The following is a 115,343-nucleotide window of genomic DNA, read 5'->3' on the forward strand; positions in this document are numbered from 1 at the left end:
CGGAAAGCCCCATCTGGATCTACAACCCAGAAAATCGCGAATAGCCCGGGAGAAGCCAGCAGCAATGCAAATGCCAGATTTTGAAAGCTTGCAAAACTCACCAGTTTTCCCAGCAGGAAGAAGCTTAGAATGACGAGTGAAGCTTGAAAAGCCCCGACAATAATTATCGGGCTTACGTTGAGGACATCACTTATCCCGATAAAGAGCGTGCCCAACGGACCTCGTCTTACATCTGCATTCAAGGTATTTACCAGCCAGTCGCCTTGCTTCCATTTGTGTCCCCCATTGGCTAGAACATCTGTTGCCAGTTCTGATAACAGAAAGCCAGCACCAAATATCAGGAACGATGCCATCACAAATTGAAAGATGGTGTAGGGGTTGCGGAGCAAACGGTCCATAGCTAAATGCTCATACGTTTGAAGGCAAATTCAGGGATACTACGAATCACCATCATGATAATGCTCCAGATAGTTTTAACGTAAACCACATCCTTATTTTGCCTCACTGCCTGAAACACTTTCGTGGCCACTTCTTCTGGCTTCGCGGTAAGCTTTTTCGGTAAGTCTAATCCTTCTGTCATTTGAGTTTCGACAAACCCGGGCAGCACAGTAATGACCTGTACCCCTTTTTTTGACAAACGGTTTCTTAGCCCGGATAGGAATGCGGTAAATCCGGCTTTGGCGGAACCATAGACATAGTTGGTTGCACGACCTCTTTCTCCGGCAACAGAACTGATGCCGATAAGTGCGCCTTTGCCTTGCTGCTCAAAGCGGTTGGCAAAAACACTCAAAATACTAGCTGGGCCTTCGAAATTGCTTCTCATGACCATGGCAGCATCTTCGGTGCTGCGCTCACTTTGCGATTGTTCACCCATATACCCCACGGCAGAAATGACAATGCCTGGGGCTGGAGAAAGCGATGTCGCCCAATCCTCATGACTAGCTGTGTCCAGCGCATCGAACTCTACTAAGTCCACATTAACCTCATGACGTAATGAGATATCGCACTTTTCTCTATCTAATGAAGAGGCATTTCTTGCTGCCAGATAAATTGGGTGCCCAGAAGAGGCAAATCGATGGGCAATGGCGAGGCCAATATCTGAGCGGCCACCTAAGATAAGAACCGGTTGCTTACTCATAAACTTAGCCTCTCAGATTGTTCGGAACAGAAAACAGTGTCAGCACTGAGTGTTTTGCGCTGCGCAACAAAATCGGTGACGCGGGTATCACTCTCTTTGAGGGTAGAACTTGGAAGACGGGCATCTTTGGCGAGATAGAAACGTCCGCCGTGCTCCACCGTGATGTCATCGAGTTCGCTAATCAAGTCGAGGTTGCGTTCGTCTGCTGGAAAGTCGAGAGCGAGGGTATAGCCTTCCATAGGAAAGGAAAACAGACTTTCTTGTTTGCCAAACCGTTTGAGCACTGCTAAAAATGAACCGCAACCGGAATCAGATATACGGGTTAGAAGTGCAGTCATGCCCGCTTTCGCTTTATCCAAAGGGATGACGCATTGGAACTGGGCAAATCCACGCTTTCCATAAATGCGATTCCACTCGAGAATGGCATCTAATGGGTAGAAATAGCTTTCCCAATCAACCAGTACTTCAGCAGTCTTTCGCTTCCCGGCCTCGAAATACAGGGAGTTGAAGGCGCCAACAGAGGCTTTATTGAGTGTCCATCCCGGGAGATCAAAAGGTACCCGAATCTGCCGTTTGCTAGTAAAAGCAAATGGGTTGTCGCCATGCTTCTCCTGAAGTTCGCTGATCCTGGCATGCTCTCCGAGCATAACGACTGAGCGACCAAGAGCCTCTCCTTTGGCGAGGCAATCAATCCAGGCAACAGAGTATTTCACATCGAGATTGGTCTCGAAGGCGTCGATGGCCTTTTCCAAATTTTCAGCTACCAAGGTTTTCTGCTTTATCCAACCCGTTTCAACTGGGGCCAGCCTGATTGCCGCGCGGAGTATGACGCCCGTCAAACCCATGCCTCCAATTGTTGCGCGGAACAGTTGTTTGTTTCGTGTTGGAGAGCAACGTTTTGTTTCGCCAGTAGCCAGCATAATCTCTATCCAATCAACGTAATTGGCCATGCTGCCGTCTTTATGGTGGTTTTTTCCGTGCACATCGGCAGCAAGCATACCGCCCAAAGTGACAAACTTGGTGCCGGGCGTGACGGCTGGGAACCAACCACGCGGAAGAAAGGTTTCGATAATGTCATTTAACAGAACACCGGATTCGGCGATTAACTGACCTTTTTTGTCATCGAACTTGAGCATTCTGTTGAAATGCCGCATTTGGATGGTATTGCTTTTAGAAATAGCGCTATCGCCATAAGCGCGGCCATTACCTCTGGCAATGGCATCGCCTTTTTGGATGGCGTCGGCAATTTGCTGTTCCGTGCGTGGAGCCGTTGATGATGCTTCAATGACGGGGAAGCGTCCCCACCCACTTAACTTCATGTCGTCAGTTCTCCTTTCGATGAAGGTTGAACGGCGTTAAATACCAACTCTTTGTCGAGGCGGTATTTCATGACATATCCTACTGAGAGCCCAATAATTGCGCCGATTTCGCGCATGTTATCGGTTTGCCAGTAAAGCCAGAATGCGGCCTCACTACCCCAAAATACGCAGGTTGTAATAACGCCCGTTAGGGTATAGCGAGAAAACTGACTACTGTTCGCTATAATTCCCTTGGCTTGGTCAAAGAAAATCCATTTTTTATCAAGAATATATTTGCAGATTAGTCCTGTTATTGTCCCTGCGCCAATCGCGAGAATGAGCGCAATACCTGACTGTTCGAAAAACAGGATCAGTCGCTGGGTGGCGAGATTCACCAAGGTCGCGACCATTGCAAAAACGGCGTAGCGACTGGCCAACATCACTTTGCTCATATTGCTGCTCCAAGAAAGGCAAATGCAGCAATAAGCAGAAAACAGAGCCTGCTCATCTGATCCTTCACAGCATATACGATGGGATCGTCATGCATTTTCCCCCGAGATGTCACCCATACCATTCGTGAAACCCAATAAAGCAACACGAGGCAGATGCCCCAGAGAGCTGCCGGAAAATTGTAAAGATCTGCCACCGATGGTGAATTGACGTAGAGTGCCATCACTAGCACTGACACATAGCCAGATGAAATGGCAATTTGGGAAACTAGTGACAAGTCAGATACTCGATATCCTCGTCCTTTTGCTTCAAGTAACCCTCGCTCCGCGCTATCGACCAACTCCGCCTGACGTTTTACCGTAGCGAGGGAGAGGAAGAAGAAAGTTGAGAACGCGAGAAGCCAGACCGAGAGCTCAATACCTGTTGCTGCACTGCCAGCGACAAGTCGGATTGAATAAAGACCAGCCAGCAAACAAATGTCCACAATGGGCTTTTGTTTTAGGAGGAACGAGTAGAGTGATGTCGTTAAGAAGTATCCAATCAAAACTGCGAGAAAAAGAGGCGACAGTGTAAGAGACATCAAAAAACTGGCAATCAGTAACCCTGACACCATCCATGTTCCGTGGGCAATTGGGATTTCTCCAGAGGCAAAAGGGCGCTTACATTTGCGGGGGTGTGCCCTGTCGGAAGCTAAGTCCACCAGATCATTGAGTACATAAACCCCGGACGCTAAAAGGCTAAATGTGATAAACGCTAGAAGAGATGCTGTCAGCGTGACTGCGTCAAACTGGTGGGCGAGCAGCATAGGAAGAAAGATTAGGACATTCTTTAGCCATTGGTGCGGTCTAAGCGCTCTTAAATAGGACGATATTTTGGAGGATGAGGGAGAGAGATGCTCAGCATTTTGGTCGATGGATTGGGCTTTTCTTTTAAGAGACTCAGAAGCATTGACTGTGATTGTGTGAGAAGCACTTTGCCAAACAGGGATGTCCGCTTCTGCATCACCAACATAAACATAACCAGAATCTTTGTAATTCTCAGTGAGGAATCTGGCTTTTTCTTCACCCTTAAGATTGGTGACACCATTGGAGCCATAGGTTTCGTCAAAGATATCGAGGTGTTCTGCTATTTTTCGAGCGACCGTTTCATCACTGGCTGTTACTAAGGCAGTGCGACCGCCTTTGGTTCGCCACTCTTTGACGTAGCCAATGACATCTTCGTTGTAGGGGAGGGTCTTGGAATCGATATCGGAGTGTGAGACCAAACAGCGTTTGAGGGCGGCTTTTCCTTGCATGAGTGCTTGAACCGCGAGAAAAGCATTCCGCCAATTCTTTCCGACAGCATTCCAGAATGTTTCGTAGAGAATGTCTGAGCGTAAGAGTGTGCCATCTAAATCGACGACGAGTGTAGGCTTCGGAATTAAGCTCTTTTTCTGAAACTGCATAGAGCTGCCCCCAATTTGATAGTCAAACACAAGACTTCGGCAAAGAAAGTCCATGACGCTTAACAATCAATTTAGCTCATGACTTGGGGTTTATCTATGTTTAAATTGTTGAATATAAAGGGTATTTTTTCTTTTTGAGTCTCAGTCTGACTCGCAAAATAAAAAAGCCCGATAAGTACCGAGCTTTATTGAATTTTACCGTTGGGAGGCATCGCACTCCGATTGCAATTCACTGTGTTTACAGTACGCCGCCCCAGTACATCGCGTTCGCTAGAGTGAAAGCGATAGTCGCGCCCATCAGGACGAAAAGTGGAATGTAGTTAGTAATTTTAACGGCGATCTTTTTTGACACAATGTTTACCTCTTTGTGAATCATTGCACAAATTATGCACTTTAATGTGACTTGCATCAATATTAAATGAATGGTGTTTTATTTTTTATTTTAGTCGGTGATTAGTGACTTTCTCTATCTATTCGGAAAGATGGATGGGTTATGCAGGGTTATATTTAGGAAAAGAAAAAAGCCAGCGAATTATTCGCCGGCTTTTCAATATATTATGAGATTTAGTCAATAATGATTTTTGACTGGATGATCATGGCATCAATAACCGCAGAACTGATCTGGTCATTGTTCAATCCTGTTGAATCGACGCCGTATGCAGTGGCTAAATCTGAAACCGAGACATTGTCTAACGCGATTGTTTGATCGACACCGGCACCTGATGAAGCAACATTGATGACCGCGTCACCACTCGCATTATCAAATACTGACAGATAGTCTCCGATATTTTCTTCACTTTCTCCCTGAAGTAGATCAGCCAGACTTAAAGTGTCCAGAGTGGTATCAAAATCGGCTATCTGATCCTGAGCGGGAGTTGCGCCAGTTCCCTGATCGCCAGCATTAAAGGCGAAAATGTCACTGTCGTCTCCACCGAATAAGATATCGTCTCCTTGGCCACCAGTAAGAATGTCATCACCCATTCCGCCATCAAGTATGTCATTCCCTGCACCACCGCTGAGCACATCGTCTCCAGCGAGACCAAGCATGATGTCTTCGTCGCCCAAGCCCGACAGCAAATCGCTTTCACTACCTCCAAGTGCCGTCGTTTGGCTCAGATCAACCAAATCACTCAAACCCGTTGTCACGTCAGTGGCGTAATATGACGCAATACTGCTTCCAGACTCGCCAATCACAATCTGGATGTCAGAGGTAATGCCATCATTGGCAGTGAAGGTGATGGTGTCTTGAAGCGTCTGTCCGTCTGGGATGTTCGCGAGAAGCGTTGGATCCAAAGTATATGTCCAGGTACCGTTCGCTAGCTGAGCGGAGCCATACTGACCTTGTTCGGTAGTGTCTGGGAAAATACCTGTTTTTGTCCCAGATGAATCTACCAGAACTAGTGTGCCGGAAACTGTTGGCGGTGTTCTTTGTTCTGCGGTGTCGTTGATGGCGTCTCCCAGCGTTACTGTGGCAACGTCGCTTTCATTACCCAAAGAGTTAATCGCTTTATAGGTAAACGAAGCATCAGTAGTATCGACTGATACTGCTGAGACACTAGCGACGGTAAGGTTGGTGTTTCGGTTGGCAGTGATATACATACGTAGCTCGTCAAAACTGCCCGCATCACTCACATTTATGGTTGTTGTGCCGGTATTGTTTGAGGCTTCATAAATGTTTTCAAAAGAAAACTCGTTAACGACTTGGCCATCTTTAAGTGCGATAAAGTTCACTACCCCATTTGCGGGTCGGGTATTGGAGAAATTCGCATAGGCACTGTTCACGAGAATATCTACGCTAGTGACACTTGAATTACCTGTGAAATCAAAAATTAGTACTTCGTTGCCAGAGGAACTTAATTCGCGATCACTGCCTACCCCAATGCCATCTTCACCGGTAGCAAATTCCCAGATGACTGGTGCGTCAGTAATCGTACTGCCTAAGTCTGGTTTAGTGCCTGAAAAGGTTCCCCCGGTTACAGTCATACCATCAGTAACAATCGTAGATTGCGTAGAGCTCGTTATGTCCGCTGAAGAGAATGTTTTCGATACTTTATCGGGCTCAAAAACAAAATCAGTGTTATCTGGCAGTGTATCTCCAACAGCTACAGCGACTTGGTTTCCACCCGTGTCGAGGTAGTAAAGTGTGCCGTTATCCGGCAGTGAAGTGATGTTGATTGATGTTATCAGTGAGTCTCCACTATTGGCATCATCAACCAAATCAGACGTATAGTCGGCCAAAGAAAACGAAACGCTGCCATTGGAGGTATCTTCCTCAAAGCCAGGGGAAGCGGCGTCAGGTGTAAGGTTGACGATGACACTACCTGTATTTTTGCCATGGAGATAAGGCTCAACATCTATTACCGAAGTTTCAACAATGCCAGGTACTGAAGGCTGTTCTTCAAAACCACCGCCGGAGGTGCTGTCGACAGAGACGGTAAACACATCAGAATCTGACGTTTCAATATTTTGGTCATCCAGGGTATCGACGGTGAAGTTAACGGAAGTGGTGTGCGCCGCGATCACCACATCACGGGTAACAGGTGTCACATCGCCATCTTCTGATGTCTTATGACCCACAACAACCGTGACAGTAAAGTCCGCTGTCGGTGCTTCCGACAGGGTGAGGGTGTAGCTGGCCGCTTCGCCTTCATTCACTGAGGCATCACCGGTCAATGTCAGGGTTGGTGCATCCGTGGTGGTGCCGTCGTTGATGGTGGTTTCGACGGCAGCCGGTGCGGTGGGTTGCGCCTCAAAGTCACCGCCGGAGGTGCTGTCGACCGAGACAGTAAACACATCGTCATCGGCGGATTCATTCAGGCTGTCATCCAGGGTATCAACGGTGAAGTTAACGGAAGTGGTGTTCGCCGCGATCACCACATCACGGGTCACTGGGGTGACATCGCCATCTTCCGAGGTCTTGTGTCCCACAACAACCGTGACAGTGAAATCAGTGGTCGGTTCTTCACTGAGCGTCAACGTGTAGTTGGCTGACTCGCCCTCATTCACCGACGTATCGCCAGTCAAGGTGAGAGTTGGCGCGTCTGTCGTGGTGCCATCATTGATCGTCGTTTCCACGGCAGCCGGGGCCGCTGGTTGCGCCTCAAAGTTACCGCCAGTTGTGCTGTCAACAGAAACAGTAAACACATCGTCATCGGCGGATTCATTCAGGCTGTCGTCTAAGGTATCAACGGTAAAGTCGACCGAAGTGGTACCAGCAGTAATGACTACATCGCGGGTCACCGGTGTGACATCGCCGTCTTCCGAGGTTTTATGTCCAATGACCACAGTGACCGTAAAGTCCGCGGTTGGAGCTTCGCTGATCGTCAATGTGTAGCTGGCCGATTCACCTTCATTCACTGAGGCATCACCAGTCAGCGTCAGGGTCGGCGCATTCGTGGTGGTGCCGTCATTGATCGTCGTTTCTACGGCAGCCGGCGCCGCTGGTAGCGCCTCAAAGTCACCGCCGGAGGTGCTGTCAACAGAAACAGTAAACACATCATCATCTGCCGACTCATTCAGGCTATCGTTCAGGGTATCAACGGTGAAGTTAACGGAAGTGGTGTTCGCCGCGATCACCACATCACGGGTGACAGGTGTCACATCGCCATCTTCTGACGTTTTATGACCCACAACCACTGTGACGGTAAAGTCTGCTGTGGGAGCTTCCGACAGGGTAAGCGTGTAGCTGGCTGATTCACCCTCATTCACTGACGTATCGCCAGTTAAGTTGAGAGTTGGCGCGTCTGTCGTAGTGCCGTCATTGATGGTGGTTTCAACGGCAGTCGGCGCCGCTGGTTGCGCCTCAAAGTTACCGCCGGAGGTGCTGTTGACCGAGACAGTAAACACATCGTCATCGGCGGATTCATTCAGGCTGTCGTCCAGGGTATCAACGGTGAAGTTGACGGAAGTAGCGTTGGCGGCGATCACCACATCACGGGTGACAGGGGTGACATCGCCATCTTCTGACGTCTTGTGACCCACAACCACGGTGACAGTAAAGTCTGCCGTCGGTGCTTCAGATAGGGTAAGCGTATAGCTGGCAGCTTCGCCTTCGTTGACTGACGTATCGCCAGTTAAGGTGAGAGTTGGCGCATCCGTGGTGGTGCCGTCATTGATGGTGGTTTCCACGGCAGCCGGGGCCGCTGGCTGAGCCTCAAAGTCACCGCCGGAGGTGCTGTTGACCGAGACAGTAAACACATCATCATCTGCCGACTCATTCAGGCTGTCATCCAGGGTATCAACGGTGAAGTTGACCGAGGTAGTGTTCGCCGCGATCACCACATCACGGGTGATAGGGGTGACATCGCCATCTTCTGACGTCTTATGACTCACAACCACGGTGACGGTAAAGTCTGCCGTCGGTGCTTCAGATAGGGTAAGCGTATAGCTGGCAGCTTCGCCTTCGTTGACTGACGTATCGCCAGTTAAGGTGAGGGTTGGCGCGTCTGTCGTGGTGCCGTCATTGATGGTGGTTTCCACGGCAGCCGGAGCCACTGGTTGCGCTTCAAAGTCACCGCCGGAGGTGCTGTTGACCGAGACGGTAAACACATCATCATCTGCCGACTCATTCAGGCCATCGTTCAGGGTATCAACGGTAAAGTCGATCGAAGTAGTGTTGGTGGCGATCACCACATCACGGGTGACAGGTGTCACATCGCCATCTTCTGATGTCTTATGACCCACAACCACGGTGACGGTAAAGTCTGCTGTGGGTGCTTCGCTGAGTGTCAATGTGTAGCTGGCTGAGTTGCCTTCAACGACCGAGGCATCGCCTGTCAATGTCAGTGTCGGTGCGTCTGTGTTTGTACCATCATTGATGGTGGTTTCCACGGCAGCCGGAGCTGCTGGCTGCGCCTCAAAGTCACCGCCGGAGGTGCTGTTGACCGAGACGGTAAACACATCGTCATCGGCGGATTCATTCAGGCTGTCGTTCAGGGTATCAACGGTAAAGTCGACCGAAGTAGTGTTGGCGGCGATCACCACATCACGGGTGACAGGTGTCACATCGCCATCTTCTGATGTCTTATGACCCACAACCACGGTGACGGTAAAGTCTGCTGTGGGTGCTTCTGATAGGGTAAGTGTGTAACTGGCAGCTTCGCCTTCGTTCACTGACGCATCGCCCGTTAATGTCAGGGTAGGTGCATCCGTGGTGGTACCGTCGTTGATGGTGGTTTCCACGGCAGCCGGCGCTGCTGGCTGCGCCTCAAAGTTACCACCAGTTGTGCTGTCAACAGAAACAGTAAACACATCGTCATCGGCGGATTCATTCAGGCTGTCGTTCAGGGTATCAACGGTAAAGTCGACCGAAGTAGTGTTGGCGGCGATCACCACATCACGGGTCACTGGGGTGACATCGCCGTCTTCCGAGGTTTTATGTCCAATGACCACAGTGACCGTAAAGTCCGCGGTTGGAGCTTCGCTGATCGTCAATGTGTAGCTGGCCGATTCACCTTCATTCACTGAGGCATCACCAGTCAGCGTCAGGGTCGGCGCATTCGTGGTGGTGCCGTCATTGATCGTCGTTTCTACGGCAGCCGGCGCCGCTGGTTGCGCCTCAAAGTCACCGCCAGACGTGCTGTCAACCGACACGGTAAACACATCATCATCTGCCGACTCATTCAGGCTATCGTTCAGGGTATCAACGGTGAAGTTAACGGAAGTGGTGTTCGCCGCGATCACCACATCACGGGTGACAGGGGTGACATCGCCATCTTCTGACGTTTTATGACCCACAACCACTGTGACGGTAAAGTCTGCTGTGGGAGCTTCCGACAGGGTAAGCGTGTAGCTGGCTGATTCACCCTCATTCACTGACGTATCGCCAGTTAAGTTGAGAGTTGGCGCATCCGTGATGGTGCCGTCATTGATAGTCGTTTCTACGGCAGCTGGTGCGGCTGGCTGCGCCTCAAAGTCACCGCCGGAGGTGCTGTTGACCGAGACGGTAAACACATCATCATCTGCCGACTCATTCAGGCTGTCGTCCAGGGTATCAACGGTGAAGTTGACGGAAGTAGCGTTGGCGGCGATCACCACATCACGGGTGACAGGGGTGACATCGCCATCTTCCGAGGTCTTGTGACCCACAACCACGGTGACCGTAAAGTCTGCTGTCGGTGCTTCGCTGAGTGTCAATGTGTAGCTGGCTGATTCACCCTCATTCACCGACGTATCGCCAATCAGTGTTAGGGTTGGCGCATCCGTGGTGGTGCCGTCATTGATAGTCGTTTCCACGGCAGCCGGCGCCGCTGGCTGCGCCTCAAAGTCACCGCCGGAGGTGCTGTTGACCGAGACAGTAAACACATCATCATCCGCCGATTCATTCAGGCTGTCATCAAGGGTATCAACGGTGAAGTCGACGGAAGTGGTGTTCGCCGCGATCACCACATCACGGGTGACAGGGGTGACATCGCCATCTTCTGACGTCTTGTGAGCCACAACAACCGTGACAGTAAAGTCTGCCGTCGGTGCTTCCAACAGGGTAAGCGTGTAGCTGGCTGATTCCCCCTCATTCACTGACGTATCGCCAGTTAAGGTGAGAGTTGGCGCGTCTGTGTTTGTACCATCATTGATCGTCGTTTCCACCGCCGCTGGAGCCGATGGCTGGGCCTCAAAGTCACCGCCGGAGGTGCTGTTGACCGAGACGGTAAACACATCATCATCTGCCGACTCATTCAGGCTATCGTTCAGGGTATCAACGGTGAAGTTGACCGAGGTGGTGTTCGCCGCGATCACCACATCACGGGTGACAGGTGTGACATCGCCATCTTCTGACGTCTTGTGACCCACAACCACGGTGACAGTAAAGTCTGCCGTCGGTGCTTCAGATAGGGTAAGCGTATAGCTGGCAGCTTCGCCTTCGTTGACTGACGTATCGCCAGTTAAGGTGAGAGTTGGCGCGTCTGTCGTGGTGCCGTCATTGATGGTGGTTTCCACGGCAGTCGGAGCCACTGGTTGCGCTTCAAAGTTACCACCAGTTGTGCTGTCAACAGAAACAGTAAACACATCGTCATCGGCGGATTCATTCAGGCTGTCGTTCAGGGTATCAACGGTAAAGTCGACCGAAGTAGTGTTGGCGGCGATCACCACATCACGGGTCACTGGGGTGACATCGCCGTCTTCCGAGGTTTTATGTCCAATGACCACAGTGACCGTAAAGTCCGCGGTTGGAGCTTCGCTGATCGTCAATGTGTAGCTGGCCGATTCACCTTCATTCACTGAGGCATCACCAGTCAGCGTCAGGGTCGGCGCATCCGTGGTGGTGCCATCATTGATGGTGGTTTCCACGGCAGCCGGCGCCACTGGTTGCGCTTCAAAGTCACCGCCGGAGGTGCTGTTGACCGAGACAGTAAACACATCGTCATCGGCGGATTCATTCAGGTTGTCGTTCAGGGTATCAACGGTGAAGTTGACCGAGGTAGTGTTCGCCGCGATCACCACATCACGGGTGACAGGGGTGACATCGCCATCTTCCGAGGTCTTGTGTCCCACAACCACGGTGACCGTAAAGTCTGCTGTTGGTGCTTCGCTGAGTGTCAATGTGTAGCTGGCTGACTCGCCCTCATTCACCGACGTATCGCCAATCAGTGTTAGGGTTGGCGCATCCGTGATGGTGCCGTCATTGATAGTCGTTTCTACGGCAGCTGGTGCGGCTGGCTGCGCCTCAAAGTCACCGCCGGAGGTGCTGTTGACCGAGACGGTAAACACATCATCATCTGCCGACTCATTCAGGCTGTCGTCCAGGGTATCAACGGTGAAGTTGACGGAAGTAGCGTTGGCGGCGATCACCACATCACGGGTGACAGGGGTGACATCGCCATCTTCCGAGGTCTTGTGACCCACAACCACGGTGACCGTAAAGTCTGCTGTCGGTGCTTCGCTGAGTGTCAATGTGTAGCTGGCTGATTCACCCTCATTCACCGACGTATCGCCAATCAGTGTTAGGGTTGGCGCATCCGTGGTGGTGCCGTCATTGATAGTCGTTTCCACGGCAGCCGGCGCCGCTGGCTGCGCCTCAAAGTCACCGCCGGAGGTGCTGTTGACCGAGACAGTAAACACATCATCATCGGCGGATTCATTCAGGCTGTCATCAAGGGTATCAACGGTGAAGTTGACGGAAGTGGTGTTCGCTGCGATCACCACATCACGGGTGACAGGGGTGACATCGCCATCTTCTGACGTCTTGTGACCCACAACTACGGTGACGGTAAAGTCTGCTGTTGGAGCTTCCGACAGGGTGAGCGTGTAGCTGGCAGCTTCGCCTTCGTTGACTGACGTATCGCCAGTTAAGGTGAGAGTTGGCGCATCTGTGTTTGTACCATCATTGATGGTGGTTTCCACGGCAGCCGGCGCCACTGGTTGCGCTTCAAAGTCACCGCCGGAGGTGCTGTTGACCGAGACAGTAAACACATCGTCATCGGCGGATTCATTCAGGCTGTCGTTCAGGGTATCAACGGTAAAGTCGATCGAAGTAGTGTTGGCGGCGATCACCACATCACGGGCCACTGGGGTGACATCGCCATCTTCGGTGGTTTTGTGACCCACAACAACCGTGACAGTAAAGTCCGCTGTTGGAGCTTCCGACAGGGTAAGCGTGTAGCTGGCTGATTCCCCCTCATTCACTGACGTATCGCCAGTTAAGGTGAGAGTTGGCACGTCTGTCGTGGTGCCGTCATTGATGGTGGTTTCCACGGCGGCCGGAGTTGTTGGTTGCGCCTCAAAGTCACCGCCGGAGGTGCTATTGACAGAGACGGTGAAGACATCATCATCGGCGGATTCATTCAGGCTGTCATCCAGGGTATCAACGGTGAAGTTGATGGAAGTGGTATTGGCCGCTATCAAGACATTACGTGTGACTGGCTGAATATCGCTATCTTCGGTGGTCCTATGACCAACCGTCACTGTAACAGTGAAGTCGGAGTTAGGTGCTTCAGACAAGGTGAGTGTATAACTGGCCGATTCACCCTCCCTAACTGAAGTATCACCCATTAAAGTCAGTGTTGGTGCATCTTTTGTTGCGCTGTCTTCGATTGTGGTCTCTATGGCTTCAGGTGCATCCGGCTGACCTTCGAATTCGCCTCCTGTTGAGCCAGTTACCGCAACTTGGAAAACGTCAGTATCTTTGCTCTCTTCATATACATCGTTAAGTGTTTCAACGCTGAAGCTGACACTGTTGCTGCCTTCAGGAATAGTGACTGTTTGCAATGAAGTCGTGATATCCCTAGATTCGCTAGAGACATGGGTGATAGTTATCGTAATCTCCATGTCGGAATGAGGAGTTTCTGAAAGTTCGAGCAGATAGGTTGCTGATTCGCCCTCTTCAACACTGTTGTCACCAGATAGAGTCAACATTGGAATATCTTCGCCGACTTTCAGGTCCTCAGTATCTTCATCCAAAATTGTGGTGGTTAAAGTTGCTGATGAATCTACTATTTGTTCGCTATCTGTCGCGACGGATTCGATGATGGAAACCTCAAAGCTGTCGTCATCGTTCTCCTCATCAAACGAATCGTCGAGAATGTCGACAGTAAATGTTGCTTGGGTTTGACCTCTGGGTATTACCAATTGTTGTTGGACAGGTATGATATCGTCTGACTCAGAAGTTTTGTGCTGCACACTTATAGTGATGGTGACATCAGTCTCTGCTGCTTCGGAGAGAGAGATTCTATATATTGCGCTGTCACCTTCCGAGACGGTATCGCTTCCAAGCAATGTAGCCTGCAAGCGGGTAGGAATGGTTGGCGTGTCTGTTTCTTGGCTCTGGATACCGAATAGGGAACTTGCAAGCGTTTGCTGAATCAGCGTTGTTGTTGGTGGTAGAGCTATATCTGTGTCGAATCCTGCTGTTGCCAATACAGAAAGGGAATTCGCCAGAATAACTGCTTGGGGTGCCAAGGAGGAACCAGCTGTTGCTTCACCAGCTTGCGGGTCTACATCCGCAACCAAGAGCGGATCTCGCCCTTCTTCGATCGCAGTGACGATTTCTTCAAAACCCTCTGGTAACACCATCCCTGAAGGCAAAGAATCATCAACAAGCAATACAGAATGAGATGAATTATCAGTCTCTTGATTTTTAGGAATAAAAATAATATCTCCCTGACTTATTTTTACTCCACTTTGTGCATATCCAATCTTACCTTCTTTGGAAATAAATACAGTTTGATTAGCCATCTGACTTAGAGTCTCTTCGGACATCCATGAACCCTCAATTAATGCCAGTTTTTTTAAGAATAATTACATGATTAGAGTAGGGCTTTATTAAAATATTGTGATTAAAAGAATGGTGGTTTTTAAATTATTATTTAAATGTGTTTAATAATTGAGAATACAATGTGGATGAAAATTATGATGTGCGTTTGATCTTTAAGCAACTGGTTGATTAAAAAGTGATTGAAATGCGATGTGTTGAATTTGAGATTTTTAAGGTTTAGAGAGGAGCGTGGCGGGTTTGAATGAAAGAAAAGTTGTCCTTTATAGGGTGATGTTAGGAAGAGAATTAAAGGGTTTAGTAATATATTACTAAACAGAATTGGCTGCATTAAGAGGCTACTTAGTTAAATTGATCACAATGCTCTTATATTCAGATGGCATTTTGGTATGTGCTAGATTAAGGATGACCATAAATATTGAAGCCATAGAAAATAAAAAGGGGCGGAACTCCGCCCTTTTTCTATTCAATTAAGCAAAAGCATCTTGAAGTGGTGGTACAACCTGCTTCTTGCGGCTTAAAACGCCATCCAGCCATACACGGCCATTTTCGGTCTCTTTGCCATATGCTCGCTCAACAACAGAAACGTCGTCTGAAACAACTAGTAGTTCAGAGCCTTCTTTCATGATGTCAGTCAGCAATAACATAACCGTGTGACGCTCGCCTTCTGCTTTCAGAGCAGCAATGTCCGCTTCCAATTCTGCTTTGATCTCATCAAAAACTGACAGATCAACAACTTCCAGCTGGCCGATACCAACAAGGTTACCGTTCATGTTGAAGTCTTTATAATCACGCATAACGAGATCACGAATCGGAGTACCTGCTACGGCAGATTTCACGTTGAACATTTCCAAGCCCATTGCTTGGTAATCTTCAATACCCGCAATCTTCGCCAGATCTTCAACGCAACGAATGTCTGCTGTGGTGCAAGTTGGTGATTTGAAGATAACGGTGTCGCTTAGAATCGCGCACATCATGATGCCTGCGATCTCTTTTGGAATTTCTACGCCGTGGAAGTCGTACATCATTTTGATGACGGTGTTTGAACAACCAACAGGACGGATCCAGCACTCCAGTGGGGTAGATGTAGTCAGATCACCCAGTTTGTGGTGGTCAACAATACCAACAATAGTCGCTTCTGCGATGTCGTCAGGTGCTTGAGTCAGTTCAGAGTGGTCAACGATGTAGACTTCTTCGCCTGCGTAGCTCAGTTTCAGCTCAGGAGCTTCGAAACCAAAGCGCTCCAGAATGAACGCAGTCTCAGGAGAAGGCTCCCCAAGACGTGCCGCTACTGCTGGCTCACCGATTTGGTTTTTCAGGTACGCAAGTGCAATTGCACCGCAGATTGAATCAGAATCAGGGATCTTATGACCCACAACATACATTGGCATATTTGGCTCTCGTCATGCTCACATTTGAATTTTGGCGCATTTTACCAGAGTGACCCTAAATGTACATTCATCCATAGCATGAGGATGTAACAAACGCCCAACATGCGTTGAGCATTAAATTTAAAGCGAAAGGTGATGAAATTTGCAGTGTTCAAAGAGGTAAGATGACACCAACATTGAGCTGAGGAGATAAGCCGCTTGGTAGGAGGGTCTCTTGATGTCTGAAGTACCCCATCTCTAATCCGTATCTCACTTTGATAGGCAGGTTGTAATCAAACACCAGCGCGGCGCCCAGGCTTGGCCCATAAGCTTTGAGATCTTCCCGGTCGCGGCTGTAATAGTTTCTGGTACCGTGATATTCAGCAATACCAGCTTCGAGTTGAACCGAATAAGCTTGGTGTTTTTTTTCTAAGTACTGAACGCCAACGCGGTAGTGTTTGACTGACTCTTTATCAGAGAACCAGTAGGAATCGGCAATCCCGAAGCTGCCATAAACGGCTTCAAAGCCCATCACATCGTTAACGCCAAGTTGGGCACCCAAGCCCCACTGCATTCCGATTTTCAGGTCTGGAGAAAAGTGAATATCCGCGATGGCGAATGAGCTAGTTAAAAGTGTGGCGGCGCAAAGGAGTCGTTTCATGATTGCTCTCTTAAAAAAGGGAGCATCCTTGCTAATTACGTGAGCCTGTCCTTAAGTGGCAAGGCCATGATAGAAAATCATCGTCATAAATCGTAATTAGCAATGGTTATATCGCTGATAAGCAAAGATTATTGGATGGCTTGCTCAAGCTCGTTTTTCAAGAGTTCGTTTAGCCATTGAGTGAGCGGATCATTGCTGTTTCGTTGATGGTAGTGACATTTTAACGAGTACTTCAATTCAATGTCCTTTGAATCAATATCTATTCTACGGAGGGAGGGATAGTCATTGAAAGGAAAAAGATTGCTGGCGGCAAAGAACATATCTGTTTTCTTTAGAACATCGACAATCGCCATGGGGAAAGCCGAGCGGAAGCCCACTTTATAGGGTAGCGACAAAGCTTGTAGCTTTTTGGCTGCCAACGGCAGGTCTTCACTCCAACCCGGTATGAAAAGAGATGCCAGTTCGTATTTGGAAAACTCTTCCGGCGTCGCCATAGAGGATTGAATGGGGTGCTCCCGCCTTACTGCGCAGCATCCTGTGAGCGTAACCAACTCATGTTCACGAATGTGCTTTGGCTTGTTGCTATAACTGTAGGAAATCCCCATTAACAACTGACCGCTTTCGATCTCAGCAAATGTAGAAGGGGACCAGTTAACAACTTCTACCTCCAAAAGCGGTGCCTTTTCCTTCAAGTCCAAAATAAAAGTGCCGGACAAGCTGATCATCACTTGGGGTGCAAAGGCAATGCGGATTTTTTTATTTTGAGTGAGAGGGTCGAAATCTTCTAACTCATTTAAAGAAGACTGAAGGTCGTTTAGCGATGGCGTTATCTTCGCAGCAATTTGCTCGGCTTTTGGGGTTGGTTTTAATCCTTCAGGCACTTTGATAAACAGTTCATCGTTGAAGAAGTGACGGAGTTTTTTGAGATTTTGGCTGACAGCAGGTTGCGTCACGAACAAACGTTCGGCGGCTTTTCTCGTATTTTTTTCCTGAAACAGTACCAGAAAGATGCGGAGCAGATTGAGGTCGATTGTATTGAAAATATCTTTAGACATCGGGAGTTAAGCCATCTCGAAACCAGTAGACATTATGTAGGAACAATGGTGACTTTAAAAAGAAAAAACGCTGCCGGAGCAGCGTTAAAAGGCATTGTTGCGCTATGAGTTTGTTATAAGTCTCTCATTAGTATTTCAAGCTCTTCCGTGGCTTCTTCAATGAGATTTTCCAGTTCCTTGGCATCATCATTTGCAAGAGGTAATTGCCAATGTACTGGTTTGCCATTTGACGTATGTTTACCTACCAGCTTCGTTACTCTGCCGCTGCGTTCGAAACGCAAATGTTCGAACTCTGCAGCATGGCATTGTCTTTTCTCTACAATCTCAACTTCGATCAGGCCAGTAGGATTCACCTGAACGTGAGCGTGTAGTTGCTTGGTATCTTTGAGCAAATAATTTCTGTGTCGAGCCAACATAGACCACCCCTTAGCTGCGTCCCCATTCCGCACTTCAAGTGTAGACAACTGGATGTATATAGATCGCGGAAAAGTGCGTAAAAATGCACAAACATTGATCAAGATATTGATGCGTAAACGGATATTTTTTTCGCGTATTTAATACGGTAATTTTGAAGGAGTTCGAGGAGATTTATGTGTTAAAAAGAAAAACCCGAGCGGGGCTCGGGTTCTACGGAAATCATAATGCTTGGGCAATCTTTTCCAGTGCATTATGGAGTGAAGACATTTCTTCGCCTGAGAGTAGTGAAGACAGAAGCAACTTATTATTTGATTCTGCTTGAGACATCATGTCTGCCATCATTTGTCCTTTTTCTGATAAAGTCAGAATCTTAGAACGGCGATCATGAATGTCGTCACGACGGTCAATGTAACCCTCTAAAACCAGGCCTTGCACAACACGGCTGACTTTTGATTTCTCACTAGCCAGATAAGGTAAACCCATTAGGTCACCTTGACGCAATTCGCCTTTATCTGCCACAGCTGCGATAGCAATTGCCTGTTCAGAACTTAATGTTACTCCTTGTTGTTTCAACCAATCGTGATGGCGCTTGGCTGATTTGAGAGCAACGAGTCGGCATAAAAAACTCAGTTCCGATTGAATATACACGATTATCACTAGTTTATTGGTGTTATAAGTGGCGCGCATATTACATCTGGAATTGAAATAAAGTCTATTCTCTTAGGCGGTTGCGGCATGAGAATATATTGAAGTGAATTTATTTTTTTTGTAAAAATAACATAATGAAAAATAAGAAGTTATAACCAGCCTATAAATCGACTTGTAGCAAATGTGATACTTGTCACTCACACGGCTGGTTTTATTTTGAGCGATCAGGTTAATTGGTAAACAAAAAGTGGGCTTTAGAAGCTTATATTTGATGCTCTACGATTTTGTAAAACTTTATGAATTGATATAAAGCTCCATCTTTTGAATACTTTTAACGCGAGTAGCAGTGGTAAGTATCTGGATAGCTCATATCCCTTTCAAAGAGATAGATATCCGTTTTTGCTGAGTAAGAAGATAGCTCCTCCCTTTTGATGACCAAGCCTTCATCAAAAGTGAGATATACTACAAAAGCGGGCTGAACATATAAAAGAACTGCTCAATAGGGCGATTAAATACAGAGCGTCGAGACCACTTCGTTTTATCAACCAATGAAGAGTCTGCCATGTAGGCGTTTTGAAGAGAAACCAAGTCAGCGCAAAACTCAGGGTCGTCGACACAGAGTGTCAATTCAAAGTTGAGCCAAAGGCTTCGCATGTCCAAATTGACGGTACCAATCAGGCAGAATTTATCATCCACCATTACTGACTTTGTATGCAGTAATCCACCATTGAAACGATAGATATTAATACCCGCTCTCAGTAGTTCATTGAAGAAAGAACGGCTGGCCCATTCCACCATCAGACTGTCGTTTTTGGCCGGAATAATAATATTTACTGTCACGCCACGCTGAGCGGTGGTTTGCAGAGCACTAAGCAAACTTTCGCTTGGCACTAGGTAAGGGGTAGTGATTGTCAGACTCTTTTTCGCTTGATGAATCGCTAGCATCAGTACCTGTTGAATGATGCCATCCGGCATACCGGGACCTGAAGGCGCGACCTGAACCGAGTGGTTTGCATGTCGATGTTCCTCAATTAAGCTGCATTGAGGTAAATCGGGTAGGTAGCGAAGGCCGGTTTCCACTTCCCAATCCCAGGCAAAGATACTGTTGAGAATGGGCACAGATGGGCCTTCGGCTTTGACCATAATGTCGACCCATTGGCCTACGCCTGCATTTTGTTTGAAGAAACGAGGGTCGACCAAGTTCATCGAGCCCGTGTAGCCAATCTTGTTGTCGATAATGACGATTTTACGGTGCTGACGGATATCTAGTCTGCGAAGGAACATTCGCGCTGGACTAACGGCAAGTGCTTCAATTACTTCAACCCCGGCTTTACGCATCGCATCAGGCCAATGGCTTCTGAAAAAGGTTTTGCTCCCGGCTGAATCAAGCAAAATGCGGACGGTTACACCCCGTTTAGCGGCATCACAGACTGCTTTGGCAACGTCATCAGCATGACCTCCAGGGTGCCAGATATAAAACACCATATTGATGGATTGTTCTGCTTCTTTAATGTCTTGGGCAATGTTACGGAGAATGTCTGCCGTTTCGTTGAATAACGTGAGTTGATTACCCGCCAATGCCGGAATCCCTGCCCGTCGTAAACACAAGTCATGGACAGGACGAGCCAGGAAGCTCAAGTGTTGAGGACGATGCGCTTCACATTCGTTAATGGTTTCGAGCCATTTACCATAAGGTGCAAACATCGCTCTCGCGCGATCGGCGCGTTTTCGGCCAAGGTTAAGCTCGCCAAAGAGGAGATAAAGAATCACGCCGACAATCGGAATGATGTAGATGATCATCAGCCAGGCAATGGAAACACCAAGGGCTCGACGTTTTAGCACAACACGAATGGTCACACCGGCGATCAGCAGCCAATAAAAGAAGACGCTTGCCCATACCAAAAACTGATAAATCTTTTCCATTTCAATCCACTTAGCTCAAATCAATCCTCAATATAGAGTGATCAAGAACAGTATGCACTGTATTTAGCGTTGCATATTCCCAATCGCGAGGCACAAGAGAAGTATTTCGCTGGCTGATTAGACGAATGTTAAAAAGTGTTTGTCACTAAGTGTTTATAAAGTAATCAAATCGGTGAGATAAATGGGGAAATATGTTGTCTGATCGAAAAATATAGCGCGATCGCTTCAAATTTTATTCTCAAACTGGTTTACTTGCCATGCCTGTTCTTCAAACAGCACATTTGTGTTCTGTAAGCTTTTATTTACAGCCTGGCGAGAGCTGCCACGGGAAGGTATCAGCAAGCTGGGAAAGGAGTTACCCATTCAACTCTCGCTAAAAGCAGCGCCTTGGGGCGATTTGGGTATAACAACATTAAAAATAACTTTTTAGAGAGTAATTATGGCAAGCGGTAGTAGAGCCCAATTTTCTTCCCGTCTCGGATTTATTCTCGCTGCAGCTGGTTCTGCAGTGGGGCTAGGTAATATCTGGGGTTTCCCAACACAGGCAGCCAGCAACGGTGGCGCTGTCTTTTTACTGATTTACCTCGCGATGGTATTTATTCTGGCTTACCCACTGCTGGTGGCTGAATTGACCATCGGCCGTTACGGTGCATCCAACCCTATTCGTTCCCTGATTTCCGTTGCACCAAAACAAAAAGCACTTGGTTCTGTAGTGGGTATCACCGGTATGTTGGGCGTGAGTGGCATTCTTAGCTTCTATGCCATCGTCGCTGGCTGGTTCTTTGGATTTTTGGTGGGCCCGTTGCTGAGCGCAGTGGGAATGGATGCGGCAGCGGCCTGGCTGGAAGGCTTCAGTATTGAACGTAATCTCGTTCTGATGGCACTGTTCATGTTGCTGACGATTCTGGTTGTGCGCAACGGTGTGGCTGATGGTATTGAGAAATGGTCAAGCCGTTTGATGCCAGTGTTGTTTGTGCTGTTTATCTTGATGGTGATTTACACCCTTTTCCAACCAGGTGCTGTTGATGGCTTGAAGATGTATCTGGTTCCGGATACCTCGCACTTCTCTCCTGATCTGATGGTCAGTGCAATGGGTCAGGCGTTCTTCTCTCTGTCTATCGGCGTGTGCGCCATGATGGTCTACGGCTCTTACCTTCGCAAAGATGCAGATCTGCCTAAAACTGCAGCGCAGGTTGCTTTGCTAGATACCGGTGTTGCTTTTGTTGCGGGCCTTCTGATTCTCCCGGCAATGTTTGCGGCTCAACACAACGGCGTGCAGATCTACAACGAAGCGGGTGGCCTCTTGGATGGTGATACATTGGTATTCAGTGTGTTGCCAGCGATGTTTGACACCATGGGCAGCGCGGGTCTGATTGTTGGTGTGGCCTTCTTTGCACTGATGGTCATCGCAGCACTGACATCATCGATTTCTATGCTTGAAGTGCCAGTGTCTTGTGCCTCTGAAGAACTGAACAAAGACCGTAAGACAGTCGTGTGGTGGATTGGTGGTGCAATTGCTCTGTTCTCTACCGTTATTATCTTCAACTTTGGTTCACTGTTTGGTCTGGTGATCAGCATTACCACAGAGTACATGCAGCCAATTCTGGGGCTTATCATGGCGCTGATTGCGGGTTGGATTTGGAAGCGTAATCAGGTATTGGAAGAGTTGCGTCAAGGTAACCCAGAAATTTCGGAGAGTCTCTTCTGGAAAGTATGGCCAACCTACGTTCGTGCTGTGTGCCCAATCCTTATGGCGTTGGTTTTCCTATGGCCCTTGATTAAGTAATCCTCATCAAGAAAAAACTCAACCTCGTATCCCCGGTAAATACCGGGGATTTTCTTTTCTGATTAGAGAAATTTGGGGCGATTGGGTTTACACTCTGCGCTTATTTTTCTGCAGCGACAGGTTTACCCATGTTCAGTCTGGTTTTTCAGAATGATGACTTTCTGGTCATCGATAAACATCCTGGCATTAGCGTTCACAAAGACGATAATGATCAGCCTCTTTTGAGTGAAGTGGCGAAGCAAACGGGCGACGAAAAGCTCTACCTGATCCATCGACTGGACAAAATGACTTCTGGCTTGCTGCTATTAGGACGTCATCAAAAAGCGGCATCTGAGCTTTCTTCAATGTTTGCTGATAAAACGGTGCAGAAGTTTTATCTGGCTGTGTCTGCAAAGAAGCCGAATAAAAAGCAGGGAACCATTATTGGTGATATGACCAAAAGTCGACGCTCAATGTGGAAGCTTCTGCCAACCAAAACCAATCCTGCTATTACCCAGTTCTTTTCCACGTCTGGTGGTGAAGGTAAACGCTTATTTCTCTGCAAGCCTTACACGGGTAAAACACATCAAATCCGCGTAGCGCTGAAAAGTGTTGGATCATCAATTCTGGGTGATGAAACCTATAGCGGGGCGGGGGCAGACAGGGGGTATCTTCATGCTTTCGCGCTTAGGTTCAATCACGGTGGCGAGGCATTTTCATTCCAACAAATGCCAAGCATTGGCAACGAATGGCCTGAACTGCCAGAAGAATGGCAAACACCGGAAACGTTAAACTGGCCCAAGCTGCCGCACCAAAAATAGCAATTTAGTACTCCAAGGATGGAAGTAGTATGGAGTCGAGCATGGCACTGAAACAAAAGAAAACGAGTACGTTGAGAAAATCAGGTTCTTCCAGTCGTTACTGGAATCTGGCTAATTTTCGCCGTCAATTGAGAAAGAAACAGTCGCGCGGATGCAACCGCCGTAATTGTGAGTTCTATAACCTGCAACTGAGCAGCCAGATAGTAGAGCAAAATGTATTCGCTGATGCTGCAAAGGAAACAAATCAATGATGACAGCCGCTGCACTGCCTACGTTTTTTGAAGTACTTAGCGCTCGCCTTGCTGAGTGTAACCAAGAGGTACGCCGTGTTTTTCATGGACGCGGGCGTTGCTACGAAGGTTTAGAGCAGCTAACCGCAGACTGGCTTGGGAATGGCGTGCTGCAGATTGCGATATTCAAAGAATCAGAAAGTGAATTCTATGTAGCGTTGAAAGAAGGCATAAGCGCTTTGGTAGCAAGCGATGTTTGGACGAAATGCCAAGGCACGACGGTCATTCTTCAGCATCGTGACCGTGAAGGCTCAGAAACCGAAACGCTTGTCGGAGAAATGCCAAATCAGATTGAAGTGGTTGAGAATGGGCTTAACTACAAGCTGGACTTGGGTAAGCGCCAGAATAACGGTCTGTTTCTGGATATGCGCCTTGGCCGTCAATGGGTTCAAGAAAATGCAGCTGGCAAACGCGTATTGAACTTGTTTGCGTACACTTGTGGCTTCTCTGTGGCTGCTATTGAAGGCGGGGCAGAAAAAGTGGTGAACCTGGATATGGCGAAATCTTCGCTCTCACGAGGTAGAGAAAATCATCACCTGAATCAGCACGATTTGAGCAAGGTAAGTTTCCTTGGTCACGAGCTTTTCAAATCATGGGGCAAGGTGAAGAAGTTTGGTCCTTACGATCTGGTGATAATTGACCCGCCTTCATTCCAGAAAGGCAGCTTTGTGCTGACCAAAGACTACGCAAAAATTCTGCGCCGTTTGCCCGAATTAGTTTCGGAAGGTGGTGATGTGTTGGCTTGTGTTAACGCGCCAGACGTGAAACCTGATTTCCTGACAGAGCAAATGAAAGATCAGGCACCAGCGTTCAGCTACATCTCTCGACTCGAAAACCCACCGGAATTTGAAGATATTGATACTGACAGTGCGCTTAAAGTGATGCATTTTAAACATAAGGCTTAATTTAGGTTCGAAGCTTTATGGACGCATTTCAACGGATAGAAACACTAGACTCAGGTCATCATGACGTTCGCTACAAAGGTGTGCGTTGGGGACTTTCAGTGAAGCGCTACAGCAACGGACATGCGGTAAAAGTTTACGCAGAGTCTCTGGCGGGATCTGATTTTATCAGCGGGAATTTGTATCTTGTTGATGATATCTGGTCGTTGAAACCCTGCGAAATGCCGAGAGAGAAAGTGATGTTATTTATCCTCGGTTTTGAGATACAAAAATAACAAAGCCCGCGTTTGCGGGCTTTGTTTTATAGGTGTTTTTCGCAATCTTCACTGCGAATGGTTCGATCCAGAACTGGGCGTCCGCGTGCATCGCGGAAAAGCAGTTTGTAGTGCACACCTTTTTCCATCAGCGAATAGATTTCGTTATCCGTACAATAGGTTTTCTCCAAACCTTCAGCCAGCGCAGCGGGTGCAACATCACCGCTACCTGAATACAGCAACGTCAGTTCAATTTCAGTGCTGTTAGATTTTGCGCGTATCAAATTGTATCCGTTCATTTGAATCGGTACGAGTTTGCTCAGCATGTCTGCACGCTGTGAAGCGAAGGATTCCGCTATCTCGAGATCTGAAGTGCTTGAACAGGCCGAAAGCACCAGTGCTGCGGCACTCATCAGCGCGATACGTCCTGTTTTGAGAGTCTTTCGCATTGAATATTCCTATGCGTTTAATCTGCCGCTGAAATTACGCGGGCAAAACTTTTTTAAATGGCTTCACGATAACGTCTTTGTAGACGCCCGCCTCGATATAAGGATCTGAATCTGCCCATACTTTGGCATCTTCCAAACTATCAAACTTAGCAATCACGGTTGAGCCAGTGAAACCCGCTTCGCCTGGGTCTTCACTGTCGATAGCTGGATTCGGGCCTGCTACTAAAAGGCGATCTTGTGTTTCCAAATCGCGTAAACGGGCGAGGTGTTGTTCCCTCACTTGCATTCTTAACGGTAAACTGTTTTCAACATCTTGTGAAAAAATGACGTACCACATCCGTGCTTTCTCCGAGTTTTTCTCGTCTAGTGTCTTCGGCCTATTGTATGCAAGGCTACACGATTGCGCAGGCAAGTTTTTCTGATTTATGACTTATTTATCGGTCTTGGGCGCCCGTCACCATTAATAGCAACATAATTGAACGTTGCTTCACAGACTTTGCGGCGGGTACCAATGCCGTCTGTTGCCACGGGCTTCACCCAGACTTCCAGGCTGACACTCATTGAAGTGCGGCCAATGCGGGTGCATTCACCGTAACAACAAACGACATCGCCGACTGAGACAGGGGTTTTGAACACTATTTCCTGAACAGAGACGGTAACCACGCGACCGTGGGAGATCTCCTTCGCCAAAATGGCGCCAGCTAAATCAAGCTGGGACATAATCCAACCGCCAAAAATATCACCATTAGCATTGGTGTCAGCGGGCATAGCAAGTGTTCGCAGTAAGAGTTGACCGCGAGGGCAATTATTCGTTTCCGACATGATACGACTTCCGGGAAATGAAATTGAAAAAGGGTGAGCCTAGGGGCTGTTGACCTTTGGTGGTTAAATTTTGTTCTGACTATAAGCGTTTTAGGCGCGGCGAGGTATGTGCCGCCTAGTCATTCTAAGCAAACACACCTCAACAAAGTATAAAACGCTTAGAGTACGGGACGCGCAGTCGAACCCTTCAGGCAGCGTTTGTAAGGAATTTCTGCTGCGTTATCAGCTTCTCATGTAGGCTAGCTACACATCGAAGCCTCTGCCTTGCATAAAATCCCCAAAAGCAGCTGCAAAAAATCATCACCAAAGGTCAGCAGCTCCTAACACCCTAAGATTGTTTTAAGTACAATTTATTGTTCTTCTGAATCGGTTTCTTTTGGCATGTGCTTGTAGATGTAAACACCGCTCACCATGGTAAATGCCAACGTCAGTGCTAACAAACCGAACACTTTGAAGTTTACCCAAACATCCAGTGGCATCTGATAGGCGACATAAACGTTGAGCACCGCCAACGCAGCGAAAAAACCAACCCATGCCGAGTTGATGTTTCGCCACACATAGTCTGGCAGGGTAATTTCTTTGCCAAGCATGCCTTTGATAAGCGGCTTACCCAGAACCTGAGATATCGTCAATCCAATGGCAAACAGGGCGTAAACGATCGTTACTTTCCATTTGATGAAATTGTCATCTTGGAAAAACAGCGTCATACCGCCGAAAACGGCCACCAATACTGCTGTGACTATCTGCATCTTCTCGACTTTTTGGTAGAGCACCCACGTAGCGGCGACTTGGATAATTGTCGCGACAATCAGCGCTCCCGTTGCTGTGTAGATGTCGTACATCTTGTAAAGCGCGAAGAAGATAATGAGCGGGATAAAGTCGAGAAGCTGTTTCATTCAGAGAGTGATCCTTGTGGCAGAGCTTTAGGCATGCTCAATAAGACCCAAAGTTTACCGAAAACTTCTGGCAGTTAAAACGTAAAGGCGATAGAGAAAAGAAAAGGCCATCGGATGATGGCCTTAAACATCGGAGATTTGGAACGACTTCTGCTTACTTGGTTGTTGCCGCTTTCATGTTTGCAACGAACTCGCCAAGCTCCTTCAGCATGTTTGCTTCATCAGCCACATTGCGCTCGATGATCTTAACAACCGCTGAACCTGAAATCGCACCTGCTGCGCCTGCTGTAATCGCTTCTTTCACCTGTGCTGGCTCAGAGATACCAAAGCCCAGCAGAGGGCGAGGTGCATCGAACGCCGACAGTTGAGCGAGCAGGTGCTCAATTGGCTTACCAGCCTTGGTTTCTGCACCAGTAACACCAGCACGGGAAAGCAGGTAAGTGTAGCCACCGCCAAGTTCAGAAATGGTTTTCAGGGTTTCTTCGTTCGCGTTTGGTGGCGCGATAAAGATAGCATGGACACCATGTTTGGTAGCAGACTCGCGGAACTCGGCAGATTCGCCGGCAGGCACATCAGCTATCAGTACCGAATCCACACCGGCTTCTGCACACTTAGCATAGAAGTTATCGACACCATTGGCGAAAACCAGGTTTGCGTACATCAGAAGGCCAACAGGGATATTAGGATGACGCTCACGCACTTCCTTCAGGATGCTGAAGCAGTTATCTGGGGTAGTGCCAGACTCCAATGCACGGATTGTGGCACCCTGAATGGTTGGGCCATCGGCCAGTGGATCTGAGAACGGAATGCCCAGCTCCAGCGCGTCAGCACCATTTTCAATCAGCGTTTCAATGATACGCAGTGATTGTTCTGGATTTGGATCGCCAATGGTGACAAAAGGAACAAATGCGCCTTCACCTTTAGCATCCAGCTTTTCGAACATCGCTTCATAGCGGTGAGACAAGGTAGCAGCCATTACATCACTCCTTTTTCTTTCAAAATGTCGTGGACAGTAAAGATGTCCTTGTCACCGCGGCCTGACAGGTTCACTACAAGCAGCTGCTCTTTATCTGGGTTTTCTTTTGCCATCTTCAGCGCATACGCCAAAGCATGAGCAGATTCCAGTGCTGGAATGATGCCTTCGTGACGAGCCAGTTCCTGGAAGGATTCCAGCGCTTCGTCATCGGTAATTGCCACGTATTCGGCGCGGCCGATAGAATTCAGGTGCGCGTGCTGAGGGCCAACCGATGGGAAGTCGAGGCCGGCAGACACAGAGTAAGACTCTTCTACCTGACCATTTGGATCCTGCATCAGTGGCGCTTTCATACCAAAGAAGATGCCGAGTTTTCCGTGTTTAAGCGGCGCACCATGTTGGTCTGTGTCCAGACCCAGACCTGCAGGCTCAACGCCAATCAGACCTACATCGGTTTCTTCGATGAAATCAGCGAACATACCAATAGCGTTGGAACCACCGCCCACACAGGCGATAACGCTGTCTGGCAGGCGGCCTTCGATTTCCAGAATTTGCTGCTTGGTCTCTTCACCAATCATCTTCTGGAACTCGCGAACAATCGTCGGGAATGGGTGAGGACCCGCCGCGGTACCAAGCAAATAGTGAGCTTCTTCGTAACTTGCAGACCAGTCACGCAGCGCTTCGTTACAGGCATCTTTCAGTGTGGAGGAACCAGAGTGAACCGGGATGACCTCTGCGCCCATCAGCTTCATGCGGAATACGTTCGGGCTTTGACGTTCAACGTCTTTTGCACCCATGTACACGCGGCATTTCAAATCCAGCAGGGCACAAGCCAGTGCCGTTGCTACACCGTGTTGGCCAGCGCCGGTTTCGGCAATGATTTCTTTTTTGCCCATACGCTTGGCCAGTAGCGCCTGACCCAATACCTGATTGGTTTTGTGTGCACCGCCGTGGAGCAGATCTTCACGTTTCAGGTAAAGTTTGGTTTTCGTCCCTTTGGTCAGGTTGCGGCAAAGGGTGAGGGCAGTAGGACGACCCGCATACTCTTTCAGAAGAGAAATGAACTCTTCCTGAAAAGCTGGATCGTTCTGTGCGTCAATAAACGCTTGCTCCAGTTGGTCTAACGCTGGAACCAGAATTTGAGGAACATACTGTCCGCCAAACTCTCCAAAATAGGCGTTTAACTTAGTCATAACAGTCCTTAGTAATCTCTCAGCGCCGTAAATGCAGCGTCCAATTTGTCTTTATCTTTGATACCCGGTTCGCTTTCCACGCCCGAGTTAAAATCGAGTCCCGCACAGCCGATTTGCGCAGCTTCTTTTGCGTTCTCTGATGACAGTCCACCGGCCAGCATCAGGCTTTCTTTTTGTTCATCCGGCACCAAAGACCAGTCGAACTGTGTTCCTGTACCGCCGCTTTGATTGCCGACGCGGCTGTCCAGAAGATTGCGATCAGCGTTAGGCTCAATGTGAGGAACCGTGTCGCTTACGCCATGCGCTTTCCAAATTTGGGTACCTTTAGGCAACTCGGCACGGAGCTGTTTCACGTATTCGCTGTCTTCAGCGCCGTGAAGTTGAACCGCAGCCAGACTTAACGCTTTTGCAGTGTCAGCGACATGGTTCAGGTCGTGGTTCTGGAAAACGCCAACGTATTGCAGCGGCGCGCCTTCCATCACTTTTCGCGCTGCTTCTAAATCGACATAACGAGGCGATTTTTCAACGAAAATCAGGCCGCCGTAGTTGGCATAAGAATCGTAAGCCGCTTTGGCATCTTCCGAGCGGGTTAGGCCACATACCTTGTTGTCACCGTAAAGCACACGGCGAACCGCCTGTTCGACATCGGTTTCTGCCATCAGCGAGCTACCAATCAGGAAGCCATTCGCAAACGGTGCCAATTCGCGGATTTGCTGGTGGGTATAAATACCCGACTCTGAAATCACAATGCGATCATCAGGCAGGCGAGGTGCCAGTTCCTTGGTACGGTTCAGATCAATGCTTAGGTCACGCAAGTTGCGGTTATTGATGCCAACAACTTTGGCCTCTAGAGCAATCGCACGCTCCAGTTCTTCTTCGTTACTGACTTCCGTCAATACACCGAGGTTCAGCTCATGCGCGACCGCTGCTAGTGTTTGGTACTCTTCATCGTTAAGTACAGATAGCATCAGCAGAATGGCATCGGCTTGATGATGGCGCGCAAGGTACACCTGGTAGGTGTCGACCATGAAATCTTTGCAAAGCACAGGGCAAGGGACTTGTGAACGAACAATTGGCAGAAAATCGAAATTGCCCTGGAAGTACTTTTCATCCGTCAACACTGAGACCGCAGCAGCATGGTTGCCGTAAACACCCGCGATGTAGTTGAGATCAAAGTCATCACGAATCAGGCCTTTGGAAGGTGACGCCTTTTTACACTCAAGGATGAACTTCGCTGGGTTACCAGAAAGCGCGTCGTAGAAGCTACGATCGCTGGGTACCAAGTCGTTAATAAAACTCTCTAGTGGTTGCGACTCTCTACGCGCCGCTACCCACTGTTTTTTGTCTTCAACAATTTTTGCCAGTACCGTTTCCATTAGTTGCTCCGAAATGCCAGTTGCTGAACCAGTTCGAATGGCTTACCACTATTCATCACATCCAGCGCTTTTTGCGTGTTAGCTTTGAGATCTTCTTGTCCAAACAGGCGCAGCAGTAAAGCCACGTTAACAGCGACAGCAGATTGCTGTGCGTCGGTGCCTTTGCCCTGAAGGATTTGCGAAATGATTTCGCGGTTTTCTTCTGGCGTCCCGCCTTTTATGGATTCAAGTGGGTAGGTCTGAACGCCAAAATCTTCCGGTGTCAGTGTGTATTCAGTGATGACGCCATCTTTGATTTCCGCGACCGTTGTTTCACCGTGAATCGCCACTTCATCCAAACCACTGCCGTGAACAACGGCTGCGCGTTTCATGTTGAGGTTCAGCATGGTTTCGGCAATTGGGCGAACCAGTGCCTTGTCGTAAACACCCATCAATTCCAGCGTTGGCTTCGCAGGGTTAATCAGTGGACCCAGCAAGTTGAAGATGGTGCGGGTTTTCATGGTTTGGCGAACCGGCATCGCGTGGCGAACACCGCTGTGATACTGAGGTGCAAACAGGAAGCACACGCCCAAGTCATCCAGTGCGCCGCGCGCGGTTTCAGGACTCATCGCCAGGTCGATACCAAATGCAGCTAACAGGTCAGAAGAACCCGATTTGCTCGAAACACCGCGGTTACCGTGCTTGGCGACTTTCACGCCACATGCTGCGGCAACGAATGCTGCGGTGGTTGAAATGTTGATGGTGTTTGCGCCATCGCCGCCAGTGCCTACGATGTCAGCGAAATCATAATCTGGTGTTGGGAATGGGTTGGCGTTTTCTGTGAGTGCAGACGCTGCACCCGCGATCTCTTCTGGCGTTTCGCCTTTGATTTTCAATGCGGTCAGCGCTGCTGACAGCAGAATTGGGTCAAGCTCGCCTTTGATAATGGTGTCAAACAGCTGATGGCTCTCTTCCTGCGACAAAGATGTCTGGTCATAAAGTTTGTTAATAATCGCTTCCATAATGCTCTCCTTGTCTTTGTCGATCAGCGCGCTTGTGTAGCCCAGTTAATGGTATTGGTTAAAAGGTCTGCGCCTTTTGTTGTAAGAATGGATTCCGGGTGGAATTGGAAACCCACCACTTTGTCTGCGTCGTTAACGACAGCCATCACCAATCCATCCACATCCGCAATCACATCCAGTGAATCTGGCACATTGGTCGCGACCAAAGAGTGGTATCGGGCAATCGTCAGCGGACTTTCGATGCTTCCAAATACATCGTGGCCGTTGTGTGTCATTAGTGACGCTTTGCCGTGAACGATTTCACCTGCGCCGGCAACAGTGCCGCCGTAAGCTTCCGTAATCGCTTGTTGGCCCAAACAAATACCAATCATGGGCACTTTGCCTTTCAGCTTTAGAATCAGCTCTGGCATACAGCCTGCTTCTGAAGGTGCGCCAGGGCCGGGCGACAACACAACCACTGGGTTGTTGAGTTCAGACAGCGCCTTTTCGATTTGGTCTGCACTCAGGCTGTTTCGGTAAATCGTGACCGGGTAACCGAGTGAGCGGAACTGGTCGACCAGGTTGTAAGTGAATGAATCGAAGTTATCGACGAGCACAATATGTGCATTGATTTTATTGCTCATCTTTATGCTCCTATGTGTGCTGCGCGAATGGCGGTAAGGACGGCAGCGGCTTTGCCACGGGTTTCGTCTGCTTCTGCCTGAGGCACAGAATCAAACACCACACCGGCGCCGGCTTGTACTTGCGCTACACCATCTTCTACATAAGCGGAGCGGATAACGATACAGGTATCCATATCGCCATGACCGGTAATGTAACCGACTGCGCCACCATAGCTGCCGCGACGGCTTTGCTCGAACTCGCGAATCAATTGCATGGCACGGATTTTCGGGGCACCCGTCAAGGTACCCATGTTCATACAAGCTTGGTAAGCATGCAGAGCATCCAAATCATGACGAAGCTGTCCGACAACACGCGACACCAAATGCATCACATGACTGTAACGGTCTACCTGAAGAAGATCAGCGACATAGCGGGTGCCAGGTTCACTGATGCGAGCCACATCATTTCGCGCCAAGTCAACCAGCATCATGTGCTCGGCTTTTTCTTTAATGTCGTTGCGAAGCTCTAGCTCTATACGACCATCCAGATCAAGGTTGATGGAACCATCACTGTTTTTGCCGCGATGGCGTGTACCAGCGATCGGGTAGATTTCCACTTGATTGGTGTCTTTGCTGTATTTCAGCGCACTTTCCGGAGATGCGCCAAACAGGGTGAACTCCTCATCCTGCATGTAGAACATGTAAGGGCTCGGGTTGCCTTGTTTGAGTTTTAGGTACGCGTTTAGCGGGGAAGGGCATGGCAAAGTGAAGCGACGGCTTGGAACAACTTGGAAAACATCGCCTTTTACCACATAGCCTTTGAGCTCGTCGACCGCATTGCAGAAATCTTCATCGCTAACGGACACGGCTACATCAACACTGTCCAGTTGCATCGCAGAAGGCATTTCGGTTGGATTCAGGCAGCTTTCCCGAATCGTCTGCAAGCGACGGCTCAAATCAAAATAGGTTTCGGTGTTTTCGTTGCCACCAAACTGGGTTGCCTGGAGCTTGGCTTTGCGACGCTGGTGGTCGATAACCAAAAGGGTTTCCGCAACATAAAACAGGTAGTCAGGACAACGGTTACCGGATTCAACCTCTGGCAGCGGTTCAAATTGCGCGACTAAGTCGTACGCGAACAAACCACCGACAAACAATGCTTCGTCTGGCAGACCATCCAGTTTGAAAGCATGCTGAACCAAACGCAGCGCATCAAAAGGGGATGGCTGGCGCAGACGGGCGTCTTCATCCAGTGTGCGGTTTTCTTCAGCGAAGTTTAAGGTTAGCAGCTCTGGCTGACGTTCACTTTCAATAGCAAGTTGTTGGCTGGCAAGCTCGGCTTCAACGGCATCAAGCACGTTGTGGCCATTTTGGCTCTTAGCTTCGAGTTCAACTGTGCGGCCACGACAAACGATACGCACTGCTGCGTCGACCAACATCAGGCTTTTCAGGTCCTGCTTGGAATCAATCTCGGCAGATTCAAGTAACAGGCTATGTGGTCGATCCTGACAGATCGCCGCATACAATTCAGTGGGTGCGGCGACGTATGGCACATCCAGGCTCAATACGTCGAGTTCGCCTTTATTTAAAGCGTGGTTTTTCACAGCGTTCTCCCTGCTGCTTCTACAAATGGTTTCAACTCTTGCATTAACTGCGAGAACATTTCCCCTGTCAGTGCTTGATGCCCATCTGACAGCGCTTCTGCTGGATTGAGGTGGCTTTCAACGATGATACCGTCGGCGCCTACCGCTGCTGCCGCACGAGACAATGGAATGACAAGCTCACGTACGCCAGTGCCATGACTTGGGTCTACGACCACTGGCAAGTGGCTGCGCTGCTTGATGTAAGCGACTGCATTTAAATCCAAAGTATTACGCGTTGCTGTTTCAAATGTACGAATGCCGCGCTCACAGAGAATAATATTCGGGTTGCCAGCATCATAGATATATTCTGCCGCCAGCAACAGTTCCTCGATAGTGGCGGAAAGTCCGCGTTTTAACAAGATCGGTTTACCAGTTTCGCCCACGGCTTTTAACAATCCGTAGTTCTGCATATTGCGCGCACCAATTTGCAAGCAGTCGATGTATTCACACAATGAATCAACCTGACCGACTTCCATGACTTCAGAAACGGTTGGCATGCCAGTGGCTTCACTTGCTTGTTTAAGTAGTTTCAGGCCTTCAACGCCCATGCCTTGGAAGTCATAAGGGCTGGTGCGTGGTTTGTAAGCGCCGCCGCGAAGGGCAACGGCGCCATGACCTTTTACGACATCAGCAACAGACATCAATTGTTGTTCTGATTCTACCGAGCAAGGACCTGCGATAACCGCGAATTTGTCGCCGCCAACTGGCACATTACCGATGCGGACCACGCTGTTGTGTGCCTGTACCTCGCGGGACACCATTTTGTATTTGGTCAGGATAGGTTTGACTTCTTCAACCAGTGGGTCGCTATCCAGATGAAGCTTCTGCAATACGCGTTCATCACCCAGTGCGCCCAAAACAATACGTTCTACACCCGGCATATAAAGTGGCTTTAAGCCAGCGTTCTCAATCTTGCTCAGGATGTGTTTTGCCTCTTGTTCTGTTGCTTGAGGCTTTAGCACGATGATCATAATTTGAGTCCTTAGCTTGTCATTCCCAATCCAGTTCCCGGGAAAAAATAGGTACAAAAAAACCCGCGTTATGCGGGCTTGGTGTCGTCTTTCCTTGAGATATCACTCATCACACCGCCCGCTATTGGGAGTGCCACCACCAGTTAATCAGTGCTGTTTGTTGGATGAGGTTATGCTGTACCATGAAGACGAAATCCATTTGAATAAGTAATCGTGTACTAGTTAACTAGTATATGTTGGCGAAGTCAAGCAACAAATAGAAGAAAATGAATGCTATTTGATCTACATAGCCACACAACAGCGTCGGACGGACGCTTCACACCGGAAGACTTGGTTAAGCGCGCGGTTGATTTTCGCGTCAATGTGCTGGCGATTACCGATCATGATACGGTGGCAGGGCTGGAAGAAGCCAAAGCAGTCATCGCCCGTGACAATCTGCCGTTACACATCGTCAATGGTATTGAAATATCGACGGTTTGGGAAAACAAAGACATCCATGTCGTCGGTCTCAATATCGATCCTGAGTCTCCTGAATTGCAGAAACTGATCGTAGAGCAGTCAGCGCGCCGCGATGAACGTGCAGTACAAATTGCAGAACGCTTGGAAAAGCAGCGTATGCCCGGCGCGCTTGAAGGGACAAAAGCGCTGGCAGGTGATGTTGCGCTTACACGCGCCCACTTTGCCCGTTGGATGGTGGAGCAGGGGCATGTGAAAAACATGCAGGCCGTATTCAAAAAATATCTGACCCGCGGCAACCCAGGTTATGTACCACCAAGCTGGTGTACGATTCAGGAAGCCGTTGATGTTATTCACAAAGCGGGTGGTCAAGCCGTGCTGGCTCACCCTGGTCGGTATAAACTTACCGCTAAATGGCTGAAACGCCTGCTTCAGGTTTTTGTTGATGCAGGTGGTGATGCAATGGAAGTTGCACAGCCACAACAATCGCCCAATGAACGTCGTCTGCTGGGCGACTACGCTATTCAGTTTGGGTTAGCCGGCTCCCAAGGCTCTGATTTTCATTACCCCTCACCGTGGCTGGAGTTGGGTCGTAACTTATACTTACCGAAAGGTTGTAAGGAAGTCTGGGAAAACTGGTCTTTGCCCGAGATTGCCGAGGCAAAAGTGCCTCATGAGGAGGAAGTGTGAGCCAATTCTTTTACGTGCATCCCGAGAACCCGCAAGCACGTCTTATCAATCAAGCTGTTGCGATTGTTCGTAACGCTGGCGTGATTATCTACCCAACGGATTCTGGTTATGCGCTTGGTTGCCAATTGGAAAACAAACAAGCACTGGAGCGAATCTGTCGAATTCGTCGACTGGACGACAAACATAACTTCACGCTGATGTGCCGTGATTTGTCTGAACTGTCGGTTTATGCGCGCGTCGACAACAGTGCTTACCGCCTGATTCGTAACAACACGCCGGGTTGTTACACTTTCATCTTGAAAGCGACCAAAGAAGTACCTCGTCGACTGATGAACCCTAAGCGTAAAACCATCGGTATCCGCGTGCCGGAAAACCAAATTGCGCTGGATTTACTTGAGGCTTTGGGCGAGCCGATGATGTCCACATCGCTGATATTACCGGGGAATGAACATACAGAGTCAGATCCGGAAGCAATCCGCGACCAGTTGGAACATGCCGTCGATTGTATTCTCAACGGTGGTTACCTGGGGGAACAGCCAACCACGGTTATCGACCTCAGCGAAGATGAGCCTGAAATTCTCCGTCGTGGTACAGGCGATACCTCTCCTTTCGAATAGGCTAGAAAGAGACAAATTAAAAAGGGCAATTTGGCGAAAACTCTCAGTTAAATAAAATCGCTGAGTGCAAACGAAAATTGCCAGATTCAGCCATTATCGATTCCGTGAAATTATGTGGTGTCATTGTGTGCATTTTGGCATAATACGCCGTTGCCTTAGATCCGCGCTCAGTCGCGCCTCCAAAGGTTTTCTTTCCGACATCGACGCCTGTGAAGGCGACAGTAAGGTAGTTAGTCAATGAGCGAAAAATTACAGAAGGTGCTGGCCCGTGCAGGTCTTGGTTCACGTCGTGAAATCGAGGGCATGATTCAGTCTGGCCGAGTGAGTGTTAACGGTGTAGTAGCAAAACTGGGTGACCGTTTGGAAGACCTGGATGCTAACGTACGTGTTGATGGTCACCATGTGCAAATTTCTGCGTCTTCTGAACAAGTTTGTCGTGTTCTGGCATACAACAAGCCTGAAGGCGAATTGTGTACCCGCAGCGATCCGGAAGGTCGCCGCACTGTTTTTGACCGCCTGCCACGCCTGAATGGCGCGCGTTGGGTGGCAGTAGGCCGTCTGGACGCAAATACCTCAGGTCTTCTGCTTTTCACCACAGATGGTGAATTGGCAAACCGTTTGATGCACCCAAGCCGTCAGGTGCAGCGCGAATACATGGTGCGTGTATTCGGCGAAGTTAACGAAGAGATGGTCCGTAATCTGGTTCGAGGTGTTGAACTGGAAGACGGTGAAGCACGTTTCGAAGACGTGGTTTACGCAGGTGGTGAAGGTTCAAACCACACCTTTTACGTGGTGATCACTGAAGGTCGTAACCGCGAAGTACGCCGTCTGTGGGAAACTCAGGGCGTGACTGTGAGCCGTCTTAAGCGTGTTCGCTATGGTGATATCTACCTGAGCAAAGAACTGCCCCGTGGCGGTTGGATGGAGCTTGAACTGAGCGATGTGAACTACCTTCGCGAGATGGTAGAACTGCGTGCAGAACAAGAAACCATGATCGACCCAGAAACCAAGAAACGTAAAGCGCGCGCGCAAAAGATTCGTCGTGCAGTGCGTCGCTATGAAGAGCGTGTTGAGTCTGGTGAAACCCGCAAGCCACGCAACCGTCGTGGTGGTCAAGCAGCTGGTAACCGTACCCGCACAGGTGGCGGTCGTCCAGGTAAACCTGGCGCAAACCGTTCCGGTCAGTCTTCTACTCGCCAGAAGAAGGCAGGTGGAAACAGAAAACCACGTTAATGGTTTGTAATATATAAAGAAAAAAGCCAGCAGAGATGCTGGCTTTTGTCGTTTTATGGTATCTAGATGCTTTATTTCGGCTGAGCATCAATACACTGACCATTCACGTCTTTACCCTCAGGTGCCATCAGGTAAAGGTATAGCGGCATGATATCCAGTGGTGTCTTTAGGTTGTTGGCATCTTCGGCAGGGAAAGCTGAGGCGCGCATTTTAGTGCGAGTACCGCCGGGATTGATGGCGTTGACCTTCACCGTGGTGTTGCTGAGCTCATCAGCCAGCACCTGCATCATGCCTTCTGTTGCGAATTTAGAGATAGCGTAGGTACCCCAGAACGCGCGTCCTGAATGCCCTACCGTCGATGAGGTGAAAACGATACGGCCATCTTCAGATTTTTGAATCAAAGGCATCAGCGCTTGTGTCATCAGGAATGTCGCTTTCACGTTCACCTGCATAACTTCGTCGAAGGCTTTTTCTTCTATTTGATCGAATGGGCTCAGTACACCCAACATGCCTGCGTTGTGTAAAACACCGTCCAGATTTCCGAATTGCTGCGCGATGGTGTCGGTCATATCCAGATAATGCTGGCGGGTTGCACCCATCATATCGAGTGGAATGATCGCTGGTTGCGGGTAACCTGCGGCTTCGATTTCGTCGTAAACGCTTTCCAGCTTCTTCACTGTGCGTCCCAGCAAAATGACTGTTGCACCGTGTTGTGCGTAACTGATGGCAGCCTGGCGGCCAATACCGTCGCCTGCGCCGGTCACCAGAATCACTTTGCCATTCAATGCGTCGGCTGCTACTTGATACTCCACGTTACAATATCCTTTTCATTTTGATCTTGCGTGCCTGCTAAACTTGCCACTCGTCATCATACGAGTGAAAGACACTATTGTAAGCTCGCATTTTAAGGCTGCTTGGGAAGAAGAAACAACCTAGCGATGTAAAGAAAGCGACATACGAGGTTGTTCTATACCCAAACTACCTGAAGGTGCTGGATTTCAGAGGTCATCGGCATGTTCAATACGAAACAAATTTTAAGATGAATAGTGGTTCTATTGTCTTGAAATTTGCTGAAGTAGTGAGCTTGCCGATGGCTTCCCGAAGGGCGAAGAATAATCAGGGGTTCTTAATGGTTTTGAACATGCTTTGAGCTGTCAACGATACGGGCTGGTATAATCGCTGAAACCTGCAACTTCGGGTTGTTTGGGTATCTATGTCTAGTAGAATGGCGCAATAGATAAAAATCTGTGCTCAATAAAAGTACACAGAAACAACAATAAACGAGGAACTAAGTTTGGAATTCTTGCTTGATTACGGCCTTTTCCTGGCGAAAGTGCTGACCTTTGCAGTCGCCGTGATCGTCGTGCTTATTATTGCTAAAAGCGCTGGCGGAAAACAGTCTCAAAAAGGTGAGTTGGAAATCACTAATCTGACTGAAAAACATAAAGATTTAGTGCATTCGATGGAATCGCATCTCTACGATGAAGCGGCATTAAAAGCGCGCGACAAAGCAGATAAAAAAGCGGAGAAAGCGAAGGCTAAAGAAGCCAAGATTGAAGCGAAGAAAATGACAGATACGGCAACGCTGGAACAAAGCCGTAAACCACATGTTTTCGTTTTGGATTTTAAAGGCAGTATCGATGCACGTGAAGTCGCTGCTTTGCGTGAAGAAGTGACAGCAATTCTGGCTGTTGCCAAAGAGGGTGATGAAGTGCTGGTGCGCCTTGAAAGTGGTGGCGGTATGGTTCACGCGTATGGCCTTGCTTCTTCCCAACTTGATCGCATCAAGCAGGCAGGTATTCCTTTAACAGCTGCGGTGGATAAAGTGGCTGCAAGTGGCGGTTACATGATGGCATGTGTGGCAGACAAGATCGTTGCAGCGCCTTTTGCCGTAGTAGGTTCCATTGGTGTGATTGCACAGTTGCCAAACTTCAACAAACTGCTTAAAAAGCATGACATTGAATTTGAGCAGCTAACCGCAGGTGAATTCAAACGCACGTTGACCATGTTTGGCGAAAATACCGACAAGGCGCGTGAGAAATTTGTTAGCGAGTTGGAAGAAACTCACACACTGTTCAAAGACTTTATTGCCGACCACCGTCCATCGTTGGATCTTGAAAAAGTGGCTACTGGTGAGCATTGGTTTGGCAATCAGGCACTGCCACTGGGATTAATTGACAGCATTGGTACCAGTGACGATTATCTGGTGTCGGCAGTGAAAGAAAAAGATGTGCTGGGCGTACGTTATGTTCAACGTAAGAAACTGGCAGAGAAACTGGCCGGTGCATCGGCAGAAGCGCTAGACCGCGTGCTGCTGAAGTGGATTAGCCGCGGTCAGCGACCAATCGTTTAGGAGTAAAAATGAACAATCAAAAGTGGGCACTGCTCTCGTTTGAAGGCCGGATGCGACGCCGAGATTACTGGCTGTACAGCGTCCCGGTATTGATTATGGTGCTGCCAACTTTCTTCTATCAGGGCGGGAATGTGGTGCTTGATGCACTGGCATTGGCGATTTCACTGTTTGCCATTTATGCTTCTATCGCGCTGAACATCAAACGGCTGAAAGACAGAAACAAGAGTCCTTGGTGGATTATTGTGACTTTTCTGCCGTTGGTAGGTCCTATCTTCGCGCTGGTGGAGTTAGGCATTCTTGATGGAACGCCGGGTCCAAATCAGTTTGGCCCAGATCCGAAAGGACGCGGTCAGAAGCCGGGCTCTGGTGGCGGTGATGATGTCCATCAGGACGAGAAAAAAGACACAGCAGTGTTTGAAGGTTAAAGATAAAAATGCCACCGAAAGGTGGCATTTTTATCACCGAACGCAACGTTTTACTGAATCGTATATTGTTTTGACAACTGGTGTGCCAGGTACTTAAACATATTAAAAACGGCAGTGGTTTTAGGGGTTGGCAGTCCGTTGTCGTCTAAAAAATACTCCCCTTTGAAGACCATGACACCGGCTTTTTCTTCGACAGAGTCAGTGTTCATGCCTTCTATGTAAGCATCATGCTCACGGATCATTTCGTTTGCGATTTTCAATAAATCGTCGGCGCTGATAGGTGTTTTCTCAGCCATTTTCTTCTCGATTCGGGTAGTGAAATGAAGGGGCATTATAGCGCTGGGAAAGGAAAAAACAGTAGGTTTGAACAAAGCCTCATTATTTTGCGGCTTCCGCTACTTATTGTGAGCCAAGCCAGAAAAATTCGAAGCGAAATGGTAAAGATGCTTCGGTCAATGGTAATGATTAGCGCGCCTGCCTGCTTTGGCCTGCACTTTAAGTCATGCTTTCTTAGCAATGACGAATAGAGGGTAAAAGTGCAGCGCTAAAGGGCTAGCGGTCTAAGATATCCTCGACTAATAAAAGTGAGACGGCAACATTTCCCTGATAGTGCAGACTTGTTGTTAACAAATGAACAACAACTGGGGAAGCAGCGACCAATCAGGGGAAATTAGATAGAAACTGGTTGATATTCGGATCGAGTCGCTCAATATTAAAAAAAGCGTCAGCATGGCACTGGAGTTGGAAAGCTCATCGATTGCCTGCGATCTGAATGAATTTTATGAATGAGAAACGCGAGGGCGTATTGGGTCACTATGGGTAAATCTCTCGTTATCGTGGAGTCCCCGGCAAAGGCAAAAACGATCAATAAATATCTGGGCAAAGACTTCATCGTTAAATCGAGCGTAGGTCATGTCCGAGATCTGCCTACCGGTGCCGCGCAAGGCGGCAAGAAAGCAACGCCAGTTTCAACCAAAGGGTTGAGTGCGGAAGAGAAAGAGCGCATCAAAAAAGAGAAAGACAAAAACGCGCTGATCAACAAAATGGGTGTCGACCCATACCGCAACTGGAAAGCAAATTATCAAATCTTGCCGGGCAAAGAAAAAGTCGTGCAGGAACTGAAAACGTTGGCAGAGAAAGCTGACCACGTTTATCTCGCAACGGATTTGGACCGCGAGGGAGAGGCGATTGCCTGGCACTTGCGGGAAATCATTGGCGGTGACGAAAGCCGCTTCAAGCGCGTTGTGTTTAACGAAATTACCAAAAACGCAATCCAGCAGGCGTTCGAAGCACCGGGCGAGCTGAACATGGATGGCGTAAATGCTCAGCAGGCGCGTCGTTTCCTCGACCGTGTTGTAGGCTTTATGGTGTCTCCGCTGCTTTGGAAAAAAGTCGCGCGTGGTTTGTCTGCAGGCCGTGTTCAGTCAGTTGCAGTGAAGCTGCTGGTTGAGCGTGAGCACGAAATCAAAGCCTTTATTCCAATGGAATACTGGGACATTCACACTGACACCACCACGGCGAGCCAAAATGCGTTACGTCTGGTTGTTGCCCAGCAAAATCGTGAAGCGTTTAAACCGCTGAACGAAGAGCAGGCAATGGCAGCAACGGCGGCGTTGCAGAAAGCGACTTACAAAGTGGTTGACCGTGAAGACCGTCCAACCTCAAGCAAGCCGTCTGCACCATTTATTACCTCGACGCTGCAACAAGCGGCGAGCACCCGCATGGGCTTCGGTGTTAAGAAGACCATGATGCTGGCTCAGCGTCTGTACGAGGCAGGTTACATCACCTACATGCGTACTGACTCGACCAATCTCAGTAAAGAAGCGGTTGAAGCTGCGCGCAGTTTCATTGGCTCTGAGTATGGTGACAACTATCTGCCATCTTCAGCGAATGTGTACGGCTCAAAAGGTAATGCACAGGAAGCGCACGAAGCGATCCGTCCTTCAAGTGTGGATGTGAAAGCTGATGATCTTCAGGGCATGGATCCAGACGCACATCGTCTTTACGACCTTATTTGGCGTCAGTTTGTGTCTTGTCAGATGGTGCCAGCGAAGTACGACTCCAGCACCATTACTGTGGAAGCAGGTGAATTTACCCTGAAAGCAAAAGGCCGCACCTTACGCTTTGATGGTTGGACACGTGTTCAACGGCCGATGGGTAAAAACGAAGACACCACGTTGCCACATGTTGATGTGGGCGAGATTCTGTCTTTGGAAAAAGTGGATCCGAAGCAACACTTCACCAAGCCACCTGCACGCTACACTGAAGCTGCACTGGTTAAGGAACTTGAAAAGCGTGGCATTGGCCGTCCATCGACTTATGCAGCGATCATTTCTACGATTCAGGATCGTGGTTATGTGCGTGTAGAGCAGCGTCGTTTCTACGCAGAGAAGATGGGTGAGATCGTGACAGACCGTCTGGATGACAGCTTCGCTGATCTGATGGACTACGACTTCACAGCACGTATGGAAGAGCATCTCGACCAAATCGCGATGGGTTCAGAAGATTGGAAAAATGTTCTGAACAACTTCTTCAAAGACTTCACTGGCGATCTTGAAAAAGCAGAGCTGGAAGAAGGTGAAGGTGGCATGAAGCCTAACAGCATCGTTATGACCGACATCGACTGTCCAACCTGTGGCCGTAAGATGGGTATCCGTACTGCATCGACCGGTGTATTCCTCGGTTGTTCTGGTTATGCACTGCCGCCGAAAGAGCGTTGTAAAACCACCATCAACCTGATGGATGAAGAAGGCATCGTTAACGTTCTTGAAGAAGACGTTGAAACCGCAGCGCTGCGTGCGAAGAAACGTTGTCCGAAGTGTGAAACGGCGATGGATGCTTACCTCATCGACCAAGACCGCAAGTTGCACGTTTGTGGTAACAACCCAAGTTGTGATGGCTATGTGGTTGAGAAAGGTGAGTTCAAGCTAAAAGGTTACGACGGCCCGGTGGTCGAGTGTGACAAGTGTGGTTCCGACATGGTGCTGAAAAACGGCCGTTTCGGTAAGTACATGGATTGCACCAGCGAAACCTGTAAGAACACCCGTAAGATCCTGAAGAACGGCGAAGTCGCGCCACCGAAAGAAGATCCAGTTCACTTCCCTGAACTGCCTTGTGAGAATTCAGACGCGTACTTTGTGCTTCGTGACGGTGCATCAGGTCTATTCCTGGCGGCAAGTAACTTCCCGAAATCGCGCGAAACCCGTGCACCTTTGGTTGAAGAACTGGCACGTTTCAAAGAACGCCTGCCTGAGAAGTTCAAATATCTGGCAGATGCACCATCAGAAGATCCAGATGGTCGCAAAGCAGTGGTCCGCTTTAGCCGTAAGAGCAAAGAGAACTACGTGCGTACCGAAGATGACGGCAAGCCTTCTGGCTGGACGGGTCTGTTTATCGACGGTAAGTGGGAAATCACTGACAAACGCAAGAAGAAGTAATCTCTTCACGCTAAAACGAAAAAGCACCTTCGGGTGCTTTTTTTGTGCCTGTTCCGAGCCTTAAGGCAATGACAATGTTATTTTTGGCGTAGGCTGGTTAGAGGTAGTTCGACAAGGAGAAAGTCATGGCATTAACCCCATTTCATGTCGCCATTCCAGTGCGACACTTGGAAGAATCCCGACGTTTCTATGCGGATGTCCTCAATTGTGGAGAGGGGCGCAGCAGCGATGAGTGGGTCGATTTCAATCTCTATGGTCACCAACTGGTGATTCATCATGATCCAAATATTGGTGAAAACAACACACTCAAGCTTCATCACAATGCTGTTGATGCCAAGTCAGTGCCTGTTCCGCACATTGGTGTTGTGCTGGAAATGGAAGACTGGCAACAACTGGCGGATAGATTGAAATCCAGAGGCGTCGAATTTGTGATTGAGCCCTACATCCGTTTTGTTGGCCAGCCCGGTGAGCAGGCCACCATGTTTTTCCTTGACCCAACCGGTAACGCGCTCGAATTCAAAGCCTTCAAAGACATCGAAGGCAAGCTGTTTGCCAAGTAAACCCGACTACTTGCCGCATGCGCTTTCAACCTGACGCTCATACGGCGTGATTGAAATCGGCTTTGCGTTCCCAATAAACTGTTCCAGTTCCGCCACGCAGGAGCCGCAGCCGGTTCCTGCTCCCGTTGACTCACCCAGCGATTTCACAGAACAAACGCCACTGTTATCGATGGCATTCTCAATGTCTGCTTTGGTGACCTTTTTACAGGTGCAGATGGTTCGTGATTTTGCTTTCAGCGTGCCGGCAAGAAAACCATGCATGATTTCCGGTTCAGCTTCGGCTGACACTAACTGGGAAATATCCGGTTGAGATCCGGCTAGCGACGATGGATATATCGCAGCAGCAAGTTCAAATTCTCCTGACTGAAGAGAAACCACCCGTTGCGTCTCGCCACTGGATGCAGTGACCAGAGTAGGCTGTTCATCATCTATCAATGCAGCCAACAAATCTTCCAACTCCAATGTTTTGACGGTTAGCTTGAGTGAATACAAGATACCGCTATCACATTGCTGTGATACCCAAAAAGCAGCGGGGATAGCATTGAGTTTTGTTTTATCCAACGGGGATCTAGAAACAATCTGCGCATCGAGATAGGTTTTTACCGATTTAACCTCTACAGGCGTCGCTTTGAACTCAGGCTGGCCGGAGAACGGATCCGTGTTGGAAGGAATGACAGTGCACACCTTGCCATCTGAACAGTTGGTATGTGTCCAGTGAATAGGGGCATAGCATTGCCCGACGGAAACGGTACTGGTCACTTTAGCAATGAAGATTTGTTCACCAATGCTACTGATGACTTTCGCCAAATGACCATCCTTAATTCCACGATCGGCTGCGTCAAAGGGGTGAATTTCAAGCTGAGGTACGCTGTCGTTCTCTGAAAGCGACGGAGAGAGCCCAGAGCGGGTCATGGTATGCCATTGGTCTCGAATTCGCCCAGAGTTCAATATAAGCCCATAGCGCTCGCTTAAAGAGAGTGCGGGTGGTTTGTAATCAACAGCAACAAACCTGCCTTTGCCATTCGGCGTCGCATAGTTCCCATCGCCGAATAGACGTTCCGGGCAAACACCGTCTTTTGCAGGCCATTGCCTAGGCGCAAAAGATTGGTAATTTTCTGGTGTCATACCTGAAAGGCTTTCCAGCGTCAGGGCACGTGCGGTTGGTGTACCGACTTCATTCCCCAATCGGGTTTGTTCTACATACTCGTTGAAAATATCCATTTCCGAGCGGTAGCTGAACTGCTGTTCAAACCCCATTTTCTTTGCGACTTCGCTGACTATCCACCAGTCGGGTTTGCCCATACCTGGAGTAGGCAACAAGCGACGCTGACGAGAAATCCGGCGTTCGGAGTTGGTGACAGTGCCTGATTTTTCGCTCCAACCTTGTGCAGGGAGGCGAACATGGGCGTACTTCAGAGTGTCATTACTTTCAACGCAATCAGAGACGACAACATAGGGACAACTGGCGAGGATCGCATTAATCCGGTTACTTTCCGGGAGACTGACTGCCGGGTTGGTTGCCATCACCCAGAGAGCTTTAATCTTTCCTGTCTCAATTGCTTCGAACATGTCCATGGCTTTGAGGCCAGGCTTTGACGCAAGGTTAGAGGTATCCCAAAATTCGCTGAGCAGTTCTGATTGTGCTGGATGACCAAATTCCATATGTGCGGCCAGCGTGTTGGCCAGGCCGCCAACTTCACGGCCTCCCATGGCGTTGGGTTGTCCAGTGATTGAAAACGGCGTGGAACCCGGCTGACCAACCCGACCTGTTGCTATATGGCAGTTAAGAATGCTGTTTACTTTGTCTGTGCCGCTGGTGGATTGATTCACACCCTGTGAATACACAGTCACGGTTTTCGGTGTTGAGCGGAACCACTGGTAGAAGGTTTCAATATCGGCTGTCTTGAGGCCAGTAGCCAAAGACACAGAGGTGATGTTTGAGAAACGCTTGGCGAGCTCTAATGCGCCATTAAAACCTTCGGTATGCTGATCGACATATCGCTGATTAATCTGATTCAGTTTGGCCATATAGGCGAGTAAGCCGTTGAACAACGCAATGTCAGAGCCCGGGAATAATGGAAGGTGAAGGTCAGCAATTTCGCAACTTGCTGTTTCCCGTGGGTCGATGACCACGATCTTAGTGCCATGACGTGCTTTTGCAGCTTTAAGGCGTTGATACAAAACCGGGTGACACCATGCGAGGTTTGAGCCCGTGAGAATCACAAGGTTAGCAAGCTCCAGATCTTCATAGTTGCCGGGCACTACATCTTCGCCGAATGCGCGTTTGTGTCCGACGACAGAAGAGGCCATACACAGCCGGGAATTGGTATCGATATTGGCGCTGCCGATAAAGCCTTTCATCAGCTTGTTGACGACATAGTAATCTTCGGTCAATAGTTGTCCCGATACATAAAAAGCGACCGAGTCTTGCCCATACTTGGCGATGGTATCGCTGAAGGTGGAGGCGACATGGGAGAGCGCGTCATCCCATGAGCAATCTTCGCCATGAACTGAAGGGGAGAGCATGCGCCCTTGGGTAGTGATGGTTTCCCCCAGCTTTAAGCCCTTTGAACAAAGCTTTCCTAAATTTGCCGGATGTTCTTCATCACCGCGAACTTCCAGTTTTCCATTCGCTTGTACTTTGGCCTCAATGCCACAACCTACTCCGCAATATGCACACGTCGACTTTATCCAACTGGAATCATTATTTTTAGTCATTTTATTCCTCTTGAGATTCTCTTATCTCTATTCGAGGGAATAAAGCAACTCTCACGCCAACTACTCATTGTTTAATATGATTCTTTTTATTTGAGTTCTTATTTAATGAAAACCAATCAATAAGTATTAGAAAAGTTTTAAATATTTCCTTTCACTGAAATAGTGCTAAATAATTCACATTGATAATTTGCGCAATAACAGTGCATTAATGAAAGCTCAATGCACTACTTCGAAGCGAAAGATCTATTTTAAATCTACTTTTTGTTCCGGCTATCTTAAGCTTCTAAGTGAAAATATAACTTTTAAAAACATGACTTTATATCACGATTTTAAATCTAGGTTTTCCTAATGGCACTCTAATTGCTCTAGTGAAACGAATAACACGTGACATGAGGGGCAAGGATGTCCACCGTTAAAATTACATCTTTCAAACGAGGGCACGTCTTATTGGTAGGGGCAGGACCAGGTGATCCAGACTTGCTGACCATTAAGGCACTTCGCTGTATCGAAAACAGCGACGTCGTGGTTTACGACAGACTCGTCAGCAAAGAAATCATCGGGCTGATCCCAGAGGGTGTCGAGATGGTGTATGTGGGTAAAGCAAAAGGAAAGCACAGCGTTCCTCAGAGTGAAACCAACAAGCTACTGATTGAACTCGCCAGCCGCGGCAAGAGAATTTGTCGTTTAAAAGGCGGTGATTCTTTTGTGTTTGGTCGCGGTGGTGAGGAGATGTTAGAGCTGCACCGTGAGGGTATATCTGTAGAAGTTGTGCCGGGTATCACCGCAGCGTCAGGATGCACCAGCTATGCAGGTATTCCTCTGACACATCGGGGCCTTTCTCAAGGGGCAACTTTCGTCACGGCTCATGCTGAAAAAGAGCTCTCCATCAACTGGAAGGCCTTGGCCTCGCTGAATCACACGCTGGTGTTTTACATGGGCTTGTCGAAGGTGGGGCAAATTGCTCAGTCACTTAGTCAGCATGGTCTGTCTACCAGCACGCCGGTCGCCATTATTGAGAATGGCTGCACCCCGCAGCAGCGGGTTTTTACCGCCGATTTGCATTCAATTGAAGCCACCATTCAAGGAGAGGGCGTCAAGTCCCCTGCGCTTGTTGTGGTGGGTGAGGTCGTCACACTTGCTGATGAGCTCAACTGGTTTATCTCTCAGGCTGAAACACAGCTAGAGAAGCTTTCTGCATAGGGAATAATAATGGAAAAGAAACGCATCGTTGTCGTTGGTAATGGCATGGTTGGGCACAGATTTATCGAGGAGTTGTGTGACAAAAATGCTGAAGGCACCTTTGAAATTACGACCTTCTCGGAAGAGCCAAGACTGGCTTATGACAGGGTTCAGCTCAGTGGCTATTTCAGTGGGAAATCTGCAGATGATTTGATGTTAACCAGTGAAGAAGCCTACGACGAAAAAGGTGTTCATTACTTCCTGAACGAAAAGGTCACCGCTATTCGCGCTGAAAACCACTGCGTTGTGACAGACAAAGGCAGAGAAGTTTTTTACGACAAGTTAGTGGTCGCTACCGGTTCTTACCCTTTTGTTCCACCTATTGAAGGTAACGATCAGCCACATTGTCATGTTTACCGCACCATAGAAGATTTAGAGGCGATTGAAGCTTCTGGTAAACAAAGCGAATCAGGCGTCGTTATCGGTGGTGGCTTGCTTGGGCTTGAAGCCGCAAACGCCCTGAAATGTATGGGCGTTGACACCCATGTCGTGGAGTTTGCTCCGAGATTAATGGCCGTTCAGCTGGATGAGGGCGGTGGAGAATTACTCAAAGAAAAAATCGAATCTCTGGGCGTTAAAGTCCACACCGAAAAAGCCACCAAATGCATTACGGCGGGTAGCAATTCGCGCTATAAACTGATGTTCGCAGATGGCTCTGAGCTTGAAACTGACATGATTGTTTTCTCTGCAGGTATCCGTCCGCAGGATGAGCTTGCGAGGGAGTTTGGCCTTGAGATTGGTGAGCGTGGCGGGATTGTGATTAACGATCAGTGTCAGACCAATGAAGAGGATGTTTACGCCATTGGTGAATGTGCGCTGTGGCAGGGCAAGATCTTTGGTCTGGTGGCACCGGGCTACCAAATGGCCAAGGTGGCTGTCGCCAATATTTGCGGTGAAGAAGCGGCTTTCAAAGGCGCTGATATGAGCACCAAGCTCAAGTTGCTGGGTGTTGATGTGGCAAGTATTGGTGATGCGCAAGGCAACACGCCTGGCGCGCAATCTTACACGTATGCAGACAGCGTGGAGCAAATCTACAAACGCATTATTGTCTCTGAAGATGGCACCAAACTGCTGGGTGCTGTGTTGGTCGGGGATACCGAAAGTTACCCAACTCTGCTGCAAACCATGTTGAACGACATGCCATTGCCAGAGTACCCCTCAGTGTTGCTTCTGTCTGACGGTGCGGCTTCTTCTGACTCTGGCGCTGCTGGTGTTACAAACCTCCCTGATGAAGCACAAATCTGTTCTTGTTATGACGTCACGAAAGCAGACATCAAAGCAGCCGTTGTCGCGGGTTGCACCAACATGGCAGATCTTAAAGCGGAAACCAAAGCATCAAGCGGGTGTGGCGGTTGTTCAGCACTTGCCAAGCAGGTGATGGACGCAGAGCTGGCAGCGCTTGGCCATGAGGTAAACAACAACCTTTGTGAGCACTTCCATTACACCCGTCAGGAACTTGCTGACATTGTCCGTATCAAGAAAATCAAAACGTTCGACGAGCTATTAGACAGCCATGGTGAAGGACTGGGCTGTGACGTCTGTAAACCTGCTGTCGGTTCGATTCTGGCGTCTTTCTGGAATGACTATGTATTGAAAGAAGAACACATGGGCTTGCAAGACACCAATGACATCTACCTCGGCAACATGCAAAAAGACGGGACGTATTCCGTCGTGCCTCGCGTGGCTGGTGGTGAGATCACGCCGGATAAACTGATTGTACTGGGTCAGGTGGCTAAGCAGTTTGATCTCTACACCAAAGTGACCGGTGGTCAGCGTATCGACCTTTTCGGTGCGCAACTTCATGAACTGCCTGAGATCTGGCGAATTCTGGTCGACGCTGGTTTCGAAACCGGCCATGCCTACGGGAAATCCGTGCGTACGGTGAAGTCTTGTGTTGGCTCGACCTGGTGTCGTTACGGCGTGGATGACAGCGTGGGTTTCGCGATTGATATCGAGAACCGCTACAAAGGCCTGAGATCGCCGCACAAGCTGAAGTTCGCTGTATCGGGATGTACCCGCGAGTGTGCAGAAGCGCAATCAAAAGACATCGGTATTATCGCGACAGAAAACGGCTGGAACCTCTATGTGTGCGGCAATGGTGGTATGCGTCCGCGCCACGCTGACCTGTTCGCATCAGACCTGGATAGTGAAACCCTGATTAAATACATCGACCGCGTGTTGATGTTCTACATCCGAACCGCAGACCGCTTGCAACGCACGTCAGTTTGGCTAGAAAACCTCGAAGGAGGATTGGACTACCTGCGTCAAGTGGTGATCGAAGACAAGCTCAACATTGGTGAAGAGCTGGAAGCAGAAATGGCGGCAAGCCTGGGTAACTATCAATGCGAGTGGAAAACCACGATTGAATCACCGGAGAAACTCAAGCGCTTCAAACATTTCGTTAATAGCGAAGCGCAGGATGAGAGTTTGAAATATCAAACTGTTCGTGGTCAGCGTATTCCTGCTGAACTTGCATCGCAAAGTATCGATATCGTCACGCTGGAAAGTTAAGGAGAAAGCAATGAGCCAGTGGCAAACCATTTGTGAAAAGTCTGACTTGGTCAAAAACACCGGCGTGTGCGCGTTGTTGGAAGACAAGCAGGTGGCGGTATTTCTTTGTGGCCGAACAGACTCGCTATATGCCGTTGATAATTATGATCCAATCGGCAAAGCGAATGTGCTTTCTCGCGGAATGATCGGCTCGATAGGTGACAAAACAGTGATCGCCTCACCGCTCTATAAACAGCATTTTTGCTTGGATAGCGGTATTTGTCTGGAAGACGAAAACGTATCGATCACGACCTACCCAGTCCGTTGTCATGAAGGTGCTGTGCAACTGAGTCTGGTTTAAATATTTATTCCCCTGATTACCCAATCAGGGGAAGTTAAAAATTTTCAAATTAAGTTTGCTGTGATTCAAACATCACGGCACAGGGATTGTTTGTTTGAAGAGGAAGTCAATAATGTCATCTAGTGACAAGTTCAATATATTTTCCTTTACCGGAAAAATGAAAATTCTCCATTTAAGTTGGTTCGCGTTCTTTATTACCTTTGTGGTGTGGTTTAACTTTGCGCCATTGCTGCAATCAGTAAAAGAATCGCTCGGATTAACGACCGCAGAAATTAAAACTCTGCTTATTCTCAACGTTGCTTTTACCATTCCAGCGCGTGTTTTAATCGGTATGCTCACGGATAAATATGGCCCGCGGCTAATCTACTCCTTACTACTCGCTATCTGTTCTATCCCTTGTTTTGTTTTCGCCCTCTCAGATAGCTTCGTTCAGGCTGCCATTGCCCGTTTCGCCCTGGGTCTCATCGGTGCAGGTTTTGTTATCGGCATCCGTCTGGTATCTGAGTGGTTCCCACACAATGAACTGGGCACTGCAGAAGGTATCTATGGTGGTTGGGGTAACTTCGGCTCAGCAGCCGCTGCATTCACCCTGCCAACCGTGGCTGTGATGTTCGGTGGTGAAGATGGCTGGCGTTACGCTATGGGTATCACCGGTTTGATGAGCCTGGCTTTCTCCTTCGTGTTTTATCGTAACGTGACGGACACGCCAAAAGGTGCAACCTACTACAAACCAAAGAATGGCGGTGCAATGGAAGTCACCTCAAAGGGTGATTTCTACCTGCTGCTATTCATGAAAACCCCAATGTATGGCGCACTGGCACTGTTGGCTTGGAAACTTTCGCCAAGCGGTATCGGCATGTTCTCAGATACAGCCGTATACGGCATCTATGCGGTACTTGCGGGCATCTACCTGTTTGATGCTTCCCAAGTGTGGAAAGTGAACAAGCACGTCTTTAAAGAAGAGGTGCCGGAAATTCACCGCTACCAATTTAAGCAGGTTGCTGTGCTTAATGTGCTGTACTTTGCGACCTTTGGTTCTGAGTTGGCTGTGGTTTCAATGTTGCCATTGTTCTTCTCTGAAACCTTTGAACTGACCCCTGTAGTGGCGGGTATGGTGGCATCCGCTTATGCATTTATGAACCTGATGTCACGTCCTGGTGGCGGCTGGTTGTCTGATAAATTCGGCCGTAAACCAACACTGCTTATCCTCACTGCGGGTCTGGCATTGGGTTACTTCGTGATGGGTCAAGTCGACAGCGCGTGGCCAGTTTGGCTGGCGGTTGTAGCGGCAATGGGCTGTTCGTTCTTTGTACAATCCGGTGAAGGTGCAGTATTTGCGGCCGTGCCACTGATCAAGCGTCGTATGACGGGCCAAATCGCAGGCATGACAGGTGCTTATGGTAACGTGGGTGCAGTGACTTATCTGACGATATTGTCGCTGGTTGATTACAGCACTTTCTTCTACATCATTGCAGGCACCGCGGTTCTTGGCTTTGTGACGCTACTCTTTATGGAAGAGCCGTCAGGCCAGATCGCTGAAGTGAATGATGATGGTTCAATCACCATGATTGATGTGGCGAAAGCATAAATATGAAACCAGAGTTTCATGAACAGGCAGCGTCGTATGGCGCTGCCGGCACTGAAAACGGGGAGACGCAGGAAGCGGCTTCCCGTTTGATCGTTCGTGCTGGTGGCAGCTCTGTTGCAGGGCGCAAGCCACCTAATCAGGACGCTTTTGCTGTTTACTTGCCCAAAAAGGCAAGTGAGCTGAAACACAAAGGTGTAGTAGCGGCGATAGCGGATGGTGTCAGCACCAGTGAAGTTAGTCAGAAAGCCAGTGAAATGGGCGTGACTGAATTCGTCAACAACTACCTTGATACGCCAATTACCTGGCCAGTGAAAGATGCCGCTGGAAAGGTGATGAAATCTCTCAATTACTGGCTTTACCATCATGGACAACAAGCGGGCACGCAAGCCAGTGCCATGGTGGCGGCTTTTTGCTCGGTGATTGTGAAATCGAATACCGCCCATGTTTTTCATGTCGGCGATTGCCGCGTCTACCTTTGGCGTCAGCACAGACTGACCCAGATTACGCAGGATCATCGACACTACCAAAGTAAAACTCAACACCACTTAACCCGCGCGCTGGGTATTGATAGCCACTTGAATGTGGATTATCAGCCCGTTGCACTAGAGCGTGGTGATCTGTTGTTTCTGGCGACAGATGGCATTCATGACACCATGACAGAGCGGGAAATCGCCCAGCGTCTTTACGCTTCCGATACCACGTCTGATCTCGAACACTTAGCGGCATCGTTTGTTGATGATGCTTATAAGTTGGGCAGCGATGACAACATCACATGCCTGTTGTTGGCTGTCGATTCGCTTCCCGCTGCAACCTATGGCGAAGCGCTTCGCGATTTATCAGAAAGAAAAATTCCGCCTGTTTTGAAAGAAGGACAGAAGATTGACCACTACACAGTAGCGAGGGTGCTTTACAGCGGAAGCCGGAGCCATATCTATCTTACGCGCAGTGATCTGGATGGTCGTCAGTATGTATTGAAAATGCCATCGCTCAACTTTGCGGATGATGCGGTTTATCTTGCGGGCTTTATACGGGAAGGGTGGATTGGTGAACAGGTGAAATCACACGGTGTGATGAAGATTCATCCGCCATCGAGTTATTCGCCATACCTCTATCATGTCTGCGATTACATCGAAGGTGTCACACTCAGACAATGGATGATCGATAATCCAACGCCGACGCTCACTCAGGTTCGTACGCTGGCAAAAGGAGCTATTCGAGCGGTTCGGGTGCTTCAACGTCTTTCGGTGGTTCATCGCGACATCAAACCGGACAATCTCATGGTCGACAAAGATATGAATGTGACTTTGATTGACTACGGCACTGCGCAATCAGCAGGCTTGGAAGAGCTAATGGGTAGTGAGGAAGAAGGGTATCCAGTCGGTGACTTAAACTACGCGGCACCGGAATACCTCAAAGGCAACAAAGCCAATTTCTCTTCTGACTTATTTTCATTAGGTATGACAGTTTATGAGCTTTTGACCGGACATTTGCCTTACAAAGCTGTGAATACCTCCAACCCCAGAGCGGCAAACCGTCAAAACTATGTGCCAGCAACGGTCTATTGTCCTGCTGTGCCGGATTGGTTTGATGAAGCACTCAAAAAAGCCTGTCATCCGATCCCGAAAGCTCGCTATCAGGCGCTCTCTGAATTTGAACAGGATTTGATGAAGCCAAATCCTACGTTTAAATCTTCTAATGAAAACAGGCCGCTTTTAGAAAGCGACCCGTTGCGTTTCTGGAAAGGGCTAAGCCTTATCCTGTTCTTGATTGTTCTGGTGCAGTTTATTTTTCTTATTGGTTAGCTCGCCTGTGAAATCAAATCTTCGACTTCATCTTCATGAATTGGGCGAACAATTCTGTCTATTTCCAATCCATCTTGGAGCAGGATCAGTGTTGGCCAGAGCTTCACTTTAAAGGCTCGACCTAAAGGCTTGCCCTTGCCGTCATAAACTTTGGTGTGAGGGAAGGGGGCTGATTCCAACACGGCCTTTAATGCGGGTTCAGCTGCCTGGCAGTGCCCACACCATGGTGCACCAAACTCTAAAATAGACACACCCTTCTGGTCGGTGACATCTTCAAAAGAGGGGGCGTCTTCGCTGTATTCGGGATTGAAGCCTGTTTCTGTGGCGCGTATAGACATACTGTCCTCCATGACATGATGAATAAGGGTCGAACCAATCGACCCGTTATCACTAGGATATTACGTCCAGCGCTTAATCGCATCTGCCGTGTCGCTTGGGTTGGTATTGAAGCAAATCGTCGCTTGTGGCGCTGCTTTGTGTACTGCATTTACCAGCTTTTCAAACACCAGAAAATGGTCTTCATCGCGGCGCACACCTGCGCCAATCAGCACGCAGTCATAAGGTTTGCCAGTGAGTGCTTCAGTCGCCGCATCAAACGCAGTTTCACCGTCGCGGATGTAGTGTAGGTCGACAGCATATCCGAGGGTGAGAAGTCTATCGCGATCGCCTTCCAACGCTGCGCGCAGCTTTTCCGCTGTCATACCCGGCCACTTATCGTAGTTCACCACATCTGGATGCCAGCCAAACAGCGCCACTTTCTTGTTATCCATCATCGTATTCTCCTTTTAACATACTTCGCTAATGTACCGCTGAACCGGGAAATTAACTGTTCTAAATACGATAAAAAAAGCGAGCAGACCGACGGACTGGCTACCTGCTCGCAAGGTTGTTTGGGTATAAACAGTTTGTGTTTGATATGGAACTAAGTGAGGTCTCGAAGGGGTTCCCACTCACCGTCGTTGTCGCGTGATCGAACTGCTGCATAAACAAATGCCATACCGTATGCGCCGTCTTGAACGGTTGGGTTCCAGAGGCTCAATGGTTCTGGGGTTTCGCCAGTCAGATCATCAACGATGTTGGAGGCAAAGTCGTAGTAGAGGTTGGCAAATGCCTCGCGATAGCCCTCCGGATGACCGATAGCGACATGGGAAACACGCTCTCCCGCACCTGAAAGACCTTTACCACCTTTTGTCAGCACATAAGCAGGCTTATCGATAGGGCGGACTGTTAGCTCATTAGGTTGCTCCTGATGCCATTCCAAGCCGCCTTTGGTGCCATAAATGGTAAAGCTCAAACCATGAACACCGCCGGCTGCGGCTTGTGTGACCCAGAAGATGCCGCGTGCGTTATTGGGGTAGCGAAGCAATATGCCGCAGTAATCATCTGCCGTGCGTCCATCGACCAATGCCGTCACATCGGCGCTCAATGAACTGGCTTCCATGCCAGCAACGTAGCTGGTCAAGTGATAGCTATGCGTCGCGATATCGCCAAGAATCAAGGAAGGGCCAGCAAGCTCTGGCTTCATATGCCAGTTAGAGCCAGCAAGCTCAGATTCTGTCAGCTCTGCCAAGTGCCCCTGAACGTAATTACTTTGCACCATTGTGATGTCACCGATCACACCCTGTGCTACCATTTCACGCGCTTGACGCACCATGGCATAACCGCTGTAGCCGTAGGCGACGCAGTAACGTTTACCCGACGCTTTAACACGCTTCACCAGGTCAGCAGATTCATCTTCGGTCATGGTCAGAGGTTTTTCGCAGAACACGTTGAAGCCTGCGTCTAATGCGCGGCATGACAGTTCATAGTGACTGTTGTTGGGTGTCATGATAGCGAGTGCATCTATGGGTTCATCCGCGGCAGCTTCTCCGGCGAACAAGGCATCCGGGTCGCCATAAGGGCGTGCGATACCCATGGATCTGCCAGCAGCAATTGAGCGCTCCGGGTTTGAGGAAAACACACCCGCGACAACATCAAACTCTTCATGCATGGTGGCAGATGATCGGTGAATGGAACCAATAAAGGAAGCTGGCCCGCCGCCTATCACGCCAAGTCTTAAACGCCGTCCGAGCTTTTTATACGCCTTGCTCATCGTCACTCCTTGTCTACTGCCAGGAGCGTGAGCACTCGCATGGCTTCTTGCTTCAGTGCAGGCACGGCTTTGCCCGCGAAATATTGTTTATCAAATTTATTCGGTTCTTCAGCCATGGCTTCACGAATTGCGTTACCAAAGGCCATTCTAAGTGTCGTTCCCACGTTGAATTTACCGATTCGGCGGGTTTTGAGTTCGCGAAGATCAGCTTCAGTGATACCTGTGGTGCCGTGAATCACCAGAGGTAATCTGGTGGCCGCTTCGATCTTATCAAGCAGGGGGAAATTAATTGGGCTTCCCGCTTCTGTCATGCGATGGACATTACCGACTGAAACCGCAAGCACATCAATACCGCTTTGCTCGGCGTAAATACGTGCTTCTTCCGGGTCGGTAAATTCGGATTTGATGTGGTCGCGACCTTCCTGATAAGGCACAGAGCCAAGTTCACCTTCAACGGAAACACCAACAGCATGGGCCGCATCAGCCACCGCTCTTGTCCGGCGGATATTTTCTTCGAGAGGTAATTGTGAACCATCAAACATCACCGAACTGAATCCGGCGTGAATGGCGCGGTACACGATGGCTTCGTCATAGCAATGATCGAGGTGAACCACCACAGGTACAGAGCTGACATGTGCCATGGGGAGCAGCATGCCCGCCATGGATTCCACACCGGCGAGATCCACCATGTCTTTATTCACGGCGAGGATCACGGGTAGGTTCAGTTCCTCAGCGGCGGCGATAATCGCCTGCGCTTCTTCAATACCAAACACGTTACAACAAGGCACCGCGCCTTGGGACGACGCGGCTTCCGGCATAAGGTCGTTCAGGGTAACTAGCATCCTTGTCTCCGTTATTGCAGGGTAAACAGACCCTAAGCGTTACTTGAACTTGGCGACCATGTCCTTGATGCCGGGAATCGTGTGTACCTGATACTCATGATGAGGGTCGAAGTACTGCACGAGAGACTTACTCTTTTCACCCACAATGATGGTGAAGTAATACATCTCATAACCCGGAGCGGCGACGGAAGGGTGATAGCCTTTGTCTATAGCGATGACGCTTCCGGTTCTGACGTGGTAGACAGGTCCATAGTCGTTTTCGTGCTCATATAGGAATTGTGCCCCAAACCCGTGACCCGGATTGAATCTGAACTGGTACACCTCTTCGTAACGCGTTTCTTGCGGCGGCCGTTCTTCATCATGTTTGTGGGGAGGAAATCCTGACCAACCTCCTGCGCCGACAGTAAACAGCTCGCTGACGAGCAATCGCCCGCGTTGGCCTGCGTTTTTCTGTCCGAGGATATGTTTGATTTTTCTGTGTGTTTTAGTGTCATCGCTGCCGTATTGCACTTTGTCTGTGTCTTCGGGCTGGATAGCGAATGGGGTGAGTTTCTCGCTGTTTTCTTCCGGCTCATAACGTCCTCCGGCTATCAATACATCGGCATTCTCTGAAACACAGGTAATGGTAGCTTGACTACCTACAGGCACATAGACAGCGGCGGGATCACCGTCCCAAACTGACGCACGTTTGCCTATGCTGCTGAATGTTTCACCATCCACGGTGATATCGCAGGTGCCTCCGGCCAAGACCACGGCTGATTCGTATTCGTTAAGTTGGTAGCTGTACTGCTCGCCCGAAGCCAATTTGACCGGGTTGAAATAGCAGAGGGGTGTGGTGTCGTCATCGATACCGATAACTGGCTCGTTACGGTTATCAAATGGCGCTATGTGTTTTCCCATGGTTAACTCCTTTTACCCAATTAGTGGCACTGTCACTTATCATCAGCGAAGTGATAGTCCCGGCTGCGCATGAACGCCTGAAGTGGTGCGAGAGAAGACATCGCATCTGCGCAGGTATCGCCCGTGACATTAATGGCAGCATTGGCTGCCCCCATCGCCACAGCGTCTTGTAGACAATATTGATTTAGCAGACCAAAAAGCAGGCCGGCAGCAAAAGCATCACCAGCACCGTAAGGTTTGCGCGCTTCCACTTTGAATATAGGTTGGGATAGGCTGGCGAGATTGTTATCGCTATCTAACCCAAAGACATCACACCCTTCAGCGCCGCCTTTTACTATGACCAGCTCTGTACTGCCACTTAACAGCTCTGATGCCGCACTGACATGGCTGTCTTCAACGTCATGCGGAATGCCCATCACCTCGAACTCTTCGCGATTACCAATTACCACGTCGCAGAAAGAAGCGGCAAGACGGTAGAAGTGCGGTGGATCCTCAGGAAAGGCCCACGAGTAAGGACGGTAATCCAAGTCCAGTACGACTAAGGTGCCTGACAGTTGTGCCATTTGCATCGCGCAGAACGTTGCCTCACGAGAAGGACTTGAAGAGAGGGCGGTACCTGAAACAAACAGACACCGGGCGTTGCTGAGGTAGCTGCTGTCTATGTGTTCAACACAGAGCGCAAGGTCAGCCGCGTTATTGCGGTAAATCACCACCTCTGGTTCTGGGCGCAGCTCTGCCACAGCAAGGCTGGTGCGGTATTCGCCGGTCAGCGTCGTGATGCCGTCAAGGTTCACGCCTTTGTTTTCCATGTAGTGACGGACATAACGCCCCTGGGCATCATCCGTCAGACAGGAAATAAAGCCTGCTTTGGCGCCAAGTTCCGCAAGACCAATCGCTACATTCGCAGGCGATCCGCCGACGCATTTTTTGAAGCTGGATTCAGCGTTGAAGTCTGCACCGTCCGTATTGCCGTAGAAGTCGACCCCAGCGCGGCCCAGACAAACCACGTCTATCGTACGGTCCCTGTTGGCCTGCCAATCTGAAAGGTGGATGAAATCAGTCATAGTCCACCCAAACAGCACCGTTATCGGCCGATTTCACACAGGCATTCACCATCTTCACACCATCGATACCGCCGTCGATATCTGGGTACCAATGGCTTTCAAGGAAGGCTTTGTCATTGCGGTTGTAGGCATCAATCGCGAGTGCGTAGCGGTGATAAAGGTTTGCCCAGGACTCGAAGAAACCTTCAGCATGACCACCGCCTTGACGATTAGCTGAAACGCCAGGATCGTCGTTGTGCAGGTAGCCCATCCCACGCTCAAGAATACGGACGGGTTCCCCCTGAACTTCATATCGAAGCTGGTTTGGATATTCATCCCACCATTCGAGGCTGGCTTTCTCGCCGACAATGCGGACTTTCTGCTGATGCATTGAGCCGCTGTTGATGGCGCTTGCCCACAGTGTGCCGACCGCTCCACCTTCAAATTGGAACACCACATGGGCGTTGTCTTCCAATGGCGCGCGGGATTCGATAAAGCTCTGGCGCGAACACATCAGGGACTTCACTTTCAGCCCCGTGATCATGCCCGCCATGTAAAACGGATGCGTACCGCAATCACCAATGATGAAACTTGGTCCGGATACCTCCGGGTTCATGCGCCATTTTGCGCCCGGGCTGTTTTTCTCAATCTCGGTGTTGTGGAAACCGTGGGCGAAAGACATCTGAATAACACGCACAGCACCGATGTCACCGCGACGCACCATTTCGCGCGCCTGATGGACCATCTGGAATCCGGTGTAGCCATACATCACCGCCAGCATCTTGTTTTGCTTTTCTGCCAAGGCTTTCAGTTCAAGTGCATCTTCAACGTGAATGGTAGCGGGCTTTTCACAAATGACGTGCAAACCCGCTTCCAGCGCCGCTTTGGCAATTTCATAGTGGGTAGAGTTCGGCGTGGCGATAGACACAGCCTGAATCCCATCTTCGCGCTTGGCTTCTTCTGTAAACAGAGTTTTGTAGTCGGGATAGCAGCGCTCGGGAGCAAGACCCAGCTTGGTCCCGAAGTCGCGTCCACGTTCTGCATCCAAATCCAGTGCTGCTGCAACAAAAGTAAACAGACGGTCACGCTGGGCAGCAGCGCGGTGCGAGTAACCAATCTCGCTACCGCGGCCGCCACCAACCATTCCCCAACGGATCGGTGCATCTAGCTGGAATTCTTCGTTAAACATGCGTGTTCTCCTTGTTGTTATTACACGCCACGACGCTGATTAACGCGTCCCTGTTCCCAGTTATCCCGGGCTTCGATGATATTTGGATCGTCAGAGACTTCTGACAGACCGACTTCCCACCAGGCATCACAAGACGACCATTTGGTATCGTCGATGTCGACGACCAATACATAGGTGCGATCTGCCGCTTTCGCACGTTCGAATGCGGCGTCAAAGTCGCCCAAGCTGGAGACTTTCTCTGCATGTGCGCCCAAGCCTTTTGCATGACTGACAAAATCTACGCGCGGCAGGTCGTAATCACGCTCTGTGGTACAGTCTTCTAACTGGTTGTTGAAAGCGGTGTTACCTGTGTTGGTTTGCAGCTTGCGGATCACTGCGAAACCGCCGTTATCGCACACGACCACAATCATCTTGTGTCCGGTCAGCACAGAGCTGTAGATGTCGGAATTCATCATCAGATACGAACCATCACCGACCATCACAATAGATTCATGGTCTGGTCTGGCAATCTTGTTTCCCCAACCGGCAGCGACTTCGTAGCCCATGCAGGAGAAACCGAATTCCACATCCAGCGAATACGGATAGGTCGCCTGCCAATTCATGTTGATTTCGGCAGGTAAGCCACCAGCGGCTGTAATAACACGGTCGCCCTCATTGATGAGGCCGTTCACCTTACCAACGACCTGTGCGTATGAAGGCAAGGTTGTCTCGGCAAATGCCGTGCGGCCGTTTACGATATCTGTCCACGCCGCTTTTTCAGTCTTGCCTTTTTCAACCCATGCAGCATCCGTCGTCCAATCACCGAGCTTGGCATCAAGCGGTTCAATGGTGTCTTTCGCGTCAGCGATGATGGATTGCGCCATGTGCTTGTTAGCATCAAAACGGCCAGCGTTGATGCTGATAAGTTTCATGCCAGGATCGCGGAACAGTGTCCATGAACCTGTGGTGAAATCTTGTAAACGGGTACCAATGGCGAGCACTAAATCCGCGTCATTACACATGTGGTTGGCACTGTCTGATCCCGTTGCGCCAATCGGGCCGCAATTTAGTGGATGATCGTCTGGCAACAAGGTACGGCCTGCGATGGTTTCCACCACCGGGATTTGGTGTTTCTCGGCAAAGCTGATCAAGGCGTCACGTGCACCGGAATAGAACACTCCGCCGCCAGCAATGATCAGAGGCTTTTTGGCTGTTTTCAGCGCTTCAACGGCTGCGTCCAAATCCACTTCTTCTGGTTGTGGGCGGCGGATACGGTGAACTTTGGGTTCGAAGAAGCTTTCAGGGAAATCCCATGCCTGACCTTGCACATCTTGCGGAAGGGCAATCATTGCAGGTCCACAATCGGCAGGGTCTAACATGGTCGCAATCGCTTGTGGCAATGCGACAGTTAGTTGCGACGGCGCATTGATGCGATCCCAGAAGCGAGTGACAGATTTGAAGGCATCATTCACGGTCAGCGATGGGTTAGCAAAGTGTTCCGTTTGCTGAAGCACCGGGTCAGGTAAGCGGGACTGAAATGTATCGCCGCAAAGCAAAAGCAAAGGCAGGCGGTTAGTGTGCGCAACGCCTGCCGCTGTCACCATGTTTGCTGCGCCAGGGCCTACAGACGAGGTGGCAATACCGATGCGCTGGCGTTTGTGAGCACGGGCATAGGCCACTGCAGCCAGCGCCATGGATTGCTCGTTTTGCCCCCGCCATGTAGGGAAGACAGACTGGTTCTCATAGAGCTGTTGCCCCAGACAGGTCACGTTACCATGGCCGAATATCGCAAAGGCGCAGCCAAACAATGACTCCACCTTCCCATCAATCTCGATTTGCTGTGCGGCGAGGTAGCGCACCAGCGCCTGAGCAGTAGTTAGCCTTACGGTTCCCATCCTTGCTATCTCCAATAATTTTCCTTGTTTGATGAAATAGTAGTCATGTAATGAAAATGTTTTCAAATGGTGAAAGCTAAAAAATCAGATTTAGCGCTCATTTTTCATTCTATAACACCAATCACCCGCAAAAAGCCCACTTTTGAGACGCCGTTTGGTTTGACAAAGTGAAATCATTACCATAGATGTTTAAAAAGTGTTAACGAAAAGTTTAATTATCGAAATATTAAATCGTTTGGCGTTTGCAACGGGTTCAGCCGCGAAGCGTTGAACAGGGATGGAACATTGAATCAAGGAGACATTGCCTTGGAATTGAAAATAGCCAACGCACCATGCTCATGGGGAATTGAGTTTGCCGATAACCCAGCAAACCCAACATGGCAAACCGTATTGGATGAGATTGCTGGTGCTGGATACGGGGCAACCGAGCTAGGGCCATTAGGTTACCTGCCGACCGATAAAGCTGCGCTCAACGAGGCATTGTCAGTACGTTCATTGGGTCTGATTGCGGGTACTTTGTTCGTGTATTTGCATAAGCCGGAAGAACGCGATGCGATTCTGGAGAAAACGCGAGTTACTTGCCAAATCCTGAAGGAACAGGGCGCTGATTTTCTGGTGGTGATTGACCACGTTTCATCACCACGTACCGATCAAGCGGGCCAGGTAGACACGGCAACGCGTCTGAATGATGAGCAATGGGCGGAGATGATGGAAACGTTGCGTGGTGTCGGCACTGTGTGTGCGGAATATGGCATTACGCCAACGCTTCATGCCCATGCTGGTACTTACATTGAATACCGCGACGAGCTGGACAAAGCCATGCGTGACTTGCCGCCAGAGCTGATGTCGCTGTGTGTGGATACCGGCCACTGCGTTTATGCAGGCATGGATCCTAGCGAAGTGCTCCGCACCTACAAAGACCGCGTTAAATACTTGCATTTCAAAGATATTAACGCCGACGTGCATGCGGTATCCGTCAAGGCTGGTACTGATTTCTATACTGCAATAGGGAATAACATTTTTTGTCCGTTAGGGCAGGGTTGTGTCGATTTTGACGAGGTAAGACAAACACTTATCGATATTGATTTTAACGGTTGGGTCACGGTTGAGCAGGACACTGACCCGGCAGCGAAAAGCGATGCGAAAACTGATGCCGAGAAGAGCAGAGCTTTCATTGAGAAAGCGGTGATCGCGAAAGTTGCTTAAACGCAAGTGAGAGAAAGCTGTCATCCGGCAGCAAGGAATCGGGCGAAAGCCCGAATACAGCAAGGAATTTGGAGGCAAGTATGTCGGTAAAAGAAGCCGAATCAGGGACAGATTCAAAACCGCTCGCACCGGGCGATGAGCGGGTTCGCAAAGTTTCAACGCTCAATCGTATGTTATCCCGCCCGGAACTGGGTTCTGTATCCGGTGCCATTCTGGTATTCGCGTTCTTCGCACTCGTCGCCTGGGATTCAGGCATGTTCAACGCTGATGGTGTCGTCAACTGGACGGTGGTGTCAGCGCAACTCGGTATTATCGCGGTCGGTGCATGTTTGCTGATGATCGCTGGCGAATTCGATCTTTCCATCGGCTCAATGATTGGCTTTGCCGGGATGATGATTGCTATCCCTGCCGTATATTGGGGTTGGCCAGTCTGGGCAGCAATTCTTTTTGCCTTTGTTGGCGCGATGGCGGTGGGCTTTATCAATGGCTACATCGTGGTTCGCACTGGGCTACCTTCTTTCATTGTTTCCCTCGCTTTCCTCTTCATTCTGCGTGGTCTGACAATCGCACTGTCTATTGCGTTGACCAACAAAACCATCATTTCTGGCGTAGGTAATCTGGCAGAAGGTGACTGGCTGGCCGCCATGTTTGGCGGCGAGATAGGGACAGGGCTCTTTAACTGGCTCGGTAGTGTGGGTTGGATTGAAACCTATTCTGACGGTACGCCAGTAGTCACTGGCATCCCAATGGTCGTGGTGTGGTGGTTCTTGCTGACCGCTGTGTGTTCCTTCGTGCTGCTGCGCACCCGTTTCGGTAACTGGATTTTCGCTTCTGGTGGTGATGCCAACGCGGCGAAAAATGTGGGTGTACCGACTGACCGCGTGAAAATCCTGCTGTTCATGTTCACCGCATTCTGCGCAACGGTGTTCGCCGCTTGTCAGGTGTTGGAGTTTGGCTCCGCAGCGGCTGACCGTGGTCTCTTGAAAGAATTCGAAGCCATTATCGCGGCGGTTATTGGTGGTGCACTGCTGACTGGCGGGTATGGCTCGGTCATTGGGGCTTTCTTCGGCGCATTGATTTTCGGTGTGGTGCAGATGGGTATCTTCTTTACAGGCGTGGATTCTGACTGGTTCCGCGTATTCCTCGGCGTGATGCTTCTTATCGCGGTGCTGTTTAACAACTTCATTCGCAAGAAAGTCACGAGCGCCCGCTAAACGCGGATCAGGAAACGGAATTCAGGAGAAAGACAATGGCAGAGAACGACAATTTTATCCTCGAACTGAAAAAAGTAAGCCGTTACTTCGGTTCGGTGATTGCTCTGAAAGATATCGATATGCAGGTGAAAATGGGTGAGGTGCACTGTCTGTTGGGTGACAACGGTGCAGGTAAATCGACCCTGATTAAAACCTTGGCAGGGGTGCACAAACCGTCAGAAGGTGAGTTTCTGATGAACGGTAAGCCCACTACCTTTGAGTCGCCACGTGATGCGCTTGATGCGGGTATTGCGACTGTTTATCAAGACCTTGCGCTGGTTCCTTTAATGAGTGTTACGCGTAATTTCTTCATGGGTCGCGAGCTCACCAAGAAAATTGGCCCCTTTGAAGTGTTCGATACCAAAAATGCCAACGAAATTGCGAAGGCAGGTATGAAGGACATGGGGATCGACGTGCGTGACCCTGAGCACCCGATTGGCACCATGTCGGGCGGTGAGCGTCAGTGTCTGGCGATTGCGCGTGCCATTCATTTCGGTGCGAAAGTGCTGATCCTCGATGAGCCAACCGCAGCACTGGGTGTAAAGCAGTCTGCCAACGTGCTCAAAGTGGTGGCAAGGGCGCGCGGCAAAGGCCTTGCTGTGATCTTGATTACGCACAATGTTCACCATGCTTATCCCATTGCTGACCGTTTCACGCTGCTGAACCGCGGTAAGAGTCTGGGTACTTGGTTGAAGAAAGATGTTACCCGTGAAGAAATACTCGAGATGATGGCTGGCGGACAAGAGCTGGAATCACTCGAAGCAGAATTGGCTGAATTCCAGCGGGCAGATGCTGCCACTGCGGATTAGGCTTTTAGTAAGAAGAGTTAACGTGACGGGGCAGTTCGCTGCCCAACCCTTAGCTGTAACCGGGTGGGCAGCTGTACAGCTCGCCCCATGGATACAATAAATAATATAACTTGGAGACACCGGATGAATACCCTACTTAAATCTGTAGCAAAGAGAGCGTCCGTCCTTGTGTTAGCAATGGCAGCCAGTTTGGCCGCAATGCTGCCAGGTACTGCACTCGCCGACGGTGAGCGCTTTGTCCTGATCAGCCATGCACCGGACTCAGATTCTTGGTGGAACACCATCAAGAATGCGATTGGTACAGCGGGCGAACAGCTCAATGTAGAAGTGGAATACCGTAACCCTACTACCGGCGACTTGGCTGACATGGCTCGCATCATTGAGCAGGCCGTTGCGTCCAATCCTGACGGTATTATCACCACCATCGCGGACTATGAAGTACTGAAAGGTCCACTGGAAAAAGCGAAGAAAAAAGGTATTCCTGTTGTCACTATCAACTCGGGTACTCACCAGCAAAGTGAAGACGTGGGCGCAATCCTTCACGTTGGACAACCAGAATATGATGCGGGTTACGGTGCAGGTAAACGCGCTAAAAAAGACGGTGTGAAAAGCTTTGTCTGTGTTAACCACTACATCACCAACCCAGCTTCTGTAGAGCGTTGTCAGGGTTTTGCTGATGCACTGGGTGTGGAGCTTGGCAGCCAGATGATCGATGTGGGCCAGGATCCAACAGGCATTGAGAAGAAAGTATCTGCTTATCTGCGTGCAAACCCAGATACAGAAGCCGTGCTGACACTGGGTCCAACGTCTGCTCACCCAACCATTCGTGCGTTGGACAAGAGCCGTCAGCTGGGCAAAATCTACTTCGGTACCTTTGACTTGAGCGGCGAAATTGCTCAGGGCATCAAAGACGGTCACATCCAGTGGGGTATCGACCAGCAGCCATTCCTGCAAGGTTATGTGCCTGTTATGGTGCTGACTCTTTACAACCGTTACGGTATTTCTCCATCTAACAACATCAACTCTGGTCCAGGTTTCGTGACTAAAGAGAACGTTGAGTTGGTAGAAAAACTGGCTGGCGAATATCGCTAACCATGAAAAGTGCCCGGCAACCCTCCGCCGGGCGCGCTCTTTTCAGACTGCCTTCACTTGAAATTGTCTGAACCTGACCAGCACTTTTAGTCATTTCTAATGAAAAGGCGTCGGCCCAGCTTGTGTAGCTGAAAACATTTTCATTATTATGGTGTTGCGCCAAAGGGGTTGTATACCTGAGGGCGAAGGAACGACATTGTAAGCAGGAAAGCGTATGACGAAAGAAACCAACGTTGCCGTTGCAGCAACACAGATTCAGAAAAAACGTAAAGTCACTGTCGTAGAAGTGGCTGAAGCGGCAGGTGTTTCTGTCTCTGCGGTCTCCCGCGCGTTTAATCCTGATGCGAGTATTTCCAGACCGCTGCGCGAAAAAGTCTTTAAAGCGGCAGCGTCGTTAAACTACAAACCCAACCGTTTGGCTAGGGGCATCAAATCCCGCTCTAGTCTCGTCGGCATTTTGATGACCGACTTCAACAACCCGTTTTATCTGCCCATTCTTTCCCGATTTACTACCGAAATCCAAAAGCGTAACTGCCATAGCCTTCTTATCCACGTCGATGGTGACATGGATATTCAGGAAGCCGTCGAACTGGTGATGGAATACAACGTTGATGGCCTAATCATCACGTCCGCATCACTGCCGCAAGAGCTTGTTGATGCCTGCCATTCCCAGAATACGCCAGCAGTTATCTTTGGTCGCGACTCCAGTGAAAACAGTGTCACTGTAGTCAGTTGTGACAACGTTTTGGCAGGCAGTATGGCAGCGGACATGCTGCTCGATGCTGGCTACACCAAGCCCGCATTTGTGGCAGGCCCCATAGGTACTTCTGCCACAATCGATCGTCAACGCGGTTTTATCAGCCGTTTGATGGAACGTGGCTGCAATCAGTGGCAAGTGGTTGAGGGTGGAGAGTTCAGCTACGATGCTGGCTATGATGCCACCTTGCGTATTTTACAACACACAGAAAAGCCAGACGCGCTTTTTTATGCTGATGACATCATGGCCTGTGGTGGGATGGATGCTCTGCGTTATGAACTTGGCTTGACCGTGCCAGAAGATATTGGTGTTGTTGGCGTCGATGATATTCGTCTTGCGAAAAGCCGCTCCTACAACCTTTCCACGATTCGTCAGCCGAACGAGCAGATGATTCAAAGCACTATTGATGCCTTGTTCGAACACATTGCTGATCCGCATTTGCCGCCACAATCTATTACCTTGCCGTGTGAAGCGGTGGTGCGTGGTTCAACGCAAAAGACGCGCACTTGATATCGGTGTATACCCAAACAACCTGAAGATGCAGGATTCAGCGAGTTTGACTGGCGTTGTGATCGCGGCGTTCCTTTGTAGGTCTAGTCACCTCCTCCAAAAAGGAACAACAAAGAGTACGACGTCAGTCAACTCGCCCGGAGGGAGGGCCTCAATGCACCCACTTCTTCGTTATATTCCACGGAAATAGAACGACTATTCCTCGCGAAATTTGCCTCGAATTGAACGCATTGATGACCTCTGAATGCGAGCATCTTCAGGTTATTTGGGTATATACTCTGCGCAGTACCTAAAGTCGATAGACCCTAAAAGCATGAACCCTGCACTTCGTTATTTGGGTGGTTACCCAGAAAACCTTATTGAACAAGTTTCCCGCCTGATTGAAACCGGCAAACTCGGCGCATGGCTGGAGCAGCGCTACCCACACAAACACAACATCAAGTCTGAAAAAGCGCTTTATGATTACGTGCAGGAGATAAAGAACCAATATCTCAAGAAGTCGTCGCCGATCAGCAAAGTGGCGTATGACGGCAGAATTCATGTGGTGAACAATGCGCTTGGGCTTCACAGCTTTGTGTCACGTGCGCATGGCGGCAAGTTGAAAGCCAAGAATGAAATCCGGATAGCATCGATGTTCAAGGACGCGCCGGAGCCTTTCCTCCATATGCTGGTGGTTCACGAGCTGGCCCACTTGAAAGAGAAAGACCATAATAAAGCTTTCTATCAGCTTTGTTGCCATATGGAGCCGGATTATCACCAGTTGGAATTTGATGCGCGCTTATATCTGATTCACATGGAAAGCCAGAAAAACGCGCTGAAATAGCGCGTTTTTGCCATCTATGGGATTATTGGACAGAAAACCGCCCAACAATCTGATTGACGTTATCGGTGATTGCGGTGAGGCCATGTGCTTCTTTTGATAGCTTTTCAGCGCCGGAAGCTGTGCTCTTACCCAAATCATTTAAATGTTCTACGGACAGATTAATGTTTGTTACGACAGTATTTTGCTCTTCGGCAGCGACCGCAATCTGGTGGTTCATGTCTCTGATACTGGCAACGGTACTGGAGATGGTAGTGAGAGCATCACGGGCCTTATTCGCTTTTTCATAAGTCGCGTTGGCTTCGTTAGCACTCACTTGCATTGATTCAACAGAACGCTTCGACTCGTTTTGTAGTCGTGAAATCAGCTCTTGAATTTCTTCTGTGCTTTGCTGAGTCCGACTGGCAAGGCTTCTCACCTCGTCAGCAACGACAGCAAAACCACGCCCTTGCTCACCTGCCCGGGCTGCTTCAATCGCGGCATTAAGAGCGAGTAGGTTGGTTTGCTCTGCGATACCCCGAATGGTATCTAAAATGCTACCCACATTATTCGTTTCAACTTCAAGGTTGGCGATCACCTGGCTCACTTCGCCAATGTTACCCACGAGATTTTCAATGCTGTTTTGTGTTGCCTCTAACGTAGATTGGCCTTCATGAGCAGCATTGTCAGCTTGATTGGAAAGATCTGAAGCATACTGCGCATTCTGCGCGATATCCTTCACCGTACTGGAAAGTTCATTTATGGCAGTTGCGGTCTGATTGAGTTGTTCAGCCTGTGACTCTGAGTTTCGAGCCGTTTCGTCTGTTACCTCTACCAGTGTGGTTGATGCGACATTCAGGGATTTCATTGATTGAGAGAGTTGCTTAATGATATCTCTAAGGTTCACTGTCATTTCCCGCATTGCTGCGTATATGCCCGTTACCTTTTTCTCTGGTGAGAGTTCTTTCTTGAGTATGCCCTCAGCAATTTCGCGTGCCATGGCCTCAATTTTTCTGGGCTCGCCACCAATAGGTCTACGGATAGTTTTAGTCACAAAAACGCTGAGTAATATGCCAACAAAGATGGCGATAACAGAAACAACAAGCACCGCTGTTAAAGCATTGCCACTTTTTTCTATTGTCTGTTCGCCTAAAACATTCTGAGACTCGAGCGACGACATTTTATAGTTAGTCAGGTTTCCAGTGACTTGTGGCCCTACAACATCGATAACTTTAAAGACACGGTTCGTGCCTTCTTTTACGATTTTTGCGATGTCTTGTAGTGCAATAATATAGTCCATATGGGCATCAGCAAAAGCGCTTAAAAGTTCGTCCTCCTGACCCTCCAGAATGCCCTCTAGCGAAATAAAAGGTTGGAGTGCTGCATTGAGCTCGAGCAATGCTGTATTCAAGTCTTGAGGGGAGTAGCTAATGAGGTATTTTGCGGTGAAGAGTCGTCCTAAGAGGAGTTTTTCCTGAACTTCAGAAGCGAAGAAAATCACCTCTACATCGCCGATGGCTTTGGCATTTGTCATGATCTGTTTGGTGGTCTGATACATACTCAGGCCATTAGGGTCTAGGCGTTGCTTAACGACATTATTCATGTCCTGAAAATCTTGTACCACTAACGCAAAAGTTTGGGCGTATTCTGCCAGCAAGGTCTGTGACTCTTCTAGCCAAGCTTTGCGCTCTGAATCGGTCTCATTTGCTAGGATGAAGGCTATCTTGTTTTCCACCTTAGTTAGCTTTTCGCCCACCAAGGTAACATCTTCCGGGTTTTGCGTTTTAAAAAATCTCTGAGCGACGACACGGGCATAGAGTAGGGCAGACTGAGCTTCGGCTGCATGGTTAGAATTTATCGCTAATGCATGATACTGGCGGGTATTCGTGTAACTATTTGACAGGCCACCGTAGCCAACGACTGATACTACGAGTAGCAAAGCAAGGACGGCTGAGAAAGACAGGGTCAATTGCTTCGCAAGTGTAATTTTGCCTAGCATGGGTCTCTCCTAAATTGGCTGGTACCTCTGTAAGAATTGCGAGCTTTCGCTTGTGTGATTAGATCTTTATCCCGGGTTATGCAAAAGAGATTTGCAGATTTAACACTCGGTCGTAATACCAATAACGCGCACTGAACCTTCAATCCAACTAAAGTGAAACAATTAATCAGTAGGTGATTCATATACGAGTCATATAGTTATGATTTTTTTACAGTCATGGAAGTCATGGCGAGATGTGGAGGAGTGAATGCTGAAGCTTATGACTGGAAGAGGCTCGTATTGCTTAATGAATTAGCCCCGGAGGAGGACGCTAATTCACTTAATTACTCAACTGTTTGATTGATAAAACTTACGACGCCGTTCTGTTCTTCAGCGTTTGCTTTGTTAGACCTTAGTGCCAAGTCGCGGCATTCTGCGACGTTCTTAAGCATTAAGAAAGGCCGCCATCACTGACTAAAGATACAACACAGACCCTAAGCGTACAGATACGAATCTCACTCCTTGAAAGGCACGTCCTGACAAATTCTTTCACTTCCCAATCAATGAAAGGTGCTGGGTGATTTAGTCAGTTAATTAATTGATATTCCGTTTATTAATCCAATCTCATAATGGGATTTAATGAAGGGCAGGTTCAGAGAATGATCGTATTTGATGGACAAGCTAGTGAGCTTGTTCTAGGAAAATAACCAATAATTACATTGGATTACATAACATCTCCCAACCATGCTTCCTGTATGGTAATTAAAATACCTTATTAATATAGCAAACATAACTCGAGCGATTGGACGCCCGGGCACCGTGAGTCGGCAAAGGAGATGCTATGTCAGAAGATAATTTTACTTACTTCCTTAAAAGGGCTTTGATTCTTGGCCTTCCTTTGGCACTTCAAAGTCTGTTGTTCAGCAGTGGCGGTTTTATCGACAACCTGATGGTCAGCCAGTTGGGTACCGAAGAAGTTGCAGCTTCGGGTATTGGAGCCCGTGTATTTTGGTTTACGGGGATTTTTATCTGGGGGACAGGAACTGGGATGGGTGTGTTGCTTGCTCAATATTGGGGAGCCAATGACCCACAAGGTTTAAGGCGTAACTTCGCACTCGGTGCATTGGTGGCTTCCTTGGCGTCCTTCCTTATCTTTTTGTTCTGCTGGACAGTGCCGGAAGTTGTTCCAGCCATGTTTAATGTAGGAGGCAAGACGGCAGCGCTAGCGACAGAATACCTACAAATCATCAGTATTGCGCTTTTGGTTGCAGGGCCTTCGATTGCAATGGATGCGGCTTTACGGGCTTTGGGTAAAACCAAAACCACTTTCTATATGTCCTTTGTCGAAATTGGGTTAAACATCCTAATTAGTTTCATCCTTATTTTTGGTTACTTTGGCTTGCCAGCGATGGGTCTTGCAGGGGCAGGTTGGGGCACCGTGATTGCCCGTCTTTTCCGCGTTTTCATGTCGCTATTTGTCATTGGTGTTTTTGATAAAGTGCTGATTCTGGGTCCAGCAGATTTTCGCTTCAAAAAATCGACTTTCCAAAAATACGCCAATGTCACAGCACCCGTGATTGCTGGCAGCCTGATATGGAGTGGTGGTATTTTCACTTATCAGTTGATTATGGGGCGCATGGGAGAAAATGAATTGGCAGCAATGGCAATTATTTCCCCACTAGAAGCTATCACACTCTGCGTAGCGTCTGGTTTGTCTGGTGCAACGGCCATCATTGTTGGAAATGCGCTGGGAGCAAACAAGCTGGAAACTAGCGAGAAATATGCCCGTTATGCACTCAAAACCGCAATATTGACTGGGCTGACAGCGGCGATGTTAATTCTTGTGGCGCAAAGTTACATTTTGTCGCTGTATACACAGGTTAATGATGATGTGCTGGCACTGGTCTCACTTTGCTTCCCCATTTTAGCGATCAGCGCTTTCGTCAGGAACGTCAATATCGCATTGATTGTCGGTGTACTTCGCGCAGGTGGTGATGCCAAGTTCTGTATGAATATGGATGTTGTTTGCCAGTGGGTGTGGGCAGTACCTATGACAGCGTTTGCAGCAATGTGGATGGAGCTACCACTTCAGTACGTTTTCCTGATGATGACATCTGAAGAAATAGTGAAGTTGTATCCCACTATCAGGCGTGTGTTTGGTAACAAATGGGTCAACAATCTGACTATTGAAAAAACCGCATAAAACAAGAGGACTATCTACTATAAAAGTGCGATCTGAATGATCGTGCTTTTTAATTGTTCAAATATGATTGTTAGTATTCTTACTATTGATAATCTGTTTTATATTCTTTTCAAGAACCGTGAATGTTAGATAAAATCTTACCACTATTTATTCTAATTCACTAATGCTTGGTATTTTATTGCTCAGAGACTCCCATCTTAACTCATTCTAAACTAATTTATTTCTCATGCTTAGGGGTGATATTTTTATTAACCTTTAACCTCTTGTTTGCCCGTCAATTTGAATGCGTATAAAACATTTACACCGTGGCTAACTTGTTACTTTGCTGTCTCTAAAATGAGTCGTAAAACTTGCCTATTTGATAAAACAGCAAGGCGATGTTGATAGCGGCAAAGATAACTGCTCCCGCGATGTGTGACTGGAAAAACTGCATTTTGTATTTGCAATGCACAAGGATGTGTCCTTTAAATTCGTTTTGTTTAGCGATACATCTCCTCGGTTGGAGGAAGGCCTTCCCTGACCATGTTCTTTTGCCAAATAGCAGCAACCATGTCCCACTAACAAAAACAAATAATATCCTTCAAATTAAGGCGATAGTTTATGAATAAGTTACTTAGCATGCTGACATGGGTAGTGGGACTATCTGTAGCGGCTTCTATCAGCGGCGTAGTAAACGCAAGCGAGTCTGCAGATGACACGCCAAAAGGTTGTATTGTCAGCTTGGAAACAGGCGCTGAATATTGTTTGCCAGTAGGGCAGCGTTCAGGCTACTCATTACCAAGCTGGATCTATGCTCATGAAGTACGTGTCCAGACAGAACAGGGCGCAGCGGTTATGTTGTCTGATTGGGACAATCTTTCATACAACCGTCTGGCAGTTTTCTCTGGTACTGTCACCAATAGAGAACTGACCAATGTTCGTGCGTACAATGGCCAGAACTTAGATTTCTCAGCACCACGTTCTATGCGCGTCGTGGCCAGCAATGACAAATTAGGCTGTATTGTTAGCCTCCAAACTGGCGAGCGCTACTGTCTGCCTGTGGGTAAGCGTTCTGGCTACTCACTCCCGAGCTGGATCAAATCTCACGAAGTTTATGTTCAGGCGTCTGAAGGGGCGGCTGTCATGTTGTCAGACTGGGATAACCTTTCCTATAACCGTTTAGCGGTATTTCCGGGTACCGTTGAAAACCAGAAACTGACCAATGTCCGTGCTTACAACGGCCAGAACTTAGACTTCTCAAATCCTCGCTCTATGCGCGTTGTATCAAGCAGTGAAAAACTGGGTTGTATCGTGAGCCTTGAAACCGGTGAGAGATATTGCCTGCCAGTGGGCCAGCGTTCAGGCTACTCACTGCCAAGCTGGATTCGTGCACATGAAGTTCGTGTTGAGCCGTCAGAAGGCACTGCAGTCATGCTGTCAGATTGGGACAACCTTTCTTACAACCGTCTTGGTGTTTTCAACTGTGTGACGCCAAACAACCAGCTCGAAAATGTGCGTGCGCGCAATGGCCAGAATCTGGACTTCTCAGCACCACGTTCAATGCGTGTTTTGACAGGGACTACTGCGTCTGACCAAATAATTAATGGTACGTCGGGTGACGATGTTCTTCATGGCTGTTCAGGCAATGACACCATTACTGGCTTCAAAGGCAACGACACCATTTACGGTGGTGCTGGTAACGACACCATCAATGGCAGTGCTGGCGATGATGTACTCTATGGTGGTTCGGGTAACGACACCCTTTACGGTGCGGGTGGCAATGACTCTCTGTATGGTGAGGCCGGTAACGATGTGCTGCATGCAGGATATGACGATGACATCGTGATGGACGGTGGAACTGGCATGGACATCTACATCGGTAGTGAAGGTAACGACACCATGTACTTTGATCAGGAAGATTTTTCTGATGTGAACTTCCTTACCGAGAACGGCAACATCTACAAAGGTGATCGTGGCTTTGACCAATTGATTGTTAGCGGTGATGCAAACGTCGACTTCACTGGTGTTTCATTCGGTGTCACCTCCGGTCCTAAACCTATTGCGCAGGTTGAAGCAGTGATTGGTGCTGAAGGGGATCAAGCGGTGACAGTGAACGCGTTTGCAGTTCATGCTCAGTCTGATGGCTTTCAGTCCGCTTCTCTGGTTGATCCAGGCGATTGGAACGGCTTTGTTGCTCATCTTGGTGCTGGTAACGACACACTGAATGTCGATGCCGGTATCTGGAGTTACGATGCAAACGCATCTGCGTCTGTTGCCATTTCCAATGACATGATTGAGTTCATGGGTTTGAGCTTCGCGCAGGTGACAGAGCTCCGTGCTTACGTCTTTACCTATGCGGATGAGAAAATCACTATCTGGACGGATGCTGAGATCGTTAAATCTAACGGTAACAACATCTAACTCAGAGCCTCATTAATGTGAGCCCGGTACTTGGTTGTACCGGGCTTTTTCAATTTCTGAGGATCGTTTCTGTCGTTGCATATGTGATTAGGCGAATGTTTGGCTAATATATGGAGCAATTGCTCTCTTTTTGTTTAAAATACGTCAGAAAACTTCCACTGTTGTTGCTACTGAAACCCATTCTAGTTCCTCTAATAGCCTAAAACTCATACTTAACTCATCGCTGTTCAAATAAGGGCTAATTAAGCTTACTGAGATTAGCGTGATCTTGCTCCAAGACCATTGTTCTTGAGTGTCTTGTCATTAAAACTCTTGTCACACCAAACGCTGAGTGAATGTTAGCAATCTCATATATAAGCAAAGACTTGTAAGCGAGAATTTGTGTCAGGAAGACGAGTGGTAGATTCCCACAGCTTCATCGGCGTTTTTCAAACAAAGAAGATGAGGACAAAGGTATGGCAGAGATCAACGGAACGACTAACGCAGATTTTTTGTATGGCGACCAGAACAACCAAAATCTTTTGATGAACGGTGACTTTGAGGATTGGGGTAATGATTCGTCTGATCAGTGGGGTCTGTTCCAGGACCACCAAGTTGCGGGCTGGTACACGCCGGGCAGAATGAAAATCGAACTTCAACAAGGTGACTTTGGCGGTACGCCAGCTAACTCATCGTCTAACACTGTGCTTGAACTGGATTCAACAGGTAATACCTGGGTTCAGCAAGACGTAGACGTAAGCAACTTGACTTCTTCAGGTGATGCGTCTCTCTCCCTCTCTTTCGATTACGCTAACCGCTACAAAGGCGATAACCACGCGACCAGCCAGTTCAAAGTCAAAGTGATGGATGACGATGGTAACGTTCTCTACAGCAAATACTTCGACAACACTCAGTCAAACGAAAGCTATCACAACTTCGAAGTAGACTTCTCAGTGCCAGCTGGCACTTCAGGTGTGACGCTGCGCTTTGAAGGTAAAGGTCAGTCTGATAGCTACGGCGCGCTGATTGATAACGTGTCGTTGACTAACAATGCTAATGGTAGCCTGAACGATAAGATCAATGGCTTCGAAGGCAATGACTACATTGATGGCGGTCAGGGTAACGATACACTTTACGGTGGTGAAGGTAACGACACTATCAAAGGTGGTGAAGGCGACGATACCATATACGGTAACAAAGGCTTTGGCGCAGGTGAGCGTGAGCTTATGGTCAATGGTGGCTTCGAACTTACGTATGGCGACAATGTTTCCAACCAGTGGGGTTTGTTCCACGATCACCAAGTAACAGGTTGGTACACGCCGGGCACTAACAAAATCGAACTGCAACAGGGCACGTTTGGTGGCACACCTCAGAATGATGTGACCAACACTGTTTTGGAACTCGACAGCCATCGCAACACTTGGGTCCAACAAGATGTGGATGTTTCAGGTCTGGCAGCTGACGGCGACGTAGTTCTTGATCTGTCGTTTGACTATGCAAACCGTTACCGCGGTAGCGACACTTCAACCAGCCAGTTCGAAGTGAAAGTGTTCGATAGTTCAGGAAGCGTGCTTTATTCCAAGTACTTTGCTAACACCCAAGCAAACGACCACTACGAGTCATTCTCTTCTGAAGTTGTTCTGCCACAAGGCGTTGACTACATCACTGTTCGCTTCGAAGCAGAAGGTCGTTCAGACAGCTACGGTGCGTTGATTGATAACGTTTCCCTTAAGCAAAAAGTGAATGTAGAAGACGACAACGACACCATCTACGGTGGTGCGGGTAACGACACTATCTACGGCGAGCACGGCGACGATGAAATCCACGGTGGCGAAGGTGACGACACCATCTACGGTGGTAACGAAGCGAGCAAAACGTTCGATCTTGAACATATTGACGGTGCAACGGTTTACAACCTGCAAGGCGAAGACACAGTCACTATCACTGTCAGCGATTTCACACATAGCGCATGGTACAACAACAGCATCGGTTACTACGTCATCGACGAAAACGGCAATATCGTCCGTGCTGCAGTGATTGCGGATAATGTGAAAAACGTGGATGACCTGAGCGTTGATATCGACGTGTCCGGCGGCGTTTCCTTTGGCATGTTCCTGATTCCTAATGGCGACCGCCAAGGCTTTGACATTGGTTCCGTTGAGTTAGACCTTTCCGGTTCGAGTTCGACCGTCACCCAAGGTTCTTCTAGCTCGGTCGTTTACGTATCTAACGCGGCAGAAAACGGCGATGGCAAAGACCACGAACAAGTAGACGGTGATACGTCCAAGTGGGAAGACCTTTGGAACCTGGGCGATAAAGATTTTAACGACACCACCTTCACTATCACTGTCGAACAACAGAAACTGTATTCAGACAACGATACCATTTATGGTGGTAACGGTAACGACACTATCCATTCTGGTGGCGGTGACGATGTGGTCTACGGTGATGCAGGCGATGACAACATCAACGGCGGTAAGGGTGATGATATCCTTTACGGCGGCGACGGCGACGACACTATCTTGGGCGGCCAAGGCAATGACACCATTTACGGTGGTGCTGGAGACGATATCCTGCGCGGTGCAAGCGGCAGCGACAAGCTCTACGGCGGAGACGGTAATGACTACCTAGAAGCAGGCTATGACGATGATTACATCCTGGATGGCGGCGCGGGTCTTGACCTGTATGTAGGTAGTGAAGGTAACGATACCATGTACTTCGATCAGGAAGATTTCTCAGACCTCAATTTCCTGAAAGAAAAAGGCACTATCTACATTGGTGATCGCGGCTTCGATAAGCTGATTGCTGACGGTGACGTAAATGTAGACCTTACCGGAAAATCGTATGGTTTGACTTCAGGTCCCAAGCCAATTGCACAGGTAGAAGCCGTCATTGGTGACGAAGGCAACCAGACCGTGACAGCGAATGCTTTCGCTATCAATGCGCAGTCCGACCCATTCCAAGCTGAGTCGTTGACTGACCCAGGTGATTGGGATGGTTTTGTGGCCTATCTGGGCGCAGGTGATGACACCTTTAACCTAGAAGCAGCTGGTTGGACTTATGATGCAGAGGAAGCACCAACAGCCGAACTGTCAGCAGACATGATTGCCTTTATGGGTTTGACGGATACCCAAGTTGGCGAACTGGATGCGTACGTGTTTGAGCATAGCTCAGGTTCAACAATCACTATCTGGACCGATGCTGAGCACTTCACACAAGACGGTAACGATATCTTTTAAGAGACGCTCATCTCTATTTGTTCAGCCCGGCATTTGCCGGGCTTTTTTTATTCAAAAAGCACGTCATGATTGGTTTAAGGCAGGTAATCATTAGAAGGGCTCTGTTGTTCTTCCAATATCCAAAACTAGCCATGTTAACTATCTGGACACACTGCCGAGGAGCTGTATTAATCTAATCCTTTTGTAATCTTGATAATGGCACTTCATTCATTGCCCCTATCAACCGTACTAATCCCACCCGCTGACTATATTCTGAATCTGCGATAGATTCATTGTTTGAGCCTGTCTTATCAATAAAACTGTTGTCACAGCAGCCGCTGACTTATGTTAGTTTTCTCGAATATGAGTATCCTCTAAAAAATAAATGGATATTCAATAATATTCATACCTTCATTTGTCAGCGAAACCTTAAATGGACGACGAGGACAGCGGTGATGGCAGACATTAACGGAACTTCAGGCGCAGAGACTCTTTACGGCGATATTGGTAGCGGCAGCAGCGATCAGAAAACCGGTGCGGTATTTGTGATGGGCGCCGATTTCAACATGGACAGTGGCAATTTCCACACTTGGTCTTTCCCACCTAAGTTGAGCTTTACCGGTTCCACGTCAACCGTAACTTACAATGATGACGATGGACAGCTGAACGGTGATGACCGTTGCAATGAGTTTTCTGACGACAAATCCCAGACTGTTTCAATTGATGGTCAGGAATACTCTGCCAACGTCGATTACAGCCTCAAGTACTGTGACAGCGACGGCAATGTTTACACCTTCGCGATTGTTGATGTGGATTCAGACGGTAACGGTCACCACTACTGCAACATTGGCGAAAATGGCAAAATCCTGATCCAAATCGATGGCCCAGAGATCACTAGCAGCACCGACCTCACCTTGGTACCTAACTCTTACCAGAACGTCAGCAGCCTGAACTATGACGACATCACTGAGCCACAAACTATCAATCCAGCAGATCTTGATGACACGATCACAGCGGGCGGTGGAGATGACACCGTTTATGGCCTAAAAGGTAACGACCACATTTCCGGTGAAAACGGTAACGACAAACTTTTTGGCGGTGACGGTGACGACACCATCTTTGGTAATACGTCGACGCCAAACTTCAGTGACGAACCAACCGTTACCGTGTTCCAAATGGGTAAAGATTTCACCATGGACAGCGGTAACTTTCACACTTGGTCTTTCCCGCCAAAGCTGGCGTTTGACGGTACCACCACGAAAGTGACCTTCCAAGACGATGATGGCGTGCTTAATGGTGATAACTACTGCAATGAGTATTCAGACGACAAATCTCAAACCGTGACTATCGACGGTCAGATCTATCCGGTTAATCTTGATTACTCACTGAAGTACTGTGATTCAGACGGCAACGTATATACCTTCGCGATTATCGATGTGGATCTGGATGGTAATGGCCATCACTACCACAACCTGAACGAGAACGGTAACCTACTATTGCAAATCGACGGTCCTGAAATCACGGATGTGACCGATTTATCACTGGTTTCCAACTCATACCAGAATGTTAGCTCTCTCAACTACGATGATATCGCTACTGAGAAGACAATGAAGTCTAACGACAACGACTACATTGATGGCGGTGCAGGTAACGATACTATTTATGGTCAGTGGGGCGATGATGAGATTCATGGCGGTTCAGGTGATGACATCATCTACGGCGGGAATGTCGCAACGGAAACCATTGAAACCGATCCAACGGCCACAGTGTTCGTGATGGGCGATGACTTCTCGATGCCATCAGGCGGTGAATTCCACACTTGGTGCTTCCCATCAAAGCTGGCGTTCGATGGCGGTATGACCGAAGTGACGTTCCAGGATGACGATGGCGTGCTCAATGGTGACAACTACTGTAATGAGTATTCAGACGATAAAACCCAGACCGTGACCATTGGTAACAACACTTACGCGGTGAACCTGGATTACACCCTGAAGTACACGGACGGCACTAACGTTTACAAGTTCGCGATCATTGATGTGGATCTGGATGGCAACAAGCACCATTACTGGAACCTTGAAGAAAACGGCAAGATCCTGTTGCAAATCGAAGGTCCGGAAATTACATCAGCGACTGATCTGACTTTGGTTCCTCACTCTTATGAAAACCTGAGAGAGATTGATTACACCGATTTTGCTGAAACCACCCAAGAAGTGACGGTGAGCGATAAAGACACCATCTATGGTGGCGATGGTGATGACTTTATCCACGCAGGGGACGACAATGATGTGGTCTACGGCGATGCAGGCGACGACAACATCAACGGCGGTAAGGGTGATGATATCCTTTACGGTGGCGACGGTAACGACACCATTTTGGGTGGTCAGGGTAATGACACCATTTATGGTGGTGCTGGAGACGATATCCTTCGCGGTGCAAGCGGTAGCGATAAGCTTTACGGCGGAGACGGTAACGACTATCTAGAAGCTGGCTATGACGATGATTACATCCTGGATGGCGGCGCGGGTCTTGACCTGTACGTGGGTAGTGAAGGTAATGATACCATGTACTTCGATCAGGAAGATTTTTCAGACCTCAATTTCCTGAAAGAAAACGGTAACGTTTATATTGGTGACCGCGGATTCGATCAATTGCTTGTTGAAGGTGATGCCAACGTCGATATGACTGGCAAGTCTTACGGTTTGACTTCGGGTCCTAAGCCAATTGCACAGGTAGAAGCCGTCATTGGTGACGAAGGCAACCAGACCGTGACAGCGAATGCTTTCGCTATCAATGCGCAGTCCGACCCATTCCAGTCAGCTTCTTTGACTGACCCAGGCGATTGGGATGGCTTCGTAGCATACTTGGGCGCGGGTGACGATACCTTCAACCTTGATGGTAATGGCTGGACGCTGGATGCAAATGCAACACCCAATGCAGAACTGTCTACTGACATGATTGCGTTCATGGGCCTGAACAGCACTCAGGTAGCAGAGCTGGATGCCTATGTATTTGAAACCAACTCAGGTTCAACCATCACAGTATGGACTGATGCTGAGACTGTCACTCTCAATGGCGACGAGTTGTTCTAACTTCTATTAGAAGTGAGTCTAAAAAGCCCGGCATGCTGCCGGGCTTTTTCTTTTTCTGAACCATGCTTAAATCAGCCTAAATTTCTGCATCCATTCCATACCGCATATCATCCCGCATAAACCAAAGGACTGAGATTCGCGTGAACATGTGTCTCATGAATTGTCTCGAATCGTCTTAGAGTTAAAGATTTCGCTAATTCACGTGTTTCTAAACTGGCTTTGATTAACGATGTTTCCAAAGACTGGAAATAAGCTTACACCGCATCGATATTGCTGTTCAGCCCTCGCGGAGGACGTGACATAACAAGAGAAACGAGGACAAAGGTATGGCAATAATCAATGGCACCAGCGGTGTCGATGCGCTCTATGGCGACATAGAACAAAGCAACAATCTTCTTATTAATGGTGATTTCGAAGCCTGGGGAGACGACACCTCCAACACTTGGGGGCTGTTCGACGACAACCAGGTAGCGGGTTGGTACACACCGGGTACCAACAAAATCGAACTGCAACAGGGTACTTTCGGCGGTACACCGACGAACAGTGTGACCAACACGGTTTTAGAACTCGACAGTCACACCAACACGTGGGTTCAACAGGACGTCGATGTCACCAATTTAACAGAGTCGGGAGACGCAACACTTAACCTTTCCTTTGATTACGCCAACCGCTATCGCGGCTCGGACACATCAACCAGTCAGTTTGAAGTCAAGGTGTTGGATAACCAGGGCAACCTGCTTTACAGCCAGTTCTTCGATAATACCCAAGCGAATACCAGCTATGTGAACTTTGGAATCGACTTTTCAGTCCCTGAAGGAACAACCGGTATTTCACTGCGTTTTGAAGCTAAGGGCACGTCTGACAGCTACGGCGCATTGATTGACAACGTTGCGCTGACAACTTCTACCGTGGGTGATGTTAACGACACCATCAATGGCTACGAAGGCGATGACTTTATCGATGGCCTAACGGGTAATGACATCCTCTATGGCGGCAACGGTAACGATGAAGTTTACGGCAGCGAAGGCGATGACGTTATCTATGGTAATGACGGGTTTGACGTTAACGGTACCCGAGAATTGCTGATTAATGGTGATTTCGAAGACTATGGTAACAACACCACCAACCATTGGAGCTTGCTGGACGATCATCAAGTCACGGGCTGGTACATACCCGACGGCAACAAGATTGAACTTCAACAAGGCACCTTTGGTGGTACGCCACAGAATGACGTCACCAATACGGTACTGGAATTGGACAGCCACACCAACACTTGGGTGCAGCAGGATGTCGACATCACAGGACTGGCTGAAAACGGTGATGCTACGCTGGAGCTGTCTTTCGATTATGCCAACCGCTATCGTGGCTCAGACACGGCGACCAGCCAGTTTGAAGTGAAGGTCTTCGACCAACAGGGCAATGTGATTTATTCCCAGTTTTTCGATAACACCCAAGCTAACGACCACTATGTGTCGTTTGCCACTGATGTGACCATTCCACAGGGTATGAATTTCATCAGCATCCGCTTTGAAGGCAAAGGACAATCTGACACGTATGGTGCGCTGATTGACAATGTTTCTCTCAGACAAGCACCAGACAGCGAGGGTGACGATGACATGCTCTTTGGCGGTCAGGGTAACGACACAATTTGGGGCGAGCAGGGTGATGATTACATCGAAGGCAACGACGGTAATGATGACATCCGCGGCGGTACCGGGGATGACACCATTCACGGCGGCGTTGGTAATGATGTGCTCTACGGGAATGCTGGTGATGACGTCATATATGGCGGTGAAGGCGACGATTTGCTGAAAGGTGGTAGTGGCAGTGATCAGCTTTACGGTGGAGCGGGCAACGACTACCTTGATGCCGGGTTTGATGGAGACTACATCCTTGATGGTGGTACTGGCTTGGATATCTACCGCGGTAGCGAGGGTGACGACCTCCTTTTGTTTGATGCAGAAGACTTCTCAGACATCAATTTTATCAATACCCACGACAATGTTTATTTGGGTGACCGGGGCTTCGACCAGTTGATCATTCAAGGCGATGCCAACGTTGATTTCACCGGTGTCTCTTACGGTGTGACTGCGGGAGGTGAAAATCCAATCGCTCAGGTAGAGGCAGCAATTGGTGATGATGGTGATCAGTCAGTCTCTATCAGTGCGTTTGCCATTCATGAACAATCCGATCTGCCTCAGCCGACCACCTTCACCGATCCAGGTGAATGGAATGGTTTTGTTGCTTACCTTGGAGATGGTAATGATTCATTCAATCTGGAAGCAGGTGGCTGGACTTACAACGCTGCTGCCACTCCATCAGCCACGCTTTCAGCTGAGATGATTTCTATCCTTGGTCTGAGCAGCGCACAAGTCGGCGAATTGCAGGCGTATGTTTTCGACCACGCTGTACATAACACCATCACTATTTGGACAGATGCAGAAAGCGTCTATCAAGACGGTATCAGCATCATCTAAATCGCGAGCAATCATGAAAACACTCAGCCCGGCAACCGCCGGGCTTTTTTATACCAATCACAGTAGGTAGCTGATCAGAAATAGGGTAGGAGAAATGCTCGAGAACAAGGCAAGAATATTCGATAAGTAGTTATTCTACAGTCAAATTTTCCAACGCAGTTATCGAGCATTTTGACAATCTAGAATGAGCAGATATTGACTACGATTGGTATTATGCCCGTTGCTTTTCCTTCAATTGAGCAAGGGCAATGTTAAAGGTGTCTGCATTCTTGTTTTCATCCAGCGCTCGGCAAAGCAGGGCTTCCATGGTTTCCGGTGCCAGTCCGCCAATCGGGGGATCGGTATCCAGATTGGTTGGGAAGGCATAGCCATCTGCAGCGGCTGTGGCGATGGCGGCTTTTTCAGCCGATGACAGTGAACCGTTTTGCCAGATGGCGCGAAGGGTCGGATAAACATTTCGACAAATTTCTGCAGAATCAACCGTTTCCATAGGCTTGGCGAAAGCTGAAGAGATTTGTAGTAGATTGGCACTGCGATGGAAATCTTGGGTGATGTTTGCACCTGCTGCATGAAATAAAGCAGGGTTAAAGAACACTGCGTCGCCTTTTTCCAAAGAAACCTGAATGTAGTGGGATTCAAAAAAGTCCTGAAAGGCTTTCTGGTGGTATGCGATATAGCCAAGCGGGTATTGCTGGGAAAAAGGCAACAGCTTGGTTGGGCCACTTTCCAAAGGCATGTCGGTATGCGCAACTGCACCTTGCAACGTCAGCATCGCTGACATCTTCTGTGCATGCAGTGGGTAACGAACCGTTTCTTCCGGCACCTGAAAACCAAGATGATAATCACGGTGCGAAACCTGCGCCTCACCACCGGGACGCACAATATTGACCTGTGCCGTGACCTGATAATGTGGCCCCAACCAAGCTTCACTGACGTAAGTCAGTAGCGGATTTTTGTAGTAATCAACAAAGGTTTCCGGGTCAGCTTCCGCACTTTTCTGGAACACATTCCAGATGCGTCCATTAGCTTGCGGACCTGTTTTGCCAAAGTGGTCTCCTGCGCCAAATCCCTTCTCCGCCTCAAGGATTTTTTCGAATACTTCGCTCATTTCATCAATCACGGCAGTGTTGTCATAGAAACGTTTAATGGCAATCACACCCGGTCCATATTGCAGTGCATGGGCGATTTCGTCCTGAAAGGCTCCGACATTTGATCCAGCAGAGCGCATGGCATCACCATTAAATATCAACACGTTATCAATGACGTCATCAGCCAAGGGGTAGTCGGCTTTGTTGGTGATTTGCGACGTGCAGACCTTAGCAAAAACCTCAATGTCGCAGCTTGCTTTGCTAAAAAACGAAAGGCGTGGAGGGGAGTGCAAATCCATAGCGATACCTCTTTGGCTAAATCGTCGAATAACTGTCTTTATTTCACTATAGCGCCAATTATGAAATATAAATTTCACTTTGTTGAGAATTGAAAAATATGTTCTATTATTGGCAGATTGGATCATCAATCAGTTCATGATCAGTCACGACAAGGAGCCGTTATGTCTGACCTGCTTTCCAAGCGAAACCTGCCCGACGAAAAAGGGCGCTACCAGAATATCACTCCCGCCTCTGCAGGCTGGAAATACGTAGGCTTTCAGGCTTACCAACTCGCACCTGATGAAACGATCACGTTCAAAGCCAGCAGTGACGAGGAAATCTGTCTTGTGCTGGTGGGCGGTAAAGCGAATGCCACATTGGCAGGTGAATCACTGGGTGAAATTGGCGACCGTTCAGGGCCGTTTGAAAAGAAAAAACCGTACTCGCTATACGTCACTGCGGGAGATACTGCTGAACTGACTGCCACCACGGACGTTGAGCTTGCAGTATGTCGCGCTACGGGTAAAGGCACATTTCCTTCTCGTCTTATCACTCCTGAGCAAGTTGGCGCAGAGGCGAGAGGAAACGGCAATAACAAACGCTATGTACACAACATTCTCCCAGATAACGAGGACGCAGACAGCCTGCTGGTGGTAGAAGTCTATACTGACGAAGGTTGTACCAGTTCATACCCCAGCCACAAGCATGACAGGGACGCACCGCCGGAAGAAACACACCTTGAGGAAACCTACTACCACAGATTGAACCCGTCTCAGGGTTTCTGCATTCAGCGGGTTTATACCGATGAGCGTGATCTTGATGAAAGCATGGCCGTTTACGACGGCGATGTGGTCATGGTTCCCCGTGGTTATCATCCTGTGGCGACCATAGCGGGTTATGACAGCTATTACCTGAATGTCATGGCGGGGCCAGTAAGAAAATGGTTGTTCACCTGGGAAGAAGACCATGCGTGGGTGAACAGTCCGGAATATGCCAACAAGCACAACAATCAAAAATAGCAGTAGCAAAAGGAGAGGCTATGTTTAATATCGCGTTATTCGGCTGTGGACGGATAGGGAAAGTCCATGCAGTGAATATAGACGCTCACCCGCTGACTCAAATCAAAGCGGTGATAGACCCTTATCACGAAGGCGCTGCCAAACTTGCAGATGAATATGATGCCGAAGTGATGACTACGGAAGAAGCCATGGCAGATCCGGATATTCATGCCGTGGTGATTTGTTCCGCGACAGATACCCATGCGGATTTGATTGAGCAAGCTGCGCGAGCGGGCAAAGCAATTTTCTGTGAAAAGCCGATAGACCTGAGTTTGGAGCGAGTCAGGGGATGCCTGAATGTCGTGAATGAAAATAATGCCAAGTTACTCGTTGGCTTTAACCGTCGCTACGACCCTCAATTCCGTACCCTGAAAGATTTGTTTGAATCCGGCGCAATTGGTAAAGCCGAAACCTTGGTGATCACGTCCCGCGACCCATCGCCACCACCTGCTGAATACGTGAAAGTATCCGGCGGCATTTTCCGTGACATGTCGATTCATGATTTGGACATGGCACGTTTCATCATGGGTGAAGATCCGGTTTCAGTATCAGCGCACGGCTCATGCTTGGTAGACCCAGCGATTGGTGAAGCTGGCGATATCGACAGTGCTGTTGTGGTCATGCATTTCGAATCCGGTGCGATGGCGACCATCATTAATAGCCGCCGTTCTGGCTATGGTTACGATCAACGTATCGAACTGCATGGCAGCAAAGGCATGTTGAAAGCAGGCAATGTCCGCGAGCATCAGGTTGAACATTGGGGCGACGAAAACTGTGCTGCGGCTAAGCCTCAGTACTTCTTCCTGGAAAGATACAAAGACGCTTACATTGCCGAGTGGCAACACTTTGTCGATGTATTGGAAGGCAAAGCAGAGCCGCAATGTACTGGCATGGATGGCGAATTGGCCCTTTACCTCGCGGAATGTGCGCTGGAATCGCTGGAAATGCACCAAACGGTGAAAGTGAATTAGTTTCCTCCTACAAAAATAAGAGGAGGCAGTCTCAGTACTGCGTCCTCTTTTTTTGCGCGAGTTGCAATTAATATGTATAAATATACAGTGTTGATATTCACACAAAATATGGGGAAGACATGGAGCGTTGCAGCTGGGCGAATGTAAGCGAACTGGATCAGAAATATCACGACGAAGAGTGGGGTGTGCCTGTTCATGATGATCAGCAACTGTTTGAAATGCTGATTCTGGAAGGTGCGCAAGCAGGATTAAGCTGGACCACTATTCTCAAAAAGCGTGAAGGTTACCGCGAAGCTTTCGACAAATTCCATATTGAAACCGTGGCGGCCTATGACGAAAAGAAAATCGCCGATCTGTTGGAAAACCCGGCCATCGTCCGTAACAAACTCAAAGTGAATGGCACTGTGATTAACGCCAAGTTGGTGTTGGAAATCCAGAAAGAGTTTGGCGGCTTCAACGAATACATCTGGCAGTTTGTGGGTGGAAAACCCATCATCAATCATTGGGAAACCTTAGGGGATGTCCCAACTTCCACACCCGAATCTGATGCCATGAGTAAAGCGCTGAAAAAGAAAGGCTTTAAGTTTGTGGGTACCACGATTTGTTATGCCTATATGCAGGCGACCGGTATGGTGAACGATCACCTGACAAGCTGCTTCCGCTATGGGGTTGATGTCGGCGAATAAGACCGATAAAAACAGAAAAGCTGGCATCTCTGCCAGCTTTTCTGTTTTAGCTCTTCTTGTTGATTCTCACCACGGCATAAACCACCAGAATCATCCCTAGGCCGTGCCAGATGGTGAAGGCTTCATCAAGCAGGGTAATAGCAAAAAGTGCGGTCACTGCTGGACCAATATTGCTGGTTAGACTCAGCACAGATGGGGTTAACCTTGCCATGGCCGCAGCAACAAAGTACGAAGGCAATACCGTACAGAAAAAACCCAGCACGACGCCCAGTGCAATAAGCTCATTCGACATCTCACTGAATTGCGCGCCTTTTACTTGATACTGAGCCATGATCACCAATCCTGCACTGCCCATACCAATACTGGTGAAAAGTTGGGAACCCATCTGGCCAATCACTTTCTTACTCAACACCAAATAAACGGCAAAGGCCAAAGCCGCACCAATGGCCATCACACTACCAAGCCAAACCTGTGAACCAAATGAGCTGAAATCATGCAGCACAATCATGGCAACGCCGACATAACCAATAGCGATAGAAAGAAACGTCCCTTTGCGCGGTGCCTCTTTCATAAAGACCCAACTGATGATCACCACAAACGATGGAAACAGGAAGATCAACAAGCGTTCCAGTTGAGCTGAAATAAACTCTAGCGCCATGATGTCCAGCAATGCCGCGAAGTAGTAGCCAAGTACACCGACAAGTGCAGCTTTCCAGCCAAATTGTCGAACTTTGCTGCGTTCACTGGCATTTCGGCATAGCCAGAGCAGGATGAGGAAATAAATAGGAAGGGAAGACGCTGCACGAAGACTCATGATAGCAGTGGCATCACCACCCATCGTGTACGCGAGCTTGATAAGCACAGGCTTGACAGAGAAAAGCACCGTGCCAACTAAGGCGTAAATGATACCGGTTCGGTAATCGGAGGAGTCTTGCGTACTGACAGACGCGTCATTCATTGTTCACTTCCTTGAATTTGGTTTGTTGTTTTAATCAAGGCTGTGAGAGGACGACATCCGGCTGTTCTACTCACAGCCGGAAACGAGCCACTCTACCGACTGAAGGGCATAAGAAGAAGTAGCCAGAGTGGTAGAGATTTGAAAATCATAAGTGACTCTTTTTTGGTGATGAATTTTTAAACTACAGAAATAGAGACGGGTGGGCAAGGGAATTTTTGGATTGGTTTTGAATGCAGAGTGAGCAAATTCTCCCAATTGGGTCGCAAACTAGAAATGCCAATCCACTGAGTCTCTACGAGGGCGTGATACGGTCCCTTGAGTTTGCTAGAAAAGATTAACTCTTTTCAGTCTACACAACCCCCAGTCCTCCTCATTTTGTTGTTGTATATCCGGAGTAATATGGAAATTCGAAGAATTTGTTCTGATGACTTAAATGGATTTTGGGCGCTTTGGCAAAGTGTCTTCAATGAGGGTATTTACCTTCGTAGCCCTCCGCCGCCCAAACACAAAATTGATGTTGTTTTGAATAAAATCACTCAACAAAAAATACCTCAATTCGTTGCGATCATTGATAACGAGATCGTTGGAAGCGTTGAGGCTTTCCCTGGGACAATGTGTGGGCAGCACTCAGATGAAGTTGGGTTTATTGGTGCTCAAGTGCATTCGGATTTCAGGGGCCAAGGTATTGCTAAAAAGTTACTGGAGGCGGTATTGCTGGATAGTCGGCGCTTCGGCTTCAAAGAGCTGAAACTCGAAGTCTATGAATCAAACCTAATCGCGCAAAAGCTTTACGAAAAATTTGGCTTTCAGTACACGGGAGAAAAGGGTGAAGTGGAGCTTCCGTCAGGTCAAATGGAATGTAGCTTGAAGATGAACCTACTCCTCTAATAGCCACTTTTTCTAGTTAACATAAAGGTTTTGAGGATCTAATTCACAGTCAGCTTTACTGTCATTTCATAGCAACGAGATGGTGGTTTGAGTTTTGTGGTTTTTGAAAGCCAAAGATCAAGAAATAAGATTTTAAGCAGCGAACTCAAATCACCAAATCCCGAACCTTTCTGGTCGACCCTTCTTCCAGCACTTGTTGCTTTAACACGTCTTTGTACAGATTAAACATGTACGCCTGACCCGCTTGAATACCCATGCCATAGCCTTCATCGAGCTTGGATTTCTTCATGGTGAAGCGGCCAACCGGAAAGGTGTCTGGTGGCGCAATTACATTCACTACGCAATCCTTTGGCGGGTTCTTAATAAACGCCAGCGAGGCGTTATAACGCTCGGCACGTTTACGCATCGCATCTGCAACGTGAGGGTACTTCTTCAGCAGTTGATCCATCAGCTTAGGCATTTTCATTGGAGACATTTCATAGTCGCCAGGCTGTGACAGGATAACTGTGATTTCTCGCGCACCGCGTCGATAGGCTTCTGCAACCGGGATGGAATCGGCAACGCCACCATCGGTGTAACAGCCACCAGAGAAACACGGCGTCGGGCGATAAGCGATCGGCAGGGCAGTGGTCGCTTCAAGCACTTTTGACATATTGTCTGGCTTCACCCAGTAATAGTCTGCATCACCAGTATCCACGTTGGTTACGGTTGCCAGCAAAGGAATGTTGTTGAACAGGGTGTTTGTGTCGAGAGGGAAGCGGCGTAGAGACTCTTGTTCCAGCCACTGAACGTCAACCAGATTACCGCCACGAACAAAACGTGCAGGGTTAAAGAAAGCATCATCGGTCGCTAAACCAGTGATGACCTGATAGCTGCGGTTTGGCTGCTGCGCAAGATAACCCAGCAGGTTGGAGGCACCAGCAGACACGCCAATGGCGAAATCAAAAGGATTAAAATTAACGTCCAAAAACGCATCTAACACACCGCTCGCGAAAATACCGCGCATGGCTCCACCTTCAACGACCAGTGCTTTCTTACCTGACATGTTTCTTATCTCTTACTCTGTAGCTATTGGCATTAGGTTAAGGTTTTTCATCTGCTAGCTGAAATCGTTAGTGACTATTCAATCGATAGGCACGACTTAACTTAGGCCAGTGAGTATTAGACTTATGTGTTGCTTTCATTTTATTTCAATGTCTTAACTTGTAAGTGGGTAACGCTCATTCTTTCTATAGCGGCAGTGACGTTAAGGTAAGGTTTCGCAGGGGTATTGAAAGTACCTATTGCATCAGAAAGATTCATTTATCACTGCCGCCATAGATTCTTCTTACCATTCCACCTTGGTATCAGCCATTTTTTCGAGCATTTTTACAATCGACCAGTTATCTCCCTCGGGATACATGGTTTTACCTGCCTGGAATAACTCGAAAGCTGAGGCGGTCGTAAACATAGGCACGCCGTTTTCTTTTGCCATGGCCATTGTGATGCTGAGATCTTTATACATGGTGGCGATATGACTTCCCGTTTTTTCGAATTTCCGATCCAGAATCAGCTTGGCGCAATTGTTAAAAAGAGGGCTAGCGGCGGCGCTTTTGCCAAAAACTTCAAAGAGGACTTTGCCATCGACACCAGCTTTGGCTCCGAGTACCAATGATTCGAAAATAGCGGTGAAAGAAGCACCAATGTAGGCCTGCAACGAGGCTTTCACGGTTTGTCCTGCCCCTACTTGTTCACCGACATAGAGAATGTTGCTGGAAATGGCCTCTAACAGGGGACGATTGGCTTCGAGGACGCTGGATTTGGCTGCAGGCATGAGTGTCAATGTTGCATTCTGTGCACCGCCCAAGCCCCCACTGACAGGGCTATCAATCATCTCCAGTCCCTTTTCCTGAGCAATGGCGTAAGCTTCACGAATTTCAGAGGCGTGAATTGTTGCAGTGACAATAATCGTGCTACCAGGCTGCATTGATTCCCCTAACTGCTGCACGACGTTTTTGACTTGTGTCCCGTTCATCACCATAACAAAAGCAACATCGCAATATGTGCCGACGTCAGAACAGGTTGCTGCGGTTGCTCCTCCTATCTCTCGTAGCGACTCCATCCTTGATTCACTAAGGTCAAAGCCAATTGGCTGAAACCCACTCTTCTTGAGGTTCATTGCCATCTGTGATCCCATGTCACCTAACCCTATAAAACCTACATTTTTCACTGAAAACCTCCGTGTAATTCAATAAGGGTCAATAAAATCAAAAGACATCAATTACTTTTTATCGACAATAGGAGGTTAGAACTAGTTTCTCTTGTGCTCAAACAAAGGTCCTCCTTAAAAATAGTGTAAGTCTCGCTTCTTTCTTGAAAGTAATAAACTAATTACACCTCTGTTTTTATTGGGGTTATTAGGTTTTTTGTGGAGGTGTTTAGCAATTAGAATGACTTTGGAGTATGGTAGATTTCATCAAATCACATCAATCGGAAATAGTGCGTTCTCTCTGTTGAAAATACATTATCAATTATAAATTTGCTTTTTCTTATTTTTGATAAGGTAGAAAAATGATGGATTTTGAGGTTTATAATTTATAAACCTCAAATAAAATCATAATAAAAGCTCAACTAGGAATTAGCGATGAAACCAAAACAAAAATTCCGCTTGTCTGATATTGCTGACCTAGCGGGAGTCAGCACGGCAACTGTTGATCGTGTCCTAAATCGTCGACCTAATGTCAGGGCACTTACAGCTGAGAGGGTTTGGGAAGCTTATCAAAAGTTAAAAGATACCAAGTTGGGGCAAACGCTAGAGGAGAGAAGGCTTAAGTTCAAAGGAGTTATACATTGCATCCTACCATCAGGCGCTGGACCTTCGATTGATGAAAACCTGAAATTGGCATTGCAGGCTGTTGGTGGGCATTACGAGAGACCAGTGAGTTTTCATTTCTATCGACGTATTGACCCAGTAGCGTTTAGCCATGCGATCGAGCAGGCTCTTAATGAGGGGGCTGGTGCGCTTGTTGTCCTCGGTATTGACCACCCACGCACAACTCATCGCTTGAGTGCCATCAGAGCAACAGGGATGCCTGTCGTTTCGTTACTTTCTAATCTTTCGGTCTCTCCACAGCTGAGCCATGTGGGTATGGATAACCGCGCTGCTGGTAAAACGGCAGGAGCCTTGATGGGGCGTTTTCTTAGAGCTGATGAAGGTGAAGTGGCGATTTTATGCGGAAGTTCTATGTATCAAAGCCATGAAGACCGCGAAATGGGTTTTAGAGCTGCTCTTAGAGAAAGATGCCCAAGCATTCGAGTGTTGGATGTGTTAGCTGGTAAGGATGGGCCAGAGGATAATCATGACAACGTGGTCGATCTTATACGTTGCCAACCTAATTTAAAAGGAATTTACAACGTAGGCTCAGGTAATAGGGGGATTGTCAGTGCCTTGATAGAGTTGGGTATAGAAAAAGATATTGTGGTGGTTGCACACAACCTAACTTCTAGCTCTAGGGACTACCTAATTAGTCACGCAGTGGATGCTATTATTCACCAAAATATGAATGACGTTGCGAGAGGAGCTTTTGAATTATTGGCAGGTTCAGCGCCAGCAACCGGAAGCAAAATAATACGTACTGAGATCATTTTGCAAGAGAACCTGCCCATTGAATAATGTCACTTATAGCGCGCTGCGGTAATAAACTCACCAAAAGATTCACACCAAACAATCACGGTATTGAATTGCGATGGGTCGACATCACTAGGGACTTCTACCAAGAAATTCTGGAAGGTTTTTACATCACCCACGCGTTGCATTTGTGGCTTCAAGCGGTTGAAATCGGCTTCTGTTTCAACAAACTCAGGTGAAAGATAGAGTTTATAGTCTGGGCCTGGCGCCAGTTCTCCCATCAGTGAAATCGTTTCTGGGCCGATAGACACTTTACCTTCACCCCAATGGAAGGTGTCGCTGTCTTTCAGATCTTTACGGAATTCACCCAAGTAATTGGCTTTAGACGCGGTTGATTCGATCACTTCAACAGAAGGGCCTTCCGGCGCGATAAGAATCGGTAGTGCGTAAATACCAGCAGCAAAACCGATGGCGATGGCAAAGCCATGAGTGAAAAGTAAAACGATCCAGTTTTTCATTGCATCCCCTGCGTGAAAGTTTTTCTTAACTAGAGTGTAACCTAACACGTTGCTTTAGCGGGTGAAGTGACAAAAAGCCCGCCGGGCGAAACCGGGCGGGCTTTTTCAATTCCTTCTCAATTGTGGAGCGGGAATTATACGTCGATTGGCTCGGCGACTTTCACTACCAATTTACCGAAGTTTTTTCCTTCCAGTAGGCCCATAAAGGCTTTGGGTGCAGCATCTAAACCTTCAACGATTTGCTCTTTGTACTGCATTTTGCCCTCCATCAGCCATTTGCCCATGTCGGCAGCAAACTCGTCGTAACGGTGACCGTAATCATCAAAGATGATGAAGCCTTGCATCTTGATACGCTTGATCAGCAAGGTCGCCATTAGCAGTGACATGCGGTCTGGTCCCTCTGGCAGTGTGGTCGCGTTGTATTGAGAAACCAATCCACATAGCGGGATGCGTGCACCAGTGTTAAGTAGTGGAAGTACCGAGTCGAATACTTTACCGCCAACGTTTTCATAGTAAACGTCGATGCCTTTGTCACAAGCGGCTGCCAGTTGTTCTGCGAAGTCATCCGCCTTGTGATCGATACAAACATCAAAGCCAAGTACTTCAACCGCGTGGCGACACTTATCTTCACCGCCTGCAACACCGACGACTTTGCAGCCTTTTAGTTTGCCGATTTGACCCACTGTCGCGCCAACCGGGCCAGTTGCGGCTCCTACAACCAAGGTGTCACCTTCTTTAGGCTGACCAATATCCAATAGGCCCATGTAAGCAGTAAAGCCGGGCATACCCATGATGCCCAGCGCGAACGAAGGATGAGTAGGGGATTTTCCCAGTTTCAGCAGACCTTCGCCGTCAGACACGGCGTAAGACTGCCAGCCCGAGAAGGCCAGCACCCATTCGCCTTTTTCAAAGCCAGGATTCAGTGAATCCTCAACCTGACAAACCGTCGCGCCGACCATCACATCATCAAGCTCAACAGGATCAGCGTAAGATTTAGCATCGCTCATGCGGCCACGCATGTAAGGGTCGAGTGAGAGGTAAATGGTGCGAAGCAGCAGTTCACCATCTTTCAGGGCAGGAACGTCCTGAGATTCCAAACGGAAGTTATCGGTAACAGGCGCGCCAACTGGGCGTGAAGCTAGAACAATGCGGTTGTTTTCCAACGAAACTGACATGTGCTGATTCCCTTTACGTTGTGATATCATTGCTAGACCAGTCGTCTAGTAATTGAGTAAAAAAATCCGCCAAGTGCTTTTGGCGGTTTTATCGGCGCTGCTGCGCCCTTTGATTAAAAAGCGTGTTGTCCTTTGAGCAGGTGCTCTGTGCTTTCCAGCGCCTGTTTCATCGGCTCTACATTCTGGTTGAGCTTGCTCATCAGGCTTGCACCAATCCAAAGTTGATAAAGCTGACTGGCGGCTTTTTCAGCGTTACTAACCTGAATCGAACCGTCTTCAATGCCAATCTGAACGCAATCAGCAAGCATAGCGACAATTCGGTTTGCGCCATTCAGCAACGAAATACGCATAGATTCAGACAGGTCAGACACTTCTGCACTCAGCTTCACCACCAGACACCGCTGGCTGCCACACATGCCGTCATTTACTTCAATCCATTTCATCCAGTAACCCATGAGCTTCTCAAAGCCATTGAGAGAGGGGTTGCTGAAATGCGCATCCAGTTTGGTCTGATATTGAGAGAAGTAGTCTTCGATCAACGCTTCGCCGAATTGTTCTTTGGATTTGAAATAGTGATAGAAGGAGCCTTTCGGCACCCCGGCATGATTAAGCAGTTGCGCCAGACCGACGTTCGAAAAGCCTTTTTCAACAATGAGTTGATAGCCGACGTCGAGAATATGCTGGCGGGTAGATTGGGTCTCTGTGTTCATGGTGAAGCAGATTAGCGGAAATTAGACCAGTCGTCTAGTGGTGATCTTAAGGATGATCCTACCAGTGAAATAACCGATGAAATGTTTGTTTCATTGGTTGCGATCTGACCGTTTCGATCTTAGTATAAAATGAAACGTACATTTCATAATGCGGTTAGGTGAAGTGTATTTTTCAGGTTCAGCCACACTGAACAGGATGGGAAATCTGACAGGAGTCGGGAATGACGACGGTAGAAAAAACATTGGACGTGATTTGCCTTGGGCGAGTCGCCGTTGATTTGTATGGGGAGCAGGTCGGTTCGCGCCTAGAAGACATGCGAACCTTTGCCAAATATTTGGGTGGCTCGTCGGGCAACGTTGCTCACGGTACCGCAAGGCAGGGGTTGAAATCCGGCATGTTGGCACGTGTTGGTGACGAGCACATGGGACGCTTTGTTACTGAGGAATTGGAGCGTGTCGGCGTCGATACCAGCAATATCATCATCGATAAAGAAAGGCTAACCGCGCTGGTGCTGCTTGGCATCAAAGATGAAGACACCTTCCCGCTAATTTTCTACCGCGACAATTGCGCTGACAAAGCCATCACCCCAGAAGACATTAATGAAGATTACATTGCTTCTGCCAAGTGTTTGGCGATCACGGGCACCCACCTTTCCAATCCAAGCTCCCGTGAAGCGGTAATCACCGCACTGAACTACGCACGCAAGCATGGCGTTCGCACAGCCTTGGATGTGGACTACCGTCCGGTCCTTTGGGGCCTGACTTCGCTGGGAGATGGTGAAACCCGCTACATCGAATCAGATGAGGTCACCCGCCAGCTTCAGGAAGTGCTGGGCCTGTTTGACCTGATTGTCGGCACCGAAGAAGAGTTTCACATTGCAGGTGGTTCGGAAGATTCCGTCGAGGCGCTGAAATCTGTTCGTACCTTTACGGATGCGACCTTGGTATGCAAACGTGGCCCGCTGGGGTGCAGCGTATTTACCGACGAAATCGGTAGTGTTCTGGATGACGGCATCACGGTGAAAGGCGTACGCGTGGAAGTGCTGAATGTACTCGGCGCGGGTGATGCTTTTATGTCAGGTTTGCTTCGTGGCTACCTGAATGATGAATCCTGGGAGCAATGCTGCCGCTATGCTAACGCCTGTGGTGCGCTGGTGGTTTCCCGCCACGGTTGCTCGCCAGCCATGCCTACCAAAGAAGAATTGGATTACTACCTGCAACATGAGCATGAAATCCCACGCCCGGATAGGGATAGCATGCTGAACCACCTTCACCGTGTAACCACCCGAGAGCTGGCTTGGAGTGATTTGTGTGTGCTGGCGTTCGACCATCGCGCTCAGTTTGTCGAAATGGCACAGGAAGCGGGAATCGATATCGCGCATATCCCTTATCTCAAAAAACTCATCTGGCAAGCGGCTCAGGAAGTGGCGCAGGAATCTGGTCTGAAAGGAAAAGCGGGGATTCTGTGCGACTCTACTTTTGGCATGGAAGTGCTGAATGCTGCAACAGGGTTTGGCAATCATGTCAGTGAGCGCTGGTGGGTAGGACGACCTATCGAGCTGCCGGGCTCTCGTCCTTTGCGCCTTGAACATGGCAACATCGGTACTCAACTCGCGAGCTGGCCAAAAGAACAGGTCGTTAAATGCCTCGTTTTCTATCACCCCGACGATACCCGGGGGCTGCAATTGGAACAGGAAAACATGCTTCGTGAAGTCTATGAAGCCTGTTGCGCTGCGGGGAACGAGTTGTTGGTGGAAGTGATCTTGCCGAAAGATATCGAGGTGAGCTCCGCGAAAGAAGCAGATTTTCTTTACTTGCGTGCGATGACCCGTTTTTACAATTTGGGCATCAAACCAGATTGGTGGAAATTGCCTCCACTGACCAAGCAAGGCTGGCAGGCGGCAGATGAACTGATTGAACAACGCGATACGCATTGTCGTGGCGTGGTGCTGTTGGGACTGGATGCGCCGGCCGATGAGCTGAAAGCGGGTTTTGCTGCGTCGTCAGTTTCGAAAACCGTGAAGGGTTTTGCTGTCGGCCGCACCATCTTTGGTGAGCCAAGCCGTCAGTGGATGCGTGGCGAGCTGGATAACCAAGGGTTGGTTGCTGCCGTTAAGGCGAATTATCTCGGGTTGATTGAAACCTGGCGCCAACGCGGAGAGTAAGGAGACGATCATGGCTGTTGAATTAGGGATAAACCCACTGACGTGGACGAATGATGACTTGCCCTCGCTGGGCGCTGAAACGCCCTTAGAGGTATGCCTTTCTGAAGGCAGACAGGCTGGTTTTACCGGGTTTGAGTTGGGAAACAAATTTCCGCGTAACCCTGATGTGCTGGGCCCGATTTTGGCAAAGCACGACCTGAAGCTGGTATCTGGCTGGTATTCCGGTGAACTGCTGAGCAGAAGCGTAGAGCAGGAAATTGAAGCGATGCAATCGCACCTGAATCTGCTGAAAACGCTCGGTGCGAAGGTCATGGTGTTTGCGGAAGTCACAGGTTGTGTTCACGGAAATCAAAACATGCCTGTCGAGAGGCGTCCGGCGTTTCCTGAACATCGCTGGCAGGAGTACGGCCAAAAACTGACGGAACTGGCGAAGTACACCCAATCCCACGGGGTACAGATCGCTTATCACCACCATATGGGCACCGTGATTGAAAGCGAAGCGGATGTGGATCGTCTGATGGCGGAAACAGGCCCAGAAGTCGGCTTGCTGCTGGATACCGGTCATCTGCATTTTGCTGGTGGCGATCCTATTGCTGTCGCCAAGCGTCACGCCGACAGAATTAATCACGTGCATTGTAAAGACATTCGCCAATCAGTTCTGGACGATGCCAAAAACCGCAGGCTCAGCTTTTTAGATGCCGTATTAAATGGCGTGTTCACCGTACCGGGCGATGGTTGTATTGACTATGCGGCGGTGATGGATGTGCTGAAACAGGCAAATTACTCAGGTTGGTTAGTGGTAGAAGCAGAGCAAGATCCTTCGATTGCGCACCCACTGACATACGCAACACTCGGATATAACAATTTGGCGTCCTTTGCGCGAAATGCCGGATTGATGTGATTGAGACATGGAGACCCAAGACATGGAAACAGTTCATAACTTTATTAACGGACAAATCGCAGAAAGCAGTACTGAACGATTTGGCGCAGTATTTGACCCAGCGACCGGCGAGCAAACCCGTCAGGTGGTATTGAGCAAAGCAGAAGAAGCAGAGGCGGCCGTGGCTGCTGCGCATGCGGCTTTTCCTGCATGGAAGAAAACGCCACCATTACGCCGTGCCCGTGTGATGTTCCAATTCAAAGCGCTGCTTGAAGCGAATCAGGACAAACTGGCTCGCCTTATCAGTAATGAACACGGAAAAGTCTACTCTGATGCTGTGGGCGAGTTGACCCGCGGTTTGGAAGTTGTCGAGTTTGCTTGTGGAATTCCACATCTACAAAAAGGGGAGAGCTCTGCAAATGTGGGCTCTGGTGTTGATAGTCACTCCATAATGCAGCCCCTTGGCGTGTGTGCCGGGATCACCCCATTTAACTTCCCCGCGATGGTACCGATGTGGATGTTCCCGATTGCCCTTGCTACCGGTAACACCTTCGTACTCAAGCCTTCTGAGAAGGATCCGTCTTTGGGTCTGATGCTGGCCGAGTTACTGAAAGAGGCCGGATTGCCAGACGGCGTGTTCAACGTGGTCAACGGCGACAAAGAAGCGGTTGATGTGCTGCTGACAGATCCGCGCGTTCAGGCGGTGAGCTTTGTCGGTTCAACACCTATCGCGGAGTACATTTACTCCACGGCGTCTGCGCATGGCAAACGTTGTCAGGCACTCGGTGGTGCGAAGAATCACTGTATTTTAATGCCTGATGCTGACCTTGAAATGGCAAGCGGCGCGATAGTCGGTGCTGGCTTTGGCGCGGCGGGCGAGCGTTGTATGGCACTGTCTGTTGTTGTCGCTGTTGGCGATGAAACGGCCGATAAGCTGGTGGCTTCGCTGTCAGAAAGCATCAACAAAATGCGTGTAGGCCCGGGTATTGTAGACGGCCCTGAAAACGACATGGGGCCAGTTATTTCCGCACAGCATCGCGACAAAATTGTCGGCTACATTGATGCGGGCGTTGAGCAGGGCGCGAAACTGGTGGTCGATGGTCGCGGCCGTAAGGTGGAAGGGCATGACAATGGCTACTTTGTCGGCCCCACGCTATTTGATGACGTCACGCCAGATATGACCATCTATCAGGATGAAATCTTTGGCCCCGTGTTGTCTGTAGTTCGTGTTCCGGATTACCAAACCGCCTTAGAACTGATTAACCGCCACGAGTATGGCAATGGTTCTGCCATCTTCACCCGAGACGGTGAAACTGCCCGTCAGTTCAGTGAAGATGTGTTGGCAGGTATGGTAGGCGTTAATGTGCCAATTCCTGTACCAATGGCATTCCACAGCTTTGGCGGCTGGAAACGCTCAATCTTTGGACCACTGAATGTGCATGGTAACGATGGCGTTCGCTTCTATACCCGAATGAAAACCGTCACCACCCGCTGGCCAGCCAGTGTGCGGCTGGAAACCCACGATAGTCATTTCACTATGCCGACAATGGGATAAAAGAAAATAATGTAAAAGGCTACGCTTGTAGCCTTTATTTAAATATATTGTATTTTAATAAAGCTATTATCTCTAAGCTCTAGACCTTTTTATGTGTAATATCTCTTTTCTCTTATTCTTTATATGGAATTATAAATATATTTTCGATTGATATTGCTTTGTGGTTATGAAAGGCAAGCTTACTTGCTGTTGAACTTTTAACTTAACCCGGAAGTTTAGGTTATTGATAGAAATGTAATCACTGATATGTTGAGAATTGTTGCAAATGAGATGTATTTTTATTCCGCCTTAGTCAAGGTTTTTAAACTTTATAGGGGGAAAAATGAAAAATATGTTTAAAGGAAAAATAGGTCGCTTATTTTCAACTTTTCCCATCATCTTCGGAATGGCAGCTTTTCCGGTTTCAGTCAATGCTGACGTGGCTGGATCGCTAGAGAGTTGCACACGTCAGGTTGAAAGTTATGACGTCTATGAAGCGCTTAAAGTATGTATTGAACAACAACGTGAAGCGCTAGGTATCGCGGGTATCACAGTATCTGTTGTGAAAAACAACACACCAGTGTTTTTGCATGGATTCGGGTATGCAGATATCGATCAAAATAAATTGGTAACACAAGAAACTGGCTTTCGTATCGCATCTATAACCAAGACATTTACTGCTATCGCGGTAATGAAGTTGGTGAACGAAGGGCGTATTTCACTGGAAGATAGCATTTATACATATCTGCCTGATTATCAACCTAAGGTATTACCAGGGACAGACCCAGATATACGTATTAGAGATCTGTTGACACACCACAGTGGTATTTCCTCTGGCTGGATTCAGTCTTACGAACCTAATAAGCCCCTTTTAGACCAGTGGAGAGAGATACCTTTGCGATTAAGCAAAGATTATCTCACCTGGGATAGAAGAACGGTTCACGCATACAACAACCAGGCTTACAGTCTAGCGGGCTTAATCGTTGAGCGTGTTTCTGGTTTGGAGTGGCCTGAATATCTTGAGCAAGAGTTCTTTAAGCCTCTAAACATGCAAAATGCGCTTAGTTATCTCCCAACATCTCGAGAGGGTGTGGCAAAGGGGTATTTGGGTTCCGCTAATACCTCTTTGACTGAGAGTGTTGATTTACCTGCTGGCTCTATTATTGCCAGTGGTAATGACATGGCTCGCTACATGCAAGCTATTCTAGACAGTTGGTTGTATGATTCACATTCAATCCTGCCAAAAAGTCTTCTTAAGGAGATGGCCTCTCGACAAAATACAGATGTTGTATTTGATGGTGAGATGAATATGGGGATTGGCTTTTTTAATATTTCTGTAAACGGTCACAAGGTCATCGCACACGGTGGCGATTTGCCTCCTTTCCATAGTTTAATGTTGATAGCACCTAATCATAATATGGGTGTGTTTGTATCAACTAATGATGGCTTCGGTGAGGGCTACGTGAACGAGCTAGCAACAGCGTTGCTATCGAGCTTGCTGCCACAGAATGAAGATATGCCCGATCCTTACTTTCCTATTGGTGACACGATAGAAAGCCCTCTCCTAAATGGCCTATATGTGGGTGACGACATTTTGAAAGTGGTGAATGGCAGTGATGGCAAACAGTACGTGATAGCGGGAGACTTCTCTAGTGAGATAGTTGCCGTTGCGCCCCACTTCTATGATGTTGTTGGTCTTGATGAAGTATATTTGAAAACGAGTGAAAAGCATCAAGGCTTCAGGCTTATTATCTCTGGTGAGGAACGGTCGCTCTATTTTCCTGTTTCTCTGACTCACGCAGATGAAAGCTTTGAACACTTTGTTGGAACGTATGAGCTGAAAGGGCGAGAATCACCCATCGCTCAGTATGTTATTGTGGATTACGATGCCGAGGAACAATTATTGTATTTCGCATATTCTCCAGAATATTCTCCGACGCCGCTTAAAGTATTGAGTGATACGCTGATTAAAGTACAAGGCTTTGGTAGAAATAAAGGCATGGTGTTTGAAATGATTGATGAGCACACTATGTATGCTGTTGGTCGAGAGTATCGAAATATTAACTGATAAAGAAATTAACAAATAATAAGGCCGCATAAGCGGCTTTATTATTTGGAAAATACCTAAGTTTAATGCTGTAATGCACGAACAGCGTCTGCTGTATCTTGAATGGACTCAACGGCCGCTCTAGGTGTCCAACCAAACACTTCCTTGGTTGCAGAAGTATTGGCGCTCAGGTTCATGTTAAGCATCCCAAGCATGCCTTTCGCTTCGCGGTCAAACAAGGCAGTGAACTTCAACACAAAATCTGGCGCTTTTCTCGTGCTTGGTCCTTTGTAGCCTTGGTCTTTCATGACCTGAGCCATTTGGATAAAGCTGATTGGGTCAGACGTAGCTGCAATGACTCTCTTACCTTTGGCACTGGTTTCAGTCAGCGCTTTCACGTGCAAAACCGCCAGATCACGAACATCTACCATCGGAAAAGCAATGTTTGGCAGCATTGGAAGCTTGCCGCGAAGCATTTGGTCGGTCAGTGCCATGGTTTGTCCTGTGATGTTTTTACCAAGCGGAGGACCGAATACGCCACCTGGGTTAACCACAACCAACTCCATGGCATTTTCATCTGAAAGAGTGTCCATAAATTCCCAGGCTGCACGCTCCGCCAGCGTTTTACTTTTGGTGTAAGTGCTGATCTCGGTTGAGTTAGTATCCGTCCAGTTGTCAGGGCCGAATGTACCTGTCTTCATGGTACCCATCATCGAAAGGATGGAGCTTGTCAAAACAACACGTTTAACGCCTGCAGCTTTTCCCGCACGCAAGGCGCGAAGTGAACCCTGAACAGCAGGGATGATCATTTCATCTTCGGTTTTAGGATTGGCAATCGTGAAAGGAGAGGCGATGTGCATGATGTAATCACATCCTGCTGCTGCTTCATCCCAGCCCTTGTCAGAGGTCAGGTCCAAATGAGCAAAACTCAGGTTGGCAGTATCTACCGACGCTGCTTCAAGTGTTGCGCGAACTTCATTTTCTTTCGCTTCACTTCGAACAGAACCAACAACTTCAAAGCCTTGTTCAAGTGCTTCTTTCGCACAGTGGAGTCCAATAAAACCTGAAATGCCAGTTAGCAGCACTTTTCCGCGAGTATCTTGCGTCATGGTAGATGTCCTTTTTGAATTGTTTATTAAAATACTGGGTGGTACATTAATGCGAGTGAGAACATACTGTCAACATTAAAATACCAGTTGGTACTTAAATATGACCCAAGAAAAAACCAAAGCAGCCAGGGGAAGACCCAAGACCATCAACCGGGAACGTATTCTGGATGTGGCGATGAAGGCCTACTGGCAAGAAGGTACCCGAGGTGTTTCTATCAACGAAATCTGTAAACTGGCAGAAGTGTCCAAGCCCGGTCTGTACAGGGAGTTTGGTAATGAAGATGGACTCATGCAAGCAGCGTTAGCGGCTTATATTGAGCAAACTTTTTCCCCTTTGATTACCAAATTAAAAAGCCAAACTTCGCTAAGCGGTGTGTTGGCGGAATTGGTTGAATTCGTCTGCAATGAGCGAGAAGAGTTACCTGATGGGTGCCTGATGGTAAAAATGCGGGATACCCAAACTAAACTCGGGGACAAAACACAGAATGCGTTAGTGGAAATTCATCACCAATTTATGTTTTTCATCGAAGGCTGGGCGCAAAGAGCAAGGGAAGGCGGCGAGATACCTGAAACTATGTCTAACCAGTTTGTGGCAGATTATATCGATGCGCAATTAACTGCAGCCTTGGCGCAACGGGCGCGTGGAGAAGATGCAGAGAAAGTGAGGACTGTGTTGAAGATGGCGTTTTCAGTTTTAAGTAGATTAGCTTAAAGAAAAAGCCGCAATAGCGGCTTTTCCTAAATTTATATACTTACTAAAAACGGAAACGAGCGCCAAGGCTGACAGTGTTTAAATCCAAGCTCACATTGTCTTGGTAGTCTATTTTGGCAGCCTGATATCCAGCCACAACGCCAAAAGTATCCGTAAACTGGTATGCAGCCTCGATGCCGTAAGAAATGCCAAATTCGCTCTCAGTGCCAACGGCTGTCAACGAGGACGATTCACTACTAAACGTAATATCAGTTGTGTAAGAGCCGAAGCCCAGCACGCCAGTTAGAGAGAAACCACTGTCACCAAAATAGTATGTTGGCTTCACACTAACCACTACGGAGGAAACATCAGTATCGGCTTTGGTTCCGCCAATATTATTGATGTCTGCTGAGCCGTAGTCATTTATGGATGCTTCAAAAGCTAGGTCAAATTTATCATTTAAAGCATAAAGATAGCCCAAGTTTATATTGAAGCCTTTTGCTGTGTCGCTAGATTGTGGAGAGGTGCCTGTCAATCCTAAATCAAGTTCATAATCTGAAGATAGATAGTTAACACCAATGTAGAGATTGTTATCGTTTGCTAACGCTGATGTAGACGCCACTGCCAGTAATAAGAGAGAAGTGTTAAGAAGTTTCATCGTCATTCCTTTGCCTGCCAATTGATCCAAATATCACAAAGCCTTCTGGCTACATTTTATTAACAATACCAGCAGCCCTTATCATAATCTGACTCGCAAATGAGAAATTGAAAGCGCTTTCTTTTTATTGCTTGAATAATGGACTTGTGTAAATTTGCTCTCAATCTGTCTGAGCATTTTCTAACTTCACTTGCTCTCTCAACTGGTACTTCTGGATTTTCCCCGTGGGCGTTCTGGGAATGGTAGTAAAGGCAAAATGCTTTGGGACTTTGAAGCTAGCCAAGTGGTCTCTGCACCAGGCTTTTAACTCTCGTTCGGAAACGGTTTGACTTTCACAGCACTCTACGAATGCAAAAGGTACTTCGCCCCATTTTTCATGCGGGCAGGCAACGACCGCAGCTACGGCAATGGCAGGATGTTTGTAGAGAACATCTTCAATCTCAATGGATGAGATGTTTTCTCCGCCCGAGATAATGATGTCTTTGGATCGGTCTTTAAGCTGAATGTATCCATCGGGGTATTTCACTGCTAAATCACCGGAGTGGAACCAGCCCCCCGCAAATGCAGATTCAGTGGCGGTCAGGTTTTTGAAGTATCCCTTCATCACCACATTCCCGCGGAACATGACTTCACCAATGGTCTTTCCGTCTGCAGGGACGGGCTCCATGGTCTCTGGGTTCATTACATCCAAGGCTTCAAGAGGCAAGTATCTGACGCCTTGCCGTGCTTTAAGTTTGGCTTGCTCCTGAATCGGCAGGTCATCCCACTCATCATGCCATTCATTCACGACAGCAGGGCCATACACTTCTGCCAAGCCGTAAAGGTGGGTGACTTCAAAACCTGCCTGTTGCATCTTCGCGAGTGTGCTCTCCGGTGGAGGCGCGGCAGCGGTGAAAAACGCCACTTCATGAGCGAGTCGCTGGGTTTGTTCAGACAAAAGAATGTCCATGACGATGGGCGCGCCACAAAGATGAGTAACCTTGTGCTCAGTTAATGCATGCCAGATTGGCTCTGCGCGAACCTGTCTAAGACAAACGTGTATGCCGCAGATAGCTGACATCGTCCATGGGAAGCACCAGCCATTGCAGTGAAACATAGGAAGTGTCCAGAGATACGTCGAATGCTTGGGCATATCCGCAGTGAACACATTTCCTAGAGCCAGAAGATAAGCGCCGCGGTGATGACACACCACACCCTTCGGGTTACCCGTTGTGCCGGACGTGTAATTGATAGATATGGCATCCCATTCATCTTCTGGCATCAACCAGCGAAAGGATTTGTCGCCCTGACTGAGAAAGGCTTCGTAGTCTTGATAGGTTGTGTTGGGCGGTTGTTTAGTCTCTTCAGCCCACACAGGGTCACCGTAAACAATGACGATTGGCGAACGCTCTGCCAGTTCGAGCGCACCCTCTGCCATCGGTAAAAACTCCTGATCAATGATCAGCACTTTGGCTTCTGCATGATCAAGTTGATAGGCGATGGTGGCAGCTTCTAAGCGGGTATTGATGGAATGTAACACTGAGCCTGCCATAGGCACGCCATAATGGCATTCCAGCATGGCGGGCGTGTTGGCTAACATAGCAGAAACCGTGTCACCCCGACCAAGGCCGAGATTGGCCAGTTGCGACGCCAACTGACGGCTTCGATCATAGAAAGTTTGATAAGTGATTTTCATGTCACCATGAACAATGGCAACCGAGTCTGGGTAGTTTGATGCTGTACGCTCGAGAAAGCCAAGGGGCGTCAGTGGTTGGTAGTTTGCAGGATTGCGGTTCAGTCCAATGTTATAAAGGTTCGACATCACTAAACCTCACTGATTTCGCCAGACAGGAGGGCGTTTTTCAACGAAGGCGCTGATCCCTTCTTCGCCGTCTTCCGTCAGCATATTGTTTACCATCACTTCGCTGGCGTAGGCATAAGCTTCTTTTAGATTCATTTCCTGCTGGCGGTAAAACGCTTCTTTTCCGATAGCCAGTGTCAGAGAGGATTTTGCTGCGATTTTATCTGCCACTTCTTGTGTCAGTGCCTTTAAGGATGTGCTTTCAGTGACGCGATTAATCAGCCCCATTCGCTCTGCATCAGCGGCAGAAAGCATGTCCCCAGTGAGCAGCATTTCCATGGCATGTTTGCTCGACACGTTTCTGGAAAGAGCAACCATCGGGGTAGAGCAGAAAAGACCAATATTCACGCCCGGTGTGGCAAAACGAGACGTGTCAGAGGCATAGGCGAGGTCACAACTGGCCACCAACTGACAGCCCGCTGCGGTGGCAATGCCATCGATTTCTGCGATCACAGGTTTAGGGCAGTTCACAATGGCAGTCATCATCGCGGCACATTGGCTCATGAGAGAGATGAAAAAGGCACGCCCTTTATCGCCATTACTTCTGGCAGCAGTGATCTCTTTGAGATCATGCCCTGCACTGAACGCAGGGCCGTTTCCGGAAAGGACAATGACTTTTACATCGGAAGAAATAGAAGCGTCAGTGATGGCTTGGTGAAGCTCTCCAATCATAGCCTGTGAGAGTGCGTTGCGCCGCTGGGAGTTATTTAAAGTTAATCGTAATACGCCATTGCTGCTGAGGTCGTGTTCTATCTGCGCTGTCATTGATGGTTCCTATCCTTGGCTAATAACTAGAAGGTGAGTACAGAACACAACGCCAGGCGATGAAAGGTTAGAAGTAAGACTTGTCGGAAACTCAATATTGAAAGACGCATAACGTTGAAAAGTACCAACAACAGTGAAAGTTGGGTGACTAAGTAAGATTGTTCCTTAGTGCATAGTCGACCATTTCAGCGGTAGAGGAGACGTTCAGCTTATGCTTGATGTTCTGGCGATGGGTTTCCACGGTGCGCACACTGATATCCAATTGCTGTGCGATTTTCTTGCTGCTCAAGCCCTTTGCAACAAGAGCAAGCACGGTGGTTTCGCGTTGGCTGAGTATGTTCTTTTTGTTCTCGGACTTTCGGGACTCTTTGACCATATCAAAAAGCGCCTTACTAGAGCTTTGGCAAAAGTAACTGGCGCCGTCATTAACGGTTTTAATCGCATTGATCATTTCTTCCAGCGAGACATCTTTGAGGATGTAGCCAGAAGCGCCGGATTCCATCACTTTCTGAATGTACTCACGGTTATCATGCATGGTCAAAATGAGTATTTTGGTCTTGGGGTGGTTTTGACTGAACAGTTTGGTGGTTTCGATACCGTTGAGCACTGGCATACTGATGTCCATCAATACCACGTCAGGTTTCAAAACTTTGGCTTTCTCAAGCGCCTCTACACCGTTTACCGCTGTACCTGCGACAGCAACGCCAGGTTCATTTTCGATGCGGGCAACAAACCCTTCCAGAACGGCACGGTGATCATCGACCAGCAATACACGAATCTCATCCATGATTTCTCTCCATGATTATGGTGCTGAGTTCTAACAGAATACTCACTTCCGTTCCCCGCTCTTTTTCTGCACTGATTTCAAAGTCACCACCGATAAATTCGATGCGCTCTCGCATATTTCTTAGCCCGATCCCCCGACCTTTGAGCGCTTCGGAAACGTTAAAGCCTTTGCCATCATCGCGAATGATTAACTGCAATCTTTCCCCTAACTTTGACAAGATTATGTCGACGTTTCTGCATTGGCTGTGTTTTTCAATATTCACCAAGGACTCCTGCACCACCCGGTACAAGGTGGTGGTGACTTCCGGAAGCAGTTTGTCATCAAAATCATCCAAATGGGTGTCGATTTGAATGTTCTGTGAAGTAGCAAAGTCTGATGCTAGTAATTCAAGCGCAGCATTAAGGCCAATATCGTCTAAAGCGGAAGGACGAAGGTTACGCGAAATGTTACGTACTTCTTTAATCGCTTTTACCAGAGAGGTTTCGCCTTTCTGAAGGTGTTCTCCGGCAGCGGCACTTCCGTTCTGGCGTAGCTCTTTTGACAGCAACTCAATATGGCATTTTGCCGAGACCAGTAACTGGTTAACGCAGTCATGTAGTTCACGGGAAATGTACTTTTTCTCATCTTCTTGCAGCATCACGTTGCGAAACGCCAACTCACGTAGCCTTTCATCAGCGATTCGGTGCTCGTGTAAATTCACTGCCAGCGCAATCACCACCATGATGAGCACACTGGAAACCAGAATAACCAATATGGCGATGTAGGTATGATTAATGCTGGTTTGAACATCCTGTTTGACCCCTTCGATCTGCTCGCCAATATCTTCAATGTAAAGCCCAGTACCTACCATCCATTTCCACTTGGGTAGCCATATGGCATAGCTCAGCTTTGGGACGACTTCATTGGTAGAGGGTTTATGCCATAAATATTGATGGAAGCCGCCGCCCGCCTTGGCTGAAGCAAGCAGATTCTGGATCAGGAAATTGCCATTAGAATCTTTTAGATTGATAAGATTCTGGCCTTCCAACTCTGGCATGATGGGGTGAGCGAGGTTAAAGCCCGCTTCGTCATAAACAAAGAAATAGCCATCGTTGCCGTAGCGAAGCTGACGGAGTACTTCCAAGGCCTGGTGTTTAAGCTCGGACTCGTTTCTTGACGTGTCATCGTACAGATAATCGATGCTCTGGATAGCAAGGTGAACGTAGTCTTCCAGTGCTTGCTCTTTGGTCGTGAGCATACTCTCGCGGAAGGTGGAGATTTCCTTTACGCCGAGGGATTGGGACTGGTTAATGGTTATCCAGCCGATGACGTAGCTGATAACCACGAGAGGGATCACTGTCATCAAAATGATCTTCAATTTAAGTGACATGTCCCTCTCTCCTTTAAAATGCAAAGGTCTTTGTAATATTAATCGCTTAACGCGTTTTTGCCGAAAATGGTCTTAGGTTAGTTTCCGCTAAGGCCATAGAAAGCCGGGAAGATCAGAATACTGAGCAGCACTGCAACCTGAATGGCGATAAATGGCAAAACACCCCGGTAAATATCTCCTGTGGTAATAGAGGGTGGGGTGACGCCTTTGAGGTAAAAGAGACTGAAACCAAACGGCGGCGTTAAGAAAGATGACTGCAAATTCATCGCAATCAGGATGGCGAACCAAACCATATCAATACCAATCAGTTGAGCGACTGGCGCTAATATCGGCACGATGATGAAGCAGATCTCCACAAAGTCGATGAAAAAGCCCAGCAGCAATACGACGAGCATGGTCAGGATCAGAAAGCCCCATTTATCGCCCGGCAATGCTGTCAGCCACTCTTCAACCAGATAATCGCCACCTGTATAGGTAAATGCCATTGAGAAGGCGGTTGCGCCAATCAAAATACCAAACACCATCGCGGTAACTTTGACGGTTTCTACAGCACTTTCAAACATCAGACGGACTGAAAACTGTCGGTAAACTAATGCCAATACGATAGCGCCAACACCACCTAAAACGGCAGATTCTGTAGGGGTTGCAATACCCGCGAAAATGGAACCCAACACCACAATGATGAGCGCGAGGGGTGGGATAACGGCTTTCAGTGCATCGATGATTTCTGCGGTTCTGTCCTGATCGGGCAGGCGTGTCATGGCTCTGGCGGCTTGTGGATTAAGAAAGGCATAAATCAGGATGTAAGCGATATAGGCACCAACCAATATCAGTCCCGGTAAAACAGCAGCTTGAAACAGATCGCCTACGGGAATGCCGAGCACATCACCGAGTAAAATCAGGATGATGGAAGGAGGAATGATTTGTCCCAGCGTACCTGACGCGCAAATGGTGCCGCAGGCCAGTGACTTTGAATATTGATACTTCAGCATCACTGGCAGGGAAATCAGCCCCATTGCCACGACAGAGGCGCCCACAACACCAGTGGAGGCCGCCAGCAGACAGCCAACCAATACGGTTGAAATGGCCAATCCGCCTCTAACGCCGCCAAACAGGCGAGCCATCGCTTCTAACAACTGCTCTGCCAATCGGGTTTTTTGCAACACCAGCCCCATGAATACAAATAAGGGCACGGCCATCAACACCGTGTTTTCCATCACACTCATAATGCGAAATGGCATGAAGGCAAACATCTCGACGCCTTCTGCCCAAATACCGAATATCAGCGCGATACCACCAAACGTGAAGGCGACAGGAAAGCCAAGTAGCAGTGCAAAGAGAGCAACCACGAACATTACAATACCAATCATGGTGTTACTCCTTTATTTGGTCGTTGGACATCAAGCGTTGAATGGCATTCAAAGACTTCGATATGCCAATCAAAAACAGAAAAAGGAAAGAGACAGGGATCATCCCTTTGATGACCCACCGATGCGGTAAGCCACCGGGGTCGCCACTGCCTTCACCTAATTGGTAGGCCTCTCGGGTAAAGTCGAGACCGAAATAAAAAATCAGAAAGCTGAACGGTAACAGCAAGATAAGGCAACCAAGCAAGTTGATGACCGCCTGAATTTTCTGTGGCCAGCGCTCGTAAAATACATCAATACGGACATGTCCTCCCGTTTTCAGCGCATAGGGGATACCCAGTAAAAACACAGCGGAAAACAGATGCCATTCAAGCTCTTGGGAACCAATCGATACTTGATTGAAGACGTACCTCATCACCACGTTGTAAAACACGTTGATAACGAGCAGCAGGAAAAGGGTACTGGCTATCCAGCCCAGCACATCAGCGATTCTATTAATGGATCGCTCAAGTAATAACAGCGTATGCATGCTCACTCCATGAACAAAAAAGCGCCGGGTGGGATATCCCGGCGAAAAACAACTTCATGCCTTCTATTGGCCTTGAAGATAAGCTTCCTCAGAAATGGAGGTCCAACGGCGTATTTTGTCCAGGTAGGCCTGTTGGGAGTCGAGGATCTTTTTCGCTTGCGCATCTTTGTCGGCATAGTTCGCCAGTAATTTGGTGTTGGCAGAGCGCAAGGCATTAATCACATCCTCAGGGAACTGTTTAACCTGAATGTCGGGATATTCGGTGGTCATTTCTTCCCACGCTTCTGCGCTGGCATGTGCGTTTTGGATATACATGTCGTAAGCCGCAGTACGCATGGCTACCCGAAGGATTTCCTGCAGATCTTCAGGCAGGCGTTCCCAGGTTCGCTTGTTGACGAGAAATTGCAGTTCAGTCGCGGGCTCATGCCAGCCTGTGTAGTAGTAAGGAGCAATTTTGTGAAAGCCCATACGTAAATCCAGCCCTGGGCCTACCCATTCCAACGCATCAATAGTGCGTCTTTCCAGAGCGGTATAAAGCTCACCGGGGGCGATGTTTGTCGGGCTCGCACCTAGCTCAGCCAATACTTCACCAGCAAAGCCGGGAATACGCATCTTTAGTCCTTCCAGGTCATCCACTGAGTTGATTTCCTTTTGGAACCAGCCACCCATTTGAACGCCGGTATTACCGCCGGGGAAGGAAAGAAGATTGTGTGGGGCATAGACTTCTTCCATCAGTGCCATGCCGTCTCCATGATAGAACCAACCATACTGTTCGGAAGCGACCATACCGAATGGCATGGTGGTGAAGAACAGCGTGTTTGGCACTTTGCCTTTCCAGTAATACGAGGCTGAGTGTCCCATGTCATATTGGCCTGACTTCACCATGTCGAAGACACCGAAAGGAGATTTGTGCTTATTAGATGAGTCGATGCGGATCTTTAGACGTCCATTGGACATTCTCTCCGCCATGGCGGCCATATTCTTGGTGGCATCACCGAAAATGGGGAAGTTAGGCCCCCAGGTTTCGGCTAATGTCAGTCGGTAGGTTTTCTCCGCGGCAAAGGCAGAAAAACTGAGGACGGCAGAGAGGCAAATACATGCAAATGCCGCCAGTGCTTTTTCAGTTTTGGAATGTAGAGGTTTCATGTCGCATTTCCTTATTGCTATAGAAATTCCAACGACACGATGAATAACAATTTGATAACAATGAATTCGTAATACCGCGCAAGTACTCGTATGAGGCAACATCATCACTACTTAGATGTTTCCTACGTATTTTTTCGGATCTTATCTATTTAAGGCTCTGAATTTTATGGTGGAATAAGGCTAGTTGTGGCTTCAGGAAAGTAAGCAAATGCTACGTATTTCTTGTGATGGATTTCATTTGTAGGTTTGTTGCTTATTTGTGATCGCGGTGGCTTTTGGCCAACACCTCTCCTGAATAATCCGTCTGGGAAGAAAAGAGAAAGGCCTACACGGTAGGCCTCTCAATCAATTGTTTAGCCATGATTATGGCGAGGTTTTGCAGCCTTTTCGGGTAATATCAACAGTCTTTGACTTAGTGCCTTCACCCAAACAGTAGGTACCAATTAACCTTGTGGTACAGGAAGGCAAACCATTTTCGTCTGCTGTGATAGTGACATAGATAGTGTTAGACAATCTTGTTCCAAGAGTATCACCATGTTGGCAGTAATTTTTATAGAACTCAGTCATATAGGCATTTACATTGGTGAGTGTTTTGATCTCCGATTGTCCGATATAGCCTATACTCATCGCGTCGACCGATTGTGAACCACCCAACTCAGTCTTCCAGGATATGCTTCCTTTGGTTCTCGATGTCATGTAGTACTTCTGAACTGTTGATTTTTCACAGTCCATGACGATACCGCCGCTAAATGGCGCATCAATGTCAGATCCTCGGATGTAAGAATAAAGTTTATCGCTGTTGTTACAGTTAAACGATGGCTCGTCATTATCATTGATGGTCCCAGTGCCTGATTTGAGGTCTGATTCATCCTCTTTTATCCAAGCATCAAGAGTAAAGGTTTTCGCAGGCTCATCGTTGTCATCATTGACAGTGGGGACAACAACGCTGAATATATTGTCCCCCGGTTCAAAATTGACGCTCACGCCCTCACTATTGAGTGTGACATCTTCGGTTGTACCGTTATAACCAATCGTTACATCAGCGCTATAATCCACATTCACTTTGGCCGTATTATCTTTTATGGCTAAAACAACGTCCTTGTCTGCTTTCAGCTTTTGGTTGAGAGATACATAAAAGGTTGCATTTTGTCCTTCAGTAACGGTGTCATCTGACACATCAGAGACTTCAATGTTGCGCTCACTTGGAAATATAGTCGCGTCATAGCACTCGTGACTTTCCTGAGTGTTAGTTGCCATAGCACTAATGCGGTTTGGGAATAAACCAACAACGACTTTTTCACCTGTCTCCGGGTTCAGCCGAACCAGTTTGGTGCTATTGATATTACCCGTTACGTTTTGGTTTTTTGCTGCAATTAATACCTGTCCGTTCTGATCAAGGGTGGCTGCAGTGATGAAGTCAACAAAGTGGAAAGATTCCAATTTGGCAACAGCATTACTGGTGTTGATGCTGAAGGTTCTGCCGTTAGTAATAAATAGCAAATCGCCTTTATAAAACACAAAGTCCCCCCAGCTTGAAAAACCAGAGTAACCGAGTGTTGGCTTGTCAAACTCTGCGATGTCAGTGGTACTGGCTGTTGAAGGGTCAATAGTAAAGAGTTTTCGGTTGTCAGACGCATACAAAGTCCCGGTGGCGGGCTCAAAAGCCATGCGAAAAACGCTGGGAATGTTGCCGACGATAGTATGCGTATTGGTCTGAGAATCGAAATAGGCGAGCTGGTTAGGCTTTAGCTTGGACGCATGGAAATCAAGGCTTGCAAATTCATCTACCGACGTATCTTGCCCTAGTTCCTCAACATAATAGGCTTCGGGTCTCGGCGCACTCACATAATATATACGGTTGGTGTTTTTGTCGTAAGCCATGGCTGAGGTGCTGAACTCAGCGCGCGACTTTTTAATTGCCCGGTCACCGTTGTAGGTGCCTGACAGTTTTTTTGTCTCCTGTAAATCAATCATAAATCCAACATGTCCGCGCCCTGCATTCATGGCATAGACGTTTCCATAACATTCGGCTTTAGCGCCGATAGATATAACACTCGCAAGGATAAAACCTGCAATTAATCGCTTCTTCATGAGCTTCCTCTTTGAATTGTTACATTTGGGTTAAGGAAATATTTCAATTGCATCTCGATACTACTAATGTGGTTTTATATTGATTGACTCATAGGTGAGACATTATGGTTTTTTAAGCTTCAGTGTTTTCTAATTGAGCGCACTAGTGATTGATTAATAAAATTAATTAGTTAGTGCTAAAT

General features: G+C 48.4%; 90 protein-coding genes and 1 other annotated feature (1 of these 91 cut by a window edge). Of the genes, 38 read left to right on the forward strand and 52 right to left on the reverse strand.

Annotation, left to right across the window (positions count from 1 at the left end):
• The 12 genes from K6Q96_RS05775 to cls form a co-directional block, all read right to left on the reverse strand.
• Positions 1-398 carry the beginning of a hypothetical protein gene (locus tag K6Q96_RS05775; RefSeq protein ID WP_251878548.1) on the reverse strand. It extends 778 nt beyond the left edge of the window, so 398 of the gene's 1,176 nt are visible here — the first part of the coding sequence; it begins with the start codon at positions 396-398; its stop codon lies beyond the left edge, outside the window.
• 2 nt (positions 399-400) lie between these two features.
• Positions 401-1,138, reverse strand: a complete 738-nt coding sequence (locus K6Q96_RS05780) for an SDR family oxidoreductase (RefSeq protein WP_251878550.1) — start codon at positions 1,136-1,138, stop codon at positions 401-403.
• Positions 1,135-2,457: an FAD-binding oxidoreductase gene (locus tag K6Q96_RS05785; protein ID WP_251878552.1), complete on the reverse strand. Its 1,323-nt coding sequence runs from the start codon at positions 2,455-2,457 to the stop codon at positions 1,135-1,137. Before K6Q96_RS05785 ends, K6Q96_RS05780 begins: the two co-directional genes overlap by 4 nt.
• Positions 2,454-2,888, reverse strand: a complete 435-nt coding sequence (locus K6Q96_RS05790; protein WP_251878554.1) for a GtrA family protein — start codon at positions 2,886-2,888, stop codon at positions 2,454-2,456. Before K6Q96_RS05790 ends, K6Q96_RS05785 begins: the two co-directional genes overlap by 4 nt.
• A complete protein-coding gene (locus K6Q96_RS05795) occupies positions 2,885-4,330 on the reverse strand; it encodes a UbiA family prenyltransferase (RefSeq protein ID WP_251878556.1) in 1,446 nt (481 codons plus the stop codon). The genes K6Q96_RS05790 and K6Q96_RS05795 overlap by 4 nt, the downstream gene beginning before the upstream one ends.
• 564 nt (positions 4,331-4,894) lie before the next feature.
• Entirely contained in the window at positions 4,895-14,500 is a 9,606-nt protein-coding gene (locus K6Q96_RS05800; protein WP_251878558.1) for an immunoglobulin-like domain-containing protein, read from the reverse strand.
• A 507-nt stretch (positions 14,501-15,007) separates the two neighbouring features.
• A complete protein-coding gene (locus K6Q96_RS05805) occupies positions 15,008-15,928 on the reverse strand; it encodes a manganese-dependent inorganic pyrophosphatase (RefSeq protein ID WP_251878560.1) in 921 nt (306 codons plus the stop codon).
• Between the two features lie 151 nt (positions 15,929-16,079).
• Positions 16,080-16,568: a hypothetical protein gene (locus tag K6Q96_RS05810; RefSeq protein ID WP_251878562.1), complete on the reverse strand. Its 489-nt coding sequence runs from the start codon at positions 16,566-16,568 to the stop codon at positions 16,080-16,082.
• Positions 16,569-16,696: 128 nt separating this feature from the next.
• Positions 16,697-17,623, reverse strand: a complete 927-nt coding sequence (locus tag K6Q96_RS05815; protein WP_251878564.1) for a LysR family transcriptional regulator — start codon at positions 17,621-17,623, stop codon at positions 16,697-16,699.
• Positions 17,624-17,736: 113 nt separating this feature from the next.
• The gene (locus K6Q96_RS05820) at positions 17,737-18,039 is read right to left on the reverse strand and encodes a hypothetical protein (RefSeq protein WP_062662354.1); all 303 of its coding nucleotides are present in this window, start codon (positions 18,037-18,039) and stop codon (positions 17,737-17,739) included.
• Between the two features lie 220 nt (positions 18,040-18,259).
• On the reverse strand, positions 18,260-18,727 hold the full coding sequence (locus K6Q96_RS05825; RefSeq protein ID WP_251878566.1) for a MarR family transcriptional regulator: 468 nt from the start codon (positions 18,725-18,727) through the stop codon (positions 18,260-18,262).
• Between the two features lie 423 nt (positions 18,728-19,150).
• A complete protein-coding gene (gene cls, locus K6Q96_RS05830; RefSeq protein ID WP_251878568.1) occupies positions 19,151-20,611 on the reverse strand; it encodes a cardiolipin synthase in 1,461 nt (486 codons plus the stop codon).
• A 439-nt stretch (positions 20,612-21,050) separates the two neighbouring features.
• Between cls and K6Q96_RS05835 the strand changes: the two genes are divergently transcribed.
• The 5 genes from K6Q96_RS05835 to K6Q96_RS05855 all read left to right on the forward strand — a co-directional run bounded on the left by K6Q96_RS05835 (position 21,051) and on the right by K6Q96_RS05855 (position 24,664).
• Positions 21,051-22,397 (forward strand): sodium-dependent transporter, encoded by a 1,347-nt coding sequence (locus K6Q96_RS05835; protein WP_251878570.1) that lies wholly within the window; start codon positions 21,051-21,053, stop codon positions 22,395-22,397.
• Between the two features lie 128 nt (positions 22,398-22,525).
• The gene (locus tag K6Q96_RS05840; protein ID WP_251878572.1) at positions 22,526-23,197 is read left to right on the forward strand and encodes a TIGR01621 family pseudouridine synthase; all 672 of its coding nucleotides are present in this window, start codon (positions 22,526-22,528) and stop codon (positions 23,195-23,197) included.
• Positions 23,198-23,238: 41 nt separating this feature from the next.
• The gene (locus K6Q96_RS05845) at positions 23,239-23,448 is read left to right on the forward strand and encodes a hypothetical protein (protein ID WP_251878574.1); all 210 of its coding nucleotides are present in this window, start codon (positions 23,239-23,241) and stop codon (positions 23,446-23,448) included.
• Positions 23,445-24,392 carry a class I SAM-dependent methyltransferase gene (locus K6Q96_RS05850; RefSeq protein ID WP_251878576.1) on the forward strand — a complete coding sequence of 316 codons (948 nt, stop codon included), beginning with the start codon at positions 23,445-23,447 and terminating at the stop codon, positions 24,390-24,392. Before K6Q96_RS05845 ends, K6Q96_RS05850 begins: the two co-directional genes overlap by 4 nt.
• 17 nt (positions 24,393-24,409) lie before the next feature.
• Entirely contained in the window at positions 24,410-24,664 is a 255-nt protein-coding gene (locus K6Q96_RS05855) for a hypothetical protein (RefSeq protein WP_251878577.1), read from the forward strand.
• Between the two features lie 26 nt (positions 24,665-24,690).
• Here K6Q96_RS05855 and gspS2 read toward each other — a convergent pair whose 3' ends face one another.
• The 11 genes from gspS2 to aroF all read right to left on the reverse strand — a co-directional run bounded on the left by gspS2 (position 24,691) and on the right by aroF (position 34,566).
• Positions 24,691-25,092: a type II secretion system pilot lipoprotein GspS-beta gene (gene gspS2 / locus K6Q96_RS05860; protein WP_251878579.1), complete on the reverse strand. Its 402-nt coding sequence runs from the start codon at positions 25,090-25,092 to the stop codon at positions 24,691-24,693.
• A gap of 34 nt (positions 25,093-25,126) precedes the next feature.
• Positions 25,127-25,429, reverse strand: coding sequence for a YciI family protein (locus K6Q96_RS05865; RefSeq protein ID WP_251878581.1), 303 nt, complete (start codon positions 25,427-25,429; stop codon positions 25,127-25,129).
• A gap of 86 nt (positions 25,430-25,515) precedes the next feature.
• The gene (yciA, locus tag K6Q96_RS05870; RefSeq protein WP_251878583.1) at positions 25,516-25,914 is read right to left on the reverse strand and encodes an acyl-CoA thioester hydrolase YciA; all 399 of its coding nucleotides are present in this window, start codon (positions 25,912-25,914) and stop codon (positions 25,516-25,518) included.
• 350 nt (positions 25,915-26,264) lie between these two features.
• A complete protein-coding gene (locus tag K6Q96_RS05875; protein WP_251878585.1) occupies positions 26,265-26,810 on the reverse strand; it encodes a septation protein A in 546 nt (181 codons plus the stop codon).
• Positions 26,811-26,964: 154 nt separating this feature from the next.
• Positions 26,965-27,786 carry a tryptophan synthase subunit alpha gene (gene trpA / locus K6Q96_RS05880; protein ID WP_251878587.1) on the reverse strand — a complete coding sequence of 274 codons (822 nt, stop codon included), beginning with the start codon at positions 27,784-27,786 and terminating at the stop codon, positions 26,965-26,967.
• Positions 27,786-28,976 carry a tryptophan synthase subunit beta gene (gene trpB / locus K6Q96_RS05885; protein ID WP_251878588.1) on the reverse strand — a complete coding sequence of 397 codons (1,191 nt, stop codon included), beginning with the start codon at positions 28,974-28,976 and terminating at the stop codon, positions 27,786-27,788. The genes trpA and trpB overlap by 1 nt, the downstream gene beginning before the upstream one ends.
• Positions 28,977-28,984: 8 nt before the next feature.
• Positions 28,985-30,352, reverse strand: coding sequence for a bifunctional indole-3-glycerol-phosphate synthase TrpC/phosphoribosylanthranilate isomerase TrpF (gene trpCF, locus K6Q96_RS05890; RefSeq protein ID WP_251878591.1), 1,368 nt, complete (start codon positions 30,350-30,352; stop codon positions 28,985-28,987).
• Positions 30,352-31,353: an anthranilate phosphoribosyltransferase gene (trpD, locus tag K6Q96_RS05895; protein ID WP_251878592.1), complete on the reverse strand. Its 1,002-nt coding sequence runs from the start codon at positions 31,351-31,353 to the stop codon at positions 30,352-30,354. Before trpD ends, trpCF begins: the two co-directional genes overlap by 1 nt.
• A 23-nt stretch (positions 31,354-31,376) precedes the next feature.
• A complete protein-coding gene (locus K6Q96_RS05900) occupies positions 31,377-31,976 on the reverse strand; it encodes an aminodeoxychorismate/anthranilate synthase component II (RefSeq protein WP_251878594.1) in 600 nt (199 codons plus the stop codon).
• Positions 31,977-31,978: 2 nt separating this feature from the next.
• Complete coding sequence (locus K6Q96_RS05905; protein ID WP_251878596.1) at positions 31,979-33,556, reverse strand: anthranilate synthase component 1; 1,578 nt, start codon at positions 33,554-33,556, stop codon at positions 31,979-31,981.
• Positions 33,553-34,566: a 3-deoxy-7-phosphoheptulonate synthase gene (gene aroF / locus K6Q96_RS05910; RefSeq protein ID WP_251878598.1), complete on the reverse strand. Its 1,014-nt coding sequence runs from the start codon at positions 34,564-34,566 to the stop codon at positions 33,553-33,555. The genes K6Q96_RS05905 and aroF overlap by 4 nt, the downstream gene beginning before the upstream one ends.
• A 53-nt stretch (positions 34,567-34,619) precedes the next feature.
• Positions 34,620-34,714, reverse strand: a sequence feature (Trp leader region).
• A 122-nt stretch (positions 34,715-34,836) separates the two neighbouring features.
• Here aroF and rnm point away from each other — a divergent pair.
• The 3 genes from rnm (at position 34,837) to rluB (ending at position 37,562) form a co-directional block, all read left to right on the forward strand.
• Positions 34,837-35,712, forward strand: coding sequence for an RNase RNM (gene rnm, locus K6Q96_RS05915; RefSeq protein WP_251878600.1), 876 nt, complete (start codon positions 34,837-34,839; stop codon positions 35,710-35,712).
• Positions 35,709-36,329: an L-threonylcarbamoyladenylate synthase gene (locus tag K6Q96_RS05920; RefSeq protein ID WP_251878602.1), complete on the forward strand. Its 621-nt coding sequence runs from the start codon at positions 35,709-35,711 to the stop codon at positions 36,327-36,329. Before rnm ends, K6Q96_RS05920 begins: the two co-directional genes overlap by 4 nt.
• A gap of 237 nt (positions 36,330-36,566) precedes the next feature.
• Positions 36,567-37,562, forward strand: a complete 996-nt coding sequence (rluB, locus tag K6Q96_RS05925; RefSeq protein WP_251878604.1) for a 23S rRNA pseudouridine(2605) synthase RluB — start codon at positions 36,567-36,569, stop codon at positions 37,560-37,562.
• 71 nt (positions 37,563-37,633) lie between these two features.
• On the opposite strand, the gene K6Q96_RS05930 is transcribed toward rluB, so the two are convergent.
• Positions 37,634-38,374 carry a YciK family oxidoreductase gene (locus tag K6Q96_RS05930; RefSeq protein ID WP_251878605.1) on the reverse strand — a complete coding sequence of 247 codons (741 nt, stop codon included), beginning with the start codon at positions 38,372-38,374 and terminating at the stop codon, positions 37,634-37,636.
• A 482-nt stretch (positions 38,375-38,856) separates the two neighbouring features.
• On the opposite strand from K6Q96_RS05930, the gene sohB reads away from it, so the two are divergent.
• Together sohB and K6Q96_RS05940 are read left to right on the forward strand one after the other, a co-directional pair.
• On the forward strand, positions 38,857-39,915 hold the full coding sequence (gene sohB / locus K6Q96_RS05935) for a protease SohB (RefSeq protein WP_251878607.1): 1,059 nt from the start codon (positions 38,857-38,859) through the stop codon (positions 39,913-39,915).
• Between the two features lie 8 nt (positions 39,916-39,923).
• The gene (locus tag K6Q96_RS05940) at positions 39,924-40,340 is read left to right on the forward strand and encodes a DUF805 domain-containing protein (protein WP_002540187.1); all 417 of its coding nucleotides are present in this window, start codon (positions 39,924-39,926) and stop codon (positions 40,338-40,340) included.
• Positions 40,341-40,390: 50 nt separating this feature from the next.
• On the opposite strand, the gene K6Q96_RS05945 is transcribed toward K6Q96_RS05940, so the two are convergent.
• Positions 40,391-40,636, reverse strand: coding sequence for a YciN family protein (locus K6Q96_RS05945; RefSeq protein ID WP_046306523.1), 246 nt, complete (start codon positions 40,634-40,636; stop codon positions 40,391-40,393).
• Positions 40,637-41,155: 519 nt separating this feature from the next.
• On the opposite strand from K6Q96_RS05945, the gene topA reads away from it, so the two are divergent.
• A complete protein-coding gene (gene topA, locus K6Q96_RS05950) occupies positions 41,156-43,777 on the forward strand; it encodes a type I DNA topoisomerase (protein ID WP_062662311.1) in 2,622 nt (873 codons plus the stop codon).
• A gap of 125 nt (positions 43,778-43,902) precedes the next feature.
• Complete coding sequence (locus K6Q96_RS05955; RefSeq protein ID WP_165012076.1) at positions 43,903-44,337, forward strand: VOC family protein; 435 nt, start codon at positions 43,903-43,905, stop codon at positions 44,335-44,337.
• Positions 44,338-44,343: 6 nt separating this feature from the next.
• On the opposite strand, the gene K6Q96_RS05960 is transcribed toward K6Q96_RS05955, so the two are convergent.
• Positions 44,344-47,055: a nitrate reductase gene (locus tag K6Q96_RS05960; protein WP_251878609.1), complete on the reverse strand. Its 2,712-nt coding sequence runs from the start codon at positions 47,053-47,055 to the stop codon at positions 44,344-44,346.
• Positions 47,056-47,457: 402 nt separating this feature from the next.
• On the opposite strand from K6Q96_RS05960, the gene cobA reads away from it, so the two are divergent.
• The 5 genes from cobA (at position 47,458) to K6Q96_RS05985 (ending at position 54,535) form a co-directional block, all read left to right on the forward strand.
• On the forward strand, positions 47,458-48,255 hold the full coding sequence (gene cobA, locus K6Q96_RS05965; RefSeq protein ID WP_251878611.1) for a uroporphyrinogen-III C-methyltransferase: 798 nt from the start codon (positions 47,458-47,460) through the stop codon (positions 48,253-48,255).
• Positions 48,256-48,264: 9 nt separating this feature from the next.
• Positions 48,265-50,805, forward strand: coding sequence for a nitrite reductase large subunit NirB (gene nirB / locus K6Q96_RS05970; RefSeq protein WP_251878613.1), 2,541 nt, complete (start codon positions 48,265-48,267; stop codon positions 50,803-50,805).
• Between the two features lie 10 nt (positions 50,806-50,815).
• On the forward strand, positions 50,816-51,145 hold the full coding sequence (gene nirD / locus K6Q96_RS05975; protein WP_002540180.1) for a nitrite reductase small subunit NirD: 330 nt from the start codon (positions 50,816-50,818) through the stop codon (positions 51,143-51,145).
• Between the two features lie 112 nt (positions 51,146-51,257).
• The gene (locus tag K6Q96_RS05980; protein WP_251878615.1) at positions 51,258-52,733 is read left to right on the forward strand and encodes a NarK family nitrate/nitrite MFS transporter; all 1,476 of its coding nucleotides are present in this window, start codon (positions 51,258-51,260) and stop codon (positions 52,731-52,733) included.
• Positions 52,734-52,735: 2 nt separating this feature from the next.
• The gene (locus K6Q96_RS05985; RefSeq protein ID WP_251878617.1) at positions 52,736-54,535 is read left to right on the forward strand and encodes a bifunctional protein-serine/threonine kinase/phosphatase; all 1,800 of its coding nucleotides are present in this window, start codon (positions 52,736-52,738) and stop codon (positions 54,533-54,535) included.
• Here K6Q96_RS05985 and K6Q96_RS05990 read toward each other — a convergent pair.
• The 8 genes from K6Q96_RS05990 to iolD all read right to left on the reverse strand — a co-directional run bounded on the left by K6Q96_RS05990 (position 54,532) and on the right by iolD (position 62,475).
• Positions 54,532-54,873, reverse strand: a complete 342-nt coding sequence (locus tag K6Q96_RS05990; RefSeq protein ID WP_251878619.1) for a thioredoxin family protein — start codon at positions 54,871-54,873, stop codon at positions 54,532-54,534. The two genes, K6Q96_RS05985 and K6Q96_RS05990, sit on opposite strands and share 4 nt — an antisense overlap.
• Before the next feature lie 60 nt (positions 54,874-54,933).
• Positions 54,934-55,308 (reverse strand): Rossmann-fold NAD(P)-binding domain-containing protein, encoded by a 375-nt coding sequence (locus tag K6Q96_RS05995; RefSeq protein ID WP_251878621.1) that lies wholly within the window; start codon positions 55,306-55,308, stop codon positions 54,934-54,936.
• A 149-nt stretch (positions 55,309-55,457) separates the two neighbouring features.
• The gene (locus tag K6Q96_RS06000; RefSeq protein WP_251878623.1) at positions 55,458-56,627 is read right to left on the reverse strand and encodes a Gfo/Idh/MocA family protein; all 1,170 of its coding nucleotides are present in this window, start codon (positions 56,625-56,627) and stop codon (positions 55,458-55,460) included.
• A 2-nt stretch (positions 56,628-56,629) separates the two neighbouring features.
• Positions 56,630-57,469, reverse strand: coding sequence for a class II fructose-bisphosphate aldolase (locus K6Q96_RS06005; RefSeq protein ID WP_251878625.1), 840 nt, complete (start codon positions 57,467-57,469; stop codon positions 56,630-56,632).
• Between the two features lie 39 nt (positions 57,470-57,508).
• Positions 57,509-58,369: a 5-deoxy-glucuronate isomerase gene (locus K6Q96_RS06010; protein ID WP_251878627.1), complete on the reverse strand. Its 861-nt coding sequence runs from the start codon at positions 58,367-58,369 to the stop codon at positions 57,509-57,511.
• Between the two features lie 32 nt (positions 58,370-58,401).
• Positions 58,402-59,433 carry a 5-dehydro-2-deoxygluconokinase gene (gene iolC / locus K6Q96_RS06015; protein ID WP_251878629.1) on the reverse strand — a complete coding sequence of 344 codons (1,032 nt, stop codon included), beginning with the start codon at positions 59,431-59,433 and terminating at the stop codon, positions 58,402-58,404.
• Complete coding sequence (locus K6Q96_RS06020; protein WP_251878630.1) at positions 59,426-60,601, reverse strand: Gfo/Idh/MocA family protein; 1,176 nt, start codon at positions 60,599-60,601, stop codon at positions 59,426-59,428. The genes iolC and K6Q96_RS06020 overlap by 8 nt, the downstream gene beginning before the upstream one ends.
• Positions 60,602-60,621: 20 nt before the next feature.
• Positions 60,622-62,475 carry a 3D-(3,5/4)-trihydroxycyclohexane-1,2-dione acylhydrolase (decyclizing) gene (iolD, locus tag K6Q96_RS06025; protein WP_251878632.1) on the reverse strand — a complete coding sequence of 618 codons (1,854 nt, stop codon included), beginning with the start codon at positions 62,473-62,475 and terminating at the stop codon, positions 60,622-60,624.
• Positions 62,476-62,781: 306 nt separating this feature from the next.
• On the opposite strand from iolD, the gene K6Q96_RS06030 reads away from it, so the two are divergent.
• The 6 genes from K6Q96_RS06030 to K6Q96_RS06055 all read left to right on the forward strand — a co-directional run bounded on the left by K6Q96_RS06030 (position 62,782) and on the right by K6Q96_RS06055 (position 68,925).
• Complete coding sequence (locus tag K6Q96_RS06030) at positions 62,782-63,681, forward strand: TIM barrel protein (protein WP_251878634.1); 900 nt, start codon at positions 62,782-62,784, stop codon at positions 63,679-63,681.
• A gap of 80 nt (positions 63,682-63,761) precedes the next feature.
• Positions 63,762-64,895, forward strand: coding sequence for an ABC transporter permease (locus K6Q96_RS06035; RefSeq protein ID WP_251878636.1), 1,134 nt, complete (start codon positions 63,762-63,764; stop codon positions 64,893-64,895).
• Positions 64,896-64,930: 35 nt separating this feature from the next.
• Complete coding sequence (locus K6Q96_RS06040; RefSeq protein ID WP_046306553.1) at positions 64,931-65,743, forward strand: ATP-binding cassette domain-containing protein; 813 nt, start codon at positions 64,931-64,933, stop codon at positions 65,741-65,743.
• Positions 65,744-65,866: 123 nt separating this feature from the next.
• Positions 65,867-66,835, forward strand: a complete 969-nt coding sequence (locus K6Q96_RS06045; RefSeq protein ID WP_002540166.1) for a sugar ABC transporter substrate-binding protein — start codon at positions 65,867-65,869, stop codon at positions 66,833-66,835.
• A 214-nt stretch (positions 66,836-67,049) separates the two neighbouring features.
• Positions 67,050-68,102: a LacI family DNA-binding transcriptional regulator gene (locus K6Q96_RS06050; RefSeq protein ID WP_251878637.1), complete on the forward strand. Its 1,053-nt coding sequence runs from the start codon at positions 67,050-67,052 to the stop codon at positions 68,100-68,102.
• 313 nt (positions 68,103-68,415) lie between these two features.
• Entirely contained in the window at positions 68,416-68,925 is a 510-nt protein-coding gene (locus K6Q96_RS06055; RefSeq protein WP_251878639.1) for a M48 metallopeptidase family protein, read from the forward strand.
• Between the two features lie 22 nt (positions 68,926-68,947).
• Here the strand turns inward: K6Q96_RS06055 and K6Q96_RS06060 are convergent, their stop codons facing one another.
• A complete protein-coding gene (locus tag K6Q96_RS06060) occupies positions 68,948-70,900 on the reverse strand; it encodes a methyl-accepting chemotaxis protein (protein ID WP_251878641.1) in 1,953 nt (650 codons plus the stop codon).
• Between the two features lie 820 nt (positions 70,901-71,720).
• Between K6Q96_RS06060 and K6Q96_RS06065 the strand changes: the two genes are divergently transcribed.
• From K6Q96_RS06065 to K6Q96_RS06085, 5 genes are all read left to right on the forward strand, one after another.
• Positions 71,721-73,082 (forward strand): MATE family efflux transporter, encoded by a 1,362-nt coding sequence (locus K6Q96_RS06065; RefSeq protein WP_251878643.1) that lies wholly within the window; start codon positions 71,721-71,723, stop codon positions 73,080-73,082.
• 618 nt (positions 73,083-73,700) lie between these two features.
• Complete coding sequence (locus K6Q96_RS06070) at positions 73,701-75,482, forward strand: calcium-binding protein (protein WP_434802164.1); 1,782 nt, start codon at positions 73,701-73,703, stop codon at positions 75,480-75,482.
• Positions 75,483-75,937: 455 nt separating this feature from the next.
• Positions 75,938-78,700, forward strand: coding sequence for a calcium-binding protein (locus K6Q96_RS06075; protein ID WP_251878647.1), 2,763 nt, complete (start codon positions 75,938-75,940; stop codon positions 78,698-78,700).
• A 434-nt stretch (positions 78,701-79,134) separates the two neighbouring features.
• Positions 79,135-81,768, forward strand: coding sequence for a calcium-binding protein (locus K6Q96_RS06080; RefSeq protein WP_251878649.1), 2,634 nt, complete (start codon positions 79,135-79,137; stop codon positions 81,766-81,768).
• A gap of 326 nt (positions 81,769-82,094) precedes the next feature.
• Positions 82,095-84,245 carry a calcium-binding protein gene (locus tag K6Q96_RS06085; RefSeq protein WP_251878651.1) on the forward strand — a complete coding sequence of 717 codons (2,151 nt, stop codon included), beginning with the start codon at positions 82,095-82,097 and terminating at the stop codon, positions 84,243-84,245.
• Between the two features lie 211 nt (positions 84,246-84,456).
• On the opposite strand, the gene K6Q96_RS06090 is transcribed toward K6Q96_RS06085, so the two are convergent.
• Positions 84,457-85,632: a phytanoyl-CoA dioxygenase family protein gene (locus K6Q96_RS06090; protein WP_251878653.1), complete on the reverse strand. Its 1,176-nt coding sequence runs from the start codon at positions 85,630-85,632 to the stop codon at positions 84,457-84,459.
• A 162-nt stretch (positions 85,633-85,794) separates the two neighbouring features.
• Between K6Q96_RS06090 and iolB the strand changes: the two genes are divergently transcribed.
• The 3 genes from iolB to K6Q96_RS06105 all read left to right on the forward strand — a co-directional run bounded on the left by iolB (position 85,795) and on the right by K6Q96_RS06105 (position 88,327).
• Complete coding sequence (gene iolB / locus K6Q96_RS06095; protein WP_251878655.1) at positions 85,795-86,631, forward strand: 5-deoxy-glucuronate isomerase; 837 nt, start codon at positions 85,795-85,797, stop codon at positions 86,629-86,631.
• Positions 86,632-86,651: 20 nt separating this feature from the next.
• Positions 86,652-87,641, forward strand: a complete 990-nt coding sequence (gene iolG / locus K6Q96_RS06100; RefSeq protein ID WP_251878657.1) for an inositol 2-dehydrogenase — start codon at positions 86,652-86,654, stop codon at positions 87,639-87,641.
• A 119-nt stretch (positions 87,642-87,760) separates the two neighbouring features.
• Entirely contained in the window at positions 87,761-88,327 is a 567-nt protein-coding gene (locus K6Q96_RS06105) for a DNA-3-methyladenine glycosylase I (RefSeq protein WP_251878659.1), read from the forward strand.
• 46 nt (positions 88,328-88,373) lie between these two features.
• Here the strand turns inward: K6Q96_RS06105 and K6Q96_RS06110 are convergent, their stop codons facing one another.
• On the reverse strand, positions 88,374-89,285 hold the full coding sequence (locus K6Q96_RS06110; RefSeq protein WP_251878660.1) for a DMT family transporter: 912 nt from the start codon (positions 89,283-89,285) through the stop codon (positions 88,374-88,376).
• A 399-nt stretch (positions 89,286-89,684) separates the two neighbouring features.
• Between K6Q96_RS06110 and K6Q96_RS06115 the strand changes: the two genes are divergently transcribed.
• Positions 89,685-90,173 (forward strand): GNAT family N-acetyltransferase, encoded by a 489-nt coding sequence (locus K6Q96_RS06115; RefSeq protein ID WP_251878662.1) that lies wholly within the window; start codon positions 89,685-89,687, stop codon positions 90,171-90,173.
• A gap of 145 nt (positions 90,174-90,318) precedes the next feature.
• On the opposite strand, the gene K6Q96_RS06120 is transcribed toward K6Q96_RS06115, so the two are convergent.
• Both K6Q96_RS06120 and K6Q96_RS06125 read right to left on the reverse strand, forming a co-directional pair.
• Positions 90,319-91,218 carry a patatin-like phospholipase family protein gene (locus tag K6Q96_RS06120; RefSeq protein WP_251878664.1) on the reverse strand — a complete coding sequence of 300 codons (900 nt, stop codon included), beginning with the start codon at positions 91,216-91,218 and terminating at the stop codon, positions 90,319-90,321.
• Between the two features lie 282 nt (positions 91,219-91,500).
• A complete protein-coding gene (locus K6Q96_RS06125; RefSeq protein WP_251878666.1) occupies positions 91,501-92,382 on the reverse strand; it encodes an NAD(P)-dependent oxidoreductase in 882 nt (293 codons plus the stop codon).
• A gap of 414 nt (positions 92,383-92,796) precedes the next feature.
• Between K6Q96_RS06125 and K6Q96_RS06130 the strand changes: the two genes are divergently transcribed.
• Complete coding sequence (locus K6Q96_RS06130; protein ID WP_251878668.1) at positions 92,797-93,825, forward strand: LacI family DNA-binding transcriptional regulator; 1,029 nt, start codon at positions 92,797-92,799, stop codon at positions 93,823-93,825.
• Positions 93,826-93,827: 2 nt separating this feature from the next.
• Here K6Q96_RS06130 and K6Q96_RS06135 read toward each other — a convergent pair whose 3' ends face one another.
• From K6Q96_RS06135 to K6Q96_RS06145, 3 genes are all read right to left on the reverse strand, one after another.
• Positions 93,828-94,298, reverse strand: a complete 471-nt coding sequence (locus K6Q96_RS06135; protein ID WP_251878670.1) for a DM13 domain-containing protein — start codon at positions 94,296-94,298, stop codon at positions 93,828-93,830.
• Positions 94,299-94,432: 134 nt separating this feature from the next.
• On the reverse strand, positions 94,433-95,473 hold the full coding sequence (gene curA / locus K6Q96_RS06140) for an NADPH-dependent curcumin/dihydrocurcumin reductase (RefSeq protein WP_251878672.1): 1,041 nt from the start codon (positions 95,471-95,473) through the stop codon (positions 94,433-94,435).
• Positions 95,474-95,586: 113 nt separating this feature from the next.
• Complete coding sequence (locus K6Q96_RS06145; RefSeq protein ID WP_251878674.1) at positions 95,587-96,183, reverse strand: TetR/AcrR family transcriptional regulator; 597 nt, start codon at positions 96,181-96,183, stop codon at positions 95,587-95,589.
• Between the two features lie 221 nt (positions 96,184-96,404).
• Here K6Q96_RS06145 and K6Q96_RS06150 point away from each other — a divergent pair, with 221 nt between their 5' ends.
• The 4 genes from K6Q96_RS06150 to K6Q96_RS06165 all read left to right on the forward strand — a co-directional run bounded on the left by K6Q96_RS06150 (position 96,405) and on the right by K6Q96_RS06165 (position 102,830).
• Positions 96,405-98,348 (forward strand): bifunctional 5-dehydro-2-deoxygluconokinase/5-dehydro-2-deoxyphosphogluconate aldolase, encoded by a 1,944-nt coding sequence (locus K6Q96_RS06150; protein ID WP_251878676.1) that lies wholly within the window; start codon positions 96,405-96,407, stop codon positions 98,346-98,348.
• A gap of 10 nt (positions 98,349-98,358) precedes the next feature.
• Positions 98,359-99,249 (forward strand): myo-inosose-2 dehydratase, encoded by an 891-nt coding sequence (gene iolE / locus K6Q96_RS06155; RefSeq protein ID WP_251878678.1) that lies wholly within the window; start codon positions 98,359-98,361, stop codon positions 99,247-99,249.
• 22 nt (positions 99,250-99,271) lie between these two features.
• Positions 99,272-100,783, forward strand: a complete 1,512-nt coding sequence (locus K6Q96_RS06160) for a CoA-acylating methylmalonate-semialdehyde dehydrogenase (RefSeq protein ID WP_251878680.1) — start codon at positions 99,272-99,274, stop codon at positions 100,781-100,783.
• Between the two features lie 322 nt (positions 100,784-101,105).
• Positions 101,106-102,830 carry a serine hydrolase domain-containing protein gene (locus K6Q96_RS06165; protein ID WP_251878682.1) on the forward strand — a complete coding sequence of 575 codons (1,725 nt, stop codon included), beginning with the start codon at positions 101,106-101,108 and terminating at the stop codon, positions 102,828-102,830.
• 62 nt (positions 102,831-102,892) lie between these two features.
• On the opposite strand, the gene K6Q96_RS06170 is transcribed toward K6Q96_RS06165, so the two are convergent.
• A complete protein-coding gene (locus K6Q96_RS06170) occupies positions 102,893-103,918 on the reverse strand; it encodes an NAD-dependent epimerase/dehydratase family protein (protein ID WP_251878684.1) in 1,026 nt (341 codons plus the stop codon).
• A 100-nt stretch (positions 103,919-104,018) separates the two neighbouring features.
• On the opposite strand from K6Q96_RS06170, the gene K6Q96_RS06175 reads away from it, so the two are divergent.
• Complete coding sequence (locus K6Q96_RS06175) at positions 104,019-104,630, forward strand: TetR/AcrR family transcriptional regulator (protein WP_251878686.1); 612 nt, start codon at positions 104,019-104,021, stop codon at positions 104,628-104,630.
• A 43-nt stretch (positions 104,631-104,673) separates the two neighbouring features.
• On the opposite strand, the gene K6Q96_RS06180 is transcribed toward K6Q96_RS06175, so the two are convergent.
• The 9 genes from K6Q96_RS06180 to K6Q96_RS06220 form a co-directional block, all read right to left on the reverse strand.
• Complete coding sequence (locus K6Q96_RS06180; protein ID WP_251878688.1) at positions 104,674-105,267, reverse strand: outer membrane beta-barrel protein; 594 nt, start codon at positions 105,265-105,267, stop codon at positions 104,674-104,676.
• A 160-nt stretch (positions 105,268-105,427) separates the two neighbouring features.
• Positions 105,428-107,068, reverse strand: coding sequence for an acyl-CoA synthetase (locus tag K6Q96_RS06185; RefSeq protein ID WP_251878690.1), 1,641 nt, complete (start codon positions 107,066-107,068; stop codon positions 105,428-105,430).
• Positions 107,069-107,077: 9 nt separating this feature from the next.
• On the reverse strand, positions 107,078-107,872 hold the full coding sequence (locus tag K6Q96_RS06190) for an enoyl-CoA hydratase (RefSeq protein ID WP_251878692.1): 795 nt from the start codon (positions 107,870-107,872) through the stop codon (positions 107,078-107,080).
• Between the two features lie 148 nt (positions 107,873-108,020).
• On the reverse strand, positions 108,021-108,659 hold the full coding sequence (locus K6Q96_RS06195) for a response regulator transcription factor (protein WP_251878694.1): 639 nt from the start codon (positions 108,657-108,659) through the stop codon (positions 108,021-108,023).
• A complete protein-coding gene (locus K6Q96_RS06200) occupies positions 108,652-110,028 on the reverse strand; it encodes a cache domain-containing protein (protein WP_251878696.1) in 1,377 nt (458 codons plus the stop codon). Before K6Q96_RS06200 ends, K6Q96_RS06195 begins: the two co-directional genes overlap by 8 nt.
• A 77-nt stretch (positions 110,029-110,105) precedes the next feature.
• Positions 110,106-111,398, reverse strand: coding sequence for a TRAP transporter large permease (locus K6Q96_RS06205; protein ID WP_251878698.1), 1,293 nt, complete (start codon positions 111,396-111,398; stop codon positions 110,106-110,108).
• Between the two features lie 4 nt (positions 111,399-111,402).
• Positions 111,403-111,924: a TRAP transporter small permease subunit gene (locus K6Q96_RS06210; RefSeq protein ID WP_251878700.1), complete on the reverse strand. Its 522-nt coding sequence runs from the start codon at positions 111,922-111,924 to the stop codon at positions 111,403-111,405.
• A gap of 63 nt (positions 111,925-111,987) precedes the next feature.
• Complete coding sequence (locus K6Q96_RS06215; protein ID WP_251878702.1) at positions 111,988-113,070, reverse strand: TRAP transporter substrate-binding protein; 1,083 nt, start codon at positions 113,068-113,070, stop codon at positions 111,988-111,990.
• 363 nt (positions 113,071-113,433) lie between these two features.
• The gene (locus K6Q96_RS06220; RefSeq protein ID WP_251878704.1) at positions 113,434-115,161 is read right to left on the reverse strand and encodes a hypothetical protein; all 1,728 of its coding nucleotides are present in this window, start codon (positions 115,159-115,161) and stop codon (positions 113,434-113,436) included.
• Positions 115,162-115,343 lie beyond the last annotated feature (182 nt).

Source organism: Grimontia kaedaensis (assembly GCF_023746615.1).
GTDB lineage: Bacteria > Pseudomonadota > Gammaproteobacteria > Enterobacterales > Vibrionaceae > Enterovibrio > Enterovibrio kaedaensis.

Excerpts from the sequence above, each read along its gene's own strand:
- K6Q96_RS05780 (WP_251878550.1), bottom strand. The coding sequence starts at position 1,138 with ATGAGTAAGCAACCGGTTCTTATCTTAGGTGGCCGCTCAGATATTGGC.
- K6Q96_RS05785 (WP_251878552.1), bottom strand. The coding sequence starts at position 2,457 with ATGAAGTTAAGTGGGTGGGGACGCTTCCCCGTCATTGAAGCATCATCA.
- K6Q96_RS05790 (WP_251878554.1), bottom strand. The coding sequence starts at position 2,888 with ATGAGCAAAGTGATGTTGGCCAGTCGCTACGCCGTTTTTGCAATGGTC.
- K6Q96_RS05795 (WP_251878556.1), bottom strand. The coding sequence starts at position 4,330 with ATGCAGTTTCAGAAAAAGAGCTTAATTCCGAAGCCTACACTCGTCGTC.
- K6Q96_RS05800 (WP_251878558.1), bottom strand. The coding sequence starts at position 14,500 with ATGGCTAATCAAACTGTATTTATTTCCAAAGAAGGTAAGATTGGATAT.
- K6Q96_RS05805 (WP_251878560.1), bottom strand. The coding sequence starts at position 15,928 with ATGCCAATGTATGTTGTGGGTCATAAGATCCCTGATTCTGATTCAATC.
- K6Q96_RS05810 (WP_251878562.1), bottom strand. The coding sequence starts at position 16,568 with ATGAAACGACTCCTTTGCGCCGCCACACTTTTAACTAGCTCATTCGCC.
- K6Q96_RS05815 (WP_251878564.1), bottom strand. The coding sequence starts at position 17,623 with ATGTCTAAAGATATTTTCAATACAATCGACCTCAATCTGCTCCGCATC.
- K6Q96_RS05820 (WP_062662354.1), bottom strand. The coding sequence starts at position 18,039 with ATGTTGGCTCGACACAGAAATTATTTGCTCAAAGATACCAAGCAACTA.
- K6Q96_RS05825 (WP_251878566.1), bottom strand. The coding sequence starts at position 18,727 with ATGCGCGCCACTTATAACACCAATAAACTAGTGATAATCGTGTATATT.
- cls (WP_251878568.1), bottom strand. The coding sequence starts at position 20,611 with ATGGAAAAGATTTATCAGTTTTTGGTATGGGCAAGCGTCTTCTTTTAT.
- K6Q96_RS05835 (WP_251878570.1), top strand. The coding sequence starts at position 21,051 with ATGGCAAGCGGTAGTAGAGCCCAATTTTCTTCCCGTCTCGGATTTATT.
- K6Q96_RS05840 (WP_251878572.1), top strand. The coding sequence starts at position 22,526 with ATGTTCAGTCTGGTTTTTCAGAATGATGACTTTCTGGTCATCGATAAA.
- K6Q96_RS05845 (WP_251878574.1), top strand. The coding sequence starts at position 23,239 with ATGGCACTGAAACAAAAGAAAACGAGTACGTTGAGAAAATCAGGTTCT.
- K6Q96_RS05850 (WP_251878576.1), top strand. The coding sequence starts at position 23,445 with ATGATGACAGCCGCTGCACTGCCTACGTTTTTTGAAGTACTTAGCGCT.
- K6Q96_RS05855 (WP_251878577.1), top strand. The coding sequence starts at position 24,410 with ATGGACGCATTTCAACGGATAGAAACACTAGACTCAGGTCATCATGAC.
- gspS2 (WP_251878579.1), bottom strand. The coding sequence starts at position 25,092 with ATGCGAAAGACTCTCAAAACAGGACGTATCGCGCTGATGAGTGCCGCA.
- K6Q96_RS05865 (WP_251878581.1), bottom strand. The coding sequence starts at position 25,429 with ATGTGGTACGTCATTTTTTCACAAGATGTTGAAAACAGTTTACCGTTA.
- yciA (WP_251878583.1), bottom strand. The coding sequence starts at position 25,914 with ATGTCGGAAACGAATAATTGCCCTCGCGGTCAACTCTTACTGCGAACA.
- K6Q96_RS05875 (WP_251878585.1), bottom strand. The coding sequence starts at position 26,810 with ATGAAACAGCTTCTCGACTTTATCCCGCTCATTATCTTCTTCGCGCTT.
- trpA (WP_251878587.1), bottom strand. The coding sequence starts at position 27,786 with ATGGCTGCTACCTTGTCTCACCGCTATGAAGCGATGTTCGAAAAGCTG.
- trpB (WP_251878588.1), bottom strand. The coding sequence starts at position 28,976 with ATGACTAAGTTAAACGCCTATTTTGGAGAGTTTGGCGGACAGTATGTT.
- trpCF (WP_251878591.1), bottom strand. The coding sequence starts at position 30,352 with ATGGAAACGGTACTGGCAAAAATTGTTGAAGACAAAAAACAGTGGGTA.
- trpD (WP_251878592.1), bottom strand. The coding sequence starts at position 31,353 with ATGGAAGCGATTATTAACAAACTTTATGACCAGACATCTTTGTCGCAG.
- K6Q96_RS05900 (WP_251878594.1), bottom strand. The coding sequence starts at position 31,976 with ATGAGCAATAAAATCAATGCACATATTGTGCTCGTCGATAACTTCGAT.
- aroF (WP_251878598.1), bottom strand. The coding sequence starts at position 34,566 with ATGATCATCGTGCTAAAGCCTCAAGCAACAGAACAAGAGGCAAAACAC.
- rnm (WP_251878600.1), top strand. The coding sequence starts at position 34,837 with ATGCTATTTGATCTACATAGCCACACAACAGCGTCGGACGGACGCTTC.
- rluB (WP_251878604.1), top strand. The coding sequence starts at position 36,567 with ATGAGCGAAAAATTACAGAAGGTGCTGGCCCGTGCAGGTCTTGGTTCA.
- K6Q96_RS05940 (WP_002540187.1), top strand. The coding sequence starts at position 39,924 with ATGAACAATCAAAAGTGGGCACTGCTCTCGTTTGAAGGCCGGATGCGA.
- K6Q96_RS05945 (WP_046306523.1), bottom strand. The coding sequence starts at position 40,636 with ATGGCTGAGAAAACACCTATCAGCGCCGACGATTTATTGAAAATCGCA.
- topA (WP_062662311.1), top strand. The coding sequence starts at position 41,156 with ATGGGTAAATCTCTCGTTATCGTGGAGTCCCCGGCAAAGGCAAAAACG.
- K6Q96_RS05955 (WP_165012076.1), top strand. The coding sequence starts at position 43,903 with ATGGCATTAACCCCATTTCATGTCGCCATTCCAGTGCGACACTTGGAA.
- K6Q96_RS05960 (WP_251878609.1), bottom strand. The coding sequence starts at position 47,055 with ATGACTAAAAATAATGATTCCAGTTGGATAAAGTCGACGTGTGCATAT.
- cobA (WP_251878611.1), top strand. The coding sequence starts at position 47,458 with ATGTCCACCGTTAAAATTACATCTTTCAAACGAGGGCACGTCTTATTG.
- nirB (WP_251878613.1), top strand. The coding sequence starts at position 48,265 with ATGGAAAAGAAACGCATCGTTGTCGTTGGTAATGGCATGGTTGGGCAC.
- nirD (WP_002540180.1), top strand. The coding sequence starts at position 50,816 with ATGAGCCAGTGGCAAACCATTTGTGAAAAGTCTGACTTGGTCAAAAAC.
- K6Q96_RS05980 (WP_251878615.1), top strand. The coding sequence starts at position 51,258 with ATGTCATCTAGTGACAAGTTCAATATATTTTCCTTTACCGGAAAAATG.
- K6Q96_RS05985 (WP_251878617.1), top strand. The coding sequence starts at position 52,736 with ATGAAACCAGAGTTTCATGAACAGGCAGCGTCGTATGGCGCTGCCGGC.
- K6Q96_RS05990 (WP_251878619.1), bottom strand. The coding sequence starts at position 54,873 with ATGTCTATACGCGCCACAGAAACAGGCTTCAATCCCGAATACAGCGAA.
- K6Q96_RS05995 (WP_251878621.1), bottom strand. The coding sequence starts at position 55,308 with ATGATGGATAACAAGAAAGTGGCGCTGTTTGGCTGGCATCCAGATGTG.
- K6Q96_RS06000 (WP_251878623.1), bottom strand. The coding sequence starts at position 56,627 with ATGAGCAAGGCGTATAAAAAGCTCGGACGGCGTTTAAGACTTGGCGTG.
- K6Q96_RS06005 (WP_251878625.1), bottom strand. The coding sequence starts at position 57,469 with ATGCTAGTTACCCTGAACGACCTTATGCCGGAAGCCGCGTCGTCCCAA.
- K6Q96_RS06010 (WP_251878627.1), bottom strand. The coding sequence starts at position 58,369 with ATGGGAAAACACATAGCGCCATTTGATAACCGTAACGAGCCAGTTATC.
- iolC (WP_251878629.1), bottom strand. The coding sequence starts at position 59,433 with ATGACTGATTTCATCCACCTTTCAGATTGGCAGGCCAACAGGGACCGT.
- K6Q96_RS06020 (WP_251878630.1), bottom strand. The coding sequence starts at position 60,601 with ATGTTTAACGAAGAATTCCAGCTAGATGCACCGATCCGTTGGGGAATG.
- iolD (WP_251878632.1), bottom strand. The coding sequence starts at position 62,475 with ATGGGAACCGTAAGGCTAACTACTGCTCAGGCGCTGGTGCGCTACCTC.
- K6Q96_RS06035 (WP_251878636.1), top strand. The coding sequence starts at position 63,762 with ATGTCGGTAAAAGAAGCCGAATCAGGGACAGATTCAAAACCGCTCGCA.
- K6Q96_RS06040 (WP_046306553.1), top strand. The coding sequence starts at position 64,931 with ATGGCAGAGAACGACAATTTTATCCTCGAACTGAAAAAAGTAAGCCGT.
- K6Q96_RS06045 (WP_002540166.1), top strand. The coding sequence starts at position 65,867 with ATGAATACCCTACTTAAATCTGTAGCAAAGAGAGCGTCCGTCCTTGTG.
- K6Q96_RS06050 (WP_251878637.1), top strand. The coding sequence starts at position 67,050 with ATGACGAAAGAAACCAACGTTGCCGTTGCAGCAACACAGATTCAGAAA.
- K6Q96_RS06055 (WP_251878639.1), top strand. The coding sequence starts at position 68,416 with ATGAACCCTGCACTTCGTTATTTGGGTGGTTACCCAGAAAACCTTATT.
- K6Q96_RS06060 (WP_251878641.1), bottom strand. The coding sequence starts at position 70,900 with ATGCTAGGCAAAATTACACTTGCGAAGCAATTGACCCTGTCTTTCTCA.
- K6Q96_RS06065 (WP_251878643.1), top strand. The coding sequence starts at position 71,721 with ATGTCAGAAGATAATTTTACTTACTTCCTTAAAAGGGCTTTGATTCTT.
- K6Q96_RS06070 (WP_434802164.1), top strand. The coding sequence starts at position 73,701 with ATGCTGACATGGGTAGTGGGACTATCTGTAGCGGCTTCTATCAGCGGC.
- K6Q96_RS06075 (WP_251878647.1), top strand. The coding sequence starts at position 75,938 with ATGGCAGAGATCAACGGAACGACTAACGCAGATTTTTTGTATGGCGAC.
- K6Q96_RS06080 (WP_251878649.1), top strand. The coding sequence starts at position 79,135 with ATGGCAGACATTAACGGAACTTCAGGCGCAGAGACTCTTTACGGCGAT.
- K6Q96_RS06085 (WP_251878651.1), top strand. The coding sequence starts at position 82,095 with ATGGCAATAATCAATGGCACCAGCGGTGTCGATGCGCTCTATGGCGAC.
- K6Q96_RS06090 (WP_251878653.1), bottom strand. The coding sequence starts at position 85,632 with ATGGATTTGCACTCCCCTCCACGCCTTTCGTTTTTTAGCAAAGCAAGC.
- iolB (WP_251878655.1), top strand. The coding sequence starts at position 85,795 with ATGTCTGACCTGCTTTCCAAGCGAAACCTGCCCGACGAAAAAGGGCGC.
- iolG (WP_251878657.1), top strand. The coding sequence starts at position 86,652 with ATGTTTAATATCGCGTTATTCGGCTGTGGACGGATAGGGAAAGTCCAT.
- K6Q96_RS06105 (WP_251878659.1), top strand. The coding sequence starts at position 87,761 with ATGGAGCGTTGCAGCTGGGCGAATGTAAGCGAACTGGATCAGAAATAT.
- K6Q96_RS06110 (WP_251878660.1), bottom strand. The coding sequence starts at position 89,285 with ATGAATGACGCGTCTGTCAGTACGCAAGACTCCTCCGATTACCGAACC.
- K6Q96_RS06115 (WP_251878662.1), top strand. The coding sequence starts at position 89,685 with ATGGAAATTCGAAGAATTTGTTCTGATGACTTAAATGGATTTTGGGCG.
- K6Q96_RS06120 (WP_251878664.1), bottom strand. The coding sequence starts at position 91,218 with ATGTCAGGTAAGAAAGCACTGGTCGTTGAAGGTGGAGCCATGCGCGGT.
- K6Q96_RS06130 (WP_251878668.1), top strand. The coding sequence starts at position 92,797 with ATGAAACCAAAACAAAAATTCCGCTTGTCTGATATTGCTGACCTAGCG.
- K6Q96_RS06135 (WP_251878670.1), bottom strand. The coding sequence starts at position 94,298 with ATGAAAAACTGGATCGTTTTACTTTTCACTCATGGCTTTGCCATCGCC.
- curA (WP_251878672.1), bottom strand. The coding sequence starts at position 95,473 with ATGTCAGTTTCGTTGGAAAACAACCGCATTGTTCTAGCTTCACGCCCA.
- K6Q96_RS06145 (WP_251878674.1), bottom strand. The coding sequence starts at position 96,183 with ATGAACACAGAGACCCAATCTACCCGCCAGCATATTCTCGACGTCGGC.
- K6Q96_RS06150 (WP_251878676.1), top strand. The coding sequence starts at position 96,405 with ATGACGACGGTAGAAAAAACATTGGACGTGATTTGCCTTGGGCGAGTC.
- iolE (WP_251878678.1), top strand. The coding sequence starts at position 98,359 with ATGGCTGTTGAATTAGGGATAAACCCACTGACGTGGACGAATGATGAC.
- K6Q96_RS06160 (WP_251878680.1), top strand. The coding sequence starts at position 99,272 with ATGGAAACAGTTCATAACTTTATTAACGGACAAATCGCAGAAAGCAGT.
- K6Q96_RS06165 (WP_251878682.1), top strand. The coding sequence starts at position 101,106 with ATGAAAAATATGTTTAAAGGAAAAATAGGTCGCTTATTTTCAACTTTT.
- K6Q96_RS06170 (WP_251878684.1), bottom strand. The coding sequence starts at position 103,918 with ATGACGCAAGATACTCGCGGAAAAGTGCTGCTAACTGGCATTTCAGGT.
- K6Q96_RS06175 (WP_251878686.1), top strand. The coding sequence starts at position 104,019 with ATGACCCAAGAAAAAACCAAAGCAGCCAGGGGAAGACCCAAGACCATC.
- K6Q96_RS06180 (WP_251878688.1), bottom strand. The coding sequence starts at position 105,267 with ATGAAACTTCTTAACACTTCTCTCTTATTACTGGCAGTGGCGTCTACA.
- K6Q96_RS06185 (WP_251878690.1), bottom strand. The coding sequence starts at position 107,068 with ATGTCGAACCTTTATAACATTGGACTGAACCGCAATCCTGCAAACTAC.
- K6Q96_RS06190 (WP_251878692.1), bottom strand. The coding sequence starts at position 107,872 with ATGACAGCGCAGATAGAACACGACCTCAGCAGCAATGGCGTATTACGA.
- K6Q96_RS06195 (WP_251878694.1), bottom strand. The coding sequence starts at position 108,659 with ATGGATGAGATTCGTGTATTGCTGGTCGATGATCACCGTGCCGTTCTG.
- K6Q96_RS06200 (WP_251878696.1), bottom strand. The coding sequence starts at position 110,028 with ATGTCACTTAAATTGAAGATCATTTTGATGACAGTGATCCCTCTCGTG.
- K6Q96_RS06205 (WP_251878698.1), bottom strand. The coding sequence starts at position 111,398 with ATGATTGGTATTGTAATGTTCGTGGTTGCTCTCTTTGCACTGCTACTT.
- K6Q96_RS06210 (WP_251878700.1), bottom strand. The coding sequence starts at position 111,924 with ATGCATACGCTGTTATTACTTGAGCGATCCATTAATAGAATCGCTGAT.
- K6Q96_RS06215 (WP_251878702.1), bottom strand. The coding sequence starts at position 113,070 with ATGAAACCTCTACATTCCAAAACTGAAAAAGCACTGGCGGCATTTGCA.
- K6Q96_RS06220 (WP_251878704.1), bottom strand. The coding sequence starts at position 115,161 with ATGAAGAAGCGATTAATTGCAGGTTTTATCCTTGCGAGTGTTATATCT.